106 protein-coding genes, 1 tRNA gene, 1 other RNA gene and 4 pseudogenes (2 of these 112 running past the window's edge) are annotated in these 112381 nt (G+C 62.5%); 56 read left to right on the top strand and 56 right to left on the bottom strand.

The window, feature by feature from the left end; all coding sequences use genetic code 11:
• The 6 genes from C5J22_RS09785 to C5J22_RS09760 all read right to left on the bottom strand — a co-directional run.
• Positions 1–635 carry the 5' end (the start) of a circularly permuted type 2 ATP-grasp protein gene (locus C5J22_RS09785; RefSeq protein ID WP_105438050.1) on the bottom strand. The gene continues 1777 nt to the left of window position 1, outside the view, so the window shows 635 of its 2412 coding nt (coding positions 1–635); the start codon lies at positions 633–635; the stop codon falls past the left edge of the window.
• An 8-nt stretch (positions 636–643) separates the two neighbouring features.
• Positions 644–3982, bottom strand: a complete 3339-nt coding sequence (locus tag C5J22_RS09780) for a DUF2126 domain-containing protein (protein ID WP_105438049.1) — start codon at positions 3980–3982, stop codon at positions 644–646.
• Between the two features lie 128 nt (positions 3983–4110).
• Complete coding sequence (locus C5J22_RS09775; RefSeq protein ID WP_105438048.1) at positions 4111–5265, bottom strand: ABC transporter permease; 1155 nt, start codon at positions 5263–5265, stop codon at positions 4111–4113.
• A complete protein-coding gene (locus tag C5J22_RS09770) occupies positions 5262–6215 on the bottom strand; it encodes an ABC transporter ATP-binding protein (RefSeq protein ID WP_105438047.1) in 954 nt (317 codons plus the stop codon). Before C5J22_RS09770 ends, C5J22_RS09775 begins: the two co-directional genes overlap by 4 nt.
• On the bottom strand, positions 6212–7177 hold the full coding sequence (locus C5J22_RS09765; RefSeq protein ID WP_105438046.1) for an HlyD family secretion protein: 966 nt from the start codon (positions 7175–7177) through the stop codon (positions 6212–6214). Before C5J22_RS09765 ends, C5J22_RS09770 begins: the two co-directional genes overlap by 4 nt.
• Positions 7174–7794 carry a TetR/AcrR family transcriptional regulator gene (locus C5J22_RS09760; RefSeq protein WP_105438045.1) on the bottom strand — a complete coding sequence of 207 codons (621 nt, stop codon included), beginning with the start codon at positions 7792–7794 and terminating at the stop codon, positions 7174–7176. The genes C5J22_RS09765 and C5J22_RS09760 overlap by 4 nt, the downstream gene beginning before the upstream one ends.
• 288 nt (positions 7795–8082) lie before the next feature.
• Here C5J22_RS09760 and C5J22_RS09755 point away from each other — a divergent pair, with 288 nt between their 5' ends.
• Positions 8083–9861, top strand: coding sequence for an ABC transporter ATP-binding protein/permease (locus tag C5J22_RS09755; protein WP_105438044.1), 1779 nt, complete (start codon positions 8083–8085; stop codon positions 9859–9861).
• Position 9862: 1 nt separating this feature from the next.
• Complete coding sequence (locus C5J22_RS09750; RefSeq protein ID WP_105438043.1) at positions 9863–10585, top strand: DUF1003 domain-containing protein; 723 nt, start codon at positions 9863–9865, stop codon at positions 10583–10585.
• 44 nt (positions 10586–10629) lie between these two features.
• On the opposite strand, the gene C5J22_RS09745 is transcribed toward C5J22_RS09750, so the two are convergent.
• Positions 10630–11514, bottom strand: coding sequence for a GyrI-like domain-containing protein (locus C5J22_RS09745; protein WP_105421810.1), 885 nt, complete (start codon positions 11512–11514; stop codon positions 10630–10632).
• 252 nt (positions 11515–11766) lie between these two features.
• Between C5J22_RS09745 and C5J22_RS09740 the strand changes: the two genes are divergently transcribed.
• Positions 11767–12264, top strand: coding sequence for a histidine kinase (locus C5J22_RS09740; RefSeq protein ID WP_105438042.1), 498 nt, complete (start codon positions 11767–11769; stop codon positions 12262–12264).
• 67 nt (positions 12265–12331) lie between these two features.
• Here C5J22_RS09740 and C5J22_RS09735 read toward each other — a convergent pair whose 3' ends face one another.
• Positions 12332–13042 (bottom strand): alpha/beta fold hydrolase, encoded by a 711-nt coding sequence (locus C5J22_RS09735; RefSeq protein WP_105438041.1) that lies wholly within the window; start codon positions 13040–13042, stop codon positions 12332–12334.
• Between the two features lie 122 nt (positions 13043–13164).
• On the bottom strand, positions 13165–15234 hold the full coding sequence (locus tag C5J22_RS09730) for an ATP-dependent helicase (protein WP_105438040.1): 2070 nt from the start codon (positions 15232–15234) through the stop codon (positions 13165–13167).
• A gap of 323 nt (positions 15235–15557) precedes the next feature.
• On the opposite strand from C5J22_RS09730, the gene C5J22_RS09725 reads away from it, so the two are divergent.
• The 4 genes from C5J22_RS09725 (at position 15558) to C5J22_RS09710 (ending at position 19492) form a co-directional block, all read left to right on the top strand.
• On the top strand, positions 15558–16571 hold the full coding sequence (locus C5J22_RS09725) for an iron ABC transporter substrate-binding protein (RefSeq protein WP_105438039.1): 1014 nt from the start codon (positions 15558–15560) through the stop codon (positions 16569–16571).
• Between the two features lie 72 nt (positions 16572–16643).
• The gene (locus C5J22_RS09720) at positions 16644–18212 is read left to right on the top strand and encodes an iron ABC transporter permease (protein ID WP_105438141.1); all 1569 of its coding nucleotides are present in this window, start codon (positions 16644–16646) and stop codon (positions 18210–18212) included.
• Entirely contained in the window at positions 18209–19258 is a 1050-nt protein-coding gene (locus C5J22_RS09715; RefSeq protein ID WP_105438038.1) for an ABC transporter ATP-binding protein, read from the top strand. Before C5J22_RS09720 ends, C5J22_RS09715 begins: the two co-directional genes overlap by 4 nt.
• A gap of 60 nt (positions 19259–19318) precedes the next feature.
• The gene (locus tag C5J22_RS09710; protein ID WP_038545141.1) at positions 19319–19492 is read left to right on the top strand and encodes a DUF1328 domain-containing protein; all 174 of its coding nucleotides are present in this window, start codon (positions 19319–19321) and stop codon (positions 19490–19492) included.
• Between the two features lie 233 nt (positions 19493–19725).
• On the opposite strand, the gene C5J22_RS09705 is transcribed toward C5J22_RS09710, so the two are convergent.
• The 3 genes from C5J22_RS09705 to cpdR1 form a co-directional block, all read right to left on the bottom strand.
• Positions 19726–19965, bottom strand: a complete 240-nt coding sequence (locus tag C5J22_RS09705; RefSeq protein WP_046668236.1) for a hypothetical protein — start codon at positions 19963–19965, stop codon at positions 19726–19728.
• A 170-nt stretch (positions 19966–20135) separates the two neighbouring features.
• Positions 20136–20210: transfer RNA gene (locus C5J22_RS09700), tRNA-Val, on the bottom strand.
• 105 nt (positions 20211–20315) lie between these two features.
• Positions 20316–20678 (bottom strand): response regulator CpdR1, encoded by a 363-nt coding sequence (cpdR1, locus tag C5J22_RS09695; protein ID WP_037077221.1) that lies wholly within the window; start codon positions 20676–20678, stop codon positions 20316–20318.
• Positions 20679–20862: 184 nt separating this feature from the next.
• Between cpdR1 and C5J22_RS09690 the strand changes: the two genes are divergently transcribed.
• Positions 20863–21747, top strand: a complete 885-nt coding sequence (locus C5J22_RS09690) for an N-formylglutamate amidohydrolase (protein WP_105400168.1) — start codon at positions 20863–20865, stop codon at positions 21745–21747.
• A gap of 347 nt (positions 21748–22094) precedes the next feature.
• The gene (gene hisN / locus C5J22_RS09685) at positions 22095–22871 is read left to right on the top strand and encodes a histidinol-phosphatase (protein WP_105438037.1); all 777 of its coding nucleotides are present in this window, start codon (positions 22095–22097) and stop codon (positions 22869–22871) included.
• 21 nt (positions 22872–22892) lie between these two features.
• Here hisN and C5J22_RS09680 read toward each other — a convergent pair whose 3' ends face one another.
• Complete coding sequence (locus C5J22_RS09680) at positions 22893–23861, bottom strand: alpha/beta fold hydrolase (RefSeq protein WP_172746586.1); 969 nt, start codon at positions 23859–23861, stop codon at positions 22893–22895.
• A 220-nt stretch (positions 23862–24081) separates the two neighbouring features.
• On the opposite strand from C5J22_RS09680, the gene C5J22_RS09675 reads away from it, so the two are divergent.
• From C5J22_RS09675 to mazF, 4 genes are all read left to right on the top strand, one after another.
• Positions 24082–24465, top strand: coding sequence for a YciI family protein (locus C5J22_RS09675; RefSeq protein WP_105438035.1), 384 nt, complete (start codon positions 24082–24084; stop codon positions 24463–24465).
• Positions 24466–24816: 351 nt separating this feature from the next.
• The gene (locus tag C5J22_RS09670; protein ID WP_037077212.1) at positions 24817–25299 is read left to right on the top strand and encodes an Hsp20 family protein; all 483 of its coding nucleotides are present in this window, start codon (positions 24817–24819) and stop codon (positions 25297–25299) included.
• Positions 25300–25454: 155 nt separating this feature from the next.
• The gene (locus tag C5J22_RS09665) at positions 25455–25697 is read left to right on the top strand and encodes an AbrB/MazE/SpoVT family DNA-binding domain-containing protein (RefSeq protein ID WP_105438034.1); all 243 of its coding nucleotides are present in this window, start codon (positions 25455–25457) and stop codon (positions 25695–25697) included.
• The gene (gene mazF / locus C5J22_RS09660; protein WP_105438033.1) at positions 25697–26032 is read left to right on the top strand and encodes an endoribonuclease MazF; all 336 of its coding nucleotides are present in this window, start codon (positions 25697–25699) and stop codon (positions 26030–26032) included. The genes C5J22_RS09665 and mazF overlap by 1 nt, the downstream gene beginning before the upstream one ends.
• A 17-nt stretch (positions 26033–26049) precedes the next feature.
• On the opposite strand, the gene C5J22_RS09655 is transcribed toward mazF, so the two are convergent.
• On the bottom strand, positions 26050–27051 hold the full coding sequence (locus C5J22_RS09655; RefSeq protein WP_105438032.1) for a bile acid:sodium symporter family protein: 1002 nt from the start codon (positions 27049–27051) through the stop codon (positions 26050–26052).
• A gap of 87 nt (positions 27052–27138) precedes the next feature.
• Here C5J22_RS09655 and C5J22_RS09650 point away from each other — a divergent pair, with 87 nt between their 5' ends.
• Positions 27139–27996 (top strand): LysR family transcriptional regulator, encoded by an 858-nt coding sequence (locus C5J22_RS09650; RefSeq protein ID WP_105421882.1) that lies wholly within the window; start codon positions 27139–27141, stop codon positions 27994–27996.
• 9 nt (positions 27997–28005) lie between these two features.
• On the opposite strand, the gene C5J22_RS09645 is transcribed toward C5J22_RS09650, so the two are convergent.
• A complete protein-coding gene (locus C5J22_RS09645) occupies positions 28006–29058 on the bottom strand; it encodes a low specificity L-threonine aldolase (RefSeq protein ID WP_105438031.1) in 1053 nt (350 codons plus the stop codon).
• 478 nt (positions 29059–29536) lie between these two features.
• On the opposite strand from C5J22_RS09645, the gene gltB reads away from it, so the two are divergent.
• Entirely contained in the window at positions 29537–34270 is a 4734-nt protein-coding gene (gltB, locus tag C5J22_RS09640) for a glutamate synthase large subunit (RefSeq protein WP_371412579.1), read from the top strand.
• A 65-nt stretch (positions 34271–34335) separates the two neighbouring features.
• Entirely contained in the window at positions 34336–35790 is a 1455-nt protein-coding gene (locus C5J22_RS09635; RefSeq protein ID WP_105427821.1) for a glutamate synthase subunit beta, read from the top strand.
• A gap of 85 nt (positions 35791–35875) precedes the next feature.
• On the opposite strand, the gene C5J22_RS09630 is transcribed toward C5J22_RS09635, so the two are convergent.
• Both C5J22_RS09630 and C5J22_RS09625 read right to left on the bottom strand, forming a co-directional pair.
• Complete coding sequence (locus C5J22_RS09630; RefSeq protein WP_245440332.1) at positions 35876–37078, bottom strand: DUF459 domain-containing protein; 1203 nt, start codon at positions 37076–37078, stop codon at positions 35876–35878.
• Between the two features lie 162 nt (positions 37079–37240).
• On the bottom strand, positions 37241–38461 hold the full coding sequence (locus C5J22_RS09625; RefSeq protein WP_105438028.1) for a lytic murein transglycosylase: 1221 nt from the start codon (positions 38459–38461) through the stop codon (positions 37241–37243).
• Between the two features lie 201 nt (positions 38462–38662).
• Between C5J22_RS09625 and galU the strand changes: the two genes are divergently transcribed.
• Together galU and C5J22_RS09615 are read left to right on the top strand one after the other, a co-directional pair.
• Positions 38663–39550 (top strand): UTP--glucose-1-phosphate uridylyltransferase GalU, encoded by an 888-nt coding sequence (galU, locus tag C5J22_RS09620; protein ID WP_105400180.1) that lies wholly within the window; start codon positions 38663–38665, stop codon positions 39548–39550.
• Between the two features lie 92 nt (positions 39551–39642).
• A complete protein-coding gene (locus tag C5J22_RS09615; RefSeq protein ID WP_105438140.1) occupies positions 39643–40527 on the top strand; it encodes an ornithine carbamoyltransferase in 885 nt (294 codons plus the stop codon).
• On the opposite strand, the gene C5J22_RS09610 is transcribed toward C5J22_RS09615, so the two are convergent.
• Entirely contained in the window at positions 40524–42068 is a 1545-nt protein-coding gene (locus C5J22_RS09610; RefSeq protein ID WP_105438027.1) for an outer membrane beta-barrel protein, read from the bottom strand. The genes C5J22_RS09615 and C5J22_RS09610 overlap by 4 nt on opposite strands.
• Positions 42069–42533: 465 nt before the next feature.
• Between C5J22_RS09610 and C5J22_RS09605 the strand changes: the two genes are divergently transcribed.
• The 3 genes from C5J22_RS09605 to C5J22_RS09595 all read left to right on the top strand — a co-directional run bounded on the left by C5J22_RS09605 (position 42534) and on the right by C5J22_RS09595 (position 45106).
• Positions 42534–43298, top strand: a complete 765-nt coding sequence (locus tag C5J22_RS09605; RefSeq protein WP_205837170.1) for a hypothetical protein — start codon at positions 42534–42536, stop codon at positions 43296–43298.
• A 49-nt stretch (positions 43299–43347) separates the two neighbouring features.
• On the top strand, positions 43348–43836 hold the full coding sequence (locus tag C5J22_RS09600; protein WP_172746578.1) for a hypothetical protein: 489 nt from the start codon (positions 43348–43350) through the stop codon (positions 43834–43836).
• A 274-nt stretch (positions 43837–44110) separates the two neighbouring features.
• Complete coding sequence (locus C5J22_RS09595) at positions 44111–45106, top strand: SIS domain-containing protein (RefSeq protein WP_105438025.1); 996 nt, start codon at positions 44111–44113, stop codon at positions 45104–45106.
• Between the two features lie 37 nt (positions 45107–45143).
• Here C5J22_RS09595 and C5J22_RS09590 read toward each other — a convergent pair whose 3' ends face one another.
• Together C5J22_RS09590 and C5J22_RS09585 are read right to left on the bottom strand one after the other, a co-directional pair.
• A complete protein-coding gene (locus tag C5J22_RS09590) occupies positions 45144–45602 on the bottom strand; it encodes an NfeD family protein (protein ID WP_105400184.1) in 459 nt (152 codons plus the stop codon).
• A gap of 3 nt (positions 45603–45605) precedes the next feature.
• Entirely contained in the window at positions 45606–46643 is a 1038-nt protein-coding gene (locus C5J22_RS09585; RefSeq protein ID WP_105438024.1) for an SPFH domain-containing protein, read from the bottom strand.
• A gap of 193 nt (positions 46644–46836) precedes the next feature.
• Here C5J22_RS09585 and queC point away from each other — a divergent pair, with 193 nt between their 5' ends.
• Positions 46837–47547, top strand: coding sequence for a 7-cyano-7-deazaguanine synthase QueC (gene queC, locus C5J22_RS09580; protein WP_105438023.1), 711 nt, complete (start codon positions 46837–46839; stop codon positions 47545–47547).
• A 7-nt stretch (positions 47548–47554) separates the two neighbouring features.
• On the opposite strand, the gene hemH is transcribed toward queC, so the two are convergent.
• A complete protein-coding gene (gene hemH / locus C5J22_RS09575) occupies positions 47555–48589 on the bottom strand; it encodes a ferrochelatase (RefSeq protein ID WP_105438022.1) in 1035 nt (344 codons plus the stop codon).
• 178 nt (positions 48590–48767) lie between these two features.
• Positions 48768–50831, bottom strand: a complete 2064-nt coding sequence (locus C5J22_RS09570) for a 5'-nucleotidase C-terminal domain-containing protein (protein ID WP_105438021.1) — start codon at positions 50829–50831, stop codon at positions 48768–48770.
• A 228-nt stretch (positions 50832–51059) separates the two neighbouring features.
• On the opposite strand from C5J22_RS09570, the gene C5J22_RS09565 reads away from it, so the two are divergent.
• Both C5J22_RS09565 and C5J22_RS09560 read left to right on the top strand, forming a co-directional pair.
• Entirely contained in the window at positions 51060–51311 is a 252-nt protein-coding gene (locus tag C5J22_RS09565) for a type II toxin-antitoxin system Phd/YefM family antitoxin (RefSeq protein ID WP_105438139.1), read from the top strand.
• Positions 51308–51757 carry a type II toxin-antitoxin system VapC family toxin gene (locus C5J22_RS09560; RefSeq protein ID WP_105438020.1) on the top strand — a complete coding sequence of 150 codons (450 nt, stop codon included), beginning with the start codon at positions 51308–51310 and terminating at the stop codon, positions 51755–51757. The genes C5J22_RS09565 and C5J22_RS09560 overlap by 4 nt, the downstream gene beginning before the upstream one ends.
• 111 nt (positions 51758–51868) lie before the next feature.
• Here C5J22_RS09560 and omp10 read toward each other — a convergent pair whose 3' ends face one another.
• Both omp10 and C5J22_RS09545 read right to left on the bottom strand, forming a co-directional pair.
• On the bottom strand, positions 51869–52228 hold the full coding sequence (gene omp10, locus C5J22_RS09555) for an outer membrane lipoprotein Omp10 (protein WP_105400189.1): 360 nt from the start codon (positions 52226–52228) through the stop codon (positions 51869–51871).
• 308 nt (positions 52229–52536) lie between these two features.
• Entirely contained in the window at positions 52537–53988 is a 1452-nt protein-coding gene (locus C5J22_RS09545) for a homospermidine synthase (protein WP_105438018.1), read from the bottom strand.
• A gap of 309 nt (positions 53989–54297) precedes the next feature.
• Here C5J22_RS09545 and C5J22_RS09540 point away from each other — a divergent pair, with 309 nt between their 5' ends.
• Entirely contained in the window at positions 54298–54582 is a 285-nt protein-coding gene (locus C5J22_RS09540; RefSeq protein WP_105438017.1) for a CopG family ribbon-helix-helix protein, read from the top strand.
• Positions 54579–54872 (top strand): type II toxin-antitoxin system RelE/ParE family toxin, encoded by a 294-nt coding sequence (locus tag C5J22_RS32040; RefSeq protein WP_105438016.1) that lies wholly within the window; start codon positions 54579–54581, stop codon positions 54870–54872. Before C5J22_RS09540 ends, C5J22_RS32040 begins: the two co-directional genes overlap by 4 nt.
• On the opposite strand, the gene C5J22_RS09530 is transcribed toward C5J22_RS32040, so the two are convergent.
• From C5J22_RS09530 to C5J22_RS09515, 4 genes are read right to left on the bottom strand one after another with little or no spacing between them, the layout of a single operon-like run.
• Complete coding sequence (locus tag C5J22_RS09530; protein ID WP_205837169.1) at positions 54788–55240, bottom strand: DUF4440 domain-containing protein; 453 nt, start codon at positions 55238–55240, stop codon at positions 54788–54790. The two genes, C5J22_RS32040 and C5J22_RS09530, sit on opposite strands and share 85 nt — an antisense overlap.
• On the bottom strand, positions 55240–55944 hold the full coding sequence (locus tag C5J22_RS09525) for an aminotransferase class IV family protein (protein ID WP_105438015.1): 705 nt from the start codon (positions 55942–55944) through the stop codon (positions 55240–55242). The genes C5J22_RS09530 and C5J22_RS09525 overlap by 1 nt, the downstream gene beginning before the upstream one ends.
• Positions 55929–57104 (bottom strand): aminodeoxychorismate synthase component I, encoded by a 1176-nt coding sequence (locus C5J22_RS09520; protein WP_105438014.1) that lies wholly within the window; start codon positions 57102–57104, stop codon positions 55929–55931. Before C5J22_RS09520 ends, C5J22_RS09525 begins: the two co-directional genes overlap by 16 nt.
• A 41-nt stretch (positions 57105–57145) precedes the next feature.
• The gene (locus tag C5J22_RS09515; RefSeq protein WP_105438013.1) at positions 57146–59002 is read right to left on the bottom strand and encodes a M3 family oligoendopeptidase; all 1857 of its coding nucleotides are present in this window, start codon (positions 59000–59002) and stop codon (positions 57146–57148) included.
• A gap of 150 nt (positions 59003–59152) precedes the next feature.
• On the opposite strand from C5J22_RS09515, the pseudogene C5J22_RS09510 reads away from it, so the two are divergent.
• The 3 genes and pseudogenes from C5J22_RS09510 to C5J22_RS09505 all read left to right on the top strand — a co-directional run.
• Positions 59153–60341 (top strand): annotated as a pseudogene (locus C5J22_RS09510) (sigma-54-dependent transcriptional regulator); the annotation flags it as partial.
• 197 nt (positions 60342–60538) lie between these two features.
• Positions 60539–60715: pseudogene (locus C5J22_RS32035) on the top strand (helix-turn-helix domain-containing protein); the annotation flags it as partial.
• A 278-nt stretch (positions 60716–60993) separates the two neighbouring features.
• Positions 60994–62790, top strand: a complete 1797-nt coding sequence (locus C5J22_RS09505; RefSeq protein ID WP_172746577.1) for a DUF882 domain-containing protein — start codon at positions 60994–60996, stop codon at positions 62788–62790.
• Between the two features lie 86 nt (positions 62791–62876).
• Here C5J22_RS09505 and C5J22_RS09500 read toward each other — a convergent pair whose 3' ends face one another.
• The 3 genes from C5J22_RS09500 to C5J22_RS09490 all read right to left on the bottom strand — a co-directional run bounded on the left by C5J22_RS09500 (position 62877) and on the right by C5J22_RS09490 (position 64373).
• A complete protein-coding gene (locus C5J22_RS09500; RefSeq protein WP_007752220.1) occupies positions 62877–63149 on the bottom strand; it encodes a DUF2312 domain-containing protein in 273 nt (90 codons plus the stop codon).
• A gap of 86 nt (positions 63150–63235) precedes the next feature.
• On the bottom strand, positions 63236–63559 hold the full coding sequence (locus tag C5J22_RS09495; RefSeq protein WP_046634868.1) for a DUF1244 domain-containing protein: 324 nt from the start codon (positions 63557–63559) through the stop codon (positions 63236–63238).
• A 22-nt stretch (positions 63560–63581) separates the two neighbouring features.
• Positions 63582–64373 carry an N-formylglutamate amidohydrolase gene (locus C5J22_RS09490; RefSeq protein WP_105438137.1) on the bottom strand — a complete coding sequence of 264 codons (792 nt, stop codon included), beginning with the start codon at positions 64371–64373 and terminating at the stop codon, positions 63582–63584.
• Between the two features lie 272 nt (positions 64374–64645).
• On the opposite strand from C5J22_RS09490, the gene C5J22_RS09485 reads away from it, so the two are divergent.
• From C5J22_RS09485 to C5J22_RS09475, 3 genes and pseudogenes are all read left to right on the top strand, one after another.
• Positions 64646–65056, top strand: coding sequence for a DUF1036 domain-containing protein (locus C5J22_RS09485; RefSeq protein ID WP_245282782.1), 411 nt, complete (start codon positions 64646–64648; stop codon positions 65054–65056).
• Positions 65056–66495, top strand: coding sequence for a pyruvate kinase (gene pyk, locus C5J22_RS09480; protein ID WP_105421935.1), 1440 nt, complete (start codon positions 65056–65058; stop codon positions 66493–66495). The genes C5J22_RS09485 and pyk overlap by 1 nt, the downstream gene beginning before the upstream one ends.
• Before the next feature lie 259 nt (positions 66496–66754).
• Positions 66755–67667 (top strand): annotated as a pseudogene (locus tag C5J22_RS09475) (agmatinase).
• A gap of 50 nt (positions 67668–67717) precedes the next feature.
• On the opposite strand, the gene C5J22_RS09470 reads toward C5J22_RS09475, so the two are convergent.
• From C5J22_RS09470 to C5J22_RS09440, 7 genes are all read right to left on the bottom strand, one after another.
• Complete coding sequence (locus C5J22_RS09470) at positions 67718–68464, bottom strand: hypothetical protein (RefSeq protein ID WP_105438012.1); 747 nt, start codon at positions 68462–68464, stop codon at positions 67718–67720.
• A 75-nt stretch (positions 68465–68539) separates the two neighbouring features.
• Positions 68540–69577: an alpha/beta fold hydrolase gene (locus tag C5J22_RS09465; RefSeq protein WP_205837168.1), complete on the bottom strand. Its 1038-nt coding sequence runs from the start codon at positions 69575–69577 to the stop codon at positions 68540–68542.
• A gap of 19 nt (positions 69578–69596) precedes the next feature.
• Positions 69597–70205 carry a hypothetical protein gene (locus tag C5J22_RS09460; RefSeq protein WP_105438011.1) on the bottom strand — a complete coding sequence of 203 codons (609 nt, stop codon included), beginning with the start codon at positions 70203–70205 and terminating at the stop codon, positions 69597–69599.
• A gap of 99 nt (positions 70206–70304) precedes the next feature.
• A complete protein-coding gene (gene ykgO / locus C5J22_RS09455) occupies positions 70305–70430 on the bottom strand; it encodes a type B 50S ribosomal protein L36 (RefSeq protein ID WP_003497670.1) in 126 nt (41 codons plus the stop codon).
• Positions 70431–70553: 123 nt separating this feature from the next.
• A complete protein-coding gene (locus tag C5J22_RS09450) occupies positions 70554–71633 on the bottom strand; it encodes a 5-(carboxyamino)imidazole ribonucleotide synthase (RefSeq protein ID WP_105438010.1) in 1080 nt (359 codons plus the stop codon).
• Positions 71630–72127, bottom strand: coding sequence for a 5-(carboxyamino)imidazole ribonucleotide mutase (gene purE / locus C5J22_RS09445; RefSeq protein ID WP_007757842.1), 498 nt, complete (start codon positions 72125–72127; stop codon positions 71630–71632). The genes C5J22_RS09450 and purE overlap by 4 nt, the downstream gene beginning before the upstream one ends.
• Positions 72128–72137: 10 nt before the next feature.
• The gene (locus tag C5J22_RS09440) at positions 72138–72341 is read right to left on the bottom strand and encodes a YdcH family protein (protein WP_037077103.1); all 204 of its coding nucleotides are present in this window, start codon (positions 72339–72341) and stop codon (positions 72138–72140) included.
• A gap of 231 nt (positions 72342–72572) precedes the next feature.
• Between C5J22_RS09440 and C5J22_RS09435 the strand changes: the two genes are divergently transcribed.
• A complete protein-coding gene (locus C5J22_RS09435; RefSeq protein ID WP_105428632.1) occupies positions 72573–72749 on the top strand; it encodes a YdcH family protein in 177 nt (58 codons plus the stop codon).
• Between the two features lie 158 nt (positions 72750–72907).
• On the opposite strand, the gene C5J22_RS09430 is transcribed toward C5J22_RS09435, so the two are convergent.
• Entirely contained in the window at positions 72908–73168 is a 261-nt protein-coding gene (locus C5J22_RS09430) for a helix-turn-helix transcriptional regulator (protein WP_046634883.1), read from the bottom strand.
• A 114-nt stretch (positions 73169–73282) separates the two neighbouring features.
• Positions 73283–74053, bottom strand: a complete 771-nt coding sequence (locus C5J22_RS09425) for a sulfite exporter TauE/SafE family protein (RefSeq protein ID WP_105438009.1) — start codon at positions 74051–74053, stop codon at positions 73283–73285.
• A 118-nt stretch (positions 74054–74171) separates the two neighbouring features.
• Here C5J22_RS09425 and C5J22_RS09420 point away from each other — a divergent pair, with 118 nt between their 5' ends.
• The 6 genes from C5J22_RS09420 (at position 74172) to C5J22_RS09395 (ending at position 79532) form a co-directional block, all read left to right on the top strand.
• A complete protein-coding gene (locus tag C5J22_RS09420; RefSeq protein ID WP_105438008.1) occupies positions 74172–74825 on the top strand; it encodes a thiamine phosphate synthase in 654 nt (217 codons plus the stop codon).
• Positions 74825–75970, top strand: a complete 1146-nt coding sequence (locus C5J22_RS09415; protein WP_105438007.1) for a tetratricopeptide repeat protein — start codon at positions 74825–74827, stop codon at positions 75968–75970. Before C5J22_RS09420 ends, C5J22_RS09415 begins: the two co-directional genes overlap by 1 nt.
• A 294-nt stretch (positions 75971–76264) precedes the next feature.
• Positions 76265–77065, top strand: a complete 801-nt coding sequence (locus tag C5J22_RS09410; RefSeq protein WP_046666818.1) for an inositol monophosphatase family protein — start codon at positions 76265–76267, stop codon at positions 77063–77065.
• A gap of 135 nt (positions 77066–77200) precedes the next feature.
• The gene (locus tag C5J22_RS09405) at positions 77201–78253 is read left to right on the top strand and encodes a flagellar motor protein MotA (protein ID WP_105438006.1); all 1053 of its coding nucleotides are present in this window, start codon (positions 77201–77203) and stop codon (positions 78251–78253) included.
• A 3-nt stretch (positions 78254–78256) separates the two neighbouring features.
• Positions 78257–79288, top strand: a complete 1032-nt coding sequence (locus C5J22_RS09400; RefSeq protein ID WP_105438005.1) for a peptidoglycan -binding protein — start codon at positions 78257–78259, stop codon at positions 79286–79288.
• Positions 79289–79313: 25 nt separating this feature from the next.
• The gene (locus C5J22_RS09395) at positions 79314–79532 is read left to right on the top strand and encodes a hypothetical protein (protein ID WP_105438004.1); all 219 of its coding nucleotides are present in this window, start codon (positions 79314–79316) and stop codon (positions 79530–79532) included.
• Here the strand turns inward: C5J22_RS09395 and C5J22_RS09390 are convergent.
• Both C5J22_RS09390 and C5J22_RS09385 read right to left on the bottom strand, forming a co-directional pair.
• Positions 79516–80799, bottom strand: a complete 1284-nt coding sequence (locus tag C5J22_RS09390; protein ID WP_105438003.1) for a glucoamylase family protein — start codon at positions 80797–80799, stop codon at positions 79516–79518. The two genes, C5J22_RS09395 and C5J22_RS09390, sit on opposite strands and share 17 nt — an antisense overlap.
• A 131-nt stretch (positions 80800–80930) precedes the next feature.
• On the bottom strand, positions 80931–82727 hold the full coding sequence (locus tag C5J22_RS09385) for an ABC transporter transmembrane domain-containing protein (RefSeq protein ID WP_105438002.1): 1797 nt from the start codon (positions 82725–82727) through the stop codon (positions 80931–80933).
• Between the two features lie 187 nt (positions 82728–82914).
• Between C5J22_RS09385 and rpmE the strand changes: the two genes are divergently transcribed.
• A complete protein-coding gene (gene rpmE, locus C5J22_RS09380; protein ID WP_038589408.1) occupies positions 82915–83136 on the top strand; it encodes a 50S ribosomal protein L31 in 222 nt (73 codons plus the stop codon).
• Positions 83137–83268: 132 nt separating this feature from the next.
• Complete coding sequence (locus C5J22_RS09375) at positions 83269–83748, top strand: AAA family ATPase (protein WP_105438135.1); 480 nt, start codon at positions 83269–83271, stop codon at positions 83746–83748.
• 52 nt (positions 83749–83800) lie between these two features.
• Here the strand turns inward: C5J22_RS09375 and C5J22_RS09370 are convergent, their stop codons facing one another.
• The 3 genes from C5J22_RS09370 to C5J22_RS09360 form a co-directional block, all read right to left on the bottom strand.
• Positions 83801–84313 carry a DUF1465 family protein gene (locus C5J22_RS09370; RefSeq protein WP_037077074.1) on the bottom strand — a complete coding sequence of 171 codons (513 nt, stop codon included), beginning with the start codon at positions 84311–84313 and terminating at the stop codon, positions 83801–83803.
• 466 nt (positions 84314–84779) lie between these two features.
• Positions 84780–84971, bottom strand: a complete 192-nt coding sequence (locus tag C5J22_RS09365; protein WP_105427774.1) for a DUF1192 domain-containing protein — start codon at positions 84969–84971, stop codon at positions 84780–84782.
• The gene (locus tag C5J22_RS09360; RefSeq protein WP_105438001.1) at positions 84968–86266 is read right to left on the bottom strand and encodes an MFS transporter; all 1299 of its coding nucleotides are present in this window, start codon (positions 86264–86266) and stop codon (positions 84968–84970) included. Before C5J22_RS09360 ends, C5J22_RS09365 begins: the two co-directional genes overlap by 4 nt.
• A gap of 188 nt (positions 86267–86454) precedes the next feature.
• Between C5J22_RS09360 and C5J22_RS31110 the strand changes: the two genes are divergently transcribed.
• Both C5J22_RS31110 and C5J22_RS09355 read left to right on the top strand, forming a co-directional pair.
• Positions 86455–86622, top strand: coding sequence for a hypothetical protein (locus C5J22_RS31110; RefSeq protein ID WP_172716904.1), 168 nt, complete (start codon positions 86455–86457; stop codon positions 86620–86622).
• Between the two features lie 162 nt (positions 86623–86784).
• Positions 86785–87099, top strand: coding sequence for an EthD family reductase (locus C5J22_RS09355; RefSeq protein ID WP_105427783.1), 315 nt, complete (start codon positions 86785–86787; stop codon positions 87097–87099).
• Positions 87100–87199: 100 nt separating this feature from the next.
• Here C5J22_RS09355 and C5J22_RS09350 read toward each other — a convergent pair whose 3' ends face one another.
• The 6 genes from C5J22_RS09350 to C5J22_RS09325 form a co-directional block, all read right to left on the bottom strand.
• A complete protein-coding gene (locus C5J22_RS09350) occupies positions 87200–88078 on the bottom strand; it encodes a GNAT family N-acetyltransferase (RefSeq protein WP_105438000.1) in 879 nt (292 codons plus the stop codon).
• A 59-nt stretch (positions 88079–88137) separates the two neighbouring features.
• Positions 88138–89055 carry a PhzF family phenazine biosynthesis protein gene (locus tag C5J22_RS09345; protein ID WP_105437999.1) on the bottom strand — a complete coding sequence of 306 codons (918 nt, stop codon included), beginning with the start codon at positions 89053–89055 and terminating at the stop codon, positions 88138–88140.
• Between the two features lie 111 nt (positions 89056–89166).
• Positions 89167–89613: a hypothetical protein gene (locus C5J22_RS09340; protein ID WP_105437998.1), complete on the bottom strand. Its 447-nt coding sequence runs from the start codon at positions 89611–89613 to the stop codon at positions 89167–89169.
• 157 nt (positions 89614–89770) lie between these two features.
• Positions 89771–90667, bottom strand: a complete 897-nt coding sequence (locus tag C5J22_RS09335) for a fructose bisphosphate aldolase (RefSeq protein ID WP_105437997.1) — start codon at positions 90665–90667, stop codon at positions 89771–89773.
• A gap of 218 nt (positions 90668–90885) precedes the next feature.
• Positions 90886–92088 carry a phosphoglycerate kinase gene (pgk, locus tag C5J22_RS09330; RefSeq protein WP_105437996.1) on the bottom strand — a complete coding sequence of 401 codons (1203 nt, stop codon included), beginning with the start codon at positions 92086–92088 and terminating at the stop codon, positions 90886–90888.
• A gap of 170 nt (positions 92089–92258) precedes the next feature.
• A complete protein-coding gene (locus tag C5J22_RS09325; protein ID WP_105437995.1) occupies positions 92259–94106 on the bottom strand; it encodes a potassium/proton antiporter in 1848 nt (615 codons plus the stop codon).
• An 873-nt stretch (positions 94107–94979) separates the two neighbouring features.
• Here C5J22_RS09325 and C5J22_RS09320 point away from each other — a divergent pair.
• Positions 94980–95693: a hypothetical protein gene (locus tag C5J22_RS09320; protein ID WP_205837167.1), complete on the top strand. Its 714-nt coding sequence runs from the start codon at positions 94980–94982 to the stop codon at positions 95691–95693.
• A gap of 170 nt (positions 95694–95863) precedes the next feature.
• Here the strand turns inward: C5J22_RS09320 and C5J22_RS09315 are convergent.
• Both C5J22_RS09315 and C5J22_RS09310 read right to left on the bottom strand, forming a co-directional pair.
• A pseudogene (locus C5J22_RS09315) lies at positions 95864–96244 on the bottom strand (erythrose-4-phosphate dehydrogenase); the annotation flags it as partial.
• Positions 96245–96737: 493 nt separating this feature from the next.
• Positions 96738–97118, bottom strand: coding sequence for a helix-turn-helix domain-containing protein (locus C5J22_RS09310; RefSeq protein WP_105427124.1), 381 nt, complete (start codon positions 97116–97118; stop codon positions 96738–96740).
• A gap of 87 nt (positions 97119–97205) precedes the next feature.
• Here C5J22_RS09310 and C5J22_RS09305 point away from each other — a divergent pair, with 87 nt between their 5' ends.
• Entirely contained in the window at positions 97206–97823 is a 618-nt protein-coding gene (locus C5J22_RS09305; protein WP_105437993.1) for an FMN-dependent NADH-azoreductase, read from the top strand.
• 106 nt (positions 97824–97929) lie between these two features.
• Here the strand turns inward: C5J22_RS09305 and gap are convergent, their stop codons facing one another.
• Positions 97930–98940: a type I glyceraldehyde-3-phosphate dehydrogenase gene (gene gap, locus C5J22_RS09300; RefSeq protein ID WP_105437992.1), complete on the bottom strand. Its 1011-nt coding sequence runs from the start codon at positions 98938–98940 to the stop codon at positions 97930–97932.
• Between the two features lie 43 nt (positions 98941–98983).
• Positions 98984–100966: a transketolase gene (gene tkt / locus C5J22_RS09295; RefSeq protein WP_105437991.1), complete on the bottom strand. Its 1983-nt coding sequence runs from the start codon at positions 100964–100966 to the stop codon at positions 98984–98986.
• A 353-nt stretch (positions 100967–101319) separates the two neighbouring features.
• Between tkt and C5J22_RS09290 the strand changes: the two genes are divergently transcribed.
• The 10 genes from C5J22_RS09290 (at position 101320) to C5J22_RS09245 (ending at position 110272) form a co-directional block, all read left to right on the top strand.
• On the top strand, positions 101320–101592 hold the full coding sequence (locus tag C5J22_RS09290; RefSeq protein WP_038589375.1) for a DUF4164 domain-containing protein: 273 nt from the start codon (positions 101320–101322) through the stop codon (positions 101590–101592).
• Between the two features lie 22 nt (positions 101593–101614).
• A complete protein-coding gene (locus C5J22_RS09285) occupies positions 101615–101992 on the top strand; it encodes a cell division protein ZapA (protein ID WP_105421977.1) in 378 nt (125 codons plus the stop codon).
• Between the two features lie 65 nt (positions 101993–102057).
• Positions 102058–102216, top strand: a non-coding RNA gene (gene ssrS / locus C5J22_RS09280) — 6S RNA.
• Between the two features lie 169 nt (positions 102217–102385).
• Entirely contained in the window at positions 102386–104194 is a 1809-nt protein-coding gene (locus C5J22_RS09275; RefSeq protein ID WP_105437990.1) for a diguanylate cyclase, read from the top strand.
• A 126-nt stretch (positions 104195–104320) separates the two neighbouring features.
• The gene (locus C5J22_RS09270; protein ID WP_105437989.1) at positions 104321–105820 is read left to right on the top strand and encodes an ATP-binding protein; all 1500 of its coding nucleotides are present in this window, start codon (positions 104321–104323) and stop codon (positions 105818–105820) included.
• The gene (locus C5J22_RS09265) at positions 105817–106260 is read left to right on the top strand and encodes a response regulator (RefSeq protein WP_105437988.1); all 444 of its coding nucleotides are present in this window, start codon (positions 105817–105819) and stop codon (positions 106258–106260) included. The genes C5J22_RS09270 and C5J22_RS09265 overlap by 4 nt, the downstream gene beginning before the upstream one ends.
• A 9-nt stretch (positions 106261–106269) precedes the next feature.
• The gene (locus C5J22_RS09260) at positions 106270–107298 is read left to right on the top strand and encodes a sensor histidine kinase (protein WP_105437987.1); all 1029 of its coding nucleotides are present in this window, start codon (positions 106270–106272) and stop codon (positions 107296–107298) included.
• 264 nt (positions 107299–107562) lie between these two features.
• Positions 107563–108846: a hemolysin family protein gene (locus C5J22_RS09255; protein WP_105438134.1), complete on the top strand. Its 1284-nt coding sequence runs from the start codon at positions 107563–107565 to the stop codon at positions 108844–108846.
• Entirely contained in the window at positions 108843–109445 is a 603-nt protein-coding gene (locus C5J22_RS09250; RefSeq protein WP_105437986.1) for a 5-formyltetrahydrofolate cyclo-ligase, read from the top strand. Before C5J22_RS09255 ends, C5J22_RS09250 begins: the two co-directional genes overlap by 4 nt.
• A 2-nt stretch (positions 109446–109447) precedes the next feature.
• Complete coding sequence (locus tag C5J22_RS09245; RefSeq protein WP_105400231.1) at positions 109448–110272, top strand: TIGR00282 family metallophosphoesterase; 825 nt, start codon at positions 109448–109450, stop codon at positions 110270–110272.
• A gap of 6 nt (positions 110273–110278) precedes the next feature.
• Here the strand turns inward: C5J22_RS09245 and C5J22_RS09240 are convergent, their stop codons facing one another.
• Positions 110279–110869 carry a hypothetical protein gene (locus C5J22_RS09240; RefSeq protein WP_105437985.1) on the bottom strand — a complete coding sequence of 197 codons (591 nt, stop codon included), beginning with the start codon at positions 110867–110869 and terminating at the stop codon, positions 110279–110281.
• Between the two features lie 203 nt (positions 110870–111072).
• Between C5J22_RS09240 and C5J22_RS09235 the strand changes: the two genes are divergently transcribed.
• Positions 111073–112381 carry the 5' portion of a DEAD/DEAH box helicase gene (locus C5J22_RS09235; protein ID WP_105437984.1) on the top strand. It continues 629 nt past the right edge of the window, so only the first 1309 of its 1938 coding nucleotides appear in the window; its start codon is at positions 111073–111075; the stop codon falls past the right edge of the window.

Genomic DNA, 112381 nt, shown 5'->3' with positions numbered 1-112381 from the left:
GATTCGGCATAGATGTCCGAAAAGGCGCGGGTGGTGGCGACGCGGTTTTCGAGCGCGAAACCGGCGCCGGACGGCGCCTGGGTGCGGTCGGCAAGCACCCACCAGTTACCGTCCGGTCCGCGGCCGATCTCGAACGAGCAGAAATGCAGGTAATGGCCGCCGACCGGCTTGACGCCCACCAGCGGGCGGAGGAATTCGGCGTTTCCGGCAATCAGCGCCGGCGGCAGGAAACCCTCCTGCACCAGCTTGTTGTCGCCGTAGATATCGGCAATCAGCGCTTCCAGAAGATCGGCGCGCTGGGTCAGGCCCTTGCAGACGGTCTCCCATTCCTTGCCGTCGATGAGGACCGGCACGTGGCTGATCGGCCAGTTGCGCTCGCCGCTGCCCTGGGCGCCGTAAGTGCGGTAAAAGACGCCCGCATCCCGCAGATAACGGTCGGCACGGGCGAAACGCTCGCGGCGCTCGTGCTCGGTCATTCGGCCGAGATGGGAGAGCAGGTTGCGCCAGACCGGCCGGATCTGACCGTTCGCATCGAGCATCTCGTCGGCAACGCCGGGCAATGCGGCATAACCGAGAAGGGGATCGCCAGCGATCCCCCCTTTTGCCTTGCGTTCGGTTGCCGGTGCCTTGGACATCGACTTTTTCAGACTCCTTGCGGCCGGCGCAGATCGAGCGTCAGCGGAAATTCGGGCGAAGGCGTTTCGGCCAGAAGCGTATAGCCGCCCGCCGTATGCCCCCACGGCTCGAACCGGGCGAGGCGGCGTGCTTCCGCCTCGTTGCCGTTGACCGGGAAGGTGTCATAACTACGCCCGCCCGGATGGGCAACGTGATAGATGCAGCCCCCGATCGAACGGCCGGACCATGTATCATATATGTCGAACGTGAGCGGCGTGTTAACCGGCAGGACCGGGTGCAGGCCGGCGGATGGCTGCCAGGCCTTGAAACGGACGCCGGCGACGGAGACGCCGGAGGTGCCGGTGCCTTTCAGCGGCACGGCACGGCCGTTGCAGGCGACGGTATAGCGGGACGGATTGGTGGTTTCGAGCCGGACCTGGAGGCGTTCCACCGACGAATCGACGTAACGTACGGTGCCGCCGATCGCGCCCTGCTCGCCCATCACGTGCCAGGGTTCGAGCGCCTGGCGCAGTTCGAGCTTGGAGCCCTCGTATTCGACCTCGCCGAAGAAGGGAAAGCGGAATTCGAGCTGGGCCTCGAACCATTCGGGACGCAGGTCGAAGCCGTTTTCGCGAAGGTCCTGGAGGACGTCCATGAAATCCGCCCAGACGTATTGCGGCAGCATGAAGCGGTCGGCGAGCGCCGTGCCCCAGCGCACGAACCGGCCCTGAAGCGGGTTTTTCCAGAAGCGGGCGATCAGTGCCCGGACCAGCAATTGCTGGGCAAGCGACATGCGCGCGTTCGGCGGCATCTCGAAGCCGCGGAACTCGACGAGGCCCAAGCGGCCGGTCGGGCCGTCCGGCGAGAACAGTTTGTCGATGCAGATTTCCGAACGATGGGTGTTGCCGGTGACGTCGGTCAGAAGGTTGCGGAACAGGCGGTCGACCAGCCACGGCAGCGGGGGAGCGCCCTGGCCGGGCACCGGCACCTGGGCAAGCGCGATTTCCAGCTCGTACATCGAATCATGGCGAGCCTCGTCGATGCGCGGCGCCTGGGAGGTGGGGCCGATGAACAGGCCGGAGAACAGGTAGGAGAGCGACGGATGGCGCTGCCAGTGGAGGACCAGGCTCTTCAACAGGTCGGGGCGGCGCAGGAAGGGGCTGTCGTTCGGATTGGCGCCGCCGACCACGACGTGGTTGCCGCCGCCGGTGCCGGTGTGGCGGCCGTCGATCATGAACTTGTCGGCGCCGAGGCGGCTCTGGCGGGCTTCCTCGTATATGGCGGTGGTGATCGACACGGTCTCCTTCCAGCTGGCAGCCGGATGGATGTTGACCTCGATGACGCCGGGATCCGGCGCGACGCGGATGACGTTGATGCGCTCGTCATGCGGCGGGGCATAACCTTCGATATGGATGGGAAGGCCGATTGCGGTCGCAGCGTTTTCGGCAGCGGCGATCAGTTCGAGATAGTCCTCGATCTTTTCGACCGGCGGCATGAAGACGCAAAGCCTTCCGTCGCGCGGCTCGACGGAGATCGCGGTACGCACCGCACCGCCGATCTCGCCGAGGGTCTGTTCGACGCGACCGGGATTGGCGGCGTCGCCTGCCTTGAAGGAGGATTCCGGCATGGCGCGGCCGGCCGGGACGATCGCCTCTGGCAGCGGCTGGCGCGGTATCGAGGGGTCGGCCTCATGGATATAGGGAAACTGCGACGGCGGCACATAGGGCAGGGTGCCCAATGGCAGGCGGTAACCGACCGGGCTGTCGCCGGGCACGAGGAAGATCTTGCCGCGGCGGGTGCTCCATTTCTCGCTGACCCAGCGCTTTCCGCCGGAGCTTCCCCTGGCTTGGGCATTCCAGGCCTGGACGGGCAGAACATAACCGCTCGGCCGCGTCAGTCCGCGTTCGAAAACCCGGGCGATGCGGTTGCGTTCTTCCGGATCCTTGAGCTTCGAATTGGAGGGGTCGACGTTTTCCGGCAGGCTGCCTTCGCGGATGATCCACTCTGCAGGGTCTTCGTAGGCCGGGACCACCATGTCGGGCGCGATGGCGAGTTCGGTGGCGAGCGCCGTCAGGAGTTTCTCCGCATCGTCGTCGCCGACGCCGTAGCTCTGGCCTTCCTCCGCCACCAGGTCGGGATTGCTCCAGATCGGCCGTCCGTCCTTGCGCCAGTAGAGCGAGAAGGTCCAGCGCGGCAAGGTCTCGCCGGGATACCACTTGCCTTGGCCGTAATGCAGGAAACCGCCGGGCGCGAAACGTTCGCGCAGCTTGCGGATCAGGATATCGGCCTTTTCGCGCTTGGTGGGGCCGACGGCATCGGTGTTCCATTCGCCCGATTCGAAATCGTCGATCGATACGAAGGTCGGCTCGCCGCCCATGGTCAGGCGCACGTCCTGCGCCTTCAGCACGCGGTCGACCTGGTCGCCGAGCTTGTCGAGCGCCTCCCAGGATTCGTCCGAAAACGGCTTGGTGATGCGCGGATGTTCGGCGACGCGATTGACCTTCATGTCGAAGGCGAAGGAGGTTTCCGCTTCGCCGAAATAACCGCCGGATATCGGGGCGGCGTTGCGGAAATGCGGCGTCGCGGCAAGCGGGATATGGCTTTCGCCGGTCAGAAGTCCGGAGGTCGGGTCGAGGCCGACCCAGCCGGCGCCGGGGAGGTAGACTTCGCACCAGGCGTGCAGGTCGGTGAAATCGACCTCGGTGCCGGAGGGGCCGTCGAGTGCCTTGAGGTCCGGCGTCAGCTGGATCAGGTAACCGGAGACGAAACGCGCGGCGAGGCCGAGATGGCGCAGGATCTGGACGAGCAGCCAGCTGGTGTCGCGGCAGGAGCCCATGGCCGAGGTCAGCGTCTGCTCTGGCGTCTGCACGCCTGGCTCCATGCGGATGACGTAGCCGATCGCCTGCTGCAGGCGGGCATTGATGCCGACGATCATGTCGACCGTCGGCTGCTCCGGGGACATGTCGAAGGTTTTCATATAGTCGGCCAGCGCCGGTTCCGGCGGCTCCGGCACCATGTAGATCGACAGGTCCTCGACCAGTTCCGGCGGATAGCTGAACGGCCATTTCATCGCTTCCTCTTCGACGAAGAAGTCGAAGGGATTGTAGACCGTCATGTCGGCGACGAGATCGACCTCGATCTTGAACTCGGTGACCGGGTCCGGAAAGACGAAGCGGGCGAGGTAGTTGCCGTAGGGATCCTGCTGCAGGTTCACGAAGTGATTGGAGGGCGTCACCTTCAGCGAATGGCTGAGCACCTTGGTGCGCGAATGGGCAGCCGGTTTGAGGCGGATGATCTGCGGTCCGAGACGGACGGGCTTGTCGTACATGTAATGGGTAAGGTGGTAGACACTTGCCTTGATCGACATAGTTCCCCTTGCCGGCCGCTTTACCGGGCCGATCGATGATCGTTGCAAGGATTTTGTGCAATGCACGAGAATAAAGCAAGGCGGAATCCAAGCTTATACCGCAGACGCGAGATAAGCGGCTTTATTCCTCAATCCAGCGTGCGGCGGAAACGGCGCACTGCGATCAGCATGGCGACGGCCATCAGGGCGGCGAGCGCGCCCGTGTCGTAACCGAGGCCGCCGATATCGGCGCCCTTCAGCATCACCGCCCGGACGATGCGGATATAGTGGGTGAGCGGCAGGGCCTCGCCGATCCACTGCGCCCAACCGGGCATGCCGGCGAAGGGGAACATGAAGCCGGAAAGGAGGATATTCGGCAGGAAGAACATCATCGCCATCTGCATCGCCTGCAACTGGTTCGCCGCGATCGTCGAGAACGTGTAACCGATCGACAGGTTGGTGATGACGAAAAGGGCGGTGGCGGCGGTCAGCGACAGGGGATCGCCGAGGATCGGCACGCGGAAGACGAGGATGCCGACGCCGATGATCACCAGTGCCTGGATGAGGCCGATCAGCACGTAGGGAGCGATCTTGCCGAGCATGATCTCCAGCGGCTTGATCGGCATGGAGAGCAGGTTCTCCATCGTGCCGCGCTCCACCTCGCGGGTGACGGAGAGGGCTGTGAAGATCAGCAGCGTCATCGTCAGGATCGTGCCGAGCAGGCCGGGGACGATGTTCAAGGTCGAAGAGCCGGCTGGATTGTAGCGGCGGTGCTGGACGATCTGGAAGGCGGGCTTTACCGGTTCGGCGAAGGCGACCTGGCGGTCGTTTTCCAGCGCCGTCGAAATGATGCCGGAGAGCGCGCCGAGCGCGGAGCTTGCGGCGACCGGGTCGGTGGCGTCGGCGGCGACCAGCAGCGAGGGAGAATCGCCGCGGCGCAGCGACCGTTCGAAACCTTCCGGGATTTCGACGACGAACAGGGCCTCGCCGGACTGCAGCAGGGCATCCATGTCCTCGGCGCGGGTGATGACCGATTTGACCTCGAAGAAATCGGTGTTTTTCAGCGCCGCTAGGATGGAGCGGCCGACATCGCTGTTTTCGCGCATCAGCACCGCGGTCGGCAGGTTGTGCGGGGTGGTGTTGATGGCAAAGCCGAACAGGAAAAGCTGCATGATCGGCAGCATGACCATGGTCGCGAGCGTGATGCGGTCGCGGGTCATCTGGATGAACTCCTTGACCGTCATGGCCCAGAAGCGGCCGAAGGAGCTGCCATTGCCGTTGGTATTGCCGGGCGCCGGGGTCATTTGAAATTGTCCTCCGAGCGGCGCATCAGGTCGATGAAGGCGTCTTCGAGTGTCGGTTCGCCCTTTTCCCATTTGAGGCCCGGTCTGTCGCGATAGGGAGCGATCGCCTGTTCCAGGGCCGCGGCATCGCGGCCGGCGACATGCAGGCTGGTGCCGAATGGGGCGATCATGTCGACACCGGGTGCATGTTCGAGTTCGGATTGCAGACGGTCGGCGCCCGGACCTGATACGGTGAAGGTGACGAGGCCCGTGCCGGCGATCACTTCGTCCACCGTGCCTTCGGCAAGCAGTTTCCCGTAGGCGATATAGGCGATCTCGTGGCAGCGCTCCGCTTCGTCCATGTAGTGAGTGGAGACCAGCACCGAGAGGCCGTTGGCGGCAAGCGCATGGATCTCGTTCCAGAAGTCGCGGCGGGCCTTCGGGTCGACGCCGGCGGTCGGTTCGTCGAGGAGGAGAAGCGCCGGCTCCGGCAGGATGCAGGCGCCGAGCGCGAGGCGCTGTTTCCAGCCGCCCGACAGTTCTCCCGCCAGCTGCTTTTCGCGGCCCTTGAGGCCGAGGCGCTCGATGGCGGCGCTCGCCTTGCCGCGCGGATCGGCGAGGCCGTAGACGCGGGCGACGAATTCGAGGTTCTCGCGGATCGACAGGTCCTGGTAGAGCGAAAATTTCTGGGTCATGTAGCCGACCCGGCGGCGGATGCGGTCGCTCTCGGTCAGGATGTCGAAGCCGAGGCAGGTGCCGTCGCCGCTATCGGGTGTCAGCAGGCCGCAGAGCATGCGGATGGTGGTCGTCTTGCCGGAGCCGTTTGGGCCGAGAAAGCCGTGGATGCGGCCCTTCTTCACCGACATGGAGACATCATCGACCACCTTGCGGCCGCCAAAACTCTTGGTGAGGTGGTGGACGTCGATCACCGTTTCCGGGGCGTCGACTTCGTAGGTTTCGGTGGCGGTCATGGATGAACTCCCGGGAGGACATCGACCGGCTGGCCGGGGCGGAGCGCCTTCGGGTCGGCAGGGATGGCCTCGACGCGGTAGACGAGTTTTGCGCGCTCTTCGAGGCTGTAGATTTCCGGCGGCGTGTATTCCGCGCTCCTGGCGATGAAGCTGACCCTGGCATCGGCCGGCCGGCAGGCGTCGCAGCCGACGCGGACCGGCTGGCCGAGCGACAGGCGGGCGATTTCTGTTTCGGGCACGAAAAAGCGGATGCGGACATTTTCGGGTGGCAGGAGGGCGACGATAGGGCGGCCGGCGGGCACGACTTCGCCTGTGCGGTAATAGAGCGTCTCGATGCTGCCGGCGGCCGGAGCCGAAATCGAGCGGCGGGCAAGCGCTGCCTGCGCCGAGGCGAGATCGGCCCTGGCGGCGGCGACGGATTCTTCTGCCTGGCGCAGCGCCTCGTCGCGGGCGGGAAGGGCGGCGAGGATGATCTGGCTGCGGACATTCTCGAGGGCAGCGCGGTTGGCGGCCTCGGTGGCGGTCGCGGTATCGAGATTGGCACGGGTCGCGGTGCCGCGCTCGACGAGGACCCGGGTACGGTCGAGATCCTGTTCGGCGAGCTCCAGCCGGGCGGAGGCTTCGCGTTCCGAGGCGCGCAGCACGTCGATCTCCTGGGGGCGTTTCTGGGCGGCTTGCGCCAGATCCAGTTCCGCCCGGGAGCGGGCAAGTGCGGCGCGGGCCGCGGCGACGGCGGCCTCTTCGCTTGAGGAGTCGAGCCTGAAGAGCGGCGCGCCGGCTTGGATCGTCGCACCTTCGGCGATATCCACCTGGGTGAGCCGGCCGGCACTTTCGGCACCGATGAACAGCGTGTCGGCTTCGACCCAGCCCTGGTAGGGGCGCGGCGGCTTGTCGGCGAAGAGGAAGGGCAGGGCAGCCAGCGCGGCGCCCGCCAGAATGGCGATGATGAGGATGCGTTTCACTTCGCACCTCCTTCCGGCACGAACAGGGTTTCGAGGAAGGCATCGAAAAGATTTTGCGTGTCGAGATGTTCGTAGGCCTCGAACAGCGTCGTCCAGACGATCGACAACAGCGCCGGGGCGATGACGATCTGCGGCACGTCGGCGATAGCCGGATTGCGCAGCTCGCCGCGGGCGGCCGCGCGTTTCAGGAGGATGCGCAGCACGCCAAGACCCTTGGAGATGATGTCGCGGTGGTAAAATTCGGTGACGGAAGGAAACATCGGACCTTCGGCGAGGATCAGCCGCAGCAGGTGGCGGCGGTCGGTCTCCAGAACCTCGCGCTTGAAGAGGGTATAGAACATCGAGATGGCGAAACGCGGCGGGATCGCCTCGTTGGTTACCAGCCCTTCGATCTGACCCAGGATCGGCGTGGCGATGCCTGAGACGAGCTCGGTGAACAGCGACTCCTTGTCCGGAAAATGCAGGTAGACGGTGCCCTTGGCGATGCCGGCACGGGCCGCGACATCCTCCATGCGGGTGGCGGCGAACCCGCGCTCGGAAAAGCAGGCGAAGGCGGCGGCCAGGATTTCGACCCGGCGCTGCTGCGGATCGCGTTTCTCTCTTTTCCTCTCGGCCACCGTGTATCCTCCAGTTATGACTGACTGGTCGGTCATTAACATTCGGCTGCGAAAATTGCAAGCAGTTTTGGGAAAAATGAAGAGAGGAGTTGGCGCGTGACGAACATTGTCGGGCGGTTTTTCGGTGGGGTTCGGCGACGCGGACGTTCCGGATGAACCTCACGAAGACGTTGGATGCATCCGGCTGGTTCGACCCCCATATAAACCAAACGGGACCCTTGAAGCTGCATAAGCCGCAAACGCGTGCTAAGTTAAGGGTGACGAGGGTGATTGTAGGAGTCGCAGTAGATGTCGCAGAATTCCGAAGGTGTTGTGCCGGCCTTCGAACTTTCCCTGGGTGGTCAGCTCCGCATGATGGGCAAGGCATTCTGGGATGCGCCGGTGCGCAATCGCGTCGTTGTGCTGACTGCGGCATTGCTCGTCGTCATCTTCGCAACGACCTATGCGACTTACCGGCTGAACGAGTGGAACGGGCCGTTCTACGACGCGCTGGAACGGCGCGACATGCCGGAATTTCTGAACCAGCTTGTCGTGTTTGGCATTATCGCCTTTTCGCTGACGCTCTTGAACGTCATCCAGCAGTGGCTGAACCAGATCACCGCCCTGCGGATGCGCGAGGGGTTGGCACGCGACCTCGCCGATGTCTGGCTGAAGCCTGGCCGGGCCCTCAAGCTCACCGGGGCCGGCGCGATCGCCAGCAACCCCGACCAGCGGCTGCACGAGGACACGCGCATCCTGGCGGAAAACACCACGGCGCTGGCGATCGGGCTCGTCAACTCGACGATCCTGCTCGCAAGCTTCATCGGCGTGCTCTGGGCGATTTCGTCGGATTTCGTCTTCCATTTCGGCGGCCGCACCATTTCGATCCCCGGTTACATGGTTTGGACGACCATCCTCTATGCGCTGCTGGGCTCTGTGCTCAGTAACGTGGTCGGCAACCTGCTGCCGCGGCTGAACGCCGAGCGTTATGCCCGGGAAGCGGACCTGCGCGCAGCCCTGGTGCGCGCCAACGAGAACCTGAAGCCGATCGCGCTGGCGCGCGGCGAGGCGAACGAGCTCACCCGTGTGCATTTCGCGATCGACGGGGTGCTGGGCATGCTGCGAAAGCTCGCCTGGGCGCTCGCCAATCTCACCTGGGTGTCGGCGGGGTTCGGCTGGCTGGCGCTGGTGGCGCCGATCATCATCGCCTCGCCGATGTATTTTTCCGGCGAGCTTTCCTTCGGCGGGCTGATGATGGCGGTCGGCGCCTTCAACCAGGTCAACCAGGCGCTTCGCTGGTATGTGGTCAATTTCGGCGTCATCGCCGACTGGCGGGCGACGCTGAACCGCGTCTCTTCCTTCCGCCACGCATTGCTGACCATGGATAGTCTGGCCAAGGAGGGCGAGGTGATCGCCTATCGCGAAGCGCCGGCCGGCGAGGGCATCAGCCTTTGCGGCGTCATGGTCTATGGCGCGCCCGAGCAGGGCGCGGCGGGACACGGGGTGCGCGTGGTAGAGGGCGATTGCGGCATCAAGCCGGGCGAGAAGGTGATGATCAACGGCGATCCGGGCGCCGACCGGCATCTGTTCTTCCAGGCGCTGGCTGGCATCTGGCCCTGGGGCCGCGGCGAGATCGGTCTGCCGCCGGTGGACAGCATGATCCTGATGCCGCAGGACGGATACCTGCCGACGGCGACGCTGCGCGAGGTGATGACCTCTCCCGCCGGGCTGAACGGCGCCGATGACAAGGCGCTGGCACAAGCCCTCGAAAAGGTCGGGCTTGGTCGTCTCGTAGGCAGGCTGGACGAGGTGGAGCGCTGGGACCGGCTGCTCGACAAGGACGAGGAGGCAGCGCTCGCGATCGCCAACGCGATGCTGCGCAAGCCGGACTGGCTGATCATGGACGACGTGCTGGAAGGCTTGGAGCCGGAAACCCAGGAGCGGCTGCTGAACGTGCTCAGCCGTCTCGACGGCGTGACGCTCATCTATATCGGCCGTTCGGAAGAGTTCCGGGCCAAATTCTCGCCGCGCCTCTTCCACCTCTCGCCGCTTCACGCGCATGCGAAGAAGAAGAAGGAAGATGCGTGAAATGAGCAGGCATATGGCTCCGGCCAAGACGGGGCAATGCGTCGTCTGCGGCCGCACGTTTCCGCTGTCGAAAATGCACAGGACCGGATATCTGCGCCCGCATCTTGCCGAGATGATCGTCGAGGAAGTGAAGGACTGCGATGAGAACAGCCTGATCTGCGACGAAGACCTTGCCCGTTTCCGCCGCCGTTACGTGGAAAAGCTGCTCGACGAGGAGCGCGGCGAGCTTTCCGACCTCGACAGACGCGTGCTCGACAGCTTCGAGAAGGGTGCCTCGACGGTGCAGAAGAGCGCTGCCAGCCTGCTCGAACGCAACCCCACCTTCGGCGAGCGGGTGGCCGACAAGGTCGCCTCGTTCGGCGGTTCCTGGACGTTCATCCTGAGCTTCCTCGGCGTGCTGGTCGTCTGGATGGGGATCAATGTCGTCGGCCTGTTCTCCCAGCCTTTCGACCCCTATCCGTTCATCCTGCTCAACCTGGTGCTCTCCTGCCTTGCGGCGCTGCAGGCGCCGGTCATCATGATGAGCCAGCGGCGGCAGGAGGAGAAGGACCGGCGGCGCTCCGAGAACGACTACATGATCAACCTGCGCGCCGAGCTCGAAATCCGTCAGCTCCACGAAAAGATTGATCACCAGATGGCACATCAATGGGAGCGTCTGGCGGAAATGCAGCAGATCCAGATCGAGCTTCTGGAACGCCGCGGCGGCGGGCGGAGCCCGAGCTAGGCCGGAAATACCGAATGTCCGAGACAGGCCGCCGTCCAGCGCTGCTATTTCAAGGGCAGGAACAGTTCCACGACGACATCATGGACCTGCGCGCCTGGGAAGAGGGAGAAGTGCCGCTGGCAATAGATGGGGAAGTCGCGTGCATCCTCCCCACTGGCCGGAAGCCAATCCCGATAAAGAAAGAGCGCGGCGGGTTCTAAATTGTGGGTATCGTGGAAGACGCGCAGGACCGCACAGCGCCCGCCGGGAATCACGCCTGGTTTCATCTGAGCATCATCGGGCGCAATCGGCAGGTCAGTCCCGACACACAGGTCCATGCTATAATCGGCCGGGATCGCAGGCGTCCTCTCAGAACGGAAGACGTTGAAGGTCGGGCTCGTCTCAGGCGATAAGCCGGCCGCCTTGCGCCAGGCAATGAAGCGCTCGATGGTATCGCCGAGTGTTGCCCGGTCGCCCCGATGCTCCATGATCGCCACCGGCGTCGGGGGGACATCGCGGATAGTCACGTCGTCGTGGGTATAGGTAATCTGCATGAGCTTGCTCCTCGCATTGTTCAAAGGCCCGAAGGCCGCAAGCCACGGTGCCCAGTCGGGCGACTTCCGGAATGATGAAGGCGATTGGCCAAGCCTTTGCCGAAAGGCGCGGGCAAAGGCGTCGGGTGCATCGTAACCGGCATCCATCGCTACGTCCGTGACACTTGGAGCGTCCTTCGAAGCCAGCCGGTGCGAAGCATGCTTCAAACGGGCAAGCTGGACATAGCGATGTACGGACACCCCGAAGGTGGACGCGAACTGCCGGTGGAAATGGTATTTCGAGAACGCCGCAACTCCGCTCAACGCGTCCAGGCCCAGATCATCGTCCAGGTGCTGGTCGATATGGTCCAGCACCCGCTGCATTCGGGCATGGTAGTTTTCAAGTGGCGCCTTCATAGTCTTCCTCCGTGGCGACACCATCTACGCCCTTTCAAATATGACGCGCTCGACCGATCTTGCGGTTTGGCATGGATCAGGAGGTGCCTGCCAGCGACGGCGGAAGGGGAGGTGGCAAACCCTAACGCGAGTTTGGCGGAATTCCCCGGCTTTTTGAATGTTTGCTCCACCCATTCTTAAAGGGCTGCGTGCTAAACGGGTTTTCGCCGCTGGTAGAAGCATCTGCGGTCCCCATTTCTTAAGGATTCACAGATGAAAAAAGCTCTCCTGATTGCCATGCTCGTCATGGCCGCTCCCATGCTGGCCGAGGCGAAAACACTCAAGTTCCCGAGCGATGCTCCGATCGCCAGCATCAAGATCCCCGACAGCTGGAACCCGAAGGAAACCGACACCGGCGTCGATGCTACGTCCAGCGACGACGCCGTCTATCTTTCCGCCGATGTCGCGGAGCTGAAGTCGATGGACAAGACCGTTACGGACGCCATCGATTTCCTGAAGGAGGTTGGCGTCACCGTCGATCCCAAGACGCTGAAGGAAACTCCGGTCGAGGAGTTCAACGGCATGCAGATGACCACGCTCGATTGGGACGGCAAGGACGAGAGCGGCCCGGTAAGCGTCGGGCTTGCGCTGATCCAGACGTCGCCGACCAAGGGCCTCGTCGTCACCTATTGGGGAACCAAGGGCGACGAGGAAAAGCACCAGAAGGAACTGGTCGACATCCTGTTGTCGATCAAGCCGATCGGTAAGTGATACGGACAAGCGGCGGCGATTGTTTCGCCGCCGCTTTCAGTTTCGTTGAACTGAACGGGCGAAAAAATCAGCCGATGAAATCGTGGATGATGCGGGCGACCTCGTCCGGCATTTCGAGCTGCAGCATGTGGCTGCTCGGCACTTCCATGGATGCCCAGGACGGATCGGCGCCAACCCTAGCGTAGATGCCGGAAAAGATCTTCGACTGGTCGATATTGGCCGAGACGTAAAGCCTTTTCGTGATCTTCCGATAATCACCCGACAGCTTGATCTTCTGGATCATCGTCGCGAACGGCTGCGGCGAGCGGCTGGCCATGTAGTGGCGCAGATGTTCCGGCACGCGGGTCGCGTGACGGGCAGGCGGCGGCACCGCAACGCCGCCGAGTTCGCCGGCCATGGCGAGGTTGGCCATCGCCACTTCCGGGCCGAGCAGATCGAGCGCCGACTGGCCGTTTTCCGGCAGGAAAGCGTCGAGATAGGTCAGCGTGCGGATGCGGGCCGCGAAACGATCGGCGACGCCCGTAATCACCATGCCGCCATAGGAATGGCCGACGAGGTCGAATTCCTCCAGGCCCTCCGCTTCGACAAGGCCGCAGACATCGCCGATATGGGTGTCGAGATTGATGGCGCCCGAAAAGAGGTGAGTGCGTTCACCGAGCCCGGTGAGGCTCGGCACGAAAACCTGGTGACCCATGCCCCGCAGAATATCGGCAACCGGCGTCCAGCTCGCGCTCGAACCCCAGGCACCCTGCACCAGAACGATTTTGCGACTAACCATTCATCCCCTCCCGTCTGAACGATGCCGGTTGTTTCCCATCCGGGTCGGGTGGAGTCAATGCGACAGGCGAGGGGACAGGCGGCCCTGTATCTCGCTGGTCGTCACCTTTTGGAATCGCTTAGTTACCGCCACATGCCACGCATGCGGGCGGTGACGTCGATGCGGACCTGGTGGCGGGCCTGGCGTTCGGCGTCGGTCATCTGGGCGACGACCGGCCAGGCGGCGGTTTCGAAGAATTGCAGCAAGGTCGCCGGGATGAAGCGGGTGCGGGCGGCATAGACGTGGCGGTCGCCCTGCGAGGCCTGGCCGTGCACGAAGAAACGCTGCGGCGTCATCAGGTGCAGGTGGTCCTTCGCCCGCGTCATCGCGACGTAGAGGAGGCGGCGTTCCTCCTCGATCTCGGCGGTGGAGCCGACGCCGAGGTCGGAGGGGATGCAGCCATCGACGCAGTTTAACAGGAACACCGAGCGCCATTCCTGGCCCTTGGAGGAATGGATGGTCGAGAGGATGAGATAATCTTCGTCGAGCAGAGGCGTGCCGGATTCGGCGCTGGTCGCATCCGGCGGGTCGAGGGTCAGTTCGGTGAGGAACCGTTCGCGGGAGGCATAACCCGAGGCGATCTGTTCGAGCTGCAGCAGGTCGGCCTTGCGGGTCTCGGCGTCCTCGTGGATGCGGATGAGATGCGGCTCGTACCATTGGCGGGCAAGGCCGATCTCGGACGGCCAGCCTTGGCCCCTGCGGATGGCGGCGAGCATGTCGACAAAGGCCGGCCAGTCGACACCGGAACGCGGCGGGGCCGGGATTTCCTGGAGGGCTGCGAGCGGTTCGGGATCGGCGGCGATCGCATCGAGGATTTTTCCGGCCGTCTGCGGGCCGATGCCGGGGATCAGCTGCATCAGCCGGAAGCCGGCGACGCGGTCGCGCGGGTTCTGGGCGAAACGCAGCGCCGCCAGCAGGTCCTTGACATGGGCGCTGTCGAGGAATTTCAGGCCGCCGAACTTCACGAAGGGGATGTTGCGGCGGGTGAGCTCGACTTCGAGTGGGCCGGAATGGTGGGACGCGCGGAACAGCACGGCCTGGCTCTTCAGCGTCATGCCGGTTTCGCGGTTTTCGAGGATCTTTTCGACGATGTAATTGGCCTGCTCGGTCTCGTCCTTGACGGCGACGAGGCGGGGGCGCTCCTCCGACTGGCGCTCGGTCCAGAGGTTCTTGGTAAAGCGCTCGCGGGCAAGATCGATGACGCCGTTGGCGGCGGCCAGAATCGTATTGGTCGAGCGGTAGTTGCGGTCGAGCGTGACGATATTGGCCGGCGGATCGAACGTGTTCGGGAAATCGAGGATGTTGCGGATCGTCGCGGCGCGAAAGGAATAGATCGACTGGGCGTCGTCACCCACCACGGTCAGGCCGATGCCGCCGGGCTTCATCGCCATCAGGATCGACGATTGCAGGCGATTGGTGTCCTGGTATTCGTCGACGAGGACATGATCGAAACGGCCGCCGACATCCTGCGCAATCGCCGGCTCGCTCATCATCTGCGCCCAGTAGAGCAGTAGGTCGTCGTAATCCAGCACGTTCTGGGCCTGCTTGGCCTCGACATAGGAGGCGAACAGTTCGCGCAGCTGCGGTTCCCAGGCGGAGCACCAGGGGAAATTAAGTTTCAGCACCTCGTCGAGCGGCGTTTCAGAATTCACCGCACGGGAATAGATCTGCAGACAGGTGCCTTTGGTGGGAAACCGGTTCTCGGTCTTCGAGAAGCCGAGTTCGTGGCGCACCAGGTTCATCAGGTCGGCGGAATCTTCGCGGTCGTGGATGGTGAAGTCATGGTCGAGGCCGATCTGTTCGGCGTAGAGGCGTAGCAGCCGGGCGCCGATGCCGTGAAAGGTGCCGGCCCAGGCGAGCGCATCGGTCATGATGCCGGCATTTGCGCCCAGAACCTGCGCACAGATGCGCTCGACGCGGCGGCCCATTTCCGAAGCCGCGCGGCGGGAAAAGGTCATCAGCAGGATGCGGCGTGGATCGGCGCCCGAGACGATCAGGTGCGCGACACGATGGGCAAGCGTGTTGGTCTTGCCGGAACCGGCGCCGGCGATGACCAGCAAAGGCCCGGCCGGACCGCCTTTGGGCACGTCCGAGCCGTGCTCGACCGCACGCCTTTGCGCATCATTCAGCTTTTCCAGATAAGCAACAGCCATGCCCGTTCCCGATGTGTTCGAATTAGCCATAGCTGATTCGTGGGCCTGCGCGGAAATCCGCTTCGGCACTTCTGCGGCAAGTCGCTAACTTGCCCGCGGGCCGGAAGATTGCGACGATGCGGCCGGCGGCAATTTCCGCCCAAGTACAATTTGCACACCACGGCCCGGTGCCGCGATCAATTCGCGTCTCCTGCTGTATCTGTTTGTATTTAAAACGTAAATCACGCCTTTGTTACGCCTGTCGTGGAAATAAACTTGACCACAAATCTCTGCTTTGGTTATGACGGGCTCGTCAAATTCCTGACTCTCTTGCGGAGGCGATCTTGAAAGCTTCATTCACCTTGGCCGCGGGCGCTGCCCTGGCTTTTTCCGTTCTGTCCCTATCGTCGCCGGCTTCGGCGCAGGTGGCCGACAGTCTCACCATCTATAACGCCCAGCACGAAGGGCTGACCAAGGAATGGGTGAAGGCCTTTACGGAAGAGACCGGCATCGCGGTCACCATCCGCCAGGGCAGCGACCTCGAAATCGCCAACCAGATCGTCCAGGAAGGCGCCAATTCGCCGGCCGACGTGTTCCTCACCGAAAATTCGCCGGCCATGGTGCTGGTCGACGGCAAGGGCCTTTTCGCGCCGGTCGACAAGGCGACCCTCGACCAGGTTCTGCCGGGTTTCCATCCAGCCAACGGCAACTGGGTCGGCATCGCTGCCCGCTCGACGGTTTTTGTCTATGACAAGACCAAGCTGACGGAAGACAAGCTGCCGAAGTCGATGCTCGACCTTGCCAAGCCGGAATGGAAGGGCCGCTGGACGGCATCTCCGTCGGGCGCTGATTTCCAGGCGATCGTCGGTGCGCTGCTGCAGCTCAAGGGCGAAGAAGCGACCGCTGCCTGGCTGAAGGGCATGAAGGAAAATGCGACCCCGATCCGCGGCAACTCGACTGCCATGAAGGCGGTCAATGCCGGCCAGTTCGAAGGCGCGCTGATCTATCACTACTACTATTTCGGCGACGTCGCGAAGACCGGCGAGAACACCAAGAACATCGGCATGCATTATTTCAAGAACCAGGATCCGGGCGCTTTCGTGTCAATCTCAGGCGGCGGCATCCTCGCCTCCTCCAAGCACAAGGAACAGGCGCAGACCTTCCTGAAGTGGGTCACCGGCAAGGGCGGCCAGAAGATCTTGCGCGACGGTCCCGCCTTTGAATACGCCGTTGGCAAGGGCGAGGCTTCCAACAAGATGCTGACCCCGATCGCCGACTTGGCAGCCCCGAAGGTCGAGCCTTCGACCCTCAACAACGCCAAGGTCACCGACATGATGACCGCCGCCGGCCTGCTCTAAAAAGCGGCCGATAACAGTTGCACGGAGACATCGCAGGGCGTACCTGCGATGTCTCGTATTTTCGGACCGGCAATGACTTCCACCACAGATACCAGGATCTCCATCGCGCCGCGACACCGCCTGCCGGCGGCGTCGTCCTGGACGCTGACGATCGCGGTCGTGGTGGCCTTGCTGGCGCTCCTGCCGCTCGGCTTCGTGCTGTGGGCAACGGTGGTGACCGGTTGGGAGATGGCCTCGCAGCTGATCTTCCGCTCGCGGGTCGGCGATCTGCTGGCCAATACGGTCCTGCTCGTCGTCTTCACCATCCCCATCTGCGCCGTGCTCGGCGTCGCGCTCGCCTGGCTGACGGAACGCAGCGACCTGCCGGGCGCGCGGTTCTGGTCCTGGCTCTGCGTCACGCCGCTTGCCGTGCCCGCCTTCGTGCATTCCTATGCCTGGATCGGGATGTGGCCCGGTTTCAACGGCCTTCCCGCCGGTGTTGCGATCTCGGTCGTCGCTTACTTCCCCTTTCTCTATCTTCCGCTTTCCGCCGCCTTCCGGCTTCTCGATCCGGCTCTGGAGGATCAGGCGGCCTCGCTGGGGCTGGCGCCCTTCGCCGTCTTCCGGCGCGTCGTGCTGCCGCAGCTCCGGCTTGCTCTTTGCGGCGGCGCGCTGCTGATCGGCCTGCATCTGCTGGCCGAATACGGGCTGTTTGCGATGATCCGCTTCGATACGTTCACGACCGCCATTCTCGACCAGTTCCAATCGACCTATAACGGTGTCGCCGCCTATATGCTGGCGCTGGTGCTGGTGCTCTGCTGTTTCGTGCTGCTCGGCCTCGAAGCTTCGCTGCGCGGCCACAGCCGCTATGCGCGGCTCGGATCAGGCGTCGCCCGCCGGCCGAAGATCGCCCGGCTCGGCAAATGGAAATACGTCGCCCTCCTTCTGCCGGCTGCGACCGCCGCCTTTGCGCTCGGCATTCCGGTGCTGACGCTCGGTCGCTGGCTGATCGCCGGTGGTGCCGGCGTGTGGCGGATCGACGAGGTCGGGCTGGCGCTGTGGCAGACGCTGGTCATCTGCCTGGTCGGCGGGCTTGCGACGACCGCCGCCGCCGTGCCGATCGCCTGGCTCTCCGTGCGCCGGCCGACCCGCGCCAGCCGCTTCCTCGAAGGCTGCTATTATCTCGCGAGCTCGATGCCGGGCGTCGTTGTGGCGCTGGCGCTCGTCACCATCACCGTGCGGGCCATGCTGCCGCTCTACCAGAGCGTTGCCACCATCGTGCTTGCCTATGTGGTGATGTTTCTGCCGCGGGCGCTGGTGAGCCTGCGGGCCAGCATTGCGCAGGTGCCGGTCGAGATCGAACAGGCAGCCGCGAGTCTTGGCCGGTCGCCGGGCAACGCGCTGCTTGCGACGACGATCCGGCTTGCCGCACCGGGGGCTGCGGCCGGCGTTGCGCTTTCGTCGCTCGGCATCATGAACGAGCTCACCGCCACCCAGATGCTGGCGCCGAACGGCACCCGTACGCTCGCCATGGCCTTCTGGGCGCTGACCGGCGAGATCGATTATGCCGGTGCCGCGCCTTATGCGGTGCTGATGGTCGCCTTCTCGCTGCCGCTCACCTTTCTTCTCCATCACCAATCGAAAAAGATCGCCGGGCGATGACGCTGCTTACCCTGACCTCCCTGCGCAAACAGTATGGCTCCGTCGCAGCCCTCGACGGGATCGACCTGTCGGTGACAGCCGGCAGCCGCACGGCGATCGTCGGTCCGTCCGGATGCGGCAAGACCACGCTTCTGCGCCTGGTCGCCGGCTTCGATGCCCCGGATGAAGGCCGCATCGTGTTCGGCGGCCAGACGCTCGCCGACGGCTCGTCCCAGGTGCCGGCGCACAAGCGCGGCATCGGCATTGTGGCGCAGGACGGCTGCCTGTTTCCGCATCTGACGATCCGGCAGAATATCGGTTTCGGGCTGGAGGCGGAGGCCTCGGTCAAGAATGCTCGCATCGCAGAGCTGATGGACATGGTCGGGCTCGACGCGGCCATGCTCTCCCGCAAGCCGGACCAGCTCTCAGGCGGCCAGCAGCAGCGCGTGGCGCTTGCGAGGGCCTTGGCACGCAAGCCGAGGCTGATGCTGCTCGACGAGCCCTTCTCGGCGCTGGATACGGGTCTGAGAGCTGCGACCCGCAAGGCAGTGACCGACGTGCTGACGGCCGCCGGCATCACCACGCTTCTGGTGACCCACGACCAGGGCGAGGCGCTCGCCTTTGCCGACCAGGTGGCCGTGATGCGGGCGGGGAAATTTGCGCAGGTCGGCTCTCCGCGCGAGGTCTATTCAAGGCCCGTCGATGCGGCGACGGCAGCTTTCCTCGGCGAGGCGATCGTGATGCCGGCGGATATTGCCGACGGACAGGCAAAAAGCCCACTGGGCGTGCTGGCGGTCGACGATGCCGCCTATCGCGGCAAGGTGCAGATCATGCTGCGGCCGGAACAGGTCACGGTCAGCCAAGCCGGTGGACACAATGGCGGCGAGGGGGCTTCAGGCACGATCGCCGAGATCAATTTCTGCGGCCCGACCTCGGATGTCCGGATCAGGCTTGGCAGCGATCCGCAAGGCTTCTCCTTCCGGCTCGACATTCCGAGCCGCGAGACGCTTGTCGTCGGCGACCGGGTGACGATCGGCGTGGCCGGAGCCGCCCACGTCCTGCGCTGATTGGGAACCCTGGAACATTTCTTCGCGTTATCGGACCATCAACGTGAAGGAAACAATTCCATGCTGAAATGGGCTCTCATCTTTCTGGTCATCTCGCTGATTTCCGGTTTCCTCGGTTTTTCGGGCATTTCCGCCGCGACGGCAGGGATCGCGAAAATCCTGTTCTTCATCTTCCTTGTCGTTTTCCTGATTTTCGTCGTGCTCGCGTTCGCGGCCGGCAATGCGATTCTCTGATTCGCTGACATCGTCGGGGCGTCAAGCGCGAGGAACCGTGCCCCGGAAACAAAAAAGCCCCGCCGAAGGTCGGGCGGGGCAAATTGGGGAAAATCCGCATCAAGGACGCGGTAGGTCGCATCTGGCATATTCGATGTCGTGTTGCGAGGCTGGTTGGGGCCGATTCGGTACGCTCCGGCGAAAAAAGAGACCGGTCTCGAAACGGCGGCAACTGTTCTGCGCAGATGCGCAGGTCAAGGGCGCGACGGATGTTTCTGGGCGAACACGAGCAGCTTCCAGATTACCGGTCCGAGGACCGTGTGCTCGTGGTGGATCTGCGGGATGGCCGCGTCCTTGTGTACGACGATTTCGTCGCCGCAGGTCTTGCACCGGTAGATGCCGGCATTCGGCACCTTCTGCCCCGGCATCCAATCCTTCTCGAAGGCCGGTGCTTTCGTCTGGATGAGATGCTCCGAATTCTTGAACTGCGCCATCTAGACCTCCTTGATGTCGTAACACCATAACAGCCGCAGATGACCAAATCGCCAGCAAGGCTGGTGAAGGATTTCGGGCACAAGTGCGCCGTTTTGGAACGAACAGATTAAGGGAAGGACCAGAAACGAAGAAATCCGCCGAAGCGGATTTCTTAACGTTTTGAACTGGATGGTGGGCGTGACAGGGATTGAACCTGTGACCCCTACGATGTCAACGTAGTGCTCTCCCGCTGAGCTACACGCCCATCCGTGGCGGCGCATAGACCATAGACTGGTCGGGCCGTCAACAGGTTTTTGCCATGAAATGCGAAGGTTTTTTGAAGGCCTTGCAGATCAGGGCTTTCGGGGCCTCAGGCCGCCAGAAGCTTGTTCACTTCGTCCACCAGATCGCGCAGGTGGAAGGGCTTCGACAGCACCTTGGCATCCTTCGGAGCCTTGGAATCGGAGTTCAACGCGACGGCCGCAAAGCCGGTGATGAACATCACCTTCAGGTCCGGGTCGAGTTCGGTCGCCCGGCGGGCGAGTTCGATCCCGTCCATTTCCGGCATGACGATGTCAGTCAGGAGCAGCGAGAAGGGCTCTTCGCGCAGGCGATCATAGGCGCTGGCGCCGTTGTCGAAGGACGCAACCTTGTAGCCCGCCTTTTCAAGCGCCTTGACCAGGAAACGACGCATGTCGTTATCGTCTTCGGCGAGAAGGATTTTCTGAATCATCTCCAGGACCGTTATCCAATGCAAATTTTTAGAGTTGTCGGTATCTCTTACACTGCCTACACGCGGTAAACATCCGTTTAATGAGGGTACAAGAGGATTTGGTAGGGTATAGATAGTATGGACTTCGCCTCGGGCAACTGGCAACATGAGTTCCTGAACAAGTTCGCGACATGGTAAAGGCAGGATGGATTGCAACGCGGGTGATTTTGAACACTTCGAAGTGAGGGAGCCCGCCACGCAGACTATCCCCTTCGTCTTCAATTCGCCTCACAGCGGCAGCTTCTACCCGCCCGAATTTCTCGCCGAGAGCGACCTCGATTCGCTCGCCATCCGCCGCTCCGCAGACCACTATGTCGACGAGCTTTTCGCCGATGCGCCGGAACTCGGTGCGCCGCTGCTTCTCGCCCATTTCCCGCGCGCCTATCTCGACGTCAACCGCGAGCCCTACGAGCTCGATCCGCGCATGTTCGACGGGCCTTTGCCGCCTTTCGTCAATATCGGCTCGATGCGGGTCGCAGGCGGGCTCGGGACGATCCCCCGGATCGTCGCGGAAAACATGGAAATCTATCGCCGCCGGCTGCCGGTCAACGAGGCGATGTCGCGGATCGAAACGATCTACAAGCCTTATCACGCCTGCCTTCGCAAGCTGATCGCCCGCACCCATGCCCGCTTCGGGCTCGCCATCCTGATCGACTGCCATTCGATGCCGGGCAATATCCGGCTCTCCGGCTCGGACGTGCGGCCCGACTTCATCATCGGCGACCGCTACGGCACCAGCGCCTCGGCCGAGCTTTCGCGGGCGGCGATGCAGTTCCTCGACGGCATGGGTTTTTCCGCCGTGCGCAACAAGCCCTATGCCGGCGGCTTCATTACCGAGCACTACGGACGGCCGGTGCGCGGCCTGCACGCGCTGCAGATCGAGATCAACCGCGCGCTCTACGTGGACGAGATGACGCTTGCCAGGCGGCCGGAGTTCCCGATGGTCGCGGCCGCCCTTTCCACCTTCATGCGACAGATGGCGGATTTCGTCGTCGATTTCGCCGGCGACAGCGCGCTGGCGGCAGAATAGACCTTCAAGTTTTCCACAGGTTTGATCTTTTACCGGCCCGTTGGCAGGCTCGCCAGCTTGATCGCGGGCAAAAAAAACCGCGCTTGTGGGCGCGGCTAAGTCTAGGGAGGAAACACCCAAGGAGGGTATTTACAGTCAAAGACTGTGCAATGAACCTACGAGTGCACTGCACAAATGTCAAGCAACTTTTTTGACTGATTAAATATGCGCCATTTTTAGGCGGTTTGATGAGTTTTTCGGCGCGGGTGGCGTATTTTTTGATTTTCTGCGCCCGGCCACGCGATTCCGGTTTTCAGTTTCAGGCGAGTATCCTAGAAGAGATCACCTCTTCCTCAGCGGATCTCCCCATGCTCCCCGATCGCGATTTCTTCGATGCGCTTGCCGCCGCCGCCAAGGCCGAGACCCTGCCGCGCTTCCGAACCGGACTGTCCGTGGTCAACAAGATGATGGGCGGGTTCGACCCGGTGACCGAAGGCGACCGCGCCGCCGAGACGGCGATCCGGTCGCTGATCGCCGAGCGCTTTCCGGAACACGGCATCCTCGGCGAGGAGCACGAGAATGTCGGCCTCGACCGCGAACATATCTGGGTGATCGATCCGATCGACGGTACGCGCGCCTTCATTTCCGGCCTGCCGGTCTGGGGTACGCTGATCGGCTTCCAGTCGAACGGCCGCGCCGCCATGGGGCTGATGGACCAGCCTTTTATCGGCGAGCGTTATTTCGCCGACGGCACCCGCGCCTGGTATTCCGGCCCGGACGGCGAGCGGCAGATTTCGGTGCGCGACTGCGGCAGCCTTGCCGACGCCACCCTGTTCACCACGTCGCCGCATATTTTCGGCGGCGAGGACCTGGCGAAATACCAGGCCGTCGAGGAAAGGGTGCGGCTGTTCCGTTATGGCTGCGATTGCTACGCCTATGTACTGCTCGCGTCCGGCCATATCGACCTCGTAGTCGAGAACAACCTGAAGCCCTACGACGTCGGCGCGCTGATCCCGATCATCGAGCAGGCGGGCGGCATCATCACCACCTGGGACGGCGGGCGCCCGGAAAACGGCGGCAATATTCTTGCGGCCGGGAGCAAGGCTGTGCATGCGGAAGCCATGAAGCTGCTTTCCGGCAAGTAGGTCACCGAGCGGGTCGCGGGATCAGGCGGCCGTCTCGGAAAGCCCGAAACCACCATCCTGGCCGGGCATAAATGCCTCGATCGCCGCGAGCCCCTGGGCGCGGTAGATATCCCTGTCGTGAAACAGTTCGTGGCGCGCGCCGTTGATGGTGATCAGCTGGCCGGCGCGGAAATTGCGCGACATCTCCTCCTGCGCCGCATAGGGGACGATGGCATCGAGAACCGGAGCGAGGATCAGGGTCGGGATTGTGATCCTGGTCAGATGCGACTGGGAGGACACCCGCCGCGCCGCCTTGAATGTCTCGTGCAGCCAGCGGGCCGTCGGCGGGCCTATCGTCAGCTCCGGATAGGCGGCAGCAATCTCGATGTTGCGGGCAAATCGCTTCGGGTCCGATGTCAGCGGGTTGCCCTCGAAGGGGCGGTTGCTGCGGTCGGTGCCCATCGAGACGCCGCCGAAGCCGGTCCAGCTTGCCAGACCGGCAAGCGAACGGATCAGCCCTTCCGGCACGCCCTGGCCCGAAAGCGCGATATAGGGGGCGGCAAGCGCCATCCGGTTGATGCGGTTAGAAAGGCGGGGGGCAGCCGAGAGCGCGATCAGGGCGCCGGTCGAGTGGGCGACCAGGAAGAAGGGCAGGCGGGCATCCGGCAGGACGATATGCTCGAGGAAGATCTCAAGATCTCGCTCGTAATCGGAAAAGCGGCGGACATGACCCTTGCGCGGATTTTTCTTCAGCCGCTGCGAGCCGCCCTGGCCGCGCAGGTCGAAGGTCGCGACCCACAGGCCCATGGCGTTCAGGTCCCGGATCGTCTCGAAATATTTCTCGATGCACTCATTGCGGCCCTGCACGAGCACGATGGTGCCGATCGCTGGCGACATCCCGGAGCGAAACAGGCCGTAGCGTAACCGGGTGCCGCGATGGCCGGTGAAATAGCCGGCCGTGTAATTGGCCGGAGCCGGATTGCCGGGCGTCGGATGGAGAATATCGTCGATGGAATCTGGCGCTTCGCTCATGCCGGCAGGGTCAGCCAGCGGCGGCGGGACGTCAAGGAAAAAGCGCGGCCGAAGAAATCGGAGGGGCTTGCACGCTGCCGGTCAAACATGTGTATTCAGCCGCATTTACAGATTTCCGGATGCCCGTCGATCCGCCCGAGCATGGAAGTGTGCGAGGAGGTGGGTTGGCGTCAGTCGACGTATAAGAGGGAGACAAGTCATGTATTACGCAATCCTTGCCTATCACCAGGAGGGAGTGGTCCAATCCTGGACCGAGGAGGAGGATCAGGCGCTGATGACCGAGCTGCTCGAGGTCAACGACCGTCTGGTTGCGCAGAAATCCCTGGGGCCGGCCGCGCGGCTTGGCCCGACGGAACAGGCCGTGACCTTGCGAGGCAAGGGCGAGGGCATGATCATCGACGGTCCGTTTGCCGAAACCAAGGAGCAACTGCTCGGCCTCTATGTGGTGGATTTTCCGGCGATCGACGGAGCCATTGCGGCGGCACGAGATCTGCGCCGGGCCAATCCGACGGCGGTCTACGAAATCAGGCCGATCCTGCTTTATCTGCCGGGTGCGACGCTGGAGACGCGGGGCGAGGCGTAGCGAGTTCTTCAGCGGGAAAAAGAAGCCGGAATCGCGGGTCTAGGGATACCTCAAGCGATTCCGGCAATTGATGACCGAAGCGAAGGGACGAATGGAGCTTCGATCGAGAGAGACAGTCTGCCTTCCACTGTCACTTCTATCAAAACGATCCTGAACCGACCCGAAACGGGCTGTTCATGTCAGGTTCACGCGCAAAACTGCGCCCCGAACCGGGCTCTTGAAGCCGCGGAAATCAATCCCCATCTGAACTCTGCGGGCGCCAAACGGGTCCGCTGAACGGGACCGCATCGCCAATGAAGGGATGCGCAAACCCAGATGAAAACCGCAACGTCGCTTCCCAAGGAGGACTCCATGCGTCACGTCGATTTTACCCCCCTTTATCGTTCCACCGTCGGTTTCGACCGTCTTTTCAACCTGCTCGACAATCGCGGGCCGGCCGACCAGACCCCGAGCTATCCGCCCTACAATATCGAGCGCACCGGCGAAAACACCTATCGCATCACCATGGCCGTTGCCGGTTTCGACGAAAAGGAACTGAGCCTCGAAGCCCATGCGAACGTGCTGACCGTCAAGGGTGAAAAGAGCGAGGACGAAACCGCTGCCGAACAGAGCGAATACCTCTATCGCGGCATCGCCAAGCGCGCCTTCGAGCGCCGCTTCCAGCTCGCCGATCATGTCGAAGTGCAGTCCGCTTCGCTGAAGAACGGCCTGCTCCATATCGACCTGCTCCGGAATATTCCGGAAGCCATGAAGCCCCGTCGCATCGCGATTGCCGCAGACGCAGTCGCTCCGAAGACGATCGAGGCTCAGGTCACCCCGCAGCAGGTCAACTAACCCGCTGCCGGGCACCCGGCCGATATATTCGAGCAAGCCCAATGCGGCCCTTCCTCTTGGGGGAAGGGCCCGTTTTTCGTTTTTTTTTGGGAGTTATTTGACCTCTTGGCTCTAGGTCTCTATTGTATCGACAATGTATCTACTTGGAGCGACCCATGCGCGTGACCGTCAAGAAATGGGGTAACAGCGCCTCCGTGCGCATTCCCGCCGCCGTCATGGAGGCAGCGCAGCTTCAGATCGACACGGTCGTGGATGTGTCGGAGGAAAACGGGCGGATCATCATCGAGCCGGTGCGGGACGCGGAATTCGATCTCGACCAACTCATTGCGGGGATGACACCCGAAAACCTTCACGAGGAAATCGATTTTGGAGGGCCTGTCGGCAAGGAAGCTCTATGATGGCTGCTTCCTATGTTCCAGAGGCCGGGGATGTCGTCTGGCTGGAATTTTCTCCACAGGCGGGACATGAGCAGGCCGGGCGCCGGCCTGCGGTCGTGTTGAGTCCTCAGAGCTACAATCGCTTCGGCTTGATGCTGTGCTGCCCTATGACCACCAAGCGGAAGGGATATCCTTTCGAAGTGGCGATCGGCGACGACGGAGACAGCACGGTCCTTGCCGACCAGGTGAAGAGCCTCGACTGGAAGGCGCGCAATGCGCAGCGGAAGGGCCGGGTTTCAATCCGGGAGCTTTCCCAGATCAGGGCCAAAGCAGGTGCGCTGATCGGCAAGCCCTGATCAGCGCCACCGGCCCCTCAAGCCGCAGCCGGTGCCACCTCCGCATCCTTCTTTACCTTCAGGCGGTCGGCGTATTTCTGGGCGATGACGGCGCAGGCCATCAGCTGGATCTGGTGGAAGAGCATCAGCGGCAGGACGATGGCGCCGATCGACGAGGACTGGCCGGAGAAGATGGCATTGGCCATCGGCACGCCGCTTGCGAGCGACTTTTTCGAACCGCAGAAGGTGATGGTGATCTCGTCTTCCTTGTTGAAGCCGAGCGCCCGGCTGCCGAACATGGTGATGCAGATGACGACCGCCAGAAGCGCCATGTCGACGAGGATGACGACGCCGATATCGAGGGCCGAAAAGGTGTGCCACAGGCCTTCCATGACAGCTTCCGAGAAAGCGAGATAAACGACCATCAGGATCGAGCCGCGGTCGACGGGGGCGAGCATCTTCTTCTTCGAGCGGATCCAGTTGCCGATCCAGGGCTGCAGGATCTGGCCGACAATGAAGGGGGCGAGAAGCTGCAGCAGGATGCTTTCGAGCGCATCCCAGGAGAAACCGGCGTCACCGGTGGTCGAAAGCAGGATGCCGGCGAGAAGCGGCGTCAGGAACATGCCGAAGATGTTGGAGCCCGAAGCGGCGCAGATCGCCGCCGGCACGTTGCCGCCGGCGATCGAGGTAAATGCGATCGAGGACTGCACGGTCGAAGGGAGCACGCAGAGGAAGAGGATGCCGGCATAAAGCGGTGCCGCCAGGATATCTTCCGGAATAAATCCGATCATCAGCCCGAGAATGGGGAAGATCGCGAATGTCGTTAGCAGGATCGTTAGGTGCAGGCGCCAATGCAGGATGCCCGCCACCACGACATCGCGCGACAGGCGCGCGCCATGCAGGAAGAACAGGAGGCCGATGGCGATATCGGTGGCGACGTTGAACCAGTCGGCATAGACGCCGTGGATCGGCAGGACCGAGGCGAGGATGACGGTGCAGACGAGAAGGACCGTGAAGCGGTCCGGCAGAAAACGGCTCATGGGCGGATTCCTCGTTTTGAGGATTTACCCCTCCCTTATCATGAAGCAGAATTCAAACACTAACAGTTATCACGATATTGGATAGCCATGCTGAACCTTCATCATTTGAACAGCTTCGTCATGCTGCAGCAGACCGGCAGTTTTACCGAGGCGGCGGCCCGGCTGGGGATCGGCCAGTCGACCGTCACCCAGCATATCCAGCGGCTCGAAAAATCGCTCGGGCGCCGATTGGTGTTTCGCGATACCCACCAGGTGAAGCTGACAGCGGAAGGCGAGGCGCTGCTCGGCTATGCGCGCGGCATGCTGGACATGAACGGCAAGGTCGCCTCGCTGTTCGGGGAAAGCCGGTTGCGCGGACGGCTGCGGCTTGGAGTTTCGGAAGACGTGGTGGCGAGCCGGCTGACGTCGATCCTCGAAGATTTCATCCGGCTTTATCCGCTGGTCGACCTGGAACTGACCGTGGCTCTCTCGGCCGTGCTCTACCAGATGCAGGACATTGGCGATCTCGATCTAGTTCTGGCGAAGCGGCATATCGGCGAGACGCATGGGCGGCTGCTTTATCGCGAACCGCTGGTCTGGCTGGCGCGCGATCCGGACCATGTCCTGTCGCGCGGCGATGCGTTGCCGCTGATCGCATTTCCGCCGCCGAGCATTACGCGGCGTGTCGCCCAGGAAGCGCTCGACCGGGAAAAGATGGCCTGGCGGATCGTCTGCACCTGCGGCAGCCTGAGCGGGCTGACGGCCGCGGCGCGGGCCGGCATGGGCGTGCTCGTGCAGCCGCGCAGCATGGCGCCGGCGGGGCTCAAGGAAATCCCCGCGGACCGGCTACCGGTGCTGGAAGACGTGGAATTCGTTCTGGTCCCGCGGCGCGGCGCCGATGCCGCGCTGGTCGATGCGCTGTCGAGCCTGATCGTGGCGCAGATCGCGCCACAGCATCAAGTGTAGGTCGAGGCTTCAGCCGGCTTTGCAAATCGCCAAAAACTGGTCGATGTCCTCTTCGGTGGTGGCGAACGAGGTGACGAGGCGGATCAGGGTTTCGTCGTCCCTGACCGGCTCCGGCATGTTGGTCGGCACCGGCCAGCCGTAGAATTTTGCGCCCCTTGCTTCGGCGGCCTCCGCCGACGCCTTGTTGAGGACGGCGAAAACCTCGTTGGAGGTCGTATCCCAGGCAAGCCGCGTGCTGTTCAGCGAACCGATGCCGGCGCGCAGACGGTCGGCCATGCTGTTGGCGTGGCTTGCCATGTTGAGCCAGAGGCCATCCTGCAGGTAGGCGTCGAACTGGGCCGAGATGAAGCGGGTCTTGGAAAAGAGCTGGGCGGCGCGCTTGCGGATGAAGGCGAAATCCCGGGCGAGGTCCGGATTGAAGAACACGATGGCTTCGGCACACCAGCAGCCGTTCTTGGTGCCGCCGAAGGAGAGGATGTCGATGCCGCGCTTCCAGGTCATTTCGGCGGGGGAGACGTCGAGCGAGACCAGCGCGTTGGCGAAACGGGCGCCGTCCATATGAACGGGCAGGCCGTTCGCCTTTGCTATCGCGGTGATCGCGTCGATCTCGTCGAGCGTGTAAATGGTGCCGGTCTCGGTCGCCTGGGTGACGGTGACGGCAGCAGCGCGGCCGTGATGCAGCGAATCCTGCGGAAAGCCGGCGATGCGGGCGCTGAGCTTCCCCGGATCCATCTTGCCGTCTTCGCCTTCGACGGGGACCATGCGCATGCCGGAAAAGAAGTCGGGCGCGCCGCATTCGTCTTCGATCACATGCGCTTCCGAATGGGAAAAGGTGACGCCGCCGACCCGTGCGATGCTGGCGAGCGAAAGGGAATTGGCAGCCGTGCCGGTGGAGACGAAATAGACCGAGACCTCCCGTTCGAAAATCTCGTTGAAACGGGCTTCGACCGCCTTGTCGAGATCGCTGTTGCCATAGGCGGCGGCAAACCGGGTCGACTCCTTGGAGAGGCGTTCATTGATGGATGGATGGGCACCGGCCCAATTGTCGGAAGCGAAAAACATTCTGAAAAATACCCTGGAAGTTTTGTCTCGAAAGCGTGGGGAGATTAATCTTTTTGAACCGGTAATCAATCGGCGAGGGCGTTCGAGCGGGCAAAACGGTTAGGTCAGCACCCGCCACGCTTTAAAAGACGGCTGATTGTAATTAAATTTCGACATCTACACCATTCGGCGTAATCTTCTGTCGCCAGGTGCGGCAGATTTTTAACAACCGCTCTTGTCGCGGGTTAACTTCTATGGCATAGATTTTAGAAATTAGGACAGAAGTACTGTCCTAATTTTGGGAAAAGAAGCGCCAATGGATGCGTCTTTCCCGCTGACGTTCGCGCCGATCCGCGTTATGCTGCGCTGCAAAGCTGCAACTCACGCCGGAGCGGCGCCATCGCACGAAGCACGGGATGGAGCTTAGGCTTGTCATCCCCAAGAGACAATTGAGAGCCACTTTGCCCGCTGCCGAAGGCGGCCAACAGGAGGAATGACGATGACGAAGACCATCTCCGAGATATCCGGCCCGGCTCATCACGCCGAAGCCCCGGTGTCGGCCGAGACGACAGTTCGCGTTCCATTTGTCGCCGGCGGTTTGCCGATGGCTCAGGGCCTCTATCACCCGCGCAACGAGCACGATGCCTGCGGCGTCGGCTTCATCGCCCATATGAAGGGCAAGAAGTCGCACCAGATCGTCAAGGACGGCCTGTTCATCCTCGAAAACCTGACGCATCGCGGTGCTGTCGGTGCGGACCCGCTGATGGGCGATGGCGCGGGCATTCTGGTGCAGATCCCCGACCGTTTCTTCCGCGAGGAAATGGCGAAGCAGGGCGTCACCCTGCCGAAGGCCGGCGAATATGCCGTCGGTCACATCTTCATGCCGCGCAAGGCGGAGGAGATCGAGCACTACAAGAAGGTGATCGAGGACGTCATTGCGGAAGAGGGGCAGCAGTTCCTCGGTTTCCGCGACGTGCCGGTCGACAACTCGTCGCTTTCCAAGGCGCCGGACATCGCCGCCACCGAGCCGCATCACGTCCAGGTCTTCATCGGTGCGGGCAAGGACGCTGCGACGAACCATGATTTCGAGCGCAAGCTTTTCCTGATCCGCAAGGTGATCTCCAACCGCATCTATGACGCGTTCGGCGGCGTCGACATGGGTTTCTATCCGGTGTCGCTGTCGTCCTCGACGATCGTCTACAAGGGCATGTTCCTCGCCTATCAGGTCGGTGCCTATTACAAGGACCTGGCCGATCCGCGGTTCGAGACGGCGGTAGCATTGGTGCACCAGCGCTTCTCGACCAACACGTTCCCGTCCTGGAAGCTCGCGCATCCTTACCGCATGGTCGCCCATAACGGCGAAATCAACACGTTGCGCGGCAACGTCAACTGGATGGCGGCGCGCCAGGCGTCGGTCTCCTCGCCTCTCTTCGGCGACGACATTTCCAAGCTCTGGCCGATCTCCTACGAAGGCCAGTCGGACACGGCCTGTTTCGACAACGCGCTCGAATTCCTCGTGCGCGGCGGATATTCGCTCGCCCATGCGGTGATGATGCTGATCCCGGAAGCCTGGGCAGGCAACCAGTCGATGTCGAAGGAGCGCAAGGCCTTCTACGAATACCACGCCGCCCTCATGGAGCCGTGGGACGGCCCGGCTGCCGTTGCCTTCACCGACGGTCGCCAGATCGGCGCGACGCTCGACCGCAACGGCCTGCGTCCGGCCCGCTACATGGTCACCGACGACGACCGCATCATCATGGCGTCCGAAGCGGGCGTCCTGCCGGTGCCGGAAGAGCGTATCGTCAAGAAGTGGCGCCTGCAGCCCGGCAAGATGCTGCTGATCGACATGGAAAAGGGCCAGATCGTCTCCGACGAGGAGCTGAAGTCCGAACTTGCGACCAAGCATCCCTACGGCAAGTGGCTGGACAAGACCCAGCTCATCCTCGAAGACCTGAAGCCGGTGGAGCCGCGAGCGCTGCGCCGCGACGTGTCGCTGCTCGACCGTCAGCAGGCCTTCGGCTACACCTCGGAAGACACCAAGATCCTGATGTCGCCGATGGCGACGACGGGCCAGGAAGCCATCGGCTCGATGGGCACCGACACGCCGATCTCGGCGATGTCTGAAAAGTCGAAGCTGCTCTACACCTATTTCAAGCAGAACTTCGCGCAGGTCACCAACCCGCCGATCGATCCGATCCGCGAGGAGCTCGTCATGAGCCTCGTGTCGTTCATCGGTCCGCGCCCGAACATTCTCGATCACGAGGGGGCGGCGAACGCCAAGCGTCTGGAAGTGCGCCAGCCGATCCTGACCAATGGCGATCTCGAGAAGATCCGCTCGATCGGTCACACGGAAGATCGGTTCGACACCAAGACGCTCGATTTCACCTACGACATCGAGCGGGGTGCCGAAGGTATGCCGGAAATGCTCGATCGTCTCTGCGAACGTGCGGAAGCGGCGGTCAAGGGCGGCTACAACATCATCGTGCTTTCCGACCGCCAGATCGGCCCGGACCGGATTGCTATCCCGGCTCTGCTGGCGACCGCTGCCGTGCATCATCACCTGATCCGCAAGGGGCTCAGGACCTCGGTCGGCCTCGTCGTCGAATCCGGCGAGCCGCGCGAGATCCATCACTTCTGCTGTCTCGCCGGTTATGGCGCAGAAGCCATCAACCCCTATCTCGCCTTCGACACGCTGACCGACATGCACATGCGCGGCGAGTTCCCCAAGGAAGTGGATTCCTCGGAAATCGTCTATCGCTATATCAAGGCGGTCGGGAAGGGCATCCTCAAGGTCATGTCCAAGATGGGCATCTCGACCTACCAATCCTATTGCGGCGCGCAGATCTTCGATGCCATCGGCCTGTCTTCGGGTCTGGTCGAGAAGTATTTCTTTGGTACGGCGTCGAACATCGAAGGCGTCGGCCTGGAAGAGATCGCTGAGGAAACGGTTTCCCGGCACCATGCCGCCTTCGGCAAGGACCCGGTCCTCGCCTCCACGCTCGATATCGGCGGCGAATATGCCTACCGGATGCGCGGCGAAAGCCATGCCTGGACGCCGGATGTGGTCGCGACGCTGCAGCACGCGGTGCGCGGCAACAGCCAGGAGCGTTACCGCGAATTCGCCGAGATGGTGAACGAGACGGCGGTGCGGATGAACACCATCCGCGGCCTGTTCAAGATCAAGAAGGCCGGTGAGATCGGCCGCACACCTGTCTCCATCGACGAGGTCGAGCCGGCTGTCGACATCGTCAAGCGCTTCTCGACCGGCGCCATGTCGTTCGGCTCGATTTCCCGCGAGGCACATACGACGCTGGCGATCGCCATGAACCGGATCGGCGGCAAGTCGAATACCGGCGAGGGCGGCGAGGAAAGCGATCGCTACATGCCGCTGCCGGACGGTTCTCAGAACCCGGAACGCTCGGCGATCAAGCAGGTTGCCTCCGGCCGCTTCGGCGTCACGACCGAATACCTGGTCAACGCCGACATGCTGCAGATTAAGGTAGCGCAGGGTGCAAAGCCCGGCGAAGGCGGCCAGCTGCCCGGCCACAAGGTGGATGCGACGGTCGCCAAGACCCGGCATTCGACACCGGGCGTCGGCCTGATCTCGCCGCCGCCGCACCATGACATCTATTCGATCGAAGACCTGGCGCAGCTGATCTACGACCTGAAGAACGTCAACCCGACCTCGGACATTTCCGTCAAGCTCGTCTCGGAAGTGGGCGTCGGCACGGTTGCCGCAGGCGTGGCCAAGGCACGCGCCGACCATATCACGGTGGCCGGCTTCGACGGCGGCACCGGCGCTTCGCCGCTCACCTCGCTGAAGCACGCGGGTTCGCCCTGGGAAATCGGCCTGGCCGAAACCCAGCAGACGCTGGTGCTGAACGGCCTTCGCTCGCGCATCGCGCTGCAGGTCGACGGTGGCCTGAAGACCGGCCGCGACGTCATCATCGGCGCACTGCTCGGTGCCGACGAATTCGGTTTCGCGACGGCTCCGGTCATCGCAGCCGGCTGCATCATGATGCGCAAGTGCCACCTGAACACCTGTCCGGTGGGTGTGGCGACGCAGGATCCGGTTCTGCGCAAGCGCTTCAAGGGCACGCCGGAGCATGTCATCAACTACTTCTTCTTCGTCGCTGAAGAAGTGCGCGAGATCCTGGCATCGCTCGGCTTCACCCGCTTCGACGAGATCATCGGCATGGTCGAGCTTCTGGAAAAGGACGAGATGATCGCCCACTGGAAGTCCAAGGGCCTCGATTTCTCCAAGATCTTCCACAAGGTGGAGGCTCCGAAGGAGGCGACCTACTGGACGCAGCGCCAGAAGCATCCGATCGACGACATTCTCGACCGCAAGCTGATCGAGAAGTCGCAGGCTGCCCTTGAGAACAAGGAGCCGGTGGTCTTCGAAGTGCCGATCAAGAACGTCGATCGTTCCGTCGGTGCCATGCTTTCGGGTGCGCTTGCCAAGCGCTGGCGCCACAAGGGCCTCAAGGACGACACGATCCATGTGACGCTGCGCGGCACGGCCGGACAATCGTTCGGTGCCTTCCTTGCGCACGGCATCACCTTCGATCTGGTCGGCGACGGCAACGACTATGTCGGCAAGGGCCTGTCGGGCGGCCGCATCATCGTGCGCCCGCCGGAAAACTCCAGGATCATCGCGGAGAACTCGATCATCGTCGGCAACACCGTGCTCTACGGCGCGATCACCGGCGAATGCTATTTCCGCGGCGTTGCCGGCGAGCGTTTCGCCGTTCGCAACTCGGGTGCCATCGCGGTGGTTGAGGGCGTGGGTGACCACGGCTGCGAATACATGACCGGCGGCATCGTCGTCGTGCTCGGGGAAACGGGTCGCAACTTCGCGGCGGGCATGTCCGGCGGCGTCGCCTATGTGCTCGACGAGAGCGGCGACTTCGCCAAGCGCTGCAACATGGCGATGGTCGAACTCGAGCCGGTTCCGGAAGAGGACGACATGCTGGAGAAGCTGCACCATCACGGCGGCGACCTCATGCACAAGGGGCGCGTCGACGTTTCCGAGGACATGACGCGCCACGACGAGGAACGCCTCTACCAGCTGATTTCCAACCACCTGCACTACACGGGCTCCAACCGCGCCAAGGAAATCCTCGACCGCTGGAGCGAATACCGCCCGAAATTCCGCAAGGTCATGCCGGTCGAATACCGCCGTGCTCTGGTGGAGATGGAGCGGATGCGGATGGGCGTCGCTGCGGAATAAGTTTCGCGCGGGTTGTTAGGTTTTAACCGGCTGCGGTAGCGGCAGGACGGATTGAGGGTTTAAACATGGGCAAGGTAACGGGTTTTCTGGAGATCGACCGGCAGGTGGGCAAGTATCAGCCGGCCTCCGACCGCATCCGCCATTTCCGCGAATTCACCATCCCGATGTCGGATGCGGAGGTCACCAAGCAGGCGGCGCGCTGCATGGACTGTGGCATTCCCTATTGCCACGGTCCGACCGGCTGTCCGGTTCACAACCAGATCCCGGACTGGAACGACCTCGTCTACAACAACAAGTGGGAGGAGGCGATCCGCAACCTTCATTCCACCAACAACTTTCCGGAATTCACCGGCCGCGTCTGCCCCGCTCCTTGCGAGGAAGCCTGCACGCTGAACCTCGAGGACGCGCCGGTCGCGATCAAGACGGTCGAACAGGCGATCGCCGACAAGGCCTATGAGCTCGGCTTCATCGCGCCGCAGCCCGCGACCGTTCATACCGGCAAGAAGGTGGCGATCATCGGTTCCGGTCCCGCCGGCATGGCGGCTGCTCAGCAGCTCGGCCGCGCCGGCCATGAAGTGCATGTCTACGAGCGCGAGTCCAAGGCCGGCGGCCTGCTGCGCTACGGCATTCCGGACTTCAAGATGGAGAAGAATTTTATCGACCGCCGGGTCGAGCAGATCACTGGCGAAGGCGTGACCTTCCATTACGGCGCCAATATCGGCGTCGATATCCCGGTCGAGAAGCTGATCGCCGAACACGATGCGGTACTTTATTGCGGCGGTTCGGAAACCCCGCGTCCGGCTGGCATTCCGGGCGTCGATCTGCATGGCGTCTATGACGCGATGCCTTACCTCGTGCAGCAGAACCGCCGCCTCGGCCGCGAGAACATCGAGAGCGTCGCCTGGGCGGCCGATCCGATCCTGGCAGGCGCCAAGCATGTGGTCGTCGTCGGCGGTGGCGATACCGCGTCCGACTGCGTCGGCACGGCCTTCCGCCAGGGTGCCGTCAAGGTGACCCAGCTCGACATCCGCCCGCAGCCGCCCGAAAAGGAAGACAAGCTCGCCGTCTGGCCGTTCTGGGCCACCAAGATGCGCACCTCGTCCAGCCAGGCCGAAGGTGCGGTGCGCGAATTCCAGGTGGCGACGCTCGAATTCGTCGGCGAAGACGGCCAGCTCATCGGCGTGCGCTGCTGCGAAGTCGACGAGCGCCGCAAGCCGATCGCCGGCACTGATTTCATCATCAAGGCCGACCTCGCTTTCATCGCCATCGGCTTCTCCGGTCCGCTGACGGACGGGGTTCTGAACGAGCTCGAAGGCAAGCTGACGTTGAATGTCGACCGTCGCGGCTCCACCAACGTGGTTGCCAACGACAAGGACTACAGGACCTCGGTCGACAAGTTCTGGACCGCCGGCGACGTGCGCCGCGGCCAGTCGCTGGTCGTCTGGGCGATCCGCGAAGGCCGCCAGGCGGCACGGGCGATCGACGAGGCGCTGATGGGAAGCTCGGTGCTGCCGCGGTAAGGCGGGGGGCGGGATTCAGCAACGGCGAGCCCCATCTGTCCGGAAGGGCAGGTGGGCGCGATCCTGCTCCGGCGCCAAGGTACAACTACCGCGCCACTTTCACCCGATAATCATCGATCCGACCGGCGGGCGCAGGCGCGAGTTCGCCGCGCCTGACCAGTTTGTCGCGTGGTGTTTCGACGAGGACGGAGGGGAGCGGGGCGGCGCCGAGAAGGTCCTTGCCGCCGTCGAGTTCCGGGTCTGAGAGGCTGATCGGATGGGTCGGGATGGCTTGGCCGGGCGCGGCGGGAAGGGCTGACAGCGCCGGCAGGTTGGAACCGTCGAGCTTGACGACATCGGGGCTTGCCATTTCGCCGAGATGCCGGCGGGCCAGTTTTTCCACGTAGAAGGCGAGCTTCTGTTTGCCGGCCTTGGTGAAGGTGATGCCGTCGGAACCGCGCAGGCGCACCTGCTGGCCGTTGACGTCGGAGCCGGTGATAACGAACTTGCCGTCCTCGTCGACGAAACCCTCCCAGATATCGACGAATTCGCCGCCGGCCTTTTCCGCCTGGTTGCGATAGATGGCGTTGAGCGTCACTGCGTCGGCGGTCGCTACCGGTGACTGGAAGGAAGGCAGGCCGACCCAGAGGAGCGGCAGCTTGCGGGAGGTGACGATGCCGACAAGTTCGGTCACCCGCCGCTCGTATTCCTTGAACCAGGCGTCGCTGCGGAACTTTTCCTTGGTGCTGCCGATCGTCATCTGCTGGCGGTCGTTGGCCCCGAGCATGATCACGACGACGGCGGGTTTCACCTCGTCGAGCATGGCGGGAAGCTCGGCCGCCCAGTCGAAGTGATCCTCGCGGACGAGACCGGAGGAGCCGTCGCTGCGCTCAGTGATCGCAACGCCGGGGGCGGTGGCAAACGCCGTTTCCAGCTCGCTGCCGATGCCGCCGGCCATGAAGTCGCCGACCACCAGGACGTGTTTGGCATTTTCGAGCTTGGCGACCGGTTCCGGCGCCGGCGGCGCGATCGGCTGCACCGGGCGGGGGGCGGCGGCCCGTCCCGTGCTGCGGCGCGGCCGCGGCTTCATTTCGATGATCGAACCGTCGCGGTCGTAACGGCGGCGGCCGTAGGGGGCGGGTCGCTCATAGCGGTCGTCGCGCTCGTAACGCGGGCCGCCGAACAGGTAATCAAAGAGGTTGCGGCGCGGGATGGGCTCCTGGGCGGCAGCCGGCGACAAGCCGGCCGGCAGGGCGAGCAGCACCGCCAGGAGGAGAAGGGCCAGGCGCACCCATCCCCAGTTTCGCACGCCCCAGTCTCGTACGCCCTTGTCTGGTCGAGGCCTGTTCCGCCAGGCACCGTTCTGGACGGTCTCTTTTTGCCCAGATTTATGCAAAGCCTTCATGCCTCCGCCGTCCCGCACACCTTGCGGGGGATTCCCACAAACGATGTGGCGCGATACGCCTTCTTGTCAACGCAAAGCTTCGAGAAGCGACTTCGAGGGCTCGCCGTTCTGCTGCATGCCGAGGCGTTTCTGGATCGCCGAGATCGCAGCCTTCGAGCCGGAGCCGAAATTGCCGTCGACTTCGCCCTCGTAATAACCGAGCTGCTTCATGCGGTTCTGCAGCTCGAACTTCTGCTTGATGTCGAGCGTGCCTTCGGGGCGCGGCCAGCTCTGCTGGACGCCGCCGAAACCGGCGATCTCGTCGGCGAGCAGGCCCACCGCCAGCGCGTAGCTATCGGCGGCGTTGTATTTCTTGACGGTGAAGAAATTGCCGAGCATCAGGAAGGCCGGCCCGGTCTCGCCGGCCATCAGCTTCAGCGTCGCCCGGTCGGTGCCGCGCGGGAAGTTCTTGCCGTTCGCGCGTGCGAAACCGAGCTTCGCCCATTCGCCGAGAGTCTTGGTCTGGCCTTCGTGACGGGCGCCGCCCGCCGGCAGCACCGTTTCATAACCCCAGGTCTTGCCGCTCTGCCAGCCGTTCTTGGCAAGAAGGTTGGCGGAGGTGGCGAGCGCATCCGGGACCGAATGCCAGATGTCACGCTTGCCGTTGCCGTCGGCATCGATCGCGTAGAGCAGGTAACTGGTCGGGATGAACTGGGTATGGCCCATGGCGCCGGCCCAGGAGCCGGTCAACTGCTTGGGCGTGATATCGCCCGACTGCAGGATCTTCAGCGCGGCGATGAGCTGGTTGCGGGCGAACTTGGCGCGCTTGGGATCACCCCAGGCAAGCGTCGCCAGCGCCTGCGGCACGTGGTGCAGGCGGTCGGGGTTTTCGAGCGCCGCTCCATAGTTGGATTCCATCGACCAGATGGCAAGCAGGATGTTCCTGTCGACGCCGAAATGGCGCTCCAGGGAGGCGAGCGTCGAGCCGTGCTTGGCCGCCATCTCGCGACCGATCTTGACGGTATAGGGGTTTACGCGGCTGTCGAGATAGTCCCAGATCCTGGACTTGAATTCCGGCTGAAAATTCGCCTTCTCAAGCACGTCCCGGTCGGGTTCGCTGACGCCGGCGAAAGCTCTCTCATAGGTCGAGCGGGTGATCCCGCTCTTGGCGGCGGTGTCGTAGAATTTTACGATCCACGTCTTGAAACCGGCGTCTGCCCGGGCATCTATCGGCATGGCCGCCGCGGCGAGCCCGGCGATCAGGGAGAAGGCAAACCCACGAAGGAGGTTGGTGCGAAGCGTCTTCATCGGCAGTCGGGTCCAGTCTTCTTTTTACCAAGCCTTGCGGCAAGAGTGGCATGCGGCTTAACGATGTAATAACAGAATTGGGTCAACAAATTCTTTACCATAGAAACCGGACCCACGGCAGTCTTTGCGAAACGGTAGCAATTCGTCATTAGATGCCGAGATTTGAATATTTGCACAATGACGTGCTTTCAGGAGGCATGAGTGGCACAACAACAAAAGATCCGTAAGGCAGTGTTTCCGGTAGCAGGTCTGGGCACGCGCTTCCTGCCCGCGACCAAGGCGGTGCCGAAGGAAATGCTGACCGTGGTCGACAAGCCGGTCATCCAGTACGTCGTGGATGAGGCGGCCGAAGCCGGGATCGAACATTTCGTCTTCGTGACCGGACGCGGCAAGGGGGTCATCGAGGACTATTTCGACATCCAGTACGAACTGGAACAGATGCTGCGCGAGCGCAACAAGAATGCCGAGCTGACGCTGCTCGCCGGCCTTCTGCCGGTTGCCGGCACCGCCAGCTTCACGCGCCAGCAGGTGCCGCTCGGCCTCGGGCACGCGGTCTGGTGCGCCCGCGACATCGTCGGCAACGAACCTTTTGCGGTCCTGCTTCCCGACATGATCATGGCCGGTGGCAAGGGCTGCCTCAAGGGCATGGTGGATCTTTATGCCGAAAGTGGCGGCAACGTCGTCGCCGTGCAGGAATGCGATCCGGACCAGGCCCATAAATACGGCATCGTCGGCATCGGCGCGCCGGTCGGTGAAGGTTTCAAGATCACCCAGATGATCGAAAAGCCCGCCAAGGGCACCGCGCCGTCCAACCTCTACATCAACGGCCGCTATATCCTGCAGCCGGAGATCTTCAAGATCCTGGAAACCCAGGAGCGCGGCGCCGGCAACGAGATCCAGCTCACCGACGGCATGCTGACACTCGCCAAGGCCCAGGAATTCGCAGCCTATCCGTTCAAGGGCGACACGTTCGACTGCGGCGCCAAGGATGGCTTCATCCTGGCCAACCTCGCCTTCGCCCTGCAGCGCGCCGATATCCGCCCGGCGATCGAGGGGCCGATGAAGGCGCTGCTCGCCTCGCTGAAATAAATCTCTCCGCCCGGCGATTGCCGGCCCGGACGTCACGCAAACCCCTCATGGTCCTGCTATGAGGGGTTTTGTTTTTCATGGTGTCGGGTGACATGGCTGTCTCTGAGAATCTCGACTTTCTGGAATTCCACGATCTTCCGGCGGACGCCATAGCGGCGATCCTCGATCGTGCCGGCGCGCTTGGGCAAGCATGGCGGGAGCGGCGGATGCCGAAAAGCCTCGAGGGCAGGCGGGTCGCCCTGATCGTCGACGATGGCGGCTGGCGCAACACGACGGCTTTCGATCTCGGAATCCAGGCGATGGGCGGCATTTGCACCCAGGTGCCGGTCACTCTTGGCGGGCGCGAGGCGATCGCCGATCTGGCGGGTTATCTCGACAACTGGTTCGACATGATCGTCGTCCGCACGCCGGAACTGGCCTCGCTCCGGGAACTTGCCGAAAATGCCCGGGCGCCGGTCATCAACGCCCGGACGCGATCGAACCACCCTTGCGAGACGCTCGGAGACCTCGCCTATGTCGGAGCCAAAAAGGGCCGCATCGAGGATTTGAAGATCGTTGGTGTCGCGCCCGACGCCAATATTCTCCGGTCATGGGTTGAGGCGTCGATCTCGCTGCCGATCGAAGTGGTGCAGGTCTATCCGGACGGTTGGCACGTGAGCGACCCGGGACTGCTCAACGACAATTTCCGGCGGAGCACGGATACGCGGGAGATTGAGGATGCGGATGTCATCTTCACGGATAGCTGGCCGGGCGGGATCGCTGAAAGCACGTTTGCGGATTACCGCATCTCGGCGGCAGTTCTCAATCGCTGCCGTCCCGACGTGATCTTCATTCCCTGTCCGCCGGTGGCGCGGGGCGAGGAGGTCAGCGCGGATGCGATGACGCACCCCGCCTGCCAGAGCACGGCGGCAAAAGCCTTCCTGCTGCACGCGCAGAATGCGCTGATGGAATGGATTGGTGCCCGAACGAAAGCTTAGCGCTTCAAGGTGAGGCCGACGCCGGCGCGGACGATCTTGTCGTTGGTGCCGCCCCCGCCCGCCTGTTCGTATTCGACGTCACCGGTCAGATCGAGGTAGCGGTTGATCGCCCAGGTCAGGCCGGCGCCGCCGATCCAGACCGTTTCGTCGCTCGGGCCGCCGCTCGGGAAATCGCGCAGTGTCGAACTGCCGGACAGCCGGGCGATGAGGTTGTCGCGCATCTCATGGGTCAATGCTGCCGTCGCCTGGTATTCCACCCAGCCGCTCTGGCCGGGCGTGGTCGAATCCTGCACCGTGGTGCGCAGGCCGAGATCGACATTGGTGCCACGCTGCGGCGACCAGGTGGCGCTGCCGTTGAAGGTGACTGCGCCGACCGATTTCAGGCGGTCATCCTCGTAATCGACGATCTCGTAACCGGTGCCGATTTCGCCGCGCAGTTTTTCGCCCAGATCGAATTCTATGCCGGTGCGCGCTGCATAACTCTGCGACGAACGGGCATAACCGGAATTGTCGCGCCTGAGATCGTAGAAGGTGTGACCGGTCGCCACTTCTACGTAGGGGACCAGCGCCGGCGACAGTTCGTAGCCGAGCCTAAGGCGGCCGTCGATGCCGGTCCGGTTGCGGTCCCTCGTGCTGACGATCGTGCCGTCGGAGAGTTTCGCATCCGTATAGGCCGCGCGGGAAAGATCGAGTGCGGCGGTACCGCGGACCTTGCCGAAGTCGCGCTGGACGGAGGCGCCGCCGGTGAATTCATGGACGCCCGGCTGGGTCGATGCGCCGCCCACCGCATTCGGATCGTAGTCGTCCTCGCGGGAGAACCGATAACCGCCGGTGATGTGGGCAACCATATCGTTGGAGAGATCGAGCCGCAGGTCCGCATTGACGTTCGCTTCCGGCTGCTCGCCCTGGCTGCTGCTGCCGAGGTTGCGTTCCAGCGTGCCTTCACCCGTGACCGTCAACGAATGGCGCGACCAGTCGGAGGTCAACGTGCCGCGGATCGCCGTCGACAGGTAATCGCGGCGGATCTTGGTGCCGTTCGAGCGGCGGGTCTCGGTGTCGATGCTCTGGTTGATCGAGGGGCGGAGCAGGAAACTGCCCATCCGGATGCCGGTCGGATCGCCCGGCTCGCGGGGCTGTTCCTGGGTTTCGACAGGCTCCGCGCCACGGTCGAGCGGCTCTTCGCGCGGCTGGTTCAGGTCGTCCTCGTAGGGAGGCTCCTGATTGGCTGCCTGATTGCGGCCGGGCGTGGTGCCGGTCGCGAGATTGGGATCGCTCGCATTCTGGTCGTCGGCGGCGTTGGCACCAGTGGCAGCGTTCGTCGTCGGCTGGGCTGCGGTGCTGCCTCTCAACGCTGTATTGGAGGCCGTGTTCGAAGTCGGCGACGTCGCGTTCGCGACCGAGGGAAGAGAGCCGTTCTGCGGCGGAAATACGTTGCGGGTCTGGGCGGCTGCGGGCGAAACAAGCGCCGAGCAGGCCAGCAGAAGGCCGAGTGCCGTCCGGCGCCTCTGGCGCGTCCCGCCTGTCGTTGTGGTGATCTTCATAGGCCTGCCCGGGCAATCGCAAATGCTTACCCAAACGTGGTGTCTGGTGCTGCTATATAAATACTAGGAGAAAGTCCCTAAGTATTTGTTTTGTATGGTGACATCACGCCTGAGTCCGTGATAATTATGTGCTAACTTCGTTAGCTTATAGTTAATAGTCGGTGAATTTCGATAGGGTGGATAGGAAAGTCGTCCACCTTTGATCCACGCATAGAAATCGAGTCCCGAATCCGCGATGCTGCTCGTCTGCCTACGACCGTCGGTCGTATCGTCAAGCCTTCGGCCGAGTTGCAGAAGTCGGGCAACTTCGAGGTCGTCATGACACTGATCGATTGGTTTTTCGGTTGAAGTGGAATTCGCACTGGCTGCGATCTGAGGTTGCCGAGTTTCAGGCGAGGATCTAAAACGAGAAACTAGGGGAGATCGACAGATTACCCCGGTTGTGATTTCTTTGGATGACGCCTCATGAACGTGACGGAGCCTGATACTAAGACATGCAAGCAGTGCTGCCTGCCCATTCCGCTGGAGGCGAAAATCTCCACTCATTGCCAATCCCACCAGGATTGGCGCGGCTTCTTCTCTATCTCCAATACCGTACTCGCCTTGCTCACCGCGCTGGTGTCTGTCCTGAGCATTGCCATCCCTAACCTCTATGGCCTCATGCATAGACCGAAATCCGACATGGCGGCGCCGATGATCTCAATGGAGGGAACAACGGTGCGCGTACTCGTCAATAATCGGGGTGATGCGGCCGGGGTGTTTGTGCGTGCCGATGTCCGCAGCGAATACCTCGCCGGAGCAACGAAGGTGCGACTTCGTGACGATCAACGCGCAGTTATCGGCCCTGGCACAAATCTGTTGATGTTCGACATCATCCCTCTGCTTACGCAGGACGAGTCTTACCGCAACTCCGTGGAGATGATCGAGTTGGTACTGCAGGATAAGGGCGCTCCCCCAACCGATATCATTTTCCAGTTCGGTGATTCCGATGGGATCCCGATGATCACGCGGCTGTCTTTAGATGCAAACAAATTGTTCGAGCTCATGCGGGCCAATTCCGATCGGTGTTCGGCGGTAAAGGTCGCGGATTTCTACAATGGTTGTATCGGTCCCGGTGCGGCGCTAGACAGCGCTTCTTACTTGGAAACGTTGAAGGACGGGTCGATCGAGCAAGAGAGTAAGAGTGATCAAACGCATCCCCAAGCGGAAACGGCTTCTCCTCTGCCTTAATGGCTCAACTCTCCACCGATAAACATTCGCAATGTTGGAGGACGCCGCGTTGGATTTTCTAGGCTTCGTAGCCGCTGTTCTCACTGTTGTAGCCGCGCTTTTCGGGCTGATACCGCCTATACTTTCGAAAAGCCAAGGGGGAGCCAAGTCAGATGAATCGGTCTCCGGTTTTGTCAAGGCACTGACTATAATCTTCATGATCTGCGGCGTGATGGGGATATATTTTCTCTTCATGTTCGGAATGACAGCCCTGCCGCGATACATGATATCCAATAGGCTCCCGAAAGAGGCTGTGGTGATAAAAAATTTCAGCGACACAGATTGGAATCTAGTCCTCAGCGCGGAGATGCTCGCATACTCGTCGGAACGAGACGTGGCCCTGATAGAAATCATCGACCATGCGCTTTCCCGCGCCAACTATCCTTTGGCACTCCTCGCTGCGTCGAAGATTTCATATAGAAATCCGAGAGACGAACAAATTGCGCGTATTCGAAGGGCAATGATGGTTGGATCAGAGCCGAGTAAGACAGAGCGGTAGCCCTGGAGGCGATTGTACGGATTTATGAATATCGATCCATTTGCTGGATCTACTAGCGAACCCAAATCGCCTTCAACTCCATCGCATCCCCTCGGCCAACTTCGCGTTTACTGGTGCCGTAAAAAAGCATGCTGTGTGCGCGCTGTGTATATAAACCACAACGGACTAAAGCCATGTGGTTAACGTTTGGTTGCGACGCCGTGGGCGGCGGTTAACTTAGCGGCGCCGCACCAAGCCGATAGACTTGATGGGTGAAAAGAGTTAAGGCTTGCCCATGATCAAGAGAGCTTTGCAACTGGTCGAGAACGACCTTGTCGATTCCGCCTTGAGGACAATTTCCTTCGGGAAACAAGGGCTTAATGCGCTGGAGCTGGCGCTTCAGAACGGTCTTGGTGACGCCTTCCGCAAGGCAGCGGAACTGATCGGCGACATCGACGGCAGGGTCGTCGTGACCGGCATCGGCAAGAGCGGACATATCGGCCGCAAGATCGCCGCCAGCCTCGCTTCGACCGGCACGCCATCCTTCTTCGTGCATCCCGTCGAAGCCAATCACGGCGATCTCGGCATGATCGGCTCGGGCGACGTGGTGCTGGCTCTGTCCTGGAGCGGTGAGACTGCCGAACTGCAGGGTATCGTTTCCTTCACCCGCCGCTTCTCCATTCCGCTGATCGCCATCACGTCGGGCGAAATTTCGACGCTGGCCCGCGAGGCCGATGTCGTTCTGTTGCTGCCCAAGGAACAGGAAGCCTGCCCGCACGGCTTGGCGCCGACCACGTCGACGCTGATGCAGCTTGCGATGGGCGACGCGCTTGCCGTGGCGCTGCTCGAAGCACGCGGGTTTTCGGCAACCGATTTCCGCGTCTACCATCCGGGCGGCAAGCTCGGGGCGATGCTCACCCATGTCGGCGACCTGATGCATACCGGCGATCGCATGCCTCTGGTCAAAAAGGGCGTCCTCATGCTGGAGGCGATCGAGGAACTGTCGCGCAAGCGCTTCGGCTGCGTCGGCATAGTCGACGAGGATGGCAGCCTCTGCGGCTTCATCAGCGACGGCGATATTTCCCGGCACCTTCATCTCGATCTGCGCAATACGCGGGTCGACGACGTGATGACGCACAACCCGAAGACCGTCAGCAAGGAAACGCTTGCCACGAAGGCCATGGCGATGCTCAACAAGCACAGCATCGGCGCGCTGCTCGTCGTCGATGAGGAGCGCAAGCCGGTGGGTATCGTCCACTTCCACGATCTGCTGCGCGTCGGCGTCGCCTGATACCAGTCAGGCTCCGAGCCGCTTTCGGCCGGAAGAACTACGCCGCTTCGACCGTCAGGTCGCGTCCGCTCGCCGCCACCACCTTCACCTGCGTGCCGGCCGGCAGGTCCGGTCCCATCACCGACCACCATGTATCGTCGAGCCGGATGCGTCCGCGCCCCTCGGCGATCGGTTCGTGGAGAGTTGCGGTGCGGCCGACCAGGCTTTCGCCGCGCCGGTTGAGATTGGGCTCGTCCGTCGCCTGGTTGCGGCTGGAATAGAAACGGCGGCCGGCCAGTGCGAAGGCGCCGGAAAGCACCGCGAAGAGCAGGAGCTGGACGTGCCAGGTCCAGAAGGCCGCGTCCCAGAGCGCCAGAGACAGCACGCCGATGACGATCGCGGCAGCGCCGATCCAGATCAGGAAGACGCCGGGTGCCGCGAGTTCGGCACACAACAGGACGACGCCTAAAATCCACCAGCTCCAGGGACCGAGATTGACCACAGCATCATGCAGCATGGCTCAGGTCTCTGAGGAATTCGGGTTGAACGGATTGAGGACCGGCGTGGTGCGCGGGCCGGGCTGGGGACGCGGGCCGGCCGGCGGGCGCGGCGGTGCTGCGGGCCCGGAACCATCGCCGAAAACTTCCTTGGCAATGGCGCCGATGCCGCCGAGCGAACCGATGATCGACGAGGCCTCCAGCGGCATCAGCACGATCTTCGAGTTCGGTGCCTTGCCGATCGCCGCCAGCGCTTCGATGTATTTCTGCGCCACGAAATAGTTGATCGCCTGCACGTCGCCGGCGGCGATCGCCTGCGAGACGGACTGGGTCGCCTTGGCTTCGGCTTCTGCCAGACGCTCGCGGGCTTCTGCCTCGCGGTACGCGGCCTCGCGCTTGCCTTCCGCCTCGAGAACCGCTGCCTGCTTGGCGCCTTCGGCGCGCAGGATCTGGGCGCTGCGGGAACCTTCGGCCTCGAGGATCTGGGCGCGTTTCTCGCGCTCGGCCTTCATCTGCCGTCCCATGGATTCGACGAGGTCGGCCGGCGGCTGGATGTCCTTGATCTCGACGCGGGTGACCTTGATGCCCCAGGGGCCGACGGCCTCGTCGACGACGCGCAGCAGGCGCTCGTTGATGACTTCGCGATTGGAGAGCAGCTCGTCGAGATCCATCGAGCCCATGACCGAGCGGATGTTGGTCATGGTGAGGTTCTGGATGGCGTTCTGCAGGTTGGAAATCTGGTAGGCTGCCTGGGCCGGATTGAGCACCTGGTAGAAGGCGACCGCATCGGCGGAAACGCTGGCATTGTCTTTGGTGATGACTTCCTGTGTCGGGATGTCGAGGACCTGCTCCATGACGTTCATGCGCACCCCGATACGCTCGATGAAGGGCGTCAGGATGTTGAGGCCGGGCTCCAGCGTGCGCGTATAGCGGCCGAAGCGCTCCACGGTATAGCGATAACCCTGCGGCACAGTCTTGATCCCGGCGAACAGGACCAGGATGATCAGCAGTACGACGCCGATCACGACGATATCGAAGCCACCCAGGCCGCCCAAGTTCATGACATTCCTCCATTGCAGGCGGTAAGTCCGCCAGATCACACGTGATGAGTTAGCACGTTCTTTACAGGGAAGAAATGACAGCCCGACCGCTGTCGATGTCGCCCGGGTTATTCACAAGGACGCCTTGCCGGTCTAGGAAGCGGGCTCGAATACCCGGTCGCAGCCTACCCGGTCAAAACAAGGATGAAAGCCCATGAAAACCATCGTCGTCTGCTCCGGCGGACTGGATTCCGTTTCGCTCGCCCACAGGATTGCCGCCGAACAGCAGCTGCTGGGCCTGATCTCCTTCGACTATGGCCAGCGGCATCGCAAGGAACTCGATTTCGCCGCCGCCTGCGCGGCGCGGCTCGGTGTCTTCCACGAGATCATCGACATGCGCGGGATTGGGAGCCGGTTGACCGGCTCGGCACTGACCGACGACGTGGAGGTGCCGGACGGGCATTATGCCGAGGAGACGATGCGGGTGACCGTGGTGCCGAACCGCAATGCAATCATGCTGTCGATCGCCTTCGGAGTGGCGGCGGCGCGAAACGCCGATGCGGTGGCGATCGCCGTGCATGGCGGCGACCATTTCATCTATCCCGACTGCCGGCCCGGTTTCATCGATGCGTTCCAGGCGATGCAGGATCAGGCGCTGGACGGCTATGCGTCGGTCCGGCTGCTTGCGCCTTACGTCCATGGATCGAAGGCCGATATCGTCACGGACGGCGCCCGTCACGCTACGCCGTTCGCCGAAACCTGGTCCTGCTACAAGGGCGGCGCCCGCCATTGCGGCCGCTGCGGCACCTGCGTCGAACGGCGCGAAGCCTTCCACCTCGCCGGCATCGAAGATCCGACCGAGTATGAGGATCCGGATTTCTGGAGGGCGGCGACGGAAGGGTTCACGGCCGTCGAGGTGCGGTGAGGCTCGACTAAACCCAGCCCTGAAGTTCGCGGCGAACGACCTTTTCCAGCACCGTCATGCCACCGGGGCTGTCGTTCAGACATGGGATATGCGCGAACTTTTCGCCGCCGTGATGCAGGAAGATCTCGCCGGCTTCGCCGGCAATCTCTTCGAGCGTTTCCAGACAGTCGGAGACAAAGCCGGGGTTCATCACCGCGATCCGCTTGATGCCGTCATGGGCGAGCTTTTCGACCGTCTTGTCGGTATAGGGCTGCAACCATTCCTCCGGCCCGAAACGGGACTGGAAGGTGATCATGAAGTTCTTGTCCGTGAAGCCGAGCGCCTCCTTCAGGAGCCGCGCCGTCTTCTGGCAATGACAGTAATAGGGATCGCCCGCCTTGAAATAGGATTGCGGGATGCCGTGGAAGGAGGCGATCAGCATTTCCGGTTCCCAGTCAAGGGCCGCGTATTTCGCCCTGACGGAGTCCGCCAGCGCTTCGATATAGGTCGGCTCGTCGTGATAGGGGGGCACGGTGCGCAGGGCCGGCTGCCAGCGCAGCTTCATCAGGTGCTCGAAGGCCTTGTCGTTTACGGTAGCGGTGGTGGAGGCCGCATATTGCGGATAGAGCGGGAAGAGGACGATCTTTTCGCAGCCCTTTTCCTTCAGCGCGTCGATGCGCTCGGCGATCGACGGCTTGCCGTAGCGCATCGCCCAGTCGACGACGACATTTGGCAGGTCCTTCAGCCGTTCGGCCATCAGCTCGCCCTGGCTGCGGGTATAGGTGCGCAGGTAGCTCTCGTTCAAATCCTTGTTCCAGATCGCCTCATAGGCCTTGCCGACCTTCTGCGGCCGCTTGTTGAGCACGATGCCGTAGAGGATCGGATACCAGTAGAGCCGCGACCATTCGATCACCCGCTTGTCGGACAGGAACTCCGCCAGGTATCGCCGCATCGGCCAGTAATCCGTACCGTCCGGGGTGCCGAGGTTGACGAGCAGCACGCCGACCTTGCCGAAGCTCACCTTCGGATGATCGGAGGGCATGGGGGCGGAATGCGGATGCATGATGACCTTTCAAAGACCGGGTGAAGCCGATACGGGACGGGCGCCTTTCCGGATCATTTAGGAACAAAAAACGGCCCGGGAAAGCCCGGGCCGGTATATGGATCGGGACAAATTGTCCCGGCCCGTTGCCTGAGGTCGCGGACCCGACCCTGGTCGGGTCGAGATGTCGCCGCCGGCGTTACTTGGCGGGCAGTTCCAGCTCGGCGCCAATCTCGATGTGGTTCGGGCGGCGCAGCTTGTTGGCCTCGGCGATCTTCGTCCATTCCTCGCCGGTGCCGTAGTGGCTTTCGGCGATGTCCCAGAGCGAGTCACCCTTGACGACCGTGTACTTGGTCGGTCCGGCCGGCTGCGGAGCGGCGGGAGCTGCCGGAGCTGGCTTTGCCGGAGCTGCCGCCATGCTGTTCGGGGCAGGGGCGGCCGGCGCGGGAGCCGCAGGAGCGGCCGGTGCGGAGGCGGTCGGTGCCGGAGCGGCAGGTGCAGCCGGGGCGGGTGCGGGTGCTGCAGGCGCCGGGCTGGCGGGCGCGGCCGCCATCGGAGCAGGTGCCGCCGGTGCGGGTGCTGCAGGGGCAGACGCAGCCGGTGCCGGCGGAGCGGCGGGCGCGGGCTTGGCCGGCGGGGTGTAGCTTGCCGGGGTCAGGTCGGTGATGCGGCCGTCCGTATAGGGCTTGTAAGGGTTGCGGGCAGCCACGAATTCCGCCGTCACGTCCGCGAGGTCCGGACCGTAGTCATAGGCGTTCTTGCCGCCGGTCTTGAAGATGGCGTAGCCATCGCCGCCTGCGCGCATGAAATTGTTGGTGACAACACCGTAGGTCTTGGCCGGGTCGATCGGTACGAACTTGTCGCCTTCCTTGACCTGCACGTCGCTGACCTTGGAGCCGGCCGGCTTCGACTTGTCGAAGGAATATTTGAGGCCCGCGACCTGGGCGAAACGGCCAGCGCCGTCATCGATCTGGCTGACGCCGTTTTCCAGCGCCTTGACGACATCGGCGCCGGTGAGCTGGAAGGTGGCGAGCGTGTTCTGGAAGGGCAGGACGCTGACGACTTCACCCTGGGTGACTTCGCCGGCGTCGATCGAAGCGCGCAAGCCTCCGCCGTTCTGGATGGCGATGGTGATGCCCTGGCCCTTGGTGCGGTCGAGCATCGCATCGGCGACCAGGTTGCCCATCGAGCATTCCTTGGCGCGGCAGACGCGGCGATCGCCATCGATGACGGCGTCAGATGCGCCGACGATCTTCTTCTTCATGTCCTCGATCGGCTTCTTCAACTCCGCGACGCGGGCCAGGAAGGCCGGGTCCGGGGTGATCGACTTGTCCATGAGGATCGGCTCGCCCTGGGCCGACTTCACGACGCCGCTGTCGTCGAAGACGATCTTGATGTCGCCGAGATATTTCGAATACTGATAGGCTTGGACGACCGGGACCTTGTAGCCGCCCGGATTGTCGGACCAGGTCGGATAGGGGCCTTCGGCGCCCTTGGCCACGTTCGACAAGAGCGTGTGGGTGTGGCCGCCGACGACGACGTCGACATCCGGGATCTTGGCGATCAAGGCGAGATCGCGCGGGTAACCGACATGGGTCAGTGCGATGATCTTGTCGACGCCCTGAGCCTTCAGGCCCTGCACGGCTTCGGTGATCTTCGCGACATCGTCGGCGATCGTGATGTTCGGGCCGGGATTGGCGATTTCGGGGGTGTCGTTGGTGACGGCGCCGACGATGCCGATCTTCTGGCCGCCGACGGTCAGCACCAGCGACGGCTTGATGCGGTTGCCGATCTTGGCGGCGGCGCTCGGCACGACGTTGGCCGTGACGACCGGGAACTGGATCTTGTCGAGGAAGGTGGCGAGCACGTCGTCGCTGTCGTCGAATTCATGGTTGCCGACGGTCATGGCGTCGAACTTCATGGCGTTCAGCGCTTCGGCTTCGGCAGCACCCTTGTAGGTCGTGTAGAAGAGAGAGCCCTGGAAGTTGTCGCCGCCGTTCAGGAGGATCACGTTCTTGTTCTGAGCCTTCAGCGCGTCGCGCGTCTGGTTGATCGCGGTCAGCAGCCGGGCCGCGCCGCCGAAGCATACGCCCTTGCCCTCATCCTCGGCCGAGCAGGTGGAATCCGTCGCGTTGATGGATTCAAGACGCGAATGGAAGTCGTTGATGTGCAGGATATTGAGTTCGAAATCGGCAAATGCCGCGCCGCTTGAAAGAGCCATGACCGAAGCGGTCAGCAGCCCGAGCCTCAATGTCTTCTTCATCTGTTCTCTCCTCTTTAAGTCGGCCGGCCGTGCCGCCCTTTTTATCTGTTCTAGTTTTTCAATGTGACAACCGTTCCGGCCGGCATGTTTTCATCAACCGACGGTGGGTTCAAGGGGAATGTGACAAATATTACAGGGCGCTATCGGCACTGATCACGAGGCAGCATATTGATTTTTCAATGGCCTCAAGTAAGTTGACCATATATGGTCATTTCGATGGAGCCGAGGATGTCGACGATCAGTGTGGCCGAGGCAAAGGCCGGTTTCGCCAGTCTCGTGGACGAGGCGGCGAAGGGGGAATTCGTGACGATTACCCGCCATGGAAAACCGGCGGCCGTGCTTGTGTCGGTCGAAGCGGCGGAGGCGGCGAAAAAGGCGCTGGACAGGCCGCGGCCAAATTTCGGTGATTTCCTGCTGACGTTTCCAGGCGGTGTCGATCTTGAGCGGAAGCCGTCGAAGTTGCGCGATATTGACCTGTGAGCGGCTACCTGCTCGACACCAATATCATCAGCAAGATCGCGCCGGACCGGGCAGCGCCGCCCCATCAGGTGCGGGCCTGGTTCCATGAACAGGGCGAGGCTGATGCGCTCTTCCTGTCGGCCATCACCATTGCCGAAATCGAAAAGGGAATGCGATCGCTTCACAGGCGCGGCGGGATCGCAAGAGCGCAGCGTCTTTCAACCTGGCTGGATTTCATATCCGACAGTTTCGGCGACCGGATATTGCCGATGGACGCCGTGGTGGCGCGGATCGCGGGAGCGCTGGAAGACGAAGCCGAGAGCAAGGGCCGAAGCCCGGGCCTGAGCGATATCATTATTGCGGCCACGGCGCGGGCCTATGGCCTTACCATCGTTACGGAAAACATTCGGCATTTCGAGCCGCTGGATGTGCCCGTCGAACTCCCGGCCGCCTTCCGGCGGGAGTAAGCGAACCCGCAATGGCTCCCGGCCACGAACCGCAGGGTCGCTCCGATCGCGAGAAACCCCGCCGAAGCGGGGTTCCGGAATTTCCAGTCGTCGTTCGATGGCCGATTGTTTTCAGCCGCGGCGGGAGAGCGAGAATTGGGCGCCGCTATCCTGTGTGCAGTTGAGCTGGTTGATGCTGACCAGCGAGCAGTTGACACGCGACTGGGTCTTGCGCACCAGCGAGGTCATGTTGATCTCGACCAGCGTCGGCGAGAGGCTGGTATAGGTGCCCGAGGCGAGCAGCGTGTTGCTGTCGCTGGAGCGGGTGTTGAACGTGCCGGCCTGGAACGAGGAAACGATGCCGTTCGGATCGACCCAGCTTCCTTCGACGCCCTGCGGCTGCACGGCCGCCATCTGTTGCGGTGGAGGGGAAGAAACGCAGGCGGTCAAGCTGGCTGCGGCGATGAGCGCAAAGCTCACTTTAAATTTCATGATCAGTCTCCCGCGATTCGGTCCGGCTCAGGTTGGCAAACCTTGCCGCCATCGCCCTATGTAACGCAAGATGTGGCCTTGAAAAGGCAAGAGCTTTCAACATGCAAAAAACCGCCTGCGGCAAGGCAGGCGGCTGGATACTGATAAAGCCCAAGGAAATAGGCGAGGCTTTACTCTCTTTCCTCATTCCTGTGCTCGTCACAGGAATCCAGCCACGGCGCGTCTGCGCCGTGGAAAGAGCCTTTCGCGCGCAAGGACTTGCGCGCACTGGATCCCTGTCACAAGGACAGGGATGAGGAGGGTAGAATTTAACGGACCAGGATGTTCTTGAACTGCCAGGCGTCCTTGGTGTCGATGTCTTCCGGGAAGAGGCTCGGGCGGCCGTCGAGCGGGGTCCAGTCGGTATAGTGGCCTTCGACCGGGCCGAGATAGGGCAGCTGCACTTCGAGGCAGCGCTTGTAGTCGATCTCGTCGGCCTCGACGATGCCGGCGGTCGGGTTTTCGAGCGCCCAGACCATGCCGGAGAGAACAGCCGAGGTCACCTGCAGGCCGGTGGCGTTCTGGTAAGGCGCGATGCGGCGGGTTTCCTCGAGCGACAGGCGCGAGCCGAACCAGTAGGCGTTCTTCTCGTGGCCGTAGAGCAGCACGCCGAGTTCGTCGATGCCGTCCTCCAGCTCGTCCTCGTTGAGTACGTGGTGGACCGGCTGCGGGGTGCCGCCATTGCCGAACATCTCGTGAAGCGACAGAACCGCGTCATTGGCCGGATGGTAGGCGTAGTGGCAGGTCGGGCGGAAGGTCACTTCGCCGTCCTTGTCGCGCACCGTGAAATAATCGGCGATCGAGATCGACTCGTTGTGGGTGACGAGGAAGCCATACTGCGGGCCGGGCGTCGGGCACCAGCTGCGAACGCGGGTGTTGGCGCCCGGCTGTTCGAGATAGATGGCGGCCTTGTTGCCCTTCTTGTGCTTCTTGCCGTTCTTCGGCGTCCATTCCTCATGGGTGCCCCAGCCGAGTTCGGCCGGCTGCATGCCTTCGGAGATGAAGCCTTCGACCGACCAGGTGTTCCAGAAGACGTTGAGCGGCTTCGGGTGCTTGGTGCGCTGGGTGTCGCGCTCGGCGATGTGGACGCCCTTGACGCCGAGCTTCTTCATCAGCTTCGCCCAGCCTTCGCGGTCGTGCTGATCCGGCTCGTCGAATTTCAGGCCGGTGTCGTTGGCGAGGTTGACCAGCGCCTGCTTGACGAACCAGGAGACCATGCCCGGGTTGGCGCCGCAGGTGGAAACGGCGGTCGCGCCGCCCGGGTTCTTGGCCTTTTCCTTGCGAACGGTTTCGCGCAGCGCATAGTTGGTGCGCTCGGAATTCTTCATGTTCTTGTCGAAATAGAAGCCGAGCCAGGGCTCGACGACCGTGTCGATGTAGAGAACATCGAGCTTGCGGCAGAGCTTCATCAGGTCGAGCGAACCGGTGTCGACCGACAGGTTGACGCAGAAGCCCTGGCCCTTGCCTTCGGTCAGAAGCGGCTTCAGGAGTTCCTTGTAGTTCTCCTTGGTCACGTATTCCTTGATGTGACGGACGCCGTGCTTCTTGAGGATCTCCATGTCGGCGGGTTCGTCGCGCGGGTCGATGACGACCATCCGGCTCTTGTCGAACTTGAAATGGCGTTCGATCAGCGGCAGCGTGCCGCGGCCGATCGAGCCGAAACCGATCATCACGATCGGACCGGTGATTTCGCCATAAACCGGATAGGTCGTCTCTGACATGTCTTTCTCCTTGATCGCGGCCTTTTGGGCCGCTGCCCCGCTTATTCGGCAGTGGAATGGAAATTTAAAGGCTGCACTCGGGCAATTCGCGGCGCTCTAGATCATAAAACTTCGTCACAATAAAGAGCCTGTCGATTTTCGGCAGATGAATCGACAGCGTTATTCGATTGCGGCGGGCGCGGCTGCGGTGTCGCTGCGAGTTGCAGAAACCCAATCCCGCAATGCCCAAACAGCCGCCGTGGGGTGTGTGCGAGTTTCATGACGTCAGGTTTTGTGCTAAATACGGGAAAAATCGGAGGCTTATAGGCCATGACGTCGCATGTGGTTTCACTTCGCATCTCGGAAGAGATGAAGGAACGGCTCGATCGATTGTCTTCGGCTACCAATCGGTCCTCGACCGCGCTCGCCGAGGAAGCGCTCGAAGACTATCTCTCGCAACGCGAGCTGGAGATACAAGGCCTTGATGCTGCGGTCGAGCGCGCCGATAGGGGCGGTTTCGTTTCGCACGAAGCGGTGGCCGGCTGGCTGAAGAGCTGGGGTACGGACGACGAACGCGCGGCCCCGAAGCCGGACATCATCAAGACCCGTCGATGAGGCTCATATGGGCCGAGGCAGCGATTGCCGATCTTGTCCATCTTCGCGCTTACATAGCCGAGCACAATCCCCAAGCCGCCGGCGAGATGGCTGCGAGATTGCTTGAAATCGCGGAACTGTTGATTGCGCATCCCGAAGCGGGTCTGCAGACGGCGAAGCCTGGCGTGCGCCGTCTTATCGTACCGCAATCCGCCTATTCTCTGATCTATCGGATGCTGAACGAGGATATCGAAATCATCGAAGTGTTCGATGGCCGCCGGCGCAAACCCCGCACGGACGTGTCGGGCTGATCACTCCGTCGCGGTGCCCTGGTGAAAGACCATGCGCCATCAGGGTCGAGGCGCCAGATGGAGCTTCGGTTGGCAAGGAGCCTGCTGCCGTCGTCGTTGACGCGGGTGCCGCGATAGGTGGCGAGTGCGATCGTGTCGCTCAGCATCGTGGCGCTGAAATCCGAGATCGACGTGTTGTCTGGTCCGGTCTCGGCGACGAGACGGGTGACGACATCGTCGAACGTATAGGCGAGGCCGGAGCGGCCGAACTCGCGGAAGTCCGGCGCCAGCAGTTCGCGCAGCTTTTGTTCGGAACCGCGGACCTCGCGGCTTTGCAAGGCAAGCTCGAGCCCAAGCAGATGATCCGCGAGGGCGCTGGGCGCGATCATTACCGACCTGCCCGGGCCATTTTAGCGGGGCGGGCGGCAGGGCGAGGGGCTTCCGCCTGCATTTCCGATCGCGCCGTCTGGGCGACGAGTTCGGCGGCGATCAGGCCGCGCAACGAATTGCCGACGAAGAAGCGGCGATTTTCGAGGTCGGCGAGGCGCAGGACCTGGCTTTTCGCTCTTCCCTCGCGGATCAGGTCGGCGCGCAGGATGCCGGGCAGGAGGCCGCTCGACAGCGCCGGGGTCAGCAGCGAGCCGTCCGGCTGTTCGACGAAGACGTTGGTGATCGTGCCTTCGCAGACTTCGCCGCGCTCGTTGAGAAGGATAACCTCGTCAGCCTCTTCGGGTGAAAACTCGGCTCGGGCCGCCTCGTAGATCTCGCGCCGGGAGGTCTTGTGGCGATAGGTCGGGTCGTCGGAGGGAAGCGTCGTCCCGGCGACCCGGATTCGCCAGAGCGTGTCGGCGGGCAGGGGCGTGAACGGCGTCGTGGTGATCTCGATCTTGCCGCGATAGGTCATCACCAGGCGGACGCGGAGCGGCGTTTCGCCGCCGGCTACAGCGGCTTTAAGCTGTTTCAGCGTATCCGCCGGGGGCTGGCGGAAACCCAAGGCATCCGCCGAGCGGCTAAGCCGGCGCAGATGCTGGTCGACCCGGAGCAAGCCATTGCCCGGTTCCCAGCGCATTGTTTCGATCAGCGAGAAATCCATTGGTCGCCCACCGCAAAGCGTGCCTTCAACAGGCACTCGTCATACTCGGCCTCGGCCTTCGAGTCGAAGACGATGCCGCCGCCGACATTGAAGACGGCTTTTTCGTCGTTGAAAAGCGTGATCGTGCGGATGGCCACCGAAAAACGCATCGGGCCGGCCGGATCGCACCAGCCGATCGCGCCGCAATAGACGTCGCGCGGTACCCTTTCGAGATCGGCGAGAATACGCATGGCCCACATTTTCGGGGCTCCGGTGATCGAACCGCAGGGGAAGAGAGCCGCAAGGATGTCCGGAAAGCCGATCCCGGGCAGCAGCTTTGCCCGCACGTGGCTGACCATCTGGTGGACGGTCGGATAGGTCTCAATTTCAAACAATTTCGGAACCGACAGCGAACCGACCTCGCTGATCATCGAAATATCGTTGCGCAACAGGTCGACGATCATCCGGTTTTCGGCGAGCGTCTTTTCGTCGGCGAGCATTTCCGCGATGATCGCCTCGTCTTCTTCCACGGTCGGGCCGCGCGGGGCGGTGCCCTTCATCGGATGGGTTTCGATGAAACGATCCGCATCGACCGAAAAGAACAGTTCAGGCGAACGCGACAGGATGGCGGGGCCGCCGAGGTCGACGAATGCGCCGTAGCGGACCGGTTGGCGGGCGACGAGGGACCAGAAGGCGGAAAGCGGATCGCCGTGCCAGCGTGCCGCGACCGGCATGGTCAGGTTTGCCTGGTAACAATCGCCGTTGCGCAGGTGCTGGTGAAGCCGGTCGAACCGTTCCTGGTAGGTCGCAAAATCCCAGCCAGCACGCGGTTCACTGAGGAACGAGCCTTGCGAAGAACCGTCGTCCACGATCGTGCCGGGCGGTCCGGCGAGCGGATGTTCGTTGCCCGAGGGTTTGTCGAATATGCCCATGGCGATCAGCGGCGTCGGCCGGTCGTCTACGATCAGCGGCCGGAGCTTTTCCTCGAAGACGTAGCCGGCCTCGTAGGAAATATAACCCGCCAGCCACTGACCAGCGAGGCGCGCCTCTTCCAGGCGCCGAAGTGCGGGCAGCACCTCGGCGGCGGTCCGGGCCGTGACGATTTCCGTCGGCCGGTCGAAGACGAGGCTCCGGCCGGCGGGGTCGTCGCGAAAGAGCGCGAAGGGCGCTTTCTCATTCATGGCAGTGTATTATGGGCATGGGCGTGCATTAAGGGAATGCCTCAAGCCTTGTCCAGAGCCTCCAGCTCGTCGATCAGGCCTTCGATCATCGACAGGCCCCTGGACCAGAAGGACGGATCGGTGGCGTCGAGGCCGAAGGGCTTCAGCAGCTCCGAGTGGTGTTGGGTGCCGCCGGCCTTCAGAAGCTCGAAATACTTCTGCTGGAAGCCCGGAGCGGCGTTCTGGTAGACCGCGTAGAGCGAGTTCACCAGGCAGTCGCCGAAGGCATAGGCATAGACGTAGAAGGGCGAGTGGATGAAGTGGGGGATATAGGTCCACCAGCTTTCATAACCCTCCGAGATCCGGATCGCCGGTCCAAGGCTTTCGCCCTGGACGGAAAGCCAGAGTTCGCCGATCTGCTCGGCGGTCAGTTCGCCTTCCTTGCGGGCAGTGTGGACCTTGCGCTCGAACTGGTAGAAGGCGACCTGGCGCACGACCGTGTTGATCATGTCCTCGACCTTCTGGGCGAGCATGGCTTTACGTTCCCGCTTGTCGGTGGTCTTTTCCAGCAGCGCGCGGAAGGTCAGCATTTCGCCGAAGACGGAAGCGGTTTCGGCAAGCGTCAGCGGTGTCTGGCACATCAGGGCGCCCTGATCGCCGGCCAGCACCTGGTGGACGCCGTGGCCGAGTTCGTGGGCGAGCGTCATCACGTCGCGCGGCTTGCCCATGTAGTTGACGAGCACGTAAGGGTGAGCCGACGGCACGGTCGGATGCGCGAAGGCGCCTGGCGCCTTGCCCGGCCGCACCGGCGCATCGATCCATTCCTCCTCGAAGAAGCGGCCGGCGATATCCGCCATTTCGGGCGCAAAGCCGCGATAGGCGTCGAGCACGGTATCCTTCGCCTCCGTCCAGGAAATCAACGCGTTCGGGGTTTCCGGCAGCGGCGCGTTGCGGTCCCAGAAATTCAACTGGTCCATGCCGAGCCACTTCGCCTTCATCGCGTAGTAGCGATGCGAGAGGCGTGGGTAGGCCTGCCTGACGGCCTCTGCGAGCGCATCGACGACTTCACGTTCGACGCGGTTGGCGAGATGGCGACTGTCGGCGATGTCCTCGAAGCCGCGCCAGCGGTCGGAGATTTCCTTGTCCTTGGCGAGCGTGTTGGTGATCAGCGTGAAGACGCGCAGGTTGTCGCCGAAGGTTTTGGAGAGGGCTGCGGCTGCCTTGGCGCGGGTCTCCGGCTCAGGCTCCTGCAGCATGTTGAGGGCGACTTCCAGCGGCAACTGTTCGCCGCCGACCTCGAAGCGGAGCTCGGCCATGGTTTCGTCGAAGAGACGGTTGAAGGCGGCGGCAGAGGTCATCGACTTTTCGAGGAAAAGCTGTTCGAGCTTGTCTTCGAGCTGGAAGGGCTTGTCCTTCCTGAGGTCGACGAGCCAGGGGCGGTAGTGGCCGGCGGCCGGGTCGCGGTCCATGCAGACGTCCATCACCGCGTCGTCGATCCGGTTGAGTTCCAGGGCGAAGAACAGCAGATGCGAGGAGAGGTCGGTCAGCTTGGCCTGCACATCGCCGTAGAACTTGCCGTTGGCCGGGCTCGACGTATCGGAAAAATAGGTGAGGCCGGCGAAGGAGCCGATCTTGCCGAGCAGATCGTCGAGCGCCTCGTATTCCTGAAGCGCTTCACCGATGCCGCCGGCGCCGGTCTTGGTCGCGGCTTCGGCCAGCCTGCCCTTCCATTTCTCCTCGAAGGCGATCGAGAGCTTGTTCGCCTTTTCCATGTCGGCGGTGAAAGCCGGGGCGTCCTTGGCCTCATAGAGGTCCGAGAGCTTCCAGACCGGCAGGAGGCCGAGCGCCGGGTCGGAGGCTGCAGCGCCCGCGGTGGGCGCGGTCATAATTTCGGGGAGGGCGGGTGCGGACATTCTCATCGCTTTTTCCTTCTCAACCTGTTGCGCCTGTTTTCCTTGCCGGCCGTTAAAATGCAAGCTTTTCTCAAAAGGGGATGTTCAAGGCTTTCTGACACAACCAGCGGCATAACAGCCTAAAAAGGCCATGATGACCATTGGTGGGAGCCGAGCATGATTGCGCAAATCCTCGTTGTCGACGACGATCCTATTCAGCGTCGCCTGTTGAAGAATGCGGTTGAACGTTACGGCCATGCCGCCCATCTTGCCGAAAACGGACTGGTGGCGCTGGAGTTCCTGAAGCGCACCGCGACCGACATCAATGTCATCGTGCTCGATCTGATGATGCCGGAAATGGACGGCCTCACCTTCCTCGCGGCTATCCGCGAACTCGGCATCGAAACGCCGGTCATCGTCCAGACGGGACAGGGCAGCATCGAATACGTGGTGCAGGCGATGCGCGCCGGCGCTTTCGATTTCGTCGTGAAGCCGGTGTCGCCGGAACGGATCGGCGCCTCGATCACCAATGCGCTGAAGCTCGACCAGAAGGAATCGAAGGCCCGTGTCGGCCGCCGCCATCGCGCCGGCGCCGTCGGCTTCGGCGATATCATCTCGGCGAGCCCGGACATGCTGCGCGTCATCGATCTCGCCCAGCGTGCCGCCCATTCCAACATCCCGGTGGTGCTGGAAGGCGAATCCGGCGTCGGCAAGGAAATGATCGCCCGCGCCATCCAGTCGAACAGCGACCGCGCCGGCAAGCCGTTCATCACCGTCAACTGCGGCGCCATTCCGCACAATCTGGTGGAAAGCATCCTCTTCGGTCACGAGAAGGGCGCCTTTACCGGTGCTTCGGAAAAACATACCGGCAAGTTCGTGGAAGCCGATGGCGGCACGCTTTTCCTCGACGAGATCGGTGATTTGCCGCTCGACGTTCAGGTGAAGCTGTTGCGCGCCGTGCAGCAGGGCGAAGTCGAGACCGTCGGCGCCTCGAAGGTCCAGAAGGTCAATGTCCGGCTGATCTCGGCCACCAACAAGGACCTGATCGAAGAGGTCCGGGCCGGCCGCTTCCGCGAAGACCTCTACTACCGCCTCAACGTCTTCCCGATCACCATTCCGGCGCTTCGCCGCCGCAAGGAAGACATTCCGCATCTCGCCCGCGTGTTTGCCGAGCGATTCTCGACCGAACAGAAGCTCAACAGGACGCTGTCGGTCGGCGCCGGGGCGCTCGCGCTTCTGACGGCCTACGACTGGCCGGGCAACATCCGCCAGCTCGAAAACGCGGTGTTCCGCGCCGTCGTGCTTGCCGAGGGCAACGAGCTCACCGAAGACGATTTTCCGCAGATCGCGGCGCAGATCCCGGAATTCAGGCAGGCGGAACTGGCGGCGACCGCGGTCATGCCCGCACCGGGTGTCCTGTCCGACTACGCCATGCGCGAGGCGCTCGCCGATTCGCCGGTATTTGCCAATAACGACAAGGCCCGGGCCGGCAGACCGGATGCGAAAGCGATGCTCGCCGCCGCTTATCCCCAGGAAAACGTCATCGTCAGCACCGACGAGACCGGCGAAGTGAGGAAGCTTGCGGACGTTGAGGAGGAGCTGATCCGCTTTGCCCTGAAGTTCTATCGCGGCCAGATGAGCCAAGTTGCCCGTAAACTGGGCATCGGACGCTCGACACTTTACCGCAAACTCAAGGATTACGGCATCGATCCCGATGATCCCCTGAAGGAAGCCGCGTAATTCCTAATGTATTAGCTTGTGTTAACCTTCGCGCAAGGATGTCCTGTCAACGTCTGTCAATCTCTGATTAGTCAATTGTTGACTATATGGGAGAAGGTTGTACATGTGTGGCACATTTGCCATCGTGTCACCGCAATTGACAGTCATTTGAGGCAACGTGGGACGTTGTCGACAGGACGGGGATCGTTTTGCCGGATCAGTATGCAAAAGAAACGCCTTCGGGTGAGAAAAGGCGCGGCGGCAAAGCTGGGTTTTTTGTCAGTTTGACCCGGCGCGTCATGGCCGTCACCCTGTTGGTGTTGATGGCGCTGCCCGTGCTTTCGGTCTCCGCAAGCGGTGCAGCAGCCCAGGAAAAAAGCCTCAAGCTCTATTTCGTCCATACCGGCGAAAAAGCCGTCATCACCTTCAAGCGGAACGGCAAGTTCGATCCCAAGGGCCTCGCCCAGATCAACCAGTTCCTGCGCGACTGGCGCCGCAACGAACCGGCCAGGATGGACCCGCGGCTCTTCGACCTCGTCTGGGAAGTCTACCGCCGTTCCGGCGCCTCCGATTACATTCACGTGGTTTCCGCCTATCGTTCGCCGACCACCAACAACATGCTGCGCACCCGTTCGCGCACCACCGGTGTCGCCAAGAACAGCCAGCACATGCTCGGCAAGGCCATGGATTTCTACATTCCGGGTGTAAAGCTCTCAACGCTGCGCGGGCTCGCCATGCAGATGCAGGTCGGCGGCGTCGGCTATTACCCGACCTCGGGTTCGCCCTTCGTGCATCTCGATGTCGGCGGCGTTCGTGCCTGGCCGCGCATGACGCGTCAGGAACTGGTGCAGATCTTCCCGAAGGGCAATACGATCCATCTTCCCGCCGACGGCAAGCCGCTTCCCGGCTACGAAACGGCGATGGCGGATTACAAGCGGCGTGTCGGCTCCGATTCGATCCAGATCGCCAGCACCGCCGGTGCCGGCATCCGCGGCGACTCGGAACGCAAGCGGCAGCCTAACCTTCTGGCATTCCTGTTCGGTGGCGGTGGTGCCGACGAGGAGGAAGATAACGTGGAAAGCGCTGCTCCGGCGGTGGCGCGGCGTGCGGCTCCGGCTGCAAAGCCTGCTGCGGACGACGAGAGCGAAGCTCCTGTCGCGGTTGCCTCGGCGTCGCCTTTGACAGGTCAGATGCAGAACCAGAACCAGGCACAGCCTCCGGCGCAGGCGCAGATGGTTTCAGCACCGGTACCGCTTTCGCGCCCGGCCTTCCGTTCGGACAGCGGCGGGCTTGCCACTGCGCTCTATTCTCCGGCGCGTAACCCGGCCCAGGAGGCGCTCGCCCTGCAGGCGTCCGCTTCGGCTCAGCCCGGCGGCGAGACTTTTGCCGATCTTTCCAACTACAATATTCCGGTCCCGACGCTGCTTGGACCGCGTGGCTTCAAGGGTGATGCAGAAAGCGGCGTGATGACCGCGTCCGTCGGCCCGATGCAGCCGCCGGAGGATGTCGCGTCCGTTCCGCTTCCCAGTCAGCGGCCGAACATCGCCGCTGCCGCTCCCGCCGCCAAGGCTGAGGAACAGCAGGAGCTGACGCCGGCCCTCGTTGCAGCACTTGCCCAGAGTGTCGAGCCGCGTCAGGCGGCGGTGCCCACGCCGGTTGCTCCGGCCCAACCTGCTCCGGCCCAGCCTGCTCCAGCAATGGCGGCAGCTCCCATGCCGGTCCAGAAGCCGGTTGAAACGGCGTCGGCTTCTCCGAAGGTCATCCATTCCAACAAGGGCGCGCAGTTCGGCGACGGTTTCGATACGCCGCGCAGCCCGGTCTCGGCTTCGACAAGCGCGCTTCCGATCCCCGCCAAGGGCGGCCGTGCGCCCGCCTCTGCGCCGCAACCGGCAAATGCCGGGCTGACGGGCGACATGCTGGCGAAATGGGCTCTCAACAACAATCGCGCTGACGCGGCCGCCTCGATGAAGGCACCGCGCGTCGTCAGCCGGACCCTCAACAACGAATATTCGGCAGGCTATTCCGGCGGTGGCTTCAGGCCGGTTGCCGCCACGGTGGCGATCGACCCGAACCGGTTCAGCGGCCCGAACAACTGATCGCCGGGCTGATCGAAGACCATAAAAAACCCGCCGAAATGGCGGGTTTTTTCATGCTTTCTGTTGACCTGCGTGCCTGAGAAAATTCAGGCGGCGTCCTGGTCGGCAGGGGCCTCGATCATGCCGAGCGCCTGGAGATATGTATCGAGGATCAGATCCTCTTCCATGCGCTCCTGGTCGTCCTTCTTGCGCAGGGCGATGACCTTTTTCATGATCTTCGTGTCGTAGCCCATGCCCTTGGCTTCGCCGTAGACATCCTTGATGTCGTCGGCGATGGTCTTCTTTTCTTCTTCCAAGCGTTCGATACGCTCGATAAATGCGCGAAGCTGGTCGCGGGCGACGCCATGAGCATCAGACATCGGGGCCTCCTGATCGTGTAGATTTCAATGAATGGTCGTCAACTGCCGAAAAGCCGCCGCGAGGTCAAGCCCAATCGGCAAATCGATCAGCCATGGGCCGGCTTGTTCACGTCGAATGCGGCTTTTTGTGCATCCGAGGCTTCCGCCTGGTGCAGATTTTTCCAATCCTCGTAGGGCATGCCGTAGACGATCTCGCGGGATGCGTCCTTGGAGAGGTCGACGCCGGCATCGCTGGCGGCGTCGCGATACCAGTTCGACAGGCAGTTGCGGCAGAAGCCGGCGAGGTTCATCAGGTCGATATTCTGCACGTCGGCGCGTTCGCGCAGATGCTGCACGAGGCGGCGGAACGCGGCGGCCTCGAATTCGGTCTGCTGCTCTCTGGTCAGTTCCGTAGGCGTGAGTTCGCTCATGGGCGCATCTCCTGGTGTCGCGTCAGACTGGATAGGGGCCGGTGCGCGAGGGAAAGATCCTGTATTCATGCAATGTGGGGTCGGCGTTGAGCGTCTTGAAGACCGGCGCCAGTCTTTCCGTCCAGGCGGCGATGCCGGTCTCGTCGCCGATCAGGTCCTGGCGGACCTCGAGAAGCGTGTGCGGAGTTCCCGACACCATGCAGTGCCGGTACATCGTGTCGCCTTTAAGCGCCCCGTCATAGGGCTCGTTGTCGCCGACGACGATGTCGCCCGGTTCGTCGAGCAGGTGGAGGAGCGGTGTCACGGCGCGATCGTCGCTGTCCCAGAGCACGGCGGCGTGCCAGGGGCGGGCAACGCCCTTCCAGAACGGCGTGAAGGAATGCAGAGACAGGACGAGCGGCGCGCGGCCCGAGGCACCTGCCTTGGCAATCGTGCGCTCGACGGCGCGGTGATAGGGCCGGTGATAGGTATCGAGGCGGAAATCCCACTCTTCCTGCGTGATCGGATGATTGCCGGGGATGATCGCCCCGTCGGAAATCTTCATGATCAGGGTCGGATCGTCCTCGCCGCGGTTCGGGTCGATCAGCAGGCGCGAGAAACAGCCGAGCACCGCAGGTACGTTGAGCATCGCCGCCAGACGGCGGGTGAGCCCCTCGATGCCGATGTCGAAGGCGATATGGCGGTGGAAGGCGCTCGCCGGCAGGCCGAGGCTGCCATAGCGGACGGGCAGGCGGTTCATGGCATGATCGGCGAGCAGCACCATGCCGCTGTCATAATCGCCTTCTATGATCTCGAAAGGAATGAAGTCCTGCATCGCCATCGGAAATGAAACGGTTTCGAAAGGTCGGTCGGGAGACGGGTGTTGATGCCATGGGGAAAGCCGCGACGCAAGCCGTGCCGGTGCGACGATCAGCTTGGATTGAGGGCATGAGACGGACTAATCGATTAGAGTTACGTTGACTTTCCGACTCCGCCGCGCGAAGAAAGTGCTTCACGAATAACCATGGAGTCCTGACGGAAACCGTGTCGAAAAAATCCCCCAAAGCCATTCTTCGCTCCATCGTTTCCGCCCCGGCGCTGGCCGCCATGGTCGCCTCCGGTGTTCCGCTTTTCGCGGCGACCGTCGCGCATGCGGATTTCCGTGTCTGCAACGCCACGCAGAACCTCGTCGGCGTGGCGATCGGCTATCGCGCCACGGAGGGCTGGACCACCGAAGGCTGGTGGCAGGTTCCGGCCTCCACCTGCGCGACGCTGATCGAGGGCGAACTGCAATCGCGTTACTACTATCTTTATGCCGAGGACGCGGCCCGGGGCGGCCGCTGGACCGGCAATGTGAACATGTGCGTCGCGGAGAATGAGTTCAAAGTCGTCGGCGTCAATGACTGTTTTGCCCGTGGCTTCCAGCGCATGGGCTTCAAGGAATATGATACGGGCCGTCAGGGAAGCTGGATGGTCCAGCTTTCGGACACGCCTGGCACACAAGAAGGCCACAACTGATGAGGCGGAACCGCAAAGTAAAGATCCTCGCAACGCTCGGACCGGCTTCGTCCGAAGAGGCGATGATCCAGAAGCTGCATGAAGCGGGGGCTGATCTCTTCCGCATCAACATGAGCCATGCGAGCCACGACCTGATGCGCACGCTGATCAAGCGCATCCGTTCCGTCGAGGAACGCTGCGGCCGGCCGATCGGCATTCTCGCCGACCTTCAGGGCCCGAAGCTGCGCGTTGGCAAGTTCGCGGCCGGCAAGGTGACGCTGACCCCCGGCCAGACCTTCACGCTCGACAGCCGTGACGAACCCGGCGACGAGACCCGCGTGTTCCTGCCGCACCCGGAAATTCTCGAATCTGTGAAAGTGGGCCACCGGCTGCTGATCGACGACGGCAAGCTGGCGCTGAAGGCCGAGAAGGCCGATGGCAAGAGCATCGTCTGCAAGGTCGTCGCCGGTACCAGCATTTCCGACCGCAAGGGCGTCAGCCTGCCCGATACGCTGCTCGGCGTCGGCGCGCTGACCGAAAAGGACCGTATCGACCTTGACGCGGTTCTCGCGACCGACGATGTCGACTGGGTGGCGCTTTCCTTCGTCCAGCGCCCCGACGACCTTGCCGAAGTGCGCAAGATCGCCCGCGGCCGCGTCGGCATCATGTCGAAGATCGAGAAGCCCCAGGCGCTAGAGCGCATCGACGAGATCATCGAGCTTTCCGACGCCGTCATGGTGGCGCGCGGCGATCTTGGTGTGGAAATGCCGATCGAAGCCGTCCCGGGCATCCAGAAGCAGCTGACGCGCTTGTGTCGGCGGGCCGGCAAGCCGGTCGTGGTCGCAACCCAGATGCTGGAATCGATGATCACCGCGCCGGTTCCGACCCGCGCCGAAGTTTCGGACGTGTCGATCGCCGTTTTCGAAGGCGCCGACGCGATCATGCTCTCGGCCGAATCGGCCTCCGGCCAGTATCCGGTCGAGGCGGTGTCGATGATGGCGTCGATCGCCAGCACGGTCGAGCAGGATCCGCTTTATCCGAGCATCATCTATGCACAGCGCGCGACGCCCGAGGCGACCGGTGCGGACGCCATCTCGCTTGCCGCCCGTCAGATCGCAGAAACCCTGAAACTGTCCGCGATCGTCACCTATACCTCATCGGGCACGACGGGCCTGCGCGCATCCCGCGAACGTCCGGAGGTGCCGATCATCGCGCTGTCGCCGATCGTCCAGACGGCACGCCGGCTTTCGGTCGGCTGGGGCATGCATTGCGTCGTCACCCATGACGCGACCGACCTCGACGACATGGTCAACCGCGCCTGCCGCATCGTCGTGTCGGAAGGCTTCGGCAAGCCCGGCGACCGGATCATCATCTCGGCCGGCGTTCCGCTCGGCACGCCCGGCGCCACCAACATGCTGCGCATCGCCTATATCGGCTCGGACGGCCAGAGCGGCATCTGAGGCGCAACACCCGACAAACGAAAACCGCCGGAGCGATCCGACGGTTGACGGAAAACCAGGTCTGATCTCGAACCGCTTGCAACGCAGACGTTGCAGGCGGTGTTTCTTGCCAGGAATGTCTCTGTGAGGCATCCTGGACTTCGCCTGTCGCGCGGAATGCCTTTTTTGCGATGTTGTGGAATCGGTCGCGAACCTGTCGCCTTGACTACCGCCCCTCAACACCCGAATTCAGCTAAACCATCATCAGAGCCATCAAGAAATGACCGCCTCGCCTCCATTTCTCGGCTTTTCCGATCACCTCTCTGGGAGCCGGATACCCCGCGCGGTGATCTACGGAGCCGGCCACGGCAGCACCTATCCCGGGAAGGACAGCAGCGGCCATGCTTTGGCCGCCGACGCCATCCGCGCCGCGAGCCAAGATGATGTCACGCTCGTCGAGCACTGGGATTTCGATCTTGGCGGCCCGCTGTTTGATGGCAAGCCGGTCTCATGCATCGACGCGGGCGACATCCCGACCATCTTGCATGACAATATCGGCAACCGGGCACGGATCGAGGAGAAGACACGCCAGGTCCTGGCTCTTTCGGCTGTACCGATCCTGCTCGGTGGCGACTGCTCCGTGACCATTCCCTTCCTCGCCGGTTTTGCGGATCGCGGGCCGGTCTGGATTCTGCAGATCGACGCCCATATCGACTGGCGCGACGAGGTGAATGGCGAGCGTCACGGCTATTCGAGCCCGATGCGTCGGGCGAGCGAGATGCCGCATGTCGCCGGCATGGTACAGGTCGGACTCCGTAGCGTTGGCAGTGCGCGCCTGACGGACATCGAGGCAGCGCGTCGCTATGGCAGCCGTTTCGTGACGGCCCGTGAGGTTCACGCACAGGGCGTTGAAGCCGTTCTCCGACACATTCCCGAAGGGCGCGCAGGTCGTCGTCACCCTTGACTGTGACGGCCTTGATCCCAGCGTCATGCCCGGTGTGGCAGCGCGTACGCCCGGAGGCCTCACCTATACGCAGCTGATCGACTTGGTCAGCGGTCTCGGCAGGCGGGCCAGGATCGCCGGGTTCGACCTCGTCGAACTCTATCCTCCCGCCGACATTGATGGCCTGTCGGCCCTGACGGCATCGCGCCTACTCGTCAATGTGATCGGCACTATCGTGCGGCGGGGTTGAATCGGCCCCCACGCCGGCTCTCTCAGCATTGTCACGGCCGGATAAAACCTTCAGACGGTGATGCTCACCGTTGGCATGGCGGAGATGGTGCCGGTCAGGGCGTTGACGGAGGCATCGAGGCTTCCGGTGCCGGGCACCGTGGCGGCGCTGTTCTGCTCGCGCAGCCTGCGGGCGGCCTCTTCCAGCAGCGCCTTGATCTGGCGGGCGACGGTGCTGAATTCCATCGCGGTCTTGATGTCGTCGAGGGACAGTTTGGGCGCCTCGCGCGGCGTTTCATCCATCGCGTCGAGATAGGCCTGCTCGGCGTGGGAGACGGGCTTGTCGGCTGCGGGCTCGTCTGACGGTTCGTCTGCGGAGGCAGTCGTGGCCGGTTCGTTCGCATCCGGGATGGTCTCTCCTGTCTCCGCTCCGGAAAGAGCATTGGCGGGGGTCGCTGGCGCAGTCGCGCCGCTCCCGGCCAGGGCCTCGGTGAATTCGCGGGCGGCACCGGCAACGATGACGCCGAGCTGGGCCGCCTGCTTGGCGATCACCTGCGGATCGAACCCCCAGCGGCGCATGAACTCGAGCTGCTGCTTGGCATCATCGAGCTTCTGCCTGGCGCGCGCCTTTGCCTGTTCGTCCGCCTCGTCGCTCGCCTTCTTCAGCGAGGTCAGGCCATGGACGAGGCGATCGTAGAGCTCGTCCTTGGGCCTGGATGGACCGGACGACGCGGCTGTTGCGGCATCCGTCGAGGCCGACGCTCCATCCTGCTTCGCAGGCCGCGCCGGGTAGTCACTGCCAATGCTGCCGATCTGCATCTCGTCTCTCCGATTCCATGTGGCCGGAGGTTGGGACGGTCAGCTTGCTTCGGGCTGGCGTCGTCCGAGCAAGGCTCAGGTTTTCTCGATCGAGAGATCCATTTCGGGAGCCGAGTCTTCCGCTGCCGGCGCGATGCGCGCTTCCGCGATGTGGGCGGCGGCCTTCAGGTCGCGGGGGAGGCCCGAGAGTTTTTCGATTGCGGCGATCACCACGTCGCTCGCCAGATAATCCGGCTTGTGGCCGAGATTGCGGATGGAGACGAGTTCGGACCCGGCGATATCGCGGGCAAGGCCGCGCGAGTGGATCTCCTCCGCGACGATGGCATCGCTGTCGCCGGTGATGATCACCGTCGGCGCAGTGATTTCCGTATATCGCGGCGCGACGCGCGTCACGTAGCCGTTGAGGTTGGCGACATCGATGGCGTTGCTGCGGAACACTTTCGGGCGCAGGACCAGATACGGCGCGCCGTCGCGAAGATAGGTCTCGGGGCAGGGGTTGGGGTGAAAGACCGAGCGCGTGGCGGCCTTCATCACCATGAGGCCTGCGGGGAGGGCGAGAAGATGGCTGAACAGCCGGCCGATCACCGGGCGGGCGGTGAGTTTGTAGTACCAGTCGATCCGGCCGGGCCAGGGATGGGTGGCGGGCGCCAAAAACAGCAGGCCGGCGGTCTTTTCCGGATGATAGAGGCCGAAGCTCGCGGCAATCGCGCCGCCGAAGGAGTGGCCTGATATGATCGCCTTGTCGATGCCGCGCTTTTCCATCAGCCTTGCTATCGCCGCCGCCTGACCGTCCGGGAAACCGTTCTCAGGCCCGCCGCGCTCGGAATAACCGTGGCCCGGCCGGTCGAGGAAGAGCATCTCGGCGCGGCCTTCGAGCGCCTTGCGGAAGGCCGCCTCCTGGTCGCGGAAGTTGCCGCTGGCGCCATGGATGAAGACGATCGCCGGCAAATCTGCGCTGGCCGGCTTCGGCACATGCAGCGAATTCATGGAAAAGCCGCCGACATCGACCAGTTCACCGGTATTCGGGAACTCGGCCTCGATCGCCTTCGCCTTCCAGGCGGTGAAGCAAAAAGCGGTGGCAACAATGATGATGGCAAGGGGCAAGATCATCATCGACGTGCCGCCCGAAGGCTCAGGTCCGGTTGCCGGCGAGCTTTTCAGAAAGCTTGGTGACGGCTTCCTGGGCGTCGCGGTCGGCCGGGTAGACGGCGAGATAGTCCTGCCATGCCTTCAGCGCCAGTTCGTCCTTGCCCGCCTCCGTCAGGATGCCCGCCATGCCGGCCAGCGCTCCGAAATGGCGCGGCTCGCGTTTCAGCACTTCGGCGATGTCGGCCATGGATTTGCGCGGGTCACCCATCGTGTAGTGCAGCGTCGCACGGCGGTTCCAGCCTTCGGCAAAGGCGGGATCGAGCACGGTCACCTGATCCAGGAAATCGAGTGCCGCGGCGTTGCGCTTTTCCTTGATGGCGGTCGCCGACCACTGCATCAGCAGGTTGACGGTGGCGCTGCCCGAATCGTTGAGGTCGGCGATGATCTGGCTGGCGATGCCGCGTGCCTTTCCCGGATTGCGTTCGCGCTTCAAGGCACCGAACAGCGCATCCACGGGCTTGCCGGGTTTCTGGGCGGCGGCGGGAATGACCGGGGCGGCCGCAGGCGGCTTGGGTGTCGCGGTCTGGGCGGGAGCGGACGAAGCGGCGAGGCTCGCGGCGAGAATCAGGGTACTGAAACGAAAATAGCGCATGCGGATAAGGTAATCCGCCTGCGCCGAAGGTCAAACCCGATTTGTCGTGTTATCGACAATTTGATCGGCTGCGGCTGAAACCGGAGCCGATTGCCTGTATCAGCCCTGACGAGCCTTGAAGCGCGGGTTCTGCTTGTTGATGATGTAAACGCGGCCCTTGCGGCGAACCAGACGGTTATCGCGGTGACGAGCCTTCAGCGCCTTAAGCGAGTTCTTGATCTTCATTTTCCTGGTCCAGCAGTCTGTGGGCGCGAGGCCGCATGTCTATCAATCAAAAGCGCGCCGCCAAGATTCTTCGAGGGGCGCGCTCTCAGTTGGGCGTGCAGATAACCCGAGCCAATCTGCATGTCAACCTTGTGACGACGTTTTCAGGCCCTTCAATTCGGTCACATGGCCCATTTTCCGGCCCGGTCGGGATTCCGTCTTGCCATAGAGATGAACCAGAACATCGGCGCGGGAGAGCCAGACCGGCACGTCCAGAATATCGTCGCCGATGAGGTTGGTCATCATGCAGTCGGAATGGCGGGCGGGGTAGCCGAGCGGCAGGCCTGCGACAGCGCGGATATGCTGCTCGAACTGCGAGACGACACAGGCGGCCTCCGTCCAGTGCCCGGAATTGTGGACGCGCGGGGCGATCTCGTTGGCGATCAGCGTGCCACCCGCCATCACGAAGAATTCCATGCCGATGACGCCGACATAATCCAGCGCGGCGAGCAGCTTCTCGGCCGATTCGCGGGCGGTCTTCGCCGTCGATTCGGAAATCCTGGCGGGCAGGGTGGAGGTGTGGAGAATGCCGTTGCGGTGGACGTTTTCGGCCGGATCGTAGCAGGCGACCGTGCCGTCTATGGCGCGGGCGGCGATGATCGACACTTCGCGCTCGAAGGGCACGAAGCTTTCCAGAATCAGCGGCACGCCGCCGAGCGCATCGTAGGCGCCGGCCGGCTTGTCGTCGGCGGAGCGGAAGACGCGCTGGCCCTTGCCGTCATAACCCATGCGGCGGGTCTTCAGGACGCCCTGGCCGCCGAAATCGGCGAGTGCCTTTTCGAGGTCGGACTGGCTGTCGACGGCGTGGAATCGGGCGGTCTCGATGCCGCAGGAATTCAGGAAGCGCTTTTCGGTCAGCCGGTCCTGCGACATATCGAGCGCCTTGGCCGGCGGATAAACCGCAACCGAGCGCTGCAGCGCCTCGGCGGCGGTCACCGGCACGTTTTCGAATTCGTAGGTGACGACGTCGCAGCGGCTGGCGAGTTCGGCGAGTGCTGCCGGATCGTCATAGGCGGCGGTGATCTGGGCGTTGGCGACCTGGGCTGCCGGGCAGTCGGCCTGCGGTTCGAGCACGATCGTGCGGAAATTCAGCCGGGCTGCGGCCATGGCCAGCATGCGGCCGAGCTGGCCGCCGCCGATGATGCCGATCGTGTGGACAGTCATGGAGCCTCGTCGATTGGGTAGTCCGCAACGGCCGCACTCTGGCGGGCGCGCCATTCGTCGAGCCGGTCGGCGATCTCGTCGTCGTTGAGAGCGAGAACCGCGGCTGCCAGCAGGGCGGCGTTGATGGCGCCGGCCCGGCCGATGGCAAGAGTGCCGACCGGAATGCCGGCCGGCATCTGGACGATCGACAGCAGGCTGTCCTGGCCCGACAGCGCCTTCGATTGAACCGGCACGCCGAAAACCGGAAGCGGTGTCATGGCGGCGGTCATGCCGGGCAGGTGGGCCGCACCGCCGGCGCCAGCGATGATGACCTGGAAACCTTCGGCACGGGCGCCCTTGGCAAATTGCATCATCCGCTCCGGCGTGCGATGCGCCGATATGATACGGGCCTCGTAACCGATATCGAGCGCCTCCAGCGTGTCAGCGGCGTTCTTCATGGTCTCCCAGTCGGACTGGCTGCCCATGATGATGGCGACGGCAGGTCTTTCAGACATGGCGGGACCCTTAAGCGATGATGTCCGGAACAATCTGGTCTTCGAGCTGAGTCATCTTGTCTTTCAGCGACAGTTTCTTCTTCTTCATGCGCTGCACGCGAAGAGCGTCGCAGCCGACCTGGATCATGGCATTGATGGCGGCGTCGTAATCCTCGTGTTCCTGTCGAAGTTTCGCGAGCACCAGCCGGACATCCGCCTGTTCCTGATCTGCCATATTCCAGTCCCCATTCTCACGCCCGGCATTTCAGCGGTCGCCGGCATTCTCCGCAAGCCTCTACCACCAAACCGCGTTAACGGGAAGTTAGACAAGGTCACGAATTTGCCCACTTCAAACCATGATTTCACCTTCGACAAAGCCGGCCGATCGTGTCACACTTCCTTCGTAAACCTGAAGCCTCGGCATTAGGGAATGCCGTGGTAGGTGACTAAGGAAGGAACATGCCACATGACCGTCCAGGCTCATATCGCATCGCTTGAAAAGAAGCACGGTGCTTTGGAGGAGGAGCTCCAGACCGTTCTAGCGTCCCCCTCCGCCGACGACCGTGAAATAGCCGAACTCAAGCGGCGCAAGCTGCGCATCAAGGACCAAATGCAGCGCATAAAAGCATCCACGCGTCATTAGTTCCTCAGTAGGAGAACCCGCCGCTCGCCCATTGTTTCATCAGTAAGAGGCGAATAATAAAAGCGGCAAACCAATAATCCAGAAATAACCCAGAAATAACAATGACAAGGTTCTGGTCGTGGAAGGGAGCCACAATTCCCACGGTTTAAAAGCCGTCGTCACGACCAGAACTGATCCAGCCACAGGTTCAGCCTGTCGAAGCCCTTGCTGTTGACGGAATAGATGCGCCGCGTGCCTTCCGCCGTCACATTCACCAGATTGCTGTCCAGAAGAGCCTTCAAATGCTGCGACACCGCGGGCCGGCTGATCGGCAGCCCTTGCGCAAGTTCGTTTACGGTTCTCGGAGCGCGCCGCAATTCCTCCAGCAGATACCGCCGGTTAGGATCAGCTATGGCTGCAAAGGGGTCAACGGTTGTCATCCGTTGAACTTACGGTAAACGCTCGAGAACGGCAAGATTTATTGTGCATCGCAACAATATCGCCCGCCTTATTTTGCGTTGCTTTTTTAGCTGCACCGCGCCTGCTTTGCCGGGTCAGAACGGCAGGCCGTCCCACAACAGTTTCAATCCCGCACAGAATGCCAGACCGTAAGTCATCGGATAGAAGGTTTCCGCCTTCAGATGCTTGACGATGGCCGCGCCGATCATGGTCGCGATCAGGGCTACGGGCAGAAGGGTTGCGGAGATGGTGAGGTTTTCGGAGTCGAGTGCGCCGAGGAAGAAGTAAGGAATGACCTTGACCGCATTGACGATCGCGAAGAAGCGGATGCTGGCGCCGGTATAGGCTTTCGGATCGAGCCGCATCGGCAGGACGTAGATCTGGAACGGCGGCCCGCCGGCATGGGCAACGAAGCTCGCGTAACCGGACAGGGCGCCCCAGAAGGTGGCGGCTCCCGGGCGGTGCGGCAGGGGAGCCCTCGGCTGGTTGGAGCGAGGGCCGTAGACCTGCCAGAAATAGCGCACGGTAAACAGGATCGTCGCAACCGCGATGACGAGGCGCAGGGCATCGTCCGAGACATAGGCCGACGTCGCCCATCCGAGTGCGATGCCGATGATGCCGCCGGGCAGGATCACCAGCAGCGTCCTGGCATCGTTGAAGTTCCGCCACGACCACAATGCGACGATGTCCATGACGATCAGGATCGGCAGGAAGATCGCCGCCGCCTTGACCGGATCGACCGCGAGCGACATCAGCGGCACGCCGAGCAGACCGATAGCGCCGCCGATCCCCCCTTTCGAGAGGCCGACAAGCAGAACGGCGGGGATGGCGAAGGTGAAGAACGCGAAGCTAAGCGTATCGGGCATGAAGACTCGAAGGCGATGAGGGAATGGTTGATCCGGCAGGCGGTCCGGTCTATCGAATTTGCGGACAGAAAACGAGTGCGGATTTTCACAAGTCGATATCCGCCGAACGGGAAGAAACATGACCGGACAGAAAGACCGCTGCCGCCTCGTGCTGATCGTGCCGCAATATGACGATGCCGATCAGCAGGCCAAGGATCTCGAAGCCGCGCTTGCAGGCGGCGACGTCGCGTCGGTGATCGTGCCGCAATACGGGCTCGACGACCAGGCGTTCCAGAAGCGTGCGGAAGCACTAGTCGAACTGATCCAGGCGGCGGGCGCTGCGGCGCTGATCTGTGGAGACAGCCGGGTGGCCGGGCGCATCAAGGCGGATGGCCTGCATCTTGGCGGTGACCTCACCGAGCTGGGGGAGGCGATCGAGAAATTCGTGCCGAAGATGATCGTCGGCACCGGCGGGGCGGGCGACCGGCATCAGGCGCTTGCAATCGGTGAACATCGTCCCGACTATATCTTCTTCGGCAAGCTCGACGGCGATATCAAGCCGGAAGCACATCCGAAAAACCTCGCGCTCGGCGAGTGGTGGGCATCGATGATCGAGATCCCCTGCATCGTCATGGGCGGCACCGATACCTCCTCGGCGCTTGCCGTCGCGGAGACCGGCGCGGAGTTCGTGGCGCTCAGGGAAGCGGTCTTTTCCAATCCCCAGGGCCCTGGCGCCGCGGTCGCTGAAGTCAACGCAATTCTGGACGAAAAAGCGCCACGGTTTGAGGCTTGATGAAGCCCATGCCGTCGAACCGCCTTTCCCGCGTGATTCTGAAAGGGCTGCTGGCGACACTCATCGCTTCGGCGGCGATGCCTTGTCTTGCGCTGGCGCAGGCGAATTCCAGGGCGGTGACCCGGCCCGTGGAGCGCGATTTCCAGCCGATGAAAAAAGGGCGGGTCGAGACCCAGCCGGTTCCGGGCTCCGCAAAGGGAACCAAGGAGCCTGAGGGCCAGCCGAACGGCATCATTCCTTCGGGCGGGGTCGAGCTTTACCAGCGCATGGGAGCCGCACTGCCGCCGGCACCGGCGGAAAAAAACTATACCGGCACCGTGGACGAAGCCTACGGGGCATACCAGCGCGGAATGTATGTGACCGCCCTCGACAGAGCGCTGACCCGGGCCGGGACCGGCGATGCGGCGGCGCAGACCCTGGTCGCCGAAATGATGACCAAGGGGCTCGGCATCAAGCGCGACGCCAAGACCGCGGCGTTCTGGTATCAGAAGGCGGCGGAGGGCGGCGATCCGGCCGCCATGTTCCAATATGCGCTGCTGCTGATGACCGGGCGCGATGTTCCCCGCGACAAACCAAAGGCTGACAGTTTCATGCGCAGGGCCGCCGAAGCCGGCAATGCTTCGGCGCAATTCAACTGGGCGCAGATCCTGGTTTCCGAAAATCCGGGCGACAAGGGCTTGCATATGGCGCTGCCCTTTTACGAAAAATCCGCAAGGCAGGGCGTCGCCGATAGCCAATATGCGGTGGCGCAGGTCTATGTGACGCTGAAAGATGTTCCGGCTGAGAAGAAGGCGCGGGCCCGCGAATGGCTGGAGCGCGCCGCAACGGCCGGCTTCGACACCGCGCAGCTCGACATGGGCCTCTGGCTGGTCAACGGCGTCGCGGGAGACCGCGATTACGAAAAGGGTTTCGAGTGGCTGCGGATCGCCGCCCATCGCGGCAATGTGGTCGCCCAGAACAAGCTCGCACATCTCTATGTCAACGCGCTCGGCACTCGGCCTGATCCGGTGGAAGCGGCGAAGTGGTACGTGCTGTCGCGCCGCGCCGGCCTTCAGGACCCGGAGCTCGAGGATTTCTATCTCGGGATCAATGAGGATCAGCAGCGCCGGGCGATCGAGGCGGCGAATAAATTCCGGCGTGGGTGAGGCCCGGTCCGGCGCAGCCGGAGCAATCGATCCAGTGAATCGATTGCAGGGCCGAACGGGATGAGCCAAAGCGAAGCGCCGGGATACGGTGCGGCAATCTGGTTTCGTCGCTCACACATCCGGGACCGCCCAAGACCAGTTTTGCAGACGCGGCCAGGGCTGCAATGCCCGCATTCCCGCGGACGGCTTGAATTTCGCGCCGTTTTATGGTCTTGAAGCCGCCAATCAAAAAATCGCTCATAAAACGCCGTCCCGTCCAGACGACAAGTCGGGACAACCCCAAGGATTTCCCGCATGGCCCGCTCCGCCCTTCTCAACGTCATGGTTCAGGCTGCCCTTAAGGCAGGAAAGTCGCTTTCGCGAGATTTCGGCGAGGTGCAGAACCTGCAGGTTTCGGTGAAGGGCCCCAGTGATTTCGTGTCCCAGGCGGATCTGAAGGCAGAAAAGATTGTTCGCGACGAGCTCTTGAAATCGCGTCCGACCTACGGTTTCCTCGGCGAGGAAAGCGAAGAGCTGAAGGGCACCGACGGCGCGCATCGCTGGATCGTCGATCCGCTCGACGGGACCACCAACTTCCTGCACGGCATTCCGCAGTTCGCAGTCTCCATCGCGCTCGAGCGCAACGGGGAAGTGGTTGCCGGCGTGGTGTTCAATCCTGCGACCGATGAGCTGTTCACTGCCGAAAAGGGCGGCGGCGCCTTCATGAACGACCGCCGCATCCGGGTCGCCGCGCGCCGCGTGCTGTCCGACTGCGTGATCGGCTGCGGCATGCCGCATCTCGGCCGCGGCAATCACGGCAAGTTCCTCGTCGAACTGCGCCACGTGATGGGCGAAGTGGCCGGCATGCGCCGGTTCGGCGCGGCCGCTCTCGACCTTGCCTATGTGGCTGCCGGTCGTCTCGACGGCTTCTGGGAAACCGAGCTTATGCCCTGGGACATGGCCGCCGGCCTGATCCTCATCCGCGAGGCGGGCGGGTTCGTTTCCGACATGAAAGGCACGACCGATATTTTCGGCAGCGGCAATGTCGTGGCCGGCAACGAACTTATCCAGAAGGCGCTGGTCGAAGTCGTCAATCGACCCGTTCCGACCCGCTGAGGCATTTTTGCGCCACCGCCCGGCTTAGATCTGCAGTACTGAATAGCTGACTGTTTTCCTGAGCTTCTGCACTTCAATTCGTCGCATTTTTCAACTAGCCTCCGGCACTGCAGACTACCGGAGGCGAAGCATATTATGGCGAATGCGACAGTGGACGATTTGGACGCGTCTGAAACGGGCCGCGGCGGTTATGCCTATAAACTGTCCAATCCCGCATCGTTCTTATGGACGATGCTGATCTTCCTGATCATCGTCGGTTTCGTCGCTTCCATCCTCTATCGCCAGGCCGCTCACGCCTTCCAGACCAATCCCGGTCTGAACGGCCTCATTCTCGGCGTTCTCCTGATCGGCGTGATCCTGGTTTTCAACCAGGTGATCGCCCTGATGCCGGAAGTGCGCTGGTTCAATTCCTTCCGCGCCGCCGGCAGCGCCGACAAGGTCGGCCGCGAGCCGCGCCTGCTGGCGCCGATGCGCACCCTGATCGGCAGCCGCCGCAGGATGGCGCTGTCGACCAACGCCTTCCGCTCGATCCTCGATACGATCGGCACACGCCTCGACGAATCACGCGACACGTCGCGCTACCTGATCGGCCTGCTCGTCTTCCTCGGCCTGCTCGGCACGTTCTGGGGCCTTATCCAGACCATCGGCTCGATCAGCAACGTCATCGGCGCGCTCGACCCGAATTCCGGCAGTTCCAACGACGTGCTGGCCGCCATCAAGAGCGGTCTTGCCCAACCGCTCGCCGGCATGGGCACGGCGTTCTCGTCCTCGCTGCTCGGCCTTTCCGGTTCGCTGATCCTGGGTTTCCTCGACCTGCAGGCCGGCCGCGCCCAGAACCGCTTCTATACGGAACTGGAAAACTGGCTGTCTTCGGTGACCGACCTCGGATCGGACCTGCCGCCTGTTGTCGCCGAGACCATCGCGAGTGGTTCCTCGGAAGATATCAGGGCGCTGACCGAACAGCTGCGCGCGCTCGCCTCCGCCCAGACCAAGGGCCCCGTCGACGCCCATCAGAACGAGCGGTCGCTGTCGGCCATGGCCAATCTCGCCGAAGGCATCCAGGGCCTGGTCAAGAACATGCGCAACGAACAGCAGATGTTGCGCGACTGGATCGAGGCGCAGCAGGAGGAATCAAAGGCTCTGCGCCGCACGCTCGACCGGCTTTCCGACAAGATCGGGGGGAAGTAAGCGATGGCGCTTGGCAAGAGCCGCCGTCGCGAGCGGGGCGTCGACTATTGGCCGGGTTTCGTGGATGCGCTTTCCACGCTGCTGCTCGCCATCATGTTCCTGCTTACCGTCTTCGTGCTTGCGCAGTTCCTGCTCAGCCGCGAAATCACCGGCCGTGACGAGGTGCTGAACCGGCTGAACAGCCAGATCGCCGAACTGACGGAACTGCTGGCGCTCGAAAAGGGCAATAGCCAGGACGTCGAGGATCAGCTTGCCAACCTGCAGTCGTCGCTCGCCACAGCCGAGGCGGACCGCTCGCGCCTGCAGCAGCTGCTGAGCCAGGGTGCCGGCAGCAGCGGCGCCGCCAATGCCCGCATCGGCGACCTCACCAACCAGCTCAATCAGGAACAGCAGCTGAGCGCCCGCGCCGCAAGTCAGGTGGAACTGCTCAACCAGCAGATCTCCGCGCTGCGAGCCCAGATCGCCGCCATCGAACAGGCGCTGCAGGCTTCGGAAGCCAAGGATGCTTCCTCGCAGGCGCAGATTTCCGATCTCGGTCGGCGCCTCAACGTCGCGCTGGCGCAGCGTGTCCAGGAGTTGAACCGTTACCGCTCCGACTTCTTCGGCCGGCTGCGGGAGATCCTCTCCGACCGCGAGAACATCCGCATCGTCGGCGACCGTTTCGTCTTCCAGTCGGAAGTGCTCTTTCCGGTCGGCGGCAACGAACTCGACCCGGCCGGTCGGGTGGAGATGGACAAGCTCGCGGCGGCTCTTCTCGATCTCGCCAAGGAAATCCCGGCCGAGATCAACTGGGTGCTGCGCGTCGACGGGCATACGGACAACTCGCCGCTTACCGGCACCGGCCGCTACCGCGACAACTGGGAGCTTTCCTCGGCCCGCGCCACTTCGGTGGTCAAATACCTGATTTCCAAGGGCGTGCCGGCCAACCGCCTCGTCGCCGCCGGCTTCGGCGAATTCCAGCCGCTCGCCCAAGGCGATACCCCGGACGCCCGCTCCCAGAACCGCCGCATCGAGCTGAAGCTCACCGAGCGGTAAATCCGGCCACGGGAAGACTTAAGTGATGGCCGAAGACAAGCCGGATATGAGCGCGCTCCTGAAGGAGGTCGCGGAAAGCCCGAAGCGGGACAACAGCGTCTACCACAGGGCGATCGCCGAGGCGCGCCAAGCCTTCGAAGATGCCGAATCTGCCCTCGGTGGCCCGGTCGAGGTGCGGACCAAGACCAAGATCAAGCGCAACGGCGACTATGTGGTGAAGTGGACGTTCAGACGCCTGGACTAGGCATTTCCGCCCCGATGGAATGGGTGGTCGACGTGAAGCCCAGCCGCGTCAGGCCGCGACGCACTTCGGGCGCGTTCATGAACAGGCGCCACAGTAGGCCGGATCGATAATTTTCGATCATCGCGATGATTGGACCCTGGTCGATCGCAAGATATGTGCCGGCCACCCAGCCTGTCTTCGGCACGAAGGCGTCGACGAAGCCGAATGCGCCGAGCAGTTTTCCATCGCCATACTGAAGCAATGCGCGCATGGCGCTTTCGGCCTCGGCGGGCAGGAAGGGGAAGCTCGACAGGGCGGCGGTCGGGGCGATGACGCCGCGATCGAATGTCGGCGAATGGGCGCCGTAACCTTGCGGTCCGTCGGAGGCGCTGAGGCCCCAGACCCCGGCATTGGCATAGTCGGGCACGGTCAGGCAATAGTCGTGGTTGATGCGCGTATGTGCCACGGCCTGGTCGTGGTAGTTGCTGCAATAGCGATCGCTCAGGCCCCGCGGATCCAGCGCGCAGAACGAATAATGCGAGATGAAGAGCGGCCCGCCATAGGGCTCGCCGAGCGGAAGCTCCGTTCCAAGATAGATCTCGCCGTTGAGCATGGCTCCGGACCGGGCCCAGCCGGCACGGTAACTCTTGGGGCTGATCGGATGGGTGTCGGAGCCGGCCGCCAGGACATAACAGGACAATGCCTCGTTCCAGCCGCGGATCGGCAGGTTCATGGCCCAACCGTAGTTCGGGCTCCAATGCCAGTAGAGGGCTCCATCCTTACCGCGGGTGAACCAGTCCCACTCCACCTCGTCGTACAGTCGCGTGATATCCGCCCGCAATTTCTCTTCCCGAGAGGTCTCGCCGGCGAAATATTCCCGCGCGCAGATCAGGCCTTGCATCAGCAGCGTCGTTTCGACGAGGTCGCCGCCGTCGTCACGTCCGGAGAAGCGGATGACGTCGTTCGTCGAGCCGTCGATGAAATGCGCGAATGCCCCGCGGAAAGTTGGGGAATGCCTCAGATGATCGATGATGGTCGATATGCGCTCCAGTGCCTGCGAACGGCTGATCCACTGGCGTTCGCAGGCGACGATGATGGCTAGGACCCCAAAGCCGACGCCGCTGATCGACACCATATTCGGGGAAGGCGCGCCCGAGACGAAGCACTTGTCGAACGGCAGCCCCGATTCGGGATGGGCACCATCCCAGAAGAACCGGAAGGTCCGGGACTGTATCTTGTCCAGGCAATCGTCGAGCGACGGGTCGGGCGGCAGTTGACTGAAATTCATGACCTCGAGCTTCTGGCGGCAATGGTATCTGCGATACTGGTGGTTCTCTGGCGGTTCCGCGGTAGATAGGCATTCGGCGCGCCCGGTTCACTTCCAGCTTGGACCCGAGCGAAACACGTTGGCGTGAATGGTCAGAGTGCGGCGGCGCTCTGCCGTTCGATGTCGTGGAACTGCAGGCGGGCGAGCTTGGCATAGAGGCCGCCCTCGGCGATCAGGCTCTGGTGGGTGCCCTCCTCGACGATCCGCCCGTCTTCCAGCACGAGGATGCGGTCGGCCTTCAGCACGGTCGCCAGCCGATGGGCGATGACCAGCGTGGTGCGGTTCTTCATCAGTCCGTCGAGCGCCTTCTGGACCAGCGTTTCGCTTTCCGCATCGAGCGCCGAGGTCGCCTCGTCGAGCAGCAGGACGGGGGCGTCTTTCAGGATGGCGCGGGCGATGGCGATGCGCTGGCGCTGGCCGCCGGAAAGGGTGATGCCCCGTTCGCCGGCCATGGTGTCGTAGCCGTTGTCCAGCTTCGAGATGAACTCGTCGGCCTGGGCGGCGATCGCCGCGGCGCGAACCGCCTCACGGCTGGCATCCGGAGCGCTGAAGGCGATGTTGTCATGGATGGAGGCGGCGAAGATGGTCACGTCCTGGGGCACGATGGCAAGGCGGGAACGCAGTTCGGCGAGCCTTGCCTGGCGCAGGTCTAGGCCGTCGAGTCTCACCGATCCGGCCGAGGGATCGTAGAAACGCAGCAGCAGCGAGAATATCGTGCTCTTGCCGGCGCCGGAGGGACCGACGATCGCTACCGTTTCCCCTGACCTCACCTTGAAGGAGAGCGAATTGAGCGTGATGGCGCTGACGCGGGCCGGATAGGCGAAGGAGACCTTTTCGAACTCGACCTCGCCACGCGGCGGGGAGGGGAGCGCGACCGGATTTTCCGCGTCGCGAATTGCCGGGACTTCGTGCAGCAGCTCGGTCAGCCGCTCGGCAGCGCCGCCGGCCGACGATAGTTCGCCCCAGACTTCCGAGAGCTGGCCGAGCGAGCTAGCGGCGATCACCGAATAGAGCACGAACTGGCCGAGCGTACCGGCGGTCATGGTGCCGGCCAGAACGCTCTGGGCGCCGTACCAGAGCACGCCGACGATGCTGCCGAAAACGAGGAGAATGCCGAAACCGGTCAGCAGCGCGCGGGCCTTAATGGCGGTGCGGGCAGCGTCATAGGCGCTTTCCACGGTGCTGCCGTACCGGCCGTTTGCGGTCGTCTCGCCGCCAAAGGCCTGGACCGTGCGGGTGGCGCCGATCACTTCGGAGGCGAAGGCCGAGGTCTGGGCAAGCGTATCCTGGGCGGCGCGCGAACGCTTTCTGACCGAGCGGCCGAATCCGACGAGCGGGAAGACGATCAGCGGGATGGCGCCGAGCACCAGCGCGGACAGCCGCGGGCTGGTATAGATCATCATGCCCATCGCGCCGAGACAGAGAATGGTGTTGCGCAGCGCCTGGGAAGCTGCCGAACCGAAGGCGGACTTGATCTGGACCGTGTCGGCCGTCAGCCGCGAGACGATCTCGCCAGACTGATTGACGTCGAAAAAGGAGGGCGACAGCGACGTCACATGTGAAAACACCTCGCGGCGCAGGTCGGCGACGACCCGCTCGCCGATGGTGATGACGTAGTAGTAGCGCATGGCGCTGGCGACGGCGAGCAAGGAGGCCAGTGCCAGCAGCATGCCGAAATAGTTGTTGATGAAATGGCCGTCGGAAGAGGCAAAACCGTGATCGACCATGCGGCGCACGGCAAGCGGCAGGGCAAGCGTGGTTGCGGCGGCGAGCACGAGGAAAACGATTGCCGCGGCGACCATCGAACGATAACGGGCAAGGTAGGGAACAAGCCTTGCGAGCGGTCTCAGGGCTTTGCCTCTCGGCTGGTTTTCTCGGGCGTCTGCCACGTCATCTCCATAGGCTCGAAAGGCTCAATTCTCGGCCTTACGGGTACTTGTACTTCCGGCGACCTTCCTGTATAGGCTCCGCATCCAATTGGGAAGCCGTGACCAGACCGGTCTACGGCTTCATTTATTAAAGAGGCCTCTCGCTCGCAATTGCGACAAATGGACCTCGCAGAGCAGGAATATCGACATGAAGGCTGGCATCCATCCGCAGTATCACGTGATCAAAGTGGTCATGACCGACGGCACCGAATACGAAACCCGCTCTACCTGGGGTTCGGAAGGCGCTACCATGAACCTGGAAATCGACCCGAACTCGCATCCGGCCTGGACGGGCGGGAACCAGCAGATGCTGGACCGCGGCGGCCGCGTTTCCAAGTTCAACAAGCGTTTCGGCGGCCTCGGCCTCTAATACGCTTCTTGGCGCCAAGAGTTACGAAAAGCCTGGCGGAAGCCGGGCTTTTTTCGTTTTGCGGTGTTTGACGGGGAGGAGCCGTTGAAAGAGCAATCCGATATTCCGGCCGCATCCCGGCGAATCCTAATCATGGGAAACGGCGGGTCCGGCAAGACTTGGCTGGCGCTAAGGCTGGCAGAGCCGCTTCGCCTGCCGCTCGCTCACCTCGACGACGTGCATTGGGAGCCGGGTCGCTACGGGATTGCACGCGACAGGGCGGTCGTGCACGAGGATGTTCGGGCAGTAGCAGCGGGTGAGGCCTGGCTGATCGAGGGCGTCTATGGCCGCTACGTCGATATCGCCCTGTCGAGGACGACGGTGCTGGTCTGGCTTGATCTCAGCGAAGACGAGTGTGTGGCGAATATCCTGCGCCGCGGCATTCAGGGCGGCGAGAGCCGGACCGCGTTCGACGGGTTGGTCAAATGGGTGTCGGAATACAGAGTTCGAAAGAACAACTGGAATTCGTTCGACGCTCACCTGAAGCTTTTCGAGAGCTTCTCAGGCCACAAGGCGCGGCTGACGAACAGGGATGAGATCGATGCCTGTGCGGAGAGCCTTCTGCGACCATGAAAAAGCCGGCGCAGCGTCTGCACCGGCTGTGATCGGAAAGCCTTGACGGCGATCAGTTGCCGAAGGCGGTGCGCAGCAGGTTGAGCTGGGCGCGGACGCTGTTTTCGTTGTCCGGCAGAACCGCCGGGTCGGCCGGGCGATAGATCTCGCGGTCGAGAATGGCGACGCGGTTCTGGAGGCGCAGCGAACGTTCGACGAGATCGCGGAAACCTTCCGGCAGGTCGAGCCAGCCCGGAGCATTGCGGTCGACGTTGAAGCCGTCGAGACGGACCTTGCTCTTTTCCGACATGACCTGTTCGCGGCTCATCTCGCCATTGTTGACGGCGCGCTGCAGAAGCAGCCAGGAGGCCATCTGCATGAGGCGGGTGGTCAGCCGCATGGACTCGGCCGCGTAGAGAACCGATGCCATGCGCGGTAGAACCTTCGAAGCGGCGCGGCCCGTACCGTCGAGATAGCTCGCGGTCTCCTCGACCAGCGACATACCTTCGGAGTAGAGCGCCTTGAACTGCGAAGACGCAGCGGCACGGCCTGCAAAACTTACGGTATTCAATCCCTGTTCGGACATCGAAATCATCCTGCTCAACGCAATCACATTCAGGCAATGACAACGGCGGATAAAAGTTCCCATGCCGTTCTGACTGACCTGAACATGATACTTATAATGGAAATCCGCAAGGCGTTTCTTAAGGAAAGGTTAATACCCACAAGAAGTGGTAAACAACGGCCATGTTCCTGAAATGAGACGCATTTTGGCGTCCAATACAGCAGTTTGTTTCTGTGGGAAAGCCGGTTGAAACCGGTGCCGCGAGGGTGTCGAAGGCAAAGAGCCTGAGCCGGGCCGGCGTCGCCCTAAAAAAGAAGAGCCGCGGAAAGGCGGCTCTCAAGGTAAAACAGGGAGAAATCAGACCATTCGCCGAATGGTGAAACTGTCTGAGTCCAGGAAGCCTGAACGTCTCCATATTCTCCGATGATGATTAATATACTCTTAAAACTAAGGAGAAATACTTAAAGTTCCCGTTGGAGCCCGACGTTCAGGAACGGAACAGACTGTCGGCTGCGCGCCGGCCTGCGGCCTTCGCCTCCTTCTCGGCCTCCAATCGGGCGATCTCCTGCCGCAGCAGATCGATTCGCGATTCGAGCTCGTCCACGGACAGCATGGAGAGGTCGCTGCCGAGTTCGTGGGTGGTGGGTTTCTTCGGTCGTTCGTCGTCGATGAAGCTCATGATGTCTCCTTTCCGGCACTGGTTTCCGGCCTGACACTATCCGGCGTCGAGCCGCCGGTCTTGGCGCGCGGGTCGAGCGACAGGCTCTCGGGCGTGGCAAGCGGCGAGGTCGAAGCCGGCGCCGTCGTGTAGGCGTCGCGCTCGGCAATCGGAACCGGCGCCCGCTGGCGGCTGCGGATGATAGCATAGGCGGCCACCAGAAGATGCGCTCCGGTCGTCACCGCAAACAGTGCATGCGGGCCGGCCCAGGTCATCACCGGGCCGCCGAGCGTCGGACCTATGATCGTGCCGATGCCGTAGAGCAGAAGCAGGCCGCCGGAGACCTTCACGAAGTCCTCGGGGGCTGCGAAGTCGTTGGCGTGGGCGACGGCGATCGGGTAGAGCGCGTTGGCGGCGGCGCCGTAGATCGCCACCAGCACGACGATCTCATAGGTGCCGGAGGGTCGGGTTGCGACGATCGCCAGGCCCGCGAGAGCCGCCGCGGCTGAAAGGCCGGCAAGCACGTGGCGGCGGTCCATTCTGTCGGACAGCCGGCCTGCGGGAAACTGCATGATCGCGCCGGCGAAGAGCGTGATGCTGACCATCGCCGCCACCGCGCCCTGGTCGAGCCCGGCGCGCGTGCCGAAGACCGCGCCGAGCGTGCCGTAGGCGCCGTTGGCGACGCCGATCAGCAGGATGCCGATGCAGGAGATCGGGGAATTGCGGAAGAGGCCGCGCAGATCCAGGCGGGCGCGTTTCAGCGGCTGCGGCGAGGCCGCCTTGGACAGCGTCGTCGGCAGCGCCGCAAGGCTATAGAAAATACCGCAGATCATGAACAGCGTCGGCGTCGCGATATCCGCGAACGGCACCATCAACTGGCCGCCCACGACACCGAAAAGGGTGATCGAGATATAGAACGAAAAGATCGTCCCGCGGCTTTCGCTGGTGGCGCGTTCGTTCAGCCAGCTTTCGATGATCATCGATGTGCCGGCGGTGCAAAAGCCGGTGATGGCGCGCAGCACCAGCCAGGTATTCTGGTCGACCATCAGCCCGGTCAGCAGCACGTTGAGGCATATCAGCGACAGGAAGCCGGAAAAGGCGCGGACATGGCCGATGCGGCGCACCACGTTGGGCGCCACGAAGCAGCCGATGACGAAGCCGGAGGCCCATGTGGTGCCGAGCAGACCCAGCACTTCGTTGGAATAACCTTCCTGAGCGCCCCGCACCGGCAGAAGCAGGCTCTGCAGGCCATTGCCGAGGAAGAGGAGAAGCGTACCGCAAAGGAGGGCGAGGATTGGAAGGAGGTTTCGTCTCATCTTTGCACTGTCAGCTCTTTGCGCGAATACGATCAATCACGGCTCCGCAGGCAAGCATTGTTGCATGCTGATGAACCGGGCGTTAACGAAAGCGAAGCGGATTACCTTTTCCCCGAATCCCCTCCACATCTATCTGTGGTGGAGCGCAAAAATGTCCAGCCTATGGCGGATAAGATCGGCAAGACCAAATGACAAAGACAATCGCCGTTCTTCTGATCTTTGCCATGCTGGTGCAGATCATCAAGCCGCTCAACCTTCCCGGCTTGAGGCGCCGGGGCGACTTCTGGAAGCTGGCGATCGTCGCCTTCGCGGTCTGGAGTGCCGCGCTGATCCTGCGCGAATTCACGACTCTCTAGGTCATGCACTCGTAAACTGAAGAGGCGTTCGACGAGGTTGCGGTAGCGATAGAACCTTGCTCTCGTCAAACTCGCTCAGCCAAAATCCGGATGCGCTTTACGAGCCGGTGAGCTATAAGGCGCCCCGGACGCTCGAAGAGGCGTTCAGGCAGGAGCCCGATGATGATCAAGATGAGCGTCTACTATCCGGCCGATGGCGGCTCGAAGTTCGATCACGACTACTACCGCACCCACCACATGCCACTGATCCAGGAACGGCTCGGCGATGCCTGCCTGCGCTACGAGATCGAAAAAGGCCTTGCGGGTCGCGAACCTGGAAGCGCGCCGGAGTTCGTCGCGGCGTGCCACGTCTACTCGCCGACCCTGGGGACATTCCAGGAGGCGTTCGGTCCCCACCGCGCGGAGATCGTCGCGGACGTCGCCAACTATACGGACATCGTGCCCATCGTGCAGATCAGCGAAATCGTTGGAGGGTAGGGGCTTCGGTGCGTCAGGCGTAGCCGTTGAACTTTCCGGGATCGGCGGCGTAGCGCTGGCGCACCTGATCAAATCTGAATGCGCTTGATGAGTCGGTGACCTAAAGCTTCTTTTCGAACCAATGGTGGGCGTAGGGTTCCGCGTTGAACGGCGCGACTTCCTGGTAACCCTCGCTGCGGTAGAGCGCCTGAGCTTCGTTGAGGGCGCGATTGGTCTCCAGGCGCAGCCGCGTCAGGCCAGCCTCGCGCGCCATTGCTTCCAGCGAACGCAGCATGCGGCGGCCGATGCCCAATCCCCGCGCTGTCGGGGCCGTCCACATCCGCTTCACCTCGCCCGATGCCCCATCACCGACCTTAAGCGCTCCGCAGCCCTGAGGGGCGCCGTCTAGCCAGGCCACAAGGAAGAACCCGGATGGCGGCGTCATTTCCTCGGGACTCGCCGGGTTACTCCGGGAAGGATCGAAGCCAACCTCGAAACGAGCCGAAAGTTCGGCAAAATACTGTTCCAGACACCATTGCGCCGCAGCGCTGGCCGGCGGCTCGAGCCTTACCTCCACCGCTCCTGCGCGAAGCAGGCGTTCAACCTCTGCCATGGCGTCGATCAAACGGTCGCGCTGGTGAGGGTCAAGGGGCCGGAGGAACGACATGGCGAGCTCATCCGAGAGCGCCTCGTAGGTCGCCCGCTCATTCAAGCCGCCGGGCGTCAGGGCCACGCGCCGAACCCTTCCGTCGCTCGGATCCGCAGTCGTCCGGACAAGCCCCTGCGCTTCAAGCGAGCGCAACAGACGGCTGATGTGACCGGAGTCGAGTTTCAGCCGCTCGCGTAAAGCACGCACATCTGTGCCGTCACGGATTTCATGCAGCAGCCGAGCTTCGCTGAGCGGACGGCCACGTTGCAGGTAACTGTCTTCCAACGCGCCGACATGCAGTGTGACGACCCGATTGAAGCGGCGAATCTGTTCGACCTGAACCTTGGACATTCTCTGACTTTAGTCAGATATTCGCCTGTTGTAAATCGCCATCGCCCATGAAACGGTTTCTAGGCGTCTATCGAGCCGCGCATGACGGGCACGCAGCGGCCGGTGATGGTGACGTCGGTGACGGTTCCGGCCGCCTTCACCACATCAAGCTCGATGATGCTGCGGCGGCCCATCTCGACACCCTGTTCTATCGTCAGATGCACCTTGGCATCCGTCTCCGGCGCACGCGTTACCAGGAAGGCGGAGAGGGCGGCAGAGGCGCTACCGGTCGCCGGGTCCTCCATGATGTCGTCGAGCGGCGCGAACATGCGGGCGCGGAGGTTCCAGGGTTCTTCCTGGCTGCGGACATAGAGGAAGATCGGAAAGTCGCCATCTGTACCCTGGTGTTTCGCGGCAGCCTTGCGGAAGGCCGTGATGTTCGGCCGGGCGGCGGCAAGTGCTTCGAGGCCATCGAGTTCGGCGATCGCGAAGGCGAGGCCGACCGAGGCGAAGACCGGCCTGTGGGCGGTGGTGCGCACGTGTTTTGCGTCGATCGAAATGCAGTCGGCAATCAGGCCGGGCTCGATCTCGGCGCCAATTTCCAGCGGTCGCGGCGCGCGGATCGCAGCGCCGATCACGCCGGCTGTCTCCCGCAGCAGCTGGATTTCCACCAGGCCGGCGATTTCCTCGAACCGGAGCTTGTCAGTGACGGGCTTGCCGAACAGCTCGCGCCGCTGACCGAGCACGTAGGCGGTGCCGACATTGGGGTGACCGGCAAAGGGAATTTCCATCGTCGGGGTGAAGATGCGTACCCGCGCGCTGTTTTCTGGGTTTTCCGGCGGCAGGACGAAGGTGCTTTCGGCATAACCGAATTCGACTGCGATCTTCTGCATCTGCCGGTCGGAGAGCCCGCGCGCATCCGGCACCACGGCGAGCGGGTTGCCGGCGAAACGCTCGGTCGTGAAAACATCGACGGTGACGAAATCGGCGGTCGGCATGGCAAAACTCTCCGGATGCGATGCCGGATTTAAATCCTCATCGACCTTCCTGACCAGCCAATGTTTTTGATCGCCGTCATCAACGGAATGAAAGCGGCCGGCATCATCGGCTCAGGTAAGGCCGTGGTCACGCATCGCCTTCTCCTCGTCGCCGGTGATATAGGCGAAGATCCTCGGGTCGCCATCGGCGATCGTCACCAGATAGAAGTTGGTGAACCGGACATTGCCGGCTTCGCCCGCCTTGTTGACGTAGGAAAAATCCCACCCGACTTCGGCAAGCGCATGAAGATCGTTGAGGCAGGTGATCCTGACGCCGGTTATGTCCATCCGCTTGCCGCCGGCATCGCGATATCGGGCGAAGCCTTGCGGGATCACTTCCCGGAATGCCGCGTCGTTGGCTCCACCGAACACCGCCTGCGGTGTCGAGCCGACGAAATAGGGCGCGAAGAACGCTGCGACGGCGGAGACGTTCACCGACGCCGCGTCCTTCAGGGCATCATTGCTGGTCCGGCCGTATTCATCGAAAAGCCTTCGGACCTTTTCTTCAATTTCCGTCATGGGCAACCTCCATCATGCAATGAACGTTGTTTTGCCCGTTCGGTTCACGTCGGCTTCGAGGTCGCAGCAAACAGAAAGGCCGCTCCGTTTCCGAAGCGGCCTTCTTCCTCCTCCTTGAAAAGGCGCTCCTCAAGCGGCCTTTTCGAGATCTTTCGCGTCAGGACTTGTTGACGCTTGCGGCGTAGATCTGATCGATCGTTGCGGCGAGGCTCGCATTGAATTCTGCGTCACTCATCGAGGCGCGGAGGTTTTCGGCCAGAGCGCGCGAGAAACTGGCGATCATGCCGTGGTTATGGCTGAGCTTTTCGCAGGCTTCCGCGGTGCTGTAGCCGCCGGAAAGGGCGACGACGCGGACGACCGATTTGTGGGCGGTCAAGGGAGCGTAGAAATCGGCGACCGTCGGGATCGTCAGCTTGAGCATGACCGTCTCGCCCGCGGGAAGCTTGTCGAGCTGCTGCGCGATCTCGTCGCGCAAGATCGCTTCAGCCTGTTCCTTTGTCGGGCTCTTGATGGAAACTTCCGGCTCGATGATCGGCATAAGGCCCTGGCCGATGATCTGACGGGCAACCTGGAACTGCTGCTCCACGACGGCAGCGATGCCGGCCTTGTCGGCATGGCCGATCACCGACCGCATCTTGGTCCCGAATATCCCCTTTTCACGACCGCGGATCAGGAGATCATCCAGTTCAGGCACCGACTTCATCGTCTGAACGCCGTTTTCCTCGGTATTGAGGCCCTTGTCGACTTTGAGAAAGGGGACGACGCCGCGCTTTTCCCAGAGATAGGAGGGAACAGGCTCACCATCGACGTCGCCGTCCATGGTCCGCTCGAAAAGGATGGCGCCGAGAACCTTGTCGCCAGTAAAGGCGGGCGCGCTCATGATGCGGACGCGCATGGCGTGGATCAGGCGGAACATCTCGTCGTCGCCCTGGTAGTCGGACTCGGACACGCCGTAAAGACGCAATGCTCCGGGTGTTGAACCACCGCTCTGATCCAGCGCCGCGATGAATCCGGGCGCAGAACTCATCTTGTTCAACATCTTCGCGTCCACCATACTACACTCCTGTCCCTAAGTTGGCGCAAAACGCGCTCGTCTCTCCCAAGCTGTCAGTCGCGGATAACAGAAGTTATTTTAAAGGGAAATCCTGCGGTAAGCTATTGAAACGATTGAAATGCTTTCAATCGTTTAAAACATCTAAAATTTTTTAAACCAGTTAACTCGGGAGCGCGCCGCCCTACATGGAACGCGCTCCCTTTCGGAAAAACGACAGATCAGGCGGCCTTGATCAGAACCGAGACGCCCGGCAGATCCTTGCCCTCCATCCATTCCAGGAATGCGCCGCCGGCGGTCGAGACGTAGGAGAAGTCGTCGGCAGCGCCAGCATGGTTGAGGGCTGCGACGGTATCGCCGCCGCCTGCCACCGAGGTGAGCTTGCCGGCCCTGGTCTGCTCTGCCGCATGTTTGGCGGCAGCGACCGTCGCCTTGTCGAACGGCTCGATCTCGAAGGCGCCGAGCGGGCCGTTCCAGACGAGCGTCGAGGCCTTGGAGATCCATTCGTTGACGACTGCCACCGACTTCGGCCCGACGTCGAGCATCATGGCGTCAGCCGGGATCGAATTGATATCGACCACTTCGTTGGCGGCACCAGCCTTGAACTCGCGAGCGACGACGCCGTCGACCGGCAGCACGATAGCGCAATTGGAGGTTTCGGCTTCTGCCATGATCTTGCGGGCCGTCTCGGCAAGGTCGTGCTCGCAGAGCGACTTGCCGACATCGATGCCCTGTGCCGCGATGAACGTGTTGGCCATGCCGCCGCCGATCACCAGCGCGTCGACCCGTTTCACGAGGTTCTGAAGCAGGTCGATCTTGGTGGAGACCTTGGCGCCGCCGACGATCGCGACGACCGGGCGGGCAGGATTGCCGAGGCCCTTTTCGAGCGCTTCGAGTTCTTCCTGCATGGTGCGGCCGGCATAGGCGGGCAGGTGATGGGCGAGGCCCTCGGTCGAGGCATGGGCGCGGTGGGCGGCGGAGAAGGCGTCGTTGACGAAGATATCGCCGTTCTTGGCGAGCGCCTCGGTGAAGCCCGGGTCGTTCTTTTCCTCGCCCTTGTGGAAACGGGTGTTTTCGAGCAGCAGGATATCGCCGTTCTTCATGCCGGCGATTGCCTGCTCGGCTTCCGGACCGATGCAGTCGGAGGCGAAGAGGATCTTGTGGCCGAGGACCTGGTTGACGGCAGAGACGATCAGCGACAGCGACATGTCGGCGACAGGCTCGCCCTTCGGACGGCCGAAATGGGCAAGCAGGATGACCTTGGCATCCTTCTTCGAGAGTTCCAGAATGGTCGGGGCGACGCGCTCGATGCGGGTCGCGTCGGTGACCTTGCCATCGGCAACGGGAACGTTGAGATCGACGCGCACGAGCACGCGCTTGGCTGCAATATCGGTGAGGTCGTCAAGGGTTTTGAAGGCCGGCATGATGCTAATCCATTTACTCGGAAAGTTCGTAGCGGACCTTACTATGCCTGACCGGCGACGCAAGACGATTGGTCGCAACCATTTCCATTCCGTCTGTCGCGGAGACGGTGCGTGCCGATTCTACTGCGATAACGCAGCGGGTGGAGGATTTTATTTGAGCTTTCGCAACCCTATGCTGGGCCCTCGGGCGGCACGGCGCCCGGCTTCACCGGCACGCTCTTGCCACGGTACTTGCGGACCAGATCGCGGACGCGGTGGGCGATCTCGCGCATGTTGATGAAGATCGGCAGATTGGTCGCCGGTTCCACGGGTTCCAGCGAAATGCCGATGCTGCGGACATGTTCGTGCTCGTCCAGTTCGCGCACGATCAGGATGATCGAGCCGAAGCGGATGCGGTCGGCATATTCCGCGCGGCCGCCGAGCCGCGAGGTGATCAGGTCGCCGATCGTCATGTTCTGCTCGTTGGCGGAGAGCAGGCCGGGGCCATAGGCGGCATCGAGCTCCTTGGCGGGGCCTGCCGGCGAGATCGCAAAGGCGCCGAAAAATTCCGCGTCGTCCTCGTCGACCGGCACCTGGCTTGCGAAGATGCGGTCGAGCAGTTTCGAATAGGCGGGCGAGATGAACAGGTAGACCTGGTCGTTTTCCTTCAGCCGGCCGGCATATTGGTAACGCATGCTGCGGCCGTCGCGGATGACCAGCGACGGCATGGCCCAGCGGGGGATGCGTTCGCCCTGCAGGATCGGGCTGTCCTTCATGACGCGGTAGGAGATCAGCTCGTGATGGGCGGTGCCCGGCAGGTCGAGCTCGATCTTGTCGACGGCGCCGATGCGCGGCGGGATGATGAGGCCGAGTTTTTGTGCGACCGGCTTGATCGTCCAGCCCTGGACGAGGAGGGAGACCAGTACGATGATGAAGGTGACGTTGAAGAAGAGCTGGCCGTTCTCGACGCCGCTCAAGACCGGCATGATCGCAAGCAGGATCGAGACCGCGCCGCGCAGGCCGACCCAGGCGAGGAAGCTGGTCTCCTGCTGGGTGAAATCATAGGGCAGCAGGCTCAGCCACACGGCGATCGGCCGGGCGACGAAGATCAGGAAGAGCGCCAGCCCGATCGCCGGCAGAAGGATAGCCGGGAATTGCGAGGGCGTGGCGAGCAGGCCGAGCACCAGGAACATGATGATCTGCGCAAGCCAGGTCAGTCCCTCGTTGAAGCGGATGATCTGGGGTTTTGCGAACATCTTGCGATTGCCGGAATAGATGCCGGCCACATAGACCGCCAGAAAACCGCTGCCGCCCATGGCGCCGGTGAAGGAAAACACCAGCAGGGCGAGCGTCAGCACGAAGATCGGCGCCAGGCCCCGGTCGGAGGTGAAGCGGTTCAGCACCCAGACGATCATCATGCCGCCGAACAGGCCGCAGATGACGCCGAGCCCCATTTCCTCGACGAACAGGAAAAGGAAATGCAGGTCGAGGCCGGAAAGGCCCTGGCCGGTCGCCAGCAGTTCGGCGAGCGCAATCGTCAGGAAGATCGCCATCGGATCGTTGGTGCCGGACTCGACTTCGAGCGTCGAGCGCACCTTGTCGCGGATGTTGATGCCGCTGACGCGCAGCAGGAAGAAGACGGCGGCAGCATCCGTCGAGGCAACGATCGAGCCGAGCAGCAGGCCTTCGAGCCAGTTGAAGTTCAGAAGGATCATCGCGCCGAGGGCGAAGATGCCGGTCGTCAGCAGCACCCCGACCGATGCAAGCGTGATCGCCGGCGCTGCGGCAAGGCGGAACGAGTGGATAGGGGTCATGAAGCCGGAATCGAACAGCACGATCGCCAGCGCCAGCGAGCCCAGCATGAAGGTGAAGGAATAGTTTTCGAATTGGATGCCGAGGCCATCGACGCCGGCGAGCAGGCCGATCGACAGGAAGATCAGCAGCAGAGGAGCACCGAAGCGGAAGGCAAGGAGGCTCGAAAGGGCAGCCGCCAGCACCAGGACCGTGCCGACCAGCAGGACGATATAAAAAGCCTCCACCTAAAAGTCCCTTCCTTCGCACCTCTCGCCGACACCATCCCCGTCCGCAGCCCCGGAACGGGACTGTGCCACGCCGCAACGCGGCCATGCAAGAATGGGGCAGATCCCGGCCGAGGGCCGGGCGAATCGACTGATCGATTAGGCGGGAACAATTCCGGCAAGAGAAGGGCAGGGGATAAAAAAGACGGACCCGTGCCTTGGTGCCGACGGCTTTTCAAAGATCGGAGAGCCCACACGAATGCGGAACCTGATTTTGTTTAGTAATGTGTGGCTCCGCATTCGCGTGGCCTTCGGCGTCTTGTCGAGGCTTCCGGCCTCTACAGGTGATCATCTCGCCTCGCTGCGTGGCTTTATTCGCGCCCATCCTTTCGGGACAGGCCTGCCACTTGCACGGCTCAACCGAACCGGACATGGCTGTCCGGGGGAGGCTTGATAGGAATGTTCGTCTTGCGACGCGCACTCCATGGCTTTCACCTCTTCCACTATCCCCGCACGTTACGGTTCCAATGAAAGCGCCGGCCCCCGCCTGCCCACGAACGTCTCGCGAAACACTCCGGCGACGGAAGCGGGAGGATTGTAGGCGTGGGTGGAAGGGGTGGGGAAAATCGAAAGCGAAAAAATTTGGCGGTGGGAGTGCTGCGGATCTTTGCTTTGCGGTCTAATGAAGCGCATATCATAAGTGGCCGCTCCGGCCGGAAGCGGTCACAGGTGGACATCCGTGCCTGCGAGCCGGCCCTCCGTTAAATGCAACTTTAAGTAACGCTTATCGCCTTTCTTAAGATGTCGCATTTATCCATTAATCACTGGGCCACAATGTGGGGAAGTGCTTTGGAGCGGTGGATTAGCGGTGGGCAGTATGCGCAACGTCTCGGAATGCGTCTTGGCGCCTTTGTAGTCATAACTTTGGCTTTTCCATTTTTTGTCTACGGAATGATCAAAGTAACCGGGGCGGGCGGCGTTAGCGGAGCATCCGGCGCGCTCGCTTTGGTTCTAGGAATTTATCTGAAACCGATTATCTATCTCGGGTTCGCCTATTCAACGCTGCGCCTCTCATTGAATCGCACACGAACCATTGGCGTTTCTCCGTTGATCGGGCTTTGCATACCCTTGCTCGTTCTTGCTGATCTCCCATTTGGAATTACGTTCGGCTCTTTCTGGGCCGTCGGCTTTTCTCTAGGAATCATGTCTTCGTTGCTTCCCGCGTCGCTACTCGCGGCAGCAATTGCAGTCACCACGTTAAGTTTGTGGCGCGATATCGAAGAACCGATGACCGGGCGGATCGCCAACATTTACGGAATTTGGAAAACACTGCTTTTCATTTCCGTCGGGCTTGGTTTTATTGGGATCTTACCAATGGTGTCGGCCTGGTTCATCGGCTCAAGCGGTGTGAAGCTGAGTATCCTGCTGATCAGGTCTATGTCCTATCTCAGAGCTTTCCTGCTCTATCCCTATGGCCTGCTGCTTGCATTTGCAGCCTTGTCGACGGCTCTGATCCTAGAAAGCAGGCGCCCGCATAACGGTGGCGGCAACTACAAATCTACCCAAAATCAGGCTCCGCTGTTCGGAAGCCGAAACATTAAGCAATAATGTCCCTATCGGACCAATGACGCCATAAGTGCTTACGGCGGCGCGTCCCCGGGGGACGTGCTCGGAAACCAGCATCGCCGTCACCACCATGCCCACAAACAAAAACCCCCTCCCTTGCGGGAGGAGGTCCATATCTTACCGGTGCCGCCCGAAGGCGGCTGCGCCAGGCTTCAGATGAGCTTGGCAAGCGCGACCGACGTGTCGGCCATGCGGTTCGAGAAGCCCCATTCGTTGTCGTACCAGGAGAGGATGCGGACGAAGTTGCCTTCGAGCACCTTGGTCTGGTCGATCGCGAAGATCGACGAATGGCTGTCGTGGTTGAAGTCGCGGCTGACGAGCGGTTCTTCGGTATAACCGAGGATGCCCTTCAGGGCGCCGTTGGAAGCGGACTTGATCGCTTCGTTGACTTCGGCAACCGTGGTCGTCTTCTTGGCGACGAACTTGAAGTCGACGACCGAGACGTTCGGGGTCGGCACGCGGATCGAGGTGCCGTCGAGCCTGCCCTTCAGGTGCGGAAGCACCAGGCCGACGGCCTTGGCGGCGCCGGAGCTACCTGACATCCCGTCATGGCTCAATCCTCCGCAAATCAATGCGACGATTGAATCACGGTGCTGAAGTTTCATCAACGCTTCAGTTCAGCACTTGGCTGTTCAACTACGAGACCGGCGACTGACGGGCCATGCGGACCGCAGCGCATTCCAAAAGCCGCGTAACAACAGGAGGTATTCGCCACCGCGTACCAATTTAACTGCCTGATCAAGGTCGGCCTTGTCACGCTGGTCTTCCATAAGCCGCTCCAACTAGTTTGGGTGAAATCTTCGGCACCAACATATCAGAAGTCGACATATGAGCGTCACGCTACCAACTCTTACCGCAAAACAGAGTTTTTCAACAGTATCGGCCCGGAATCGGACATTGCGGTGACACCTGGAGGTCATGGTCGAGCCATTTCCAGAACCTCACGAGAAGCACCCTGAATGACGCATCGCGGCGGATTTGCAGCCTTTGAGGGATGGAGGCCGAATACATATATCGCCGCAGCAATCATCTCGTTTGGTCATGTAGCCGGCGCGCCTGCTCGATCGCATCCCGATTTGATTCTGCCCAGGTCATCAAGGCCATGACGGGGGCGCGAAGCGACTTGCCGACTGCAGTCAGCTCGTAATCCACGCGCGGAGGGATCGTCGGAAAGTGGGTGCGACTGATCAAACCGTCGCGTTCCAATTGACGAAGCGTAATTGTGAGCATCCGCTGCGAGATCCCGTCGATCTGCCGGCGCAATGCATTGAAGCGGACCGGCCCATCGTTCAGGGCCACGAAGATGTAAAGACTCCACTTATCGGCGATGCGATCGAGGATTTCCCGAACGGGAAGGCAGTCGGCTTCTTCGCTTGGGGTAGGAAACTCTATGTCACCGAGTGTCATGAATGTGCCTTCTTGCGAACGGTCAAATAGTTATCTTAATAGGGTTGGTCACAATTTGATACTACTCTATTCTCCCAGGAGCCACCAATGACCAACATCCTCCTCGTTACCTCCAGCCCACGCGGTCCTCAGAGCCTTTCCACCCGATTTGCCCGTGACATCGCTGAAAGCCTCAGCGCCCGTTCTGCCGGCACAATTGTCGAACGTGATCTTGGGGCGGCACCGCTGCCGCATATCGCAACAGCCTATATCGACGGCCGCGTTGCACAGCCCGAGACACGTACGCCCGAACAGATCGAAGCCGTCAATCTCGCTCAAAGCCTCGTCGATGAGGTTCAGGCTGCCGACGTGATTGTCATTGGCTCGGGCATGATCAACTTCGGCCCGCCGACGCAGCTCAAGGCTTGGTTTGACTACATCACTTGGCCTGGCGTCACCTTTCGCTACGACGCAACCGGCGTGATGGGATTGTTGCCTGCCAAGAAAGTCTATCTCGTGACCGCAACTGGCGGCGTCTTTTCGGAAGGCAGGAACGCCCCGTTAGACTTCCAGACCACCTATCTCGTGCATCTTCTCGGTTTTATCGGACTGACGGATATCGAAGTGGTCCGCGTTGAAGGAACACTCGTCAGCCCGGACGCAGCCAAGGCTGCGATCGCCTCCACCGAAGCACAGATCCGGGCTGCCTTGGAGCGTGCCGCCTGACCGGCAAACCCGTCACCGGCATCCCGCAAACAAACAAAAAACCCCCTCCCTTGCGGGAGGAGGTCCATATCTTGCCGATGCTGCCCGAAGACAGCTGTGTCAGGCTTCAGATGAGCTTCGCAAACGCGACGGAGGTGTCGGCCATGCGGTTCGAGAAGCCCCATTCGTTGTCGTACCAGGTGAGGATGCGGACGAAGTTGCCTTCGAGCACCTTGGTCTGGTCGATCGCGAAGATCGACGAATGGCTGTCGTGGTTGAAGTCGCGGGAAACGAGCGGTTCTTCGGTATAACCGAGGATGCCCTTCAGCGCGCCGTTGGAAGCGGCCTTGATCGCTTCGTTGACTTCGGCAACCGTGGTCGTCTTCTTGGCGACGAACTTGAAGTCGACGACCGAGACGTTCGGGGTCGGCACGCGGATCGAGGTGCCGTCGAGCTTGCCCTTGAGGTGCGGAAGCACCAGGCCGACGGCCTTGGCGGCGCCGGTGGAGGTCGGGATCATCGACAAGGCTGCAGCGCGGGCGCGATAAAGGTCCTTGTGCATGGTGTCGAGGGTCGGCTGGTCACCCGTGTAGGAGTGGATCGTCGTCATGAAGCCATGATCGATGCCGATCGCGTCGTCGAGGACCTTGACGACCGGAACCAGGCAGTTGGTGGTGCAGGACGCGTTGGAGATGACCAGGTGTTCCCGGGTCAGCTGATCGTGGTTGACGCCGAAGACGACGGTGAGGTCTGCGCCATCGGCAGGCGCCGAGACGATGACGCGCTTGGCGCCGGCGGTCAGGTGCAGGGCGGCCTTGTCGCGGGCGGTGAAGATGCCCGTGCATTCGAGCGCGATATCGACGCCGAGTTCGCGGTGCGGCAGGGTCGCCGGGTCCTTGATCGCGGTCACCTTGATCGGCTTGCCGCCGCCGACGATGATCGTGTCGCCGCTGACTTCGACGCTTGCCGGGAACTTACCGTGGATCGAGTCGTAACGCAGCAGGTGGGCGTTGGTCTCGACCGGGCCGAGGTCGTTGATGGCAACGACCTCGATATCGGTGCGGCCGGATTCGACGATTGCTCGCAGCACGTTGCGGCCGATGCGGCCGAAACCGTTGATGGCAACCTTGACAGTCATTTCACATACTCCGCTTTTAGTTTGTCCTGGTAGTTCAGTTGGTTCAGGCGAGCTCTTTTTCGGCTGCGGCAACAACCGCTTCCGTGGTGATGCCGAAGTGCTTGAAGAGATCCTTGGCAGGGCCGGAGGCACCGAAGGACTTCATGCCGATGAAGGTGCCCTTCGGACCGATGAAGTGATCCCAGCCTTCGCGCACGCCGGCTTCGACGGCGATCTTGACCGGCGAATTGCCGATGACCGCGGTCTGGTAGGATTCCGGCTGGTCGAAGAAGAGCTCGACGCAGGGGACGGAAACGACGCGCGTCGCAATGCCCTTGCCGTCAAGCGTCGCCTGGGCTTTCAGCGCCAGTTCGACTTCCGAGCCGGACGCGAAGATCGTCACCTTGGCGTCGGCCGTGGAAACCAGTTCGTAGGCGCCTTGGGCGCAGAGGTTCTTCTCTTCATAGGTCTTGCGGGCCGGCGCCAGGTTCTGGCGGGTGAGCGCCAGGCCGGACGGGCGGTGCTTTTCCTTGAGCGCCAGCTGCCAGCATTCTGCCGTCTCGGTTTCGTCGGCCGGGCGGAAGATCAAGAGGTTCGGGATGGCGCGCAGCGCCGCGACCTGTTCGACCGGCTGATGGGTCGGACCGTCTTCGCCGACGCCGATCGAGTCATGCGTCCAGACGTGCACGACGCGGATGCCCATCAGGGCTGCGAGGCGGACGGACGGGCGGCAGTAATCCGAGAAGATCAGGAAGCCGCCGGAATAGGGAATCAGGCCGCCATGCAGCGAGATGCCGTTCATGGCAGCGGCCATCGCGTGTTCGCGGATGCCCCAGTGCATGTAGCGGCCGGAGAAGTCGGTCGGGGTGATCGACTTCATCTGGCTGGTCTTGGTGTTGTTCGACGGCGTCAGGTCGGCCGAACCGCCAAGCGTTTCGATGACGATGCCGTTGATGACTTCGAGCGCGTCTTCGGACGCCTTGCGGGTCGCGACGGTCGGGTTGTTCTCGGCGATCTTCTTCTTGAAGGCGTCGATGGCGCTGTCGAAATTGCCAGGCAGGTCGCCGGCGAAGCGGCGCACGAATTCGGCCTTCTTGCCGGTTTCGGTCGAAGCCAAGCGATCCTCCCAATCCTTGCGGGTCTTGGTGGAGCGCAGGCCTGCGAGGCGCCATGCATCGAGAACGTCGGCCGGAACGCTGAAGGCTTCCGCCTCCCAGTTCAGCGCATGCCGAGCTGCCGCGATTTCCTCGGCGCCGAGCGGCGAGCCGTGAACCTTGTGGGTGCCCTGCTTGTTCGGGGCGCCGAAGCCGATGATGGTCTTGGCTGCGATGAAGGTCGGGCGGTCGGACTTCTGGGCGGCTTCGATGGCCGCCGAAATCTGGTCGACGTCATGGCCGTCGATCTCGATCGTGTTCCAGTGGGCGGACTTGAAGCGCATCACCTGGTCGGTCGAGTCCGACAGCGAGACGGCGCCGTCGATGGTGATCGAGTTGTTGTCCCAGAAGAGCACGAGCTTGTTGAGCTTCAGGTGGCCGGCAAGCGCGATCGCTTCCTGGCTGATGCCTTCCATCAGGCAGCCGTCGCCGCACAGCGCATAGGTGAAATGGTTCTGCAGGTCGGAGCCGAATTCCTCCTCCAGCTTGCGCTCGGCGATCGCCATGCCGACGGCATTGGCAATGCCCTGGCCGAGCGGACCGGTGGTGGTCTCGATGCCCGACGCATGGCCGTATTCCGGATGGCCGGCGGTCTTGGAGCCGAGCTGGCGGAACTGCTTCAAATCCTCCATCGTCATGTCCTCGTAACCGGTGAGGAACAGGAGCGAATAAAGGAGCATGGAACCGTGGCCGGCGGACAGCACGAAACGGTCGCGGTCCGGCCAGAGCGGGTTCTTCGGGTCGAATTTCAAAAAGCGGGTAAAGAGGACGGTCGCTATATCGGCAGCGCCCATCGGCAGGCCGGGATGGCCGGAATTGGCCTTCTCTACAGCATCCATGGCAAGAAATCGGATCGCGTTCGCCATCCGGTTATGTTTGTCGAGAGAGGTCATGGCTAATCCGCTTTTTACGGGTGTCGGTCACGGTCCGCGCGGGACCACTTGAAGGGCGGCCCAGGGACCACCTAAGAGCGGGTGATCCTTAGCAGGTGCAACGCGCAAGTCAACAAAAGCGCCGCCTTTACGAGCGGGTGATGACGAACTTTCCTGCAGCTGCCCGAATTGCGTGCAGCACGTGGGCAGCATGTGGCGAGCGGCAGAAACATAGGTGACGATCCACAGTTAGGACACGTTTGAAGGGCCTGGATTGATTGACCGGCTTGCGGGCGGTGAATAGTCTTCCGCCCTTGTTGGAGAGGCCGATCGTAGCGATTCGGCGCATTTCGCGTATCGACAGGAAGCTTCGCATGCCGTCGGAAAAGACGATCGACATGGTGATTTCGGAACTCAGGGCGGCGATCGGCGGTCTGGAGAGCGCCGTCGATGCGCGTATCGAGCGCCAGCGTGAAACCCAGGACGTGGAAGGCGAGGTTCGCCGCGTGCATGCGGACCGGGCACGGCTCGCGCAGGAACTCGACCAGTCGCAATTCCGCGCCAATCGGCTGGAAGAAGTCAACCGTGAGGTCTCCCGGCGCCTGGTGACGGCGATGGAAACCATCCGCGCCGTGCTCGACCGCTGATACAGGATCAAGAGGGAACGCCATGGCCCAGGTAACGGTAATGATCGACGGCAAGGCCTATCGCATGGCCTGCGAGGAAGGGCAGGAAGACCACCTGACCGAACTCGCCGACCGGTTCGACCGTTATGTCGGCCACCTCAAGGGCCAGTTCGGCGAGATCGGCGATCTGCGCATCACCGTCATGGCCGGCATCATGATCATGGACGAGCTTTCGGAGATGACCCGCAAACTCGGCCTGCTCGAGGCGGAGGTCGCGTCGCTCAAGTCCAACCGCGACGGCGCGCTCGAAACCCAGGAGCGCAACGAGCAGCAGGTGGTCTCGGCGCTCGGCGAGCTTGCCTCGCGGTTAGATGGCCTGACCGCCAAGCTCAACGGCCGGATGCCGGCGCAGGTGAACTGACCCAAAGTCGATAATAAAGGTTTTCCGCCACTGGTGCGGGCCGACAATCGAACATATATTGGCAACGCGGTCTGCGCCTCACGACAGGAACCACAATCCCTGGGGCCATACTCGATCCAAAGGGAGCTGTCCCTGGCCAGGCCCGTGGGCTTGGACACACGGCGCCCACCTACGTTTGTAGGCACCCAGGATCGTAAACATCCATCGGTTGCCGTGGATCGCGCTTATCCTTCCTCCGAGTTCAGGCGTTACCCGATCAGCCGCCTTCGTGCTGGCGGATTATATTTAAGAAAATTCTAATTTATTTACCATGCCGCGGACTTGGCCCGATCTGATCGCGGTTTGGACGAGGCCCTTAATCCTCTTTTCAAACGACGGCTTTATCGTCCCGGCATGCGTATCAACGAGATCACCAACTGGGCCTATGGCGTCACGGTCGTCCTGACCGTGCTGTCGGGCACTGCTTTCATCCTGTCTGCCGGGAGCGCCAATCAGGAGCGGATCGCCGTCGAGGAGCACCTTTCTCTCGATGAACTTTCCGAACAGCTGGCACTCGGCGCGGAAGAGCGCACCGATGAAGCGCGGCTTTATGTGATGCGCGGTCAGGACAGGCATCTGAAGGCCTTCCACGACAAGGAGGCCGAAGAGCAGAGGCTCGAAGAGGCGATCAAGGACATCAAGGCGCTCGGCGCCTCCGATGCCGAGCTTGCCGCGCTGGTCGAGGTGGGGCAGGACGCAGAGGCTCTCGACCAGCTCGAGAACGCCGCCATCATCGCTTACCAGAACGGCGACCGGGCCGGGGCGCAGGAGGCATTGTTCGGTCCCGAGCATGACCGCCTGCAGACCGGGCTGCTCGAAACCGTCACCCGGTTCCGGGAACTGGTAAAGGCGCGAACCGAGACTGCGGTAGCACTTGCGCAGTCTCGCAGCGACTGGTGGGGTCTTGCGGCAAAGACGATGCTTGCCGTCACCGCAGCACTTTTCCTCGGCGTCCTCTATTTCGTGCTCAAGCGCCGCGTCGCCATGCCGCTTACCCGCATGACCGGCATCGTCACCCGGCTTGCTCGGCAGGACTATGCCGTGGAAGTGCCGCTCGACCGCCGGCGGGACGAGATCGGCGAGATGAACCAGGCAATCCACATCTTCCGCGAAAACGGGCTGGAGCGGGACCGTCTCGATGCCGAACGGCGCGCCGACCAGCTGACCAAGGACTTCATCCTGCAGATGATGCACCGTCTGCAGGCCTGCCAGACGCAGGACGAGCTGGCGGATGTCGTCTCGCGCTTTGCGCCGCAGATATTCCCGAACCTCGCCGGCCAGCTCTATGTACTGAACGACAGCCGGACGATGCTTACCGAGATCGGCTCCTGGCTCGACCCGCAGCTTTCGGCCCCGTCCTTCCCGACCGGCGCCTGCTGGGGATTGCGCCGCGGGCGGCCGCACCTGAGCAATCACGGCCACGGCGACATTCCCTGCCAGCATCTCGGCGAAAGCGACGTCGCTGGGCTCTGCATTCCTCTGACGGCACAGGGAGATACGATTGGCCTTCTCTATTTCGAAGAGCGCCCTGATCATGACATGGCGGCGGAAAGCTCCCGTCTCTATCTCGAGCTGATCGCCGAGAATATCGGCCTTGCGGTTGCCAACCTGCAGCTCCGCGACAGGCTGACGAACCTTGCGGTGCGAGACGCGCTGACCGGCCTGCTCAACCGCCGCCGCCTCGACGAGACGCTGGCCCGCCATGGGCGCGACCTTCCGGACCGGCCGCTTGCCTGCCTGATGATGGATATCGACCGGTTCAAGCGCTTCAACGACGAGTTCGGGCACGATTCGGGCGACATCGTCATGCAGTACGTGGCGCAGATGATGCTGGACACAGTCGGCGAGGCGGGGACCTGCCATCGCTTCGGCGGCGAGGAATTCACGATACTCCTGCCGGATGCGACGGAGACCGCGGCCTTCGCGCTTGCCGAACGCCTGCGGCAGAAGATCGCGACCACGCCGCTTTCGCATGGCGGTCGCATCCTCGGCCTGGTCTCCGTTTCGATCGGCGTCGCAGGCTCGCCCGCCGGGGGACTGGTATCGACGCTCGTCACGCGGGCGGACGCGGCACTCCTCGAAGCCAAGGCGGGCGGGCGGAACCAGACCGTGCTTGCGGGCGCGGTGAAGCTCGCGGATCAGGCTAACTGGATTTCGGCTTGAGCGGATCGGTGGACAAACCGCCGCAATCGACGCCTTCTTCTGATCGGCCATTCTCCGGCCTTTGCTTGACAACGCGCGAAGGACCACCAAGTTCTTGCCGTCCCGTTCATTTGCCGGCCTGTATCCATGCCCTTTTTGAATTCCACCTTCGCCCGATCGTCGCTGCTCATGCTTCTGGTCGGGGGCGGCGTGCTTGTGGCGATCGTGTTGTCATCGTTCTTCCTGGCCACGACGACGCAGGTCTATTTCCAGGACGTGGTGAAACTGCGCGAGCTTCGAGGCGCTGCGGCGGACATGCAGCTTTTCCTGCGGGCTGCCGAATCCGGGCAGCGTGGTTTCGTGCTGACGCAGGATTCCGAATTCCTGATGCCCTATACGACGGCGAGCGCAGTCATTCCGCGGTTGCGCGAGCGACTGAAGAAGGCTGCCGACGATCTGGACGCCGTGCGCGTTCCATTTGCCCAGCTCGACCCGCTGATCGACGACAAGCTCGCCGAGATGCAGTCGACGGTGGCGATGGTGCAGAAGGGAAATGCCGTCGGGGCCATCGAAGTCATCCGGGGCGCCTATGGTCGGCAACTGATGGAAGGCATCACGACGATCCTCGGCAAGCTGATCGGCGACATGGACGGGCGGATCGGGACCGGCGTCGACGACCTCAACGATTCGGCATCGGCGCTGCAATGGATCACCATCGGCGGCGGCCTGATGATCATCCTCGTCATCGGCGGCGCGATCATGATCGTCGGCCAGCATGTCCATGAGCTTCAGCGGGCGCGCTCGGAGGTCGAGGAGCTCAATGCCGGTCTCGAGGAGCGCGTCAACGAACGCTCCGAGGATCTGATCCAGGCCAACCGCGAGATCCAGCGTTATGCCTATATCGTCTCGCACGACCTGCGCGCGCCGCTGGTCAACATCATGGGTTTCACCAGCGAACTCGACGCGAGCCTCAAGTCGATCAGCACCTATGTGCTGGCCGACGGGACGCCGCTGTCCGAAACCGACGTGAACGACGCCCGCATCGCCGTGGAGCAGGACCTGCCGGAGGCCATCGCCTTCATCCGCTCCTCTACCAAGAAGATGGACGGGCTGATCAACGCGATCCTGAAGATTTCCCGCGACGGACGGCGCGAACTGAAGCCGGAGAGGATCGATCTCGGGGAGCTCGTCGAAGCGACTGCCGCCAGCATCTACCACCAGGTCAGCGAAGCAGGCGGTGAGGTGAATATTTCGGTCGCCCAGGCGCGGAGCCTTATTACCGACCGATTTTCGATGGAACAGGTTTTCGGCAATCTCTTCGACAACGCGGTGAAATACAAACATCCGGATCGTCCGCTGAACCTTTCCGTCAAGGCAATGCCGATCGGGCGGGCCGCGATGAGAATAGAGGTTGCAGACAATGGCCGGGGCATCGCTCCGGAGGATCACGAGAGGGTCTTCGAGCTTTTCCGCCGCTCGGGCGTTCAGGACCAGCAGGGAGAGGGTATCGGTCTGGCGCATGTGCGTTCATTAGTCAGAAATTTAGGCGGTGAGATTACGGTGACGTCCACTTTGGGCGGCGGGACGACGTTCGTCATCCGGTTGCCTACGGATTTGTCCCAGTATGTCAGGAGTAGCGGGTCATGAAGGCTGCCGGCAAAGAAGTCACCATCGTGATGATCGAGGACGATGAAGGCCATGCGCGCCTGATCGAGAAGAACGTCCGTCGCGCCGGTGTCAACAACGAGATCGTTCCTTTTACCAACGGCAATGCGGCTCTCGACTTTATCCTCGGCGCGGATCGTTCCGGAAACTTAAATCAGGATCGCCATCTGCTGATCCTTCTCGACCTCAACCTGCCGGACATGTCGGGTGTTGACATCCTCGAGAAGGTGAAGTCCAACCCACACTCCAAGCGTCTGCCGGTGGTCATCCTCACGACCACGGACGATGAGCGGGAGATCCAGCGCTGCTACGATCTCGGCGCCAACGTCTACATCACCAAGCCGGTGGACTACGACAGTTTCGCGCATGCCATCCGACAGCTCGGGCTGTTCTTTGCCGTGATGCAGATACCCGGACAATAACGAGACGCGATGCCGCAAACCATACTCTATGTCGATGACGATCTCGCGCTTGCCAGATTGGCGGAACGGCACTTCGGGCGGGCCGGTTACGAGGTCGTTCATGCCGTCAACGCGGCATCTGCGATGGAAGCGGTCGAAAAAGGCAGTATCGACGCGATCGTCCTCGACCACTATCTGAGGACCGAAACCGGGCTCGACATCCTGCACAAGCTGAAAGACCAGGGCTCGGTCATCCCCGTGATCTACGTCACCGGTTCCAGCGATGCGACGATCGCCATCGACGCGCTGAAGAACGGCGCCTCCGACTATGTCATCAAGACGGTGGGCGAGGAATTCTGGCCGCTGATGGAGAGCGCGATCGCGCAAGGGATCGCCAATGCCGAGTTGCGGCGGGCCCAGGAAAAGGCCGAGCAGGAGATCCGCCTCGGCAAGGAACGCGCCGAGGTTCTGCTCGCCGAGGTGAACCACCGCGTCGCCAACAGCCTGGCGCTGGTTGCGGCACTCATCCGCCTGCAGGTATCCAGCAGCAAGAGCGACGACGTCAAGGCAGCCCTTTCGGAGACGCAGGCACGCATCAGCGCGATCGCCGGCATGCATCGCAGCCTCTACACGTCCGACGACGTCCGGCATGTGGAGATGGACAAATATCTGGGCACGCTGGTGCGCGAGGTGCAGGGCTCCGTCAACGACGACCAGGGCCCGTCGATCCGCCTCGATGCCGAACCGCTGTCGCTGACCTCCGACCGCGCCGTCTCGGTCGGCATGATCGTCACGGAGCTGCTCACCAACGCGCTGAAATACGCTTATCCGGCCGGCACCGAGGGTGAAGTGCGGGTGCTCCTCAAACGCCAGGACGAGGGCAGCGCGCTTCTCGCCGTCGAGGACGACGGGATCGGCTGGCGCGAGGGCGATACGCCCAAGGGCACCGGGCTCGGCAGCCGCATCGTCAAATCCATGGCCGCGACGCTCGGCTCGACGATCCACTACGTGCCTTCCTCTTCCGGCACCCGCGCCGAACTGACGGTCAGCCTTCAGTAGGTCCTGCCCGGAACGACTGCGGCGTTTCTGCCACGGTTGTGGCCCTTCATTTTGTTCCAACCATTGCAATGCCCGCATGGCGACCCTATGATTTCCGGGATGCGCGTGAGGTGCATAGCTCCGAGAACCGGTCCCGGTTTTCCGAACTGTGCGTGAGACGTCGCGACGAGGCGCCTCTGGCGCCGTCGTATGGATGCGGGCCGTTCTTCGGAGCGGCACATTCGTTTCGCGTGCAGGCATATTGTTCCAATCAAAGAGATTCTCTTGTTAACCGAAATACTCATCGTCATCGCCCTCACCGTTTTGAACGGTGTCCTCGCGATGTCGGAACTTGCCGTCGTCTCCTCCCGCCCGGTGCGGCTCCGGATCATGGCGGAGCAGGGCAACCGCGGCGCAGCGACAGCCATACGGCTTGCGGAAGATCCCGGCCGCTTCCTTTCCTCCGTCCAGATCGGCATCACGCTGGTCGGCGTGCTCTCCGGCGCATTCTCGGGCGCCACGCTCGGCGCCCGGCTGACCACCTGGCTGGAAGCGCAGGGCATGGCCGACAACCTGGCCGACTGGCTGGGCGTCGGCACCGTCGTCGTTTTCATCACCTACCTGTCGCTGATCGTCGGCGAACTGGTGCCGAAGCAGATCGCGCTGCGGGCGCCGGAAGCGGTTGCCGCCCGTGTCGCGCCCGCCATGAAGATGCTTGCGACCGTCGGCGCTCCGATCGTCTGGTTGCTCGATGTTTCCGGCCGGCTGGTTCTGACCGTGCTCGGCCAACGGGGCGAGCAGGGCGATCGCGTCACCGACGAGGAAATCCGTACCGTGCTTGCCGAAGCCCAGAGCGCCGGCGTGATCGAGACGGAAGAATCCGCGATGATCTCCGGCGTCATGCGGCTTGCCGACCGCACCGCCCGCGGCCTGATGACCCCGCGCCGGGATGTCGAGGTCATCGACATCGAAGACAATTCGGATGAGATCCGCGAGCAGCTGCGCGCCACGCAGCGCTCCCGCCTGCCGATCCGCAACGGCAGTTCGGACGAGATCCTCGGCACGCTGTTCGTCAAGGACGCCTATGATTTCATCGCCGGCGGCAAGATGCTGGATATCCGCGGCGTCATGCGCGAGGCGCCCGTCGTCTCCGACCTGACAGGCGCGCTCGACGTCATCCAGGCGCTGCGCAAGGCGCCGGCCCATATGGTGCTCGTCTATGACGAATACGGCCATTTCGAAGGCATCATCACCTCAGGCGACATCCTTGAGGCGATCACCGGCGTCTTCCAGGAGGAAGAGGACGAAGAACCTGCGATCGTTTCGCGCGACGACGGTTCTTTCCTGATCGCCGGCTGGATGCCGGTCGACGAATTCTCCGACCAGATGGGGTTTTCGCTCGGCGACGATCCCGGCTACGAGACGGTCGCGGGCTTCGTGCTCGACGAGATGAAGCGCCTGCCGGAACTCGGCGAGAGTTTCACCAAGAACGGCTGGACCTTTGAGGTGATCGACCTCGACGGCCGCCGCATCGACAAGCTGCTGGTCAGGCGGTCGGACAGGGTATGACGGACCTCTTGAAGACCAAGGCGGAGCTTCGAGCCGCGCGGCTTGCCGCGCGGGACGCCATTCCGCCGGTCGAGCGCATCGAGAAGAGCCTGGCCATCGCGTCGCACGGGGCCGAGGCAATCGACCTCGACGCCGGCGCCATCGTTTCGGGCTTCCTGCCGATCCGCTCGGAAGTCGATGTGCGGCCGCTGATGGCGCATCTCAGGGACCGCAGCGCGCGGCTCTGCGTGCCGGTCATTCTCGACAAGAAGACGATCGTCTTCCGTGAACTGGTGCGCGGCGCCGAACTGGTGCCGGGCGTGTTCGGCACGTTCGGCCCGGGACCGGATGCGGCGGAACTCGAGCCGCAGGTGATGCTCGTTCCGCTCTCCGCCTTCGATGCCGGAGGGCACCGGATCGGCTATGGCGGCGGTTATTACGACCGGGCGATCCACCGCCTGCAGCAAAAAGGCCTGAACCCGAAGCTGATCGGGATTGCCTTCGACTGCCAGGAAGTGGCATCAGTTCCCGTTGAACCTCACGATATCAGACTAGACGCTGTCCTGACGGAGAGCGGGTACCGGCCCTTCCAAGACATGGGCCGCGCACAGATTGGATAAGAATGCGCCTTTTGTTCCTGGGTGACATGGTGGGCAAGACCGGCCGCGTGGCGGTCTGGGAAAAGCTGCCCGGCCTCGTCGCCGACCTGAAGCTCGATTTTGTCATCGTCAACGGCGAGAACGCCGCGGGCGGTTTCGGCATTACCGAGGATATCTTTCTCGAGACGATCAATGCCGGCGCCGACGTGGTGACGACCGGCAACCATGTCTGGGACCAGAAGGAGGCCGTCAGCTTTGCCGGCCGCCACGAGCAGTTCCTGCGGCCCGCCAATTATCCCGCCGGCACGCCGGGCAAGGGATCCGGCATTTTTTACGCCCGCAACGGCGCGCGCATTCTGGTCGCCAACATCATGGGGCGGGTGTTCATGCATCCCGAGCTCGACGATCCCTTCAAGAGCGCCGAGACGATCCTCGCCGCAGCTCCCCTGAAGGAGCAGGCGGACGCGGTCATCTTCGACTTCCATGCGGAGGCGACCAGCGAAAAGCAGTGCTTCGGGCATTTCGTCGACGGCCGCGCCAGCCTCGTGGTCGGCACCCACACGCATGTGCCGACGGCCGACTGCCAGATCCTCAACGGCGGCACCGGCTACATGTCGGATGCCGGCATGTGTGGCGATTACGATTCATCGCTCGGCATGGACAAGGAAGAGCCGCTCAACCGCTTCATCTCGAAAATGCCGAAGGGCCGTTTCGAGGCGGCGACCGGACCCGCGACGATCTGCGGCCTCGGCATCGAGATTTCCGATACGACCGGGCTTGCGGAGAAGATCGAGCCGCTCCGGATCGGGCCGCGGCTTGCGGAGACGATACCGTCCTTCTGGCGGTGATCCCGCTTACGATCGGCGCGACAGCCAGTCCTCGAAGCCCGCAAGCGTATCGACGCCATCGAGCACCGCTTCATACACAAGTGCGCTCGGGGCAGGCTTGCCGCCTTTCGGTGCGGTTGCGGCGAGGTCGGCCTTGACGACGAGGATCGTTTTCCGCTTCTCGTCGGTCAAGCGGGGTAGCAGCGTCTTCAGATGTTTCAGGTCGGGCTGGCGGTCCGGTTCGTCGATGAACCAGATGTCGAGATTCCAATCTTCACCCGTCTGCGTGCGGTAGGTGAGGCCAAGATAGAGGCCGTCCGGGTAGTTTTGCGGTTCGGCGTTCCAGAGGCCGCTGTCGTTGCGGTAGCGCACGGCGCCGACGCGGCTGTCGAGCATCAGTTCGCCGGCGATCTCGGCGACGGTCCGGCGGGCGGCTGGGTCGAGCCTTTCGCAGACCACCGTGATGTCGATATCGCGGCGGACCATGAGGCCGAGCGCCGAGCTTCCGACCCGGACCGGATTTCCGGCCAAACGCAAGGCATCCTCGAGGCCAAGGGCGCTGACGATCACATCCGCCTGCGCTTGCAGTTCGGCCTGTTTTTCCAAAATGCCCGACATGGTCTTCTCCGCTTGGATCTCCCCACTAACGGAAGATTTACGTCAGATATTAAGCTTATGGCGTCAATAGCGCCGTTGATCGGGGCCTCCCGCAGACATGCTCTTTGACATTTGCCCTGCAAATAAGTAGGAACGGCGCAAGTTCGGCTGCGAGTGTTGCAGCCACAGCGCTTTGCGCGCGAAAATCCGAAAGACAGATTTAGATGACCGATTACAACGGCGCCGTCCCGGCGATCGCCAAGGCGTTGGCGAAACGGGGCTATGTAACGCTGACCCCCGTCCAGAAATCCATGCTTGACCCGGCTCTCATCCATTCCGATGCGCTGGTTTCGGCGCAGACCGGCTCGGGCAAGACCGTTGCCTTCGGCTTGGCGATCGCGCCGACCCTGCTCGGCGAAGCGGAAAAGTTCGGCCCGGCGCGGCAGCCTTTGGCGCTTGTCATCGCCCCGACCCGCGAACTGGCGATGCAGGTCACCCGCGAGCTGGAATGGCTTTACGAGATGACCGGCGCGGTCATCACCAGCTGCGTCGGCGGTATGGACATCCGCAGCGAACGGCGCGCGCTCGAGCGCGGCGCCCATATCGTCGTCGGTACGCCCGGCCGTCTCTGCGACCATATCCGCCGCAACGCGCTCGACATGTCGGCCCTCAAGGTCGCGGTGCTCGACGAGGCGGACGAGATGCTCGATCTCGGTTTCCGCGAGGACCTGGAATTCATCCTGGAATCGGCGCCCGACGATCGCCGGACACTGATGTTCTCGGCAACCGTTCCGGCCGCGATCGCCAAGCTCGCCAAGAGCTACCAGCGCGACGCGGTGCGCATCGCCACCTCTGCCGAGGAAAAGCAGCATGTCGATATCGAATACCGCGCGCTTGCCGTCGCATCGGCCGACCGCGAAAATGCGATCATCAACGTGCTTCGTTATTACGAGTCGACCAACGCGATCGTGTTCTGCTCGACCCGCGCTGCCGTCAACCATCTGACGGCGCGGTTCAACAACCGCAATTTCGCCGTCGTGGCCCTCTCCGGCGAGCTGACGCAGAACGAGCGGACCCATGCGCTGCAGGCGATGCGCGATGGCCGTGCCCGCGTCTGCATCGCCACCGACGTCGCCGCCCGCGGCATCGACCTGCCGGGCCTCGACTTGGTCATCCATGCCGACCTGCCGACCAATCCGGAAACGCTGCTCCATCGCAGCGGCCGCACCGGCCGCGCCGGGCGCAAGGGCATCAGCGCTCTGATCGTGCCGGTCAATGCCCGCCGCAAGGCCGAACGCCTGCTCGGCGGCGCCGGCATTTCCGCCACCTGGGCTCGTCCGCCGTCTGCCGAAGAGGTAATGCGCCGCGACGACGAGCGTCTGCTGGCCGATCCGATCTTCAGCGAAAATCCGCGCGAGGAAGAGCAGGATCTCGTCGCCAAGCTGGTCGAGAGCCACGGCGCGGAAAAGCTGGCCGCCGCGTTCGTCAGTCTCTACCGCACCAAATATTCGGCGCCGGAGGATCTGATCGAGA

It is taken from the genome of Neorhizobium sp. T25_13 (assembly GCF_002968675.1).
Taxonomy (GTDB): Bacteria; Pseudomonadota; Alphaproteobacteria; order Rhizobiales; family Rhizobiaceae; genus Neorhizobium; species Neorhizobium tomejilense.
The sequence above is the reverse complement of the archived record's forward strand: the minus strand, read 5'-3'. Positions and strand labels throughout refer to the sequence as shown.

Bases quoted from the DNA above. Each gene is read 5' to 3' on its own strand.
- pyk (WP_105421935.1), top strand. From the start codon at position 65,056: ATGAGGCGGAACCGCAAAGTAAAGATCCTCGCAACGCTCGGACCGGCT.
- C5J22_RS09360 (WP_105438001.1), bottom strand. From the start codon at position 86,266: ATGAGACGAAACCTCCTTCCAATCCTCGCCCTCCTTTGCGGTACGCTT.
- rpmE (WP_038589408.1), top strand. From the start codon at position 82,915: ATGAAGGCTGGCATCCATCCGCAGTATCACGTGATCAAAGTGGTCATG.
- C5J22_RS09520 (WP_105438014.1), bottom strand. From the start codon at position 57,104: ATGAATGAGAAAGCGCCCTTCGCGCTCTTTCGCGACGACCCCGCCGGC.
- C5J22_RS09715 (WP_105438038.1), top strand. From the start codon at position 18,209: ATGACGCTGCTTACCCTGACCTCCCTGCGCAAACAGTATGGCTCCGTC.
- C5J22_RS09470 (WP_105438012.1), bottom strand. From the start codon at position 68,464: ATGCAGATCGGCAGCATTGGCAGTGACTACCCGGCGCGGCCTGCGAAG.
- C5J22_RS09290 (WP_038589375.1), top strand. From the start codon at position 101,320: ATGCCGTCGGAAAAGACGATCGACATGGTGATTTCGGAACTCAGGGCG.
- tkt (WP_105437991.1), bottom strand. From the start codon at position 100,966: ATGACCTCTCTCGACAAACATAACCGGATGGCGAACGCGATCCGATTT.
- C5J22_RS09710 (WP_038545141.1), top strand. From the start codon at position 19,319: ATGCTGAAATGGGCTCTCATCTTTCTGGTCATCTCGCTGATTTCCGGT.
- C5J22_RS09400 (WP_105438005.1), top strand. From the start codon at position 78,257: ATGGCGCTTGGCAAGAGCCGCCGTCGCGAGCGGGGCGTCGACTATTGG.
- C5J22_RS09730 (WP_105438040.1), bottom strand. From the start codon at position 15,234: ATGGCTGTTGCTTATCTGGAAAAGCTGAATGATGCGCAAAGGCGTGCG.
- C5J22_RS09705 (WP_046668236.1), bottom strand. From the start codon at position 19,965: ATGGCGCAGTTCAAGAATTCGGAGCATCTCATCCAGACGAAAGCACCG.
- C5J22_RS09340 (WP_105437998.1), bottom strand. From the start codon at position 89,613: ATGACGGAAATTGAAGAAAAGGTCCGAAGGCTTTTCGATGAATACGGC.
- gltB (WP_371412579.1), top strand. From the start codon at position 29,537: ATGACGAAGACCATCTCCGAGATATCCGGCCCGGCTCATCACGCCGAA.
- C5J22_RS09500 (WP_007752220.1), bottom strand. From the start codon at position 63,149: ATGTCTGATGCTCATGGCGTCGCCCGCGACCAGCTTCGCGCATTTATC.
- C5J22_RS09605 (WP_205837170.1), top strand. From the start codon at position 42,534: ATGAACGTGACGGAGCCTGATACTAAGACATGCAAGCAGTGCTGCCTG.
- ykgO (WP_003497670.1), bottom strand. From the start codon at position 70,430: ATGAAGATCAAGAACTCGCTTAAGGCGCTGAAGGCTCGTCACCGCGAT.
- C5J22_RS09530 (WP_205837169.1), bottom strand. From the start codon at position 55,240: ATGATCGCGCCCAGCGCCCTCGCGGATCATCTGCTTGGGCTCGAGCTT.
- C5J22_RS09420 (WP_105438008.1), top strand. From the start codon at position 74,172: ATGACCGGACAGAAAGACCGCTGCCGCCTCGTGCTGATCGTGCCGCAA.
- pgk (WP_105437996.1), bottom strand. From the start codon at position 92,088: ATGCCGGCCTTCAAAACCCTTGACGACCTCACCGATATTGCAGCCAAG.
- C5J22_RS09615 (WP_105438140.1), top strand. From the start codon at position 39,643: ATGGCTGTCTCTGAGAATCTCGACTTTCTGGAATTCCACGATCTTCCG.
- C5J22_RS09450 (WP_105438010.1), bottom strand. From the start codon at position 71,633: ATGACTGTCCACACGATCGGCATCATCGGCGGCGGCCAGCTCGGCCGC.
- C5J22_RS09350 (WP_105438000.1), bottom strand. From the start codon at position 88,078: ATGTCCAAGGTTCAGGTCGAACAGATTCGCCGCTTCAATCGGGTCGTC.
- C5J22_RS09345 (WP_105437999.1), bottom strand. From the start codon at position 89,055: ATGCCGACCGCCGATTTCGTCACCGTCGATGTTTTCACGACCGAGCGT.
- C5J22_RS09335 (WP_105437997.1), bottom strand. From the start codon at position 90,667: ATGGTGGACGCGAAGATGTTGAACAAGATGAGTTCTGCGCCCGGATTC.
- C5J22_RS09250 (WP_105437986.1), top strand. From the start codon at position 108,843: ATGACGGACCTCTTGAAGACCAAGGCGGAGCTTCGAGCCGCGCGGCTT.
- C5J22_RS09720 (WP_105438141.1), top strand. From the start codon at position 16,644: ATGACTTCCACCACAGATACCAGGATCTCCATCGCGCCGCGACACCGC.
- C5J22_RS09675 (WP_105438035.1), top strand. From the start codon at position 24,082: ATGTATTACGCAATCCTTGCCTATCACCAGGAGGGAGTGGTCCAATCC.
- C5J22_RS09465 (WP_205837168.1), bottom strand. From the start codon at position 69,577: ATGATGATCTTGCCCCTTGCCATCATCATTGTTGCCACCGCTTTTTGC.
- C5J22_RS09395 (WP_105438004.1), top strand. From the start codon at position 79,314: ATGGCCGAAGACAAGCCGGATATGAGCGCGCTCCTGAAGGAGGTCGCG.
- C5J22_RS32040 (WP_105438016.1), top strand. From the start codon at position 54,579: ATGAGGCTCATATGGGCCGAGGCAGCGATTGCCGATCTTGTCCATCTT.
- C5J22_RS09265 (WP_105437988.1), top strand. From the start codon at position 105,817: ATGAAGGCTGCCGGCAAAGAAGTCACCATCGTGATGATCGAGGACGAT.
- C5J22_RS09355 (WP_105427783.1), top strand. From the start codon at position 86,785: ATGATCAAGATGAGCGTCTACTATCCGGCCGATGGCGGCTCGAAGTTC.
- C5J22_RS09770 (WP_105438047.1), bottom strand. From the start codon at position 6,215: ATGACCGCCACCGAAACCTACGAAGTCGACGCCCCGGAAACGGTGATC.
- C5J22_RS31110 (WP_172716904.1), top strand. From the start codon at position 86,455: ATGACAAAGACAATCGCCGTTCTTCTGATCTTTGCCATGCTGGTGCAG.
- C5J22_RS09745 (WP_105421810.1), bottom strand. From the start codon at position 11,514: ATGAAGGCGCCACTTGAAAACTACCATGCCCGAATGCAGCGGGTGCTG.
- C5J22_RS09490 (WP_105438137.1), bottom strand. From the start codon at position 64,373: ATGCAGGACTTCATTCCTTTCGAGATCATAGAAGGCGATTATGACAGC.
- C5J22_RS09275 (WP_105437990.1), top strand. From the start codon at position 102,386: ATGCGTATCAACGAGATCACCAACTGGGCCTATGGCGTCACGGTCGTC.
- C5J22_RS09460 (WP_105438011.1), bottom strand. From the start codon at position 70,205: ATGCGCTATTTTCGTTTCAGTACCCTGATTCTCGCCGCGAGCCTCGCC.
- C5J22_RS09595 (WP_105438025.1), top strand. From the start codon at position 44,111: ATGATCAAGAGAGCTTTGCAACTGGTCGAGAACGACCTTGTCGATTCC.
- C5J22_RS09505 (WP_172746577.1), top strand. From the start codon at position 60,994: ATGGCCGTCACCCTGTTGGTGTTGATGGCGCTGCCCGTGCTTTCGGTC.
- C5J22_RS09645 (WP_105438031.1), bottom strand. From the start codon at position 29,058: ATGTTTTTCGCTTCCGACAATTGGGCCGGTGCCCATCCATCCATCAAT.
- C5J22_RS09310 (WP_105427124.1), bottom strand. From the start codon at position 97,118: ATGACACTCGGTGACATAGAGTTTCCTACCCCAAGCGAAGAAGCCGAC.
- C5J22_RS09565 (WP_105438139.1), top strand. From the start codon at position 51,060: ATGTCGACGATCAGTGTGGCCGAGGCAAAGGCCGGTTTCGCCAGTCTC.
- C5J22_RS09750 (WP_105438043.1), top strand. From the start codon at position 9,863: ATGAGCAGGCATATGGCTCCGGCCAAGACGGGGCAATGCGTCGTCTGC.
- C5J22_RS09320 (WP_205837167.1), top strand. From the start codon at position 94,980: ATGCGTCTTGGCGCCTTTGTAGTCATAACTTTGGCTTTTCCATTTTTT.
- C5J22_RS09545 (WP_105438018.1), bottom strand. From the start codon at position 53,988: ATGTCAGAGACGACCTATCCGGTTTATGGCGAAATCACCGGTCCGATC.
- C5J22_RS09405 (WP_105438006.1), top strand. From the start codon at position 77,201: ATGGCGAATGCGACAGTGGACGATTTGGACGCGTCTGAAACGGGCCGC.
- C5J22_RS09485 (WP_245282782.1), top strand. From the start codon at position 64,646: ATGGTCGCCTCCGGTGTTCCGCTTTTCGCGGCGACCGTCGCGCATGCG.
- C5J22_RS09775 (WP_105438048.1), bottom strand. From the start codon at position 5,265: ATGACCCCGGCGCCCGGCAATACCAACGGCAATGGCAGCTCCTTCGGC.
- hemH (WP_105438022.1), bottom strand. From the start codon at position 48,589: ATGCATCCGCATTCCGCCCCCATGCCCTCCGATCATCCGAAGGTGAGC.
- C5J22_RS09635 (WP_105427821.1), top strand. From the start codon at position 34,336: ATGGGCAAGGTAACGGGTTTTCTGGAGATCGACCGGCAGGTGGGCAAG.
- C5J22_RS09540 (WP_105438017.1), top strand. From the start codon at position 54,298: ATGACGTCGCATGTGGTTTCACTTCGCATCTCGGAAGAGATGAAGGAA.
- C5J22_RS09650 (WP_105421882.1), top strand. From the start codon at position 27,139: ATGCTGAACCTTCATCATTTGAACAGCTTCGTCATGCTGCAGCAGACC.
- C5J22_RS09740 (WP_105438042.1), top strand. From the start codon at position 11,767: ATGAAAAAAGCTCTCCTGATTGCCATGCTCGTCATGGCCGCTCCCATG.
- C5J22_RS09370 (WP_037077074.1), bottom strand. From the start codon at position 84,313: ATGTCCGAACAGGGATTGAATACCGTAAGTTTTGCAGGCCGTGCCGCT.
- C5J22_RS09665 (WP_105438034.1), top strand. From the start codon at position 25,455: ATGCGCGTGACCGTCAAGAAATGGGGTAACAGCGCCTCCGTGCGCATT.
- C5J22_RS09755 (WP_105438044.1), top strand. From the start codon at position 8,083: ATGTCGCAGAATTCCGAAGGTGTTGTGCCGGCCTTCGAACTTTCCCTG.
- hisN (WP_105438037.1), top strand. From the start codon at position 22,095: ATGCTCCCCGATCGCGATTTCTTCGATGCGCTTGCCGCCGCCGCCAAG.
- C5J22_RS09625 (WP_105438028.1), bottom strand. From the start codon at position 38,461: ATGAAGACGCTTCGCACCAACCTCCTTCGTGGGTTTGCCTTCTCCCTG.
- C5J22_RS09270 (WP_105437989.1), top strand. From the start codon at position 104,321: ATGCCCTTTTTGAATTCCACCTTCGCCCGATCGTCGCTGCTCATGCTT.
- queC (WP_105438023.1), top strand. From the start codon at position 46,837: ATGAAAACCATCGTCGTCTGCTCCGGCGGACTGGATTCCGTTTCGCTC.
- C5J22_RS09410 (WP_046666818.1), top strand. From the start codon at position 76,265: ATGGCCCGCTCCGCCCTTCTCAACGTCATGGTTCAGGCTGCCCTTAAG.
- mazF (WP_105438033.1), top strand. From the start codon at position 25,697: ATGGCTGCTTCCTATGTTCCAGAGGCCGGGGATGTCGTCTGGCTGGAA.
- omp10 (WP_105400189.1), bottom strand. From the start codon at position 52,228: ATGAAATTTAAAGTGAGCTTTGCGCTCATCGCCGCAGCCAGCTTGACC.
- C5J22_RS09415 (WP_105438007.1), top strand. From the start codon at position 74,825: ATGAAGCCCATGCCGTCGAACCGCCTTTCCCGCGTGATTCTGAAAGGG.
- C5J22_RS09285 (WP_105421977.1), top strand. From the start codon at position 101,615: ATGGCCCAGGTAACGGTAATGATCGACGGCAAGGCCTATCGCATGGCC.
- C5J22_RS09515 (WP_105438013.1), bottom strand. From the start codon at position 59,002: ATGAGAATGTCCGCACCCGCCCTCCCCGAAATTATGACCGCGCCCACC.
- C5J22_RS09260 (WP_105437987.1), top strand. From the start codon at position 106,270: ATGCCGCAAACCATACTCTATGTCGATGACGATCTCGCGCTTGCCAGA.
- C5J22_RS09780 (WP_105438049.1), bottom strand. From the start codon at position 3,982: ATGTCGATCAAGGCAAGTGTCTACCACCTTACCCATTACATGTACGAC.
- C5J22_RS09425 (WP_105438009.1), bottom strand. From the start codon at position 74,053: ATGCCCGATACGCTTAGCTTCGCGTTCTTCACCTTCGCCATCCCCGCC.
- C5J22_RS09590 (WP_105400184.1), bottom strand. From the start codon at position 45,602: ATGCTGCATGATGCTGTGGTCAATCTCGGTCCCTGGAGCTGGTGGATT.
- C5J22_RS09440 (WP_037077103.1), bottom strand. From the start codon at position 72,341: ATGGCAGATCAGGAACAGGCGGATGTCCGGCTGGTGCTCGCGAAACTT.
- C5J22_RS09390 (WP_105438003.1), bottom strand. From the start codon at position 80,799: ATGAATTTCAGTCAACTGCCGCCCGACCCGTCGCTCGACGATTGCCTG.
- C5J22_RS09430 (WP_046634883.1), bottom strand. From the start codon at position 73,168: ATGACAACCGTTGACCCCTTTGCAGCCATAGCTGATCCTAACCGGCGG.
- C5J22_RS09670 (WP_037077212.1), top strand. From the start codon at position 24,817: ATGCGTCACGTCGATTTTACCCCCCTTTATCGTTCCACCGTCGGTTTC.
- C5J22_RS09655 (WP_105438032.1), bottom strand. From the start codon at position 27,051: ATGAGCCGTTTTCTGCCGGACCGCTTCACGGTCCTTCTCGTCTGCACC.
- C5J22_RS09610 (WP_105438027.1), bottom strand. From the start codon at position 42,068: ATGAAGATCACCACAACGACAGGCGGGACGCGCCAGAGGCGCCGGACG.
- C5J22_RS09305 (WP_105437993.1), top strand. From the start codon at position 97,206: ATGACCAACATCCTCCTCGTTACCTCCAGCCCACGCGGTCCTCAGAGC.
- C5J22_RS09375 (WP_105438135.1), top strand. From the start codon at position 83,269: ATGGGAAACGGCGGGTCCGGCAAGACTTGGCTGGCGCTAAGGCTGGCA.
- C5J22_RS09735 (WP_105438041.1), bottom strand. From the start codon at position 13,042: ATGGTTAGTCGCAAAATCGTTCTGGTGCAGGGTGCCTGGGGTTCGAGC.
- C5J22_RS09690 (WP_105400168.1), top strand. From the start codon at position 20,863: ATGGATTGCAACGCGGGTGATTTTGAACACTTCGAAGTGAGGGAGCCC.
- cpdR1 (WP_037077221.1), bottom strand. From the start codon at position 20,678: ATGATTCAGAAAATCCTTCTCGCCGAAGACGATAACGACATGCGTCGT.
- C5J22_RS09570 (WP_105438021.1), bottom strand. From the start codon at position 50,831: ATGAAGAAGACATTGAGGCTCGGGCTGCTGACCGCTTCGGTCATGGCT.
- C5J22_RS09245 (WP_105400231.1), top strand. From the start codon at position 109,448: ATGCGCCTTTTGTTCCTGGGTGACATGGTGGGCAAGACCGGCCGCGTG.
- C5J22_RS09525 (WP_105438015.1), bottom strand. From the start codon at position 55,944: ATGGATTTCTCGCTGATCGAAACAATGCGCTGGGAACCGGGCAATGGC.
- purE (WP_007757842.1), bottom strand. From the start codon at position 72,127: ATGTCTGAAAGACCTGCCGTCGCCATCATCATGGGCAGCCAGTCCGAC.
- C5J22_RS09585 (WP_105438024.1), bottom strand. From the start codon at position 46,643: ATGAACTTGGGCGGCCTGGGTGGCTTCGATATCGTCGTGATCGGCGTC.
- C5J22_RS09365 (WP_105427774.1), bottom strand. From the start codon at position 84,971: ATGAGCTTCATCGACGACGAACGACCGAAGAAACCCACCACCCACGAA.
- C5J22_RS09435 (WP_105428632.1), top strand. From the start codon at position 72,573: ATGACCGTCCAGGCTCATATCGCATCGCTTGAAAAGAAGCACGGTGCT.
- C5J22_RS09495 (WP_046634868.1), bottom strand. From the start codon at position 63,559: ATGAGCGAACTCACGCCTACGGAACTGACCAGAGAGCAGCAGACCGAA.
- gap (WP_105437992.1), bottom strand. From the start codon at position 98,940: ATGACTGTCAAGGTTGCCATCAACGGTTTCGGCCGCATCGGCCGCAAC.
- C5J22_RS09240 (WP_105437985.1), bottom strand. From the start codon at position 110,869: ATGTCGGGCATTTTGGAAAAACAGGCCGAACTGCAAGCGCAGGCGGAT.